Below are 94,081 nucleotides of genomic sequence, written 5' to 3'. Positions count from 1 at the left end.
GCCGTGCTCCGCATCGAGTTCACGCCCGAGGTCGCCGCGGCGGCCATCGCCGAGACTCCGGGCCTGGAGCTCGCCTACCCCAACGTCCTGCGCTGGCGGCACTTCTAGGCCCCGCCAGGCCCCGCCGTACGGCGGGCGCGGGCGCCCCGGCGCGTCCCCGGACGTCCCGGCCGGCCGGAGTGGAACGGGGGAGACGCCCCGTCAGGCCGTCCGGACCAGGTTCCAGCGGCGCACCACGGGCGTGACCGCGCCGACTCCCAGCAGGACGAGCAGCGGGGCCAGCACCAGGCCGAGCAGGGCTCCGATCAGGACGTCGTGCGGGTAGTGCACGCCGACGAACACCCGGGAGAAGGCCATCACCGCGGCCAGCGGCAGCACGAAGGCGGCCAGCGCGCGCCAGGCGAGGACGAGGGTGCCGGCCGCCGCCCCCGCGATCACCGAGTGGTTGCTCGGGAACGACCAGTCCCCCACCTCGGGGCAGGCCGCGATGGTCGTCGCCAGGCCCCGGCACGGCCGGTCCTCCCGGACGAGGATCTTGATGACCTCGCTGAGAAGGTAGACCGCGACCACGGCCACCGGGCCCAGCAGGACCAGCGCCATGTCGCGGGGGCTCCTGCCGCGCGCCCGCCACCAGGCCGCGACGAAGAGCGCGGCGAAGACGAACAGCCCCGCGTCCGTACCCGTCTCGGCGAGAGCGTGCACCCACTCCGGGGTGCCCAGGGCGAACTCGACGATGTCGCGGTACACGACCCTCCTCGTGAAGTGGTGGTGAACACACCATAAACGAATGATCTCCGGCCTTCTCCCGTCGTCCGGCCCGCTCCCCGGGGCCCGCGCCCGCCCCCGGACGGGCTCTGGAGCGCGGCCCCTCCCCCGGAATCCCGGGCCGCCGCTTGACCTTGACACCGACGTCAGGGTTTACGGTCGTCGCGAGGAGGGGCCATGCGGATCGGGGAGCTCGCCCGGCGGGCGGCGGTCAGCACCAGGGCGCTGCGCTACTACGAGCAGCAGGGGCTGATCGCCGCGCGGCGGTCGGCCAACGGGTACCGGGAGTACGACGAGGACGACCTCCGGATCGTCACCGAGATCCGTTCGCTGCTCACCGTGGGCTTCACGCTGGCGGACGCCAGGCCGTTCGTGGCGTGCCTGCGGGCCGGGAACGCCACCGGCGCGTCGTGCCCCGACTCCGTGGCCGTCTACCGGCGGAAGCTGGCCGAGATCGACGAGGAGATCCGCACGCTGCTGGCCCGGCGGGCCGAGGTGGCCGCGCAGCTGTCCACCGCCTGCCCGGGATGCGTGCGGAGAGAGCAGGGAGAGAAATGATCACTTTGACCGACGAGAACTTCGACGAGCACGTCCTCGGCAGCGACAAGCCCGTCCTGGTGGACTTCTGGGCCGAGTGGTGCGGGCCGTGCAAGATGATCGCCCCGGTCCTGGCGGAGATCGAGGCCGAGTACGGCGACCGCGTCACCATCGCCAAGATCAACGCCGACGAGAACCCCGAGACCGTCAAGCGGTACGGCGTGCTCGGCCTGCCCACGCTCAACCTCTACTCGGGCGGCGAGGTCGTCCGGCAGATCAAGGGCGCCAAGCCCAAGCGCATGCTCCTCGCCGACCTGGAGGGCCACATCTGAGCCGCACCGCACGAGCGATGAGCCGTACCGCACGAGCGAGCCGGACCGCACGGCCGTGCCGGACCGCACGGCCGCGTCCGGACGGCGGCCGGGCCTGACGCGAACACACCCCCGGCCAGGGAGAACGCTTCCCTAAAACCAGACGAAATGACATCATCCTCGCGAACATTGCTCTAGTTCACGAGAGATGAGGCGCAAGATGCGCATGCGCGCAGGGACGGTCCTCGCGGCCGCGCTCGGCCTGGCCGCCGGCGCGGCCCCGGCGGTCGCCGCCGAATCGGCCGCGGCGGCGGAGGCCCGCACGGTCAAGGTGACGTCCTTCGACGGCACCGAGATCGTCACCCACTTCTTCCCCGCCAGGAACCTCGCCGACGGAGAGCGGGCCCCCACGGTGCTCGTCGGTCCCGGCTGGTCGGCCCCCGGCGACCGGACCGGAGAGACCCGCAGCAGCGACAGCGGCGGCGTCGTCGGCACCGGCGTGCTCCGCGACAACGGCTACAACGTCGTCACCTGGGACCCCCGCGGGTTCGGCGGGTCGGGCGGCGAGGCCAACGTCAACCACGCGGACAAGGAGGGCCGCGACGTCTCCGCGCTCATCGACTGGATCGCCCAGCAGCCCGAGGTCCGGCTGGACCGCGCGGGCGACCCGCGCGTCGGCATGGCCGGCGGGAGCTACGGCGGCGGCGCCCAGTTCGTCACGGCCGCCGCCGACCACCGCCTCGACGCCCTCGTCCCCTCCATCGCCTGGAACTCCCTGATCAGCAGCCTCTACCCCGGCGGCGCCTACAAGGCCGGCTGGGCCGGCATCCTCTGCGCCGGGGGCATGGCGGGCACGAACCGGGTCGACGCGCACGTGCGCAGCGCCTGCGTGTCGGGCGCCACCACCGGCGCCATGTCGCCCGAGGACGCCGCCTGGTACGGCGAGCGCGGCCCGGGCGGCCTGGTCCGGCGGATCGAGGCCCCCACCCTGATCCTCCAGGGCACGGTCGACACCCTCTTCCCGCTCGACGAGGCGGTCGCCAACTACGAGCACCTGCTGCGCGCCGGCACCCCGGTGAAGATGGCGTGGTTCTGCGGCGGCCACGGCGCCTGCGCCAGCGACCCCGGCCCCGCCGGGCACATCGAGAAGATGAGCCTGAACTGGTTCTCCCGCTACCTCAAGGGCGAGCGGACCGCCACCGGCCCCGCCTTCGAGTACGTGGACGACACCGGGACCTGGCGCGGCGCCTCCGGCTACCCGCTGCCGCGCGAGGGCGCCCTGCGCGCCTCCGGGCAGGGCGTGCTCGAGATCCGGCCCGGCGACACCTCCGGCACGCCCACCGCCGCCCGGCCCGCCGCCAAGGCCGTGACCGCCCGCGTCAAGTCCCCGCGCACCGAGGGCCAGGTGGTCGGGGCGCCGGAGGTGCGCCTCGTCTACCGCGGCAAGGCGACCGGCGGCCCCGCCACCACGTTCGTGTACGCCCAGATCGTGGACGAGCGCACCGGCGTCGTCGTCGGCAACCAGGCGACGCCGATCCCGGTCCGGCTGGACGGGCGTCCCCGCACCGTCTCCCTCGAACTGGAGACGATCGCCTGGCGGGTCGCCCGGGACAGCCGCCTGACCCTGCAGATCACCTCCGGCACCGCGCTCTACACGCCGCAGCGCGCCACCGCCGACCTGACCCTGCAGGCCACCGTCACCCTCCCGCTGGCCCGCCCGGGCATCCGCGTCACCCCCTGATCCCGCCTCCCGGCGGACGGGCCTTTCACCCTCCCGCGGCCCCGGACCGCGGGAGGGTGAAAGTTGTCGGCGCGGGCCGGTACCGTTCGGCCATGGCGAAGAAGCCCGGTTATCGCTGTGGTGAGTGCGGTTGGCAGACCGCCAAGTGGGTGGGGCGCTGCGGTGAGTGCCAGGCCTGGGGCACGGTCGAGGAGGAGAGCGCCCGCGGCGGCGTGCAGGTCGCCACGGGCGGCGCGGTCTCGGCTCCCGCGGTCCCGATCGGCCAGGTCAAGGCCGAGGTCGCGCGTGCCCGCACCACCGGCGTGCCCGAGCTCGACCGGGTGCTCGGCGGCGGCCTGGTGCCCGGCGCGGTCGTGCTGCTGGCCGGGGAGCCCGGCATCGGCAAGTCCACGCTCCTGCTGGAGGCCGCCTCCAAGATCGCACGCGGGCAGACCGTGCTCTACGTCACCGGCGAGGAGTCGGCCGCCCAGGTGCGGGTCCGGGCCGACCGGATCGGCGCGATCCACGACGACCTCTACCTCGCCGCCGAGACCGACCTGGGCGCGCTGATCACCCACGTGGAGAAGGTCCAGCCCGGCCTGCTCGTGGTCGACTCCGTGCAGACGATCGGCTCGGCGCAGGCGACCGGCGTGCCCGGCGGGGTGACCCAGGTCAGGGAGGTCGCCGGCAACCTCGTCAGGATCGCCAAGGAGCGCGGCATGGCCACCGTCCTGGTCGGCCACGTCACCAAGGAGGGCTCGATCGCCGGTCCCCGCACCCTGGAGCACCTCGTCGACGTGGTGCTCCACTTCGAGGGCGACCGCCACTCCCGGCTCCGCATGGTCCGCGCGGTCAAGAACCGCTACGGCCCCGTCGACGAGGTCGGCTGCTTCGACCTGCACGAGGGCGGCATCGAGGGCATCGCCGACGCCAGCGGGCTGTTCGTCTCCCACCGCGCCGAGCCGGTCCCCGGCACGTGCGTCACGGTCACCATGGAGGGCACCCGTCCTCTCCCCGCCGAGGTCCAGGCGCTGGTCGCGCGGACCGAGGCCCAGCAGCCGCGCCGCTCCTCCTCCGGGCTCGACCCCTACCGGGTGACGATGGTGCTGGCCGTGCTGGAGCGGCGGCTCAACGCCAAGCTCGGCGGGTGCGACGTGTTCACCGCGACCGTGGGCGGGATCAAGCTCGGCGACCCGGCGATCGACCTCTCGGTGATGCTCGCGGTGGCCAGCGCGGCCGGCGACCGGCCGCTGCCCGCGGGGCTGGTGGTGCTGGGCGAGGTCGGCCTGGCCGGTGAGCTCCGCCAGGTCCGTGACGTACGGCGCCGCCTGTCGGAGGCGGCGCGGCTGGGCTTCACCCGCGCCCTGGTCCCGGCGGGTTCCCTCGACGCCGACCGGGGACGGCGCGGCGGAGGCTCCCTCGTGCGCGTCGACGGCCGCCCCACGAGCTTCGCCCCGGGCTTCGACGTCATCGAGGCGGAGAACGTCTGGGACGCCCTCCGCCACGTCACGGGCTGACCACGGCGCCACGCCCTACGGCCCCACGCTCCACGGCCCGGCCACGGCGCCACGTTTCGTGGTGCCACGGGCCGGTCACGGTGCCGAGCGCCGTGACGGCACGGGCCGGTCACGGCACCACGTGTCGCGGTGCGGGGCAGCTCGCCCGGGAGGAGCGGTCCATGACCCGTGCCAGGGCTTCGGCGGCTTCCGTCCCCGGCCGGTGATCCGGGCTCTCCGCCCGCCTTCGGTAAGCTGGGCGCCGGAGTCCGGTGGGCCGCCGAGCGGGCACGGGCTCCGGACACGGACCACGGGGGTCATGTGGCAGCAACCGACAAGGGGCTTGACGAGCGCCGCAGAGCCGTTCTGGCCTCGATCGCCCCGGGCACCGCGTTACGCGACGGCCTGGAGCGCATCCTTCGCGGGCACACGGGCGGGCTGATCGTGCTCGGATACGACACGGTGGTCGAGTCGATCTGCAGCGGCGGCTTCGAGCTGGACGTCGAGTTCTCCGCGACGCGCCTGCGCGAGCTGGCGAAGATGGACGGCGCCATCGTGCTGAGCTGCGACGGTGACCGGATCGTGCGCGCGGCCGTGCACCTGATGCCCGATCCGTCCATCCCCACCGACGAGTCCGGCACCCGGCACCGCACCGCCCAGCGGGTCGCGGTGCAGACGTCCTTCCCCGTCGTCTCCCTCAGCAAGTCCATGCGGATCATCGCCCTCTATCTGGACGGCGTCCGCTACGTGCTGGAGGAGTCGGCGGCGATCCTGTCCCGGGCCAACCAGGCCCTGGCCACCCTCGAGCGCTACAAGTTCCGCCTGGACGAGGTCTCCGGCACGCTCTCGGCGCTGGAGATCGAGGACCTGGTGACGGTCCGCGACATCGCGGTGGTCCTCCAGCGGCTGGAGATGGTCCGCCGGATCTCCGACGAGATCGCCGACTACGTCGTCGAGCTCGGCACGGACGGCCGCCTGCTCTCCCTGCAGCTGGACGAGCTGGTCGCCGGGACCGAGAACGACCGCGAGCTCATCCTGCGCGACTACCTGCCCACGACGGGCCGCCGTGCCCGCACGGTCGCCGAGGCCCTGCAGGAACTCGACCGGCTCTCCTCCACCGACCTGCTCGACCTGTCCACGGTGGCCCACGTCCTCGGCCACACGGGCGCCGGCGCGCTGGACACCTCGGCCAGCCCTCGCGGGCACCGCATGCTGGCCAAGGTCCCGCGCCTGCCCGCCGCGGTCGTCGAGCGCCTGGCCGAGCATTTCGGCAGCCTCCAGAAGCTCCTGGCCGCCAGCACGGGCGACCTCCAGGAGGCGGGCGGGGTCAGCGAGACCCGCGCCCGCCACATCCGCGAGGGCCTCTCCCGCCTGGCGGAGTCGTCCATTCTGGAGCGTTACGTCTGACCGTGGCCGGGTGCCCGGCATCCGCCGTCTCGCCGCCGACCCGCCGTCCCGCCGCCGACCCGCCGATGCTCGATGCACTGCTGTGAGCTGCGGCGATGTGGAGCGAGGCGGTGATCCACAGGAGGGGCCCACGCCATTCGCTCCCGATTATGAAGCCCCTAAAGTGCATTTAAGGTCCATATAAGGATCATTCCGCCTTCTCGCTGTTATAAAAAATCCAGCCTTCCGCGCACCGGGGATTCCCGCCGGTGGACCCCCGCGAGGCCCCTGTTCTCAGCACCCCACCCCAAGGACAGCATTTTGAGAAGGACAGCCACGCTCACCGCGACCGCGGCACTCGCCTTCGGCGCCACGGTGTTCACCGCCACGCCGGCCTCCGCCCACGGCTACGTGTCGTCGCCGCCGAGCCGCCAGGCCTTCTGCGCCCAGGGCAAGGTCCCCTGCGGCCCCATCAAGTACGAGCCGCAGAGCGTGGAGGGACCCAAGGGCCAGCGCAACTGCCACGGCGGCGTCGCCCGCTTCGCCGAGCTGAGCGACGACGGCAAGGCCTGGCCCGCCACTCCCGTCGGCAACAGCGTCAGCTTCAACTGGGTGCTGACCGCCCGGCACGCGACCAGCACCTGGGAGTACTACATCGGCGACAAGCTGATCGCGACCTTCAACGACGGCGGCAGGCAGCCCGGCGCGACGGTGACCCACAACGTCAACCTGTCGGGTTACAGCGGTAAGCAGAAGGTCCTGGCCGTCTGGAACATCGCCGACACCGCCGCCGCCTTCTACTCCTGCATCGACCTGCAGGTGGGCGGCTCGGGCGGCGCCCCCGCCCCCACTCCCACCAAGACCACGGCTCCGGCTCCCACCCCCACCAAGCCCTCCACTCCCGCTCCCACCCCCACCAGGACGGCGGTCCCGGGCCCCACCGCGGTCCCGACGAAGTTCCCCTCGGTCCCCGCCGGGACCTGGAGGCAGGGCGGGAAGTACGTGGTCGGCAACGTGGTGACCCACCTCGGCGTCAAGTACCGCTGCATCCAGTCGCACACCGCCTACGGCGACTGGGCTCCGCCGAAGGTCCCCGCGCTCTGGCGGCGCCTGGGCTGACCGGCCGTGCCGTGCGGCCGCGTCTCACCCCCCACGGCCGCACGGCATCTCACTCCCCACGGCCGCATCCCCCACGGCCGCACGGCACCGCACCCGCCCGAGCCCCGGCCGAGGGCACCGCGCAGGAGCGTGCCCGGCCCGCCGGTCCGGCCGATGGAGGATCACCCGGGGACCCCGGCGGAAGGCCGGGGTCCCCCTCGCTGGAGACGATCGATGAAGCGCTTCGCCGCCGTCCTCACCGCCGCGAGCCTGCTCGCCCTCCCCGCCTGCGGGACCGCGGCGAGCACGTACGGCGTGCGCCCCGCGGCGGCGGGAACCGTACGGGCCGCCGCGGCCGGCGATGTCAGCGCCGACGACGTGGCGTTCCTGCAGATGATGGTCGCGCACAACCGTCAGGGCATGGAGATGGCCGGTCTGGTCGCGGACCGCTCGGCCCGCGAGGACGTGAAGGAGCTGGCGGCGGAGGCGGGAGCCGCCCAGCGGGCCGAGGCCACGGCCATGGCCCGCCGGCTGTACGGCTGGGACCAGCCCTTGACGGGAGGCGGCCACGCGCACGGCGACCACGCCGAACTGCACGCCACGGGTCCGGAGGAGATCACCACGCTCAGGAGGATGTCCGGCGCCGCGTTCGACACCCGGTTCCTCAACGTGTTCATCGCCCACCAGCACAACGCCGTCGAGATGGCCCGCGCGGAGATCCGCACCGGGAGGAACCCTCAGGTCCTGGATCTCGCCCACCGGATCGACCGGTCCCGCTCCGAGCTGATCAGGCGGATGCTCGCCCGGCTGTCCTCCTGACCCGGCGGCCCGCCGTACTCCTCCGGACCCGGGCGGCACCTCCCGGACACCGCGCCCGCGGCTCCCGGCACGGCCGGAGACCCGCGCCGTCACGGCGGAGGCCCCCGGCGGAGGCCCGGCTCGAACGGGTCCCGCCCTACCGCAGGTGGAAGACCACCTTCCCGCTCTTCAGGCGGGGGGCCCGCACCACGGCCACGTAGGTCCCCGGGCGCGCCTCGGCCCGCTCCGCCCGGCAGTCGGACCCGGACCTGCGGCGGTCCCACTCGATCTGCCGGACGTACGGGATGCCGCGCTCGAGCTCGCGGGACTCCTTGGTCTCCCCGCTGAGACAGTCGGCGGACGACCAGACGCGGTCGGGGCCGGAGGTGATGCGGATCTCCAGCGCCCGGGGGCCCACGTCGGTCGTGCACATCACCTTGCCGGTGTTCACCAGCGTGAGGATGAACCGTGGCCGGCTTCCCGCGCCGTAGACCTCCTCCGCGCCGAGGACGCTCAGCACGAGGTCGCCGGGGTCGCAGGGATCGCCCGGCCGTCTGGGGCGCGGCGCCGGCGTGGCGGGCGCCGGGGATGACGCCTGGACCGACGGCCGGCCCGAGGGCTGGACCGACGGCGTGGGGGTGACCGTGACCACCGGCAGGCCGGACAGGACCGGGCTGGGCGAGGCCGGAGCCGCCTGGGCCTCCGGCGTGCCCTCCGGCCCGCCCGCCGCCGAGCAGGCCCAGGCCACGATCGCGACCATCACGAGAACGGCGACGAGCGCCGTCAACCGGCGCCGCCAGTAGACGTCGACCCCGATGTCGTTGCGGAACGTGTCCGGTTCCATCCTGCTCCTAGCGAAGGGACTACAGGTTCTTCCGGCGGCGGTCGCCTCCCCGTCGCGGCTCTCGCGGACGGAACGGCCAGGCCCCGCCGACGGCGGGCGCCGACGGTCCCGGCCTCGGCCGGCCACGTCGCCCAGCGGAAACGGGAGTCCGTCTCATTACCCAACGGGGCGGAGTGGTTACACACAGTATGGACGGTCGTTGCCCGAGGTCGAAGCGACCCGCCGTTCCCTGCCGTTTCCCTGGGTAAACATGTCGCCGGGCGGCACTATCGTCGGAGTGTGCCCGAGCGCAATCCCCTGCTGAACCCCGTCCTCGAGTGGTACGCCCGGTGCGCCCGCGAGCTGCCGTGGCGCGAGCCGGACGCCACCCCCTGGGCGATCCTGGTCAGCGAGATCATGCTGCAGCAGACCCCGGTGGCGCGGGTGCTGCCCGTCTGGACCGAGTGGATGCGGCGCTGGCCGACACCCGCGGCCCTCGCCGCGGAGCCCCCGGGCGAGGCCGTGCGGCACTGGGGCCGCCTCGGCTACCCGCGCCGCGCCCTCAACCTGCACGCCTGCGCCCGGGCCGTCACGGACCTGCACGGCGGCGAGGTCCCCTCCGACCACGCCACCCTGCTCTCCCTGCCCGGGGTGGGCGAGTACACCGCCGCCGCGGTGGCCAGCTTCGCCTTCCGGGGCCGCCACGCCGTGCTCGACACCAACGTCCGCCGGGTGCTGGCACGGGCCGTGCGGGGCGAGGAGTACCCGCCGAAGGCCACCACCGCCGCCGAGCGCGCGCTCGCCGAGTCGCTGCTCCCCGGTCCCGAGGACGCGCCCGTCTGGGCCGTGGCGGTGATGGAGCTGGGCGCCCTGGTCTGCACGGCCCGTGCGGCCCGCTGCGCCGACTGCCCGATCAGCGGCCTGTGCGCCTGGCGGCTGGCGGGCAAGCCCCCCTACGAGGGTCCGGCCCGCAGAGGGCAGGGTTACGCCGGCACCGACCGTCAGTGCCGCGGCCGGCTCCTGGCGGTGCTGCGCGGGGCCCACGGGCCCGTCCCCAAGGCCGCCCTCGACGCCGTCTGGGACGACGCCGTCCAGCGGGAGCGCGCCCTCGACGGTCTCGTCGCCGACGGTCTGGCCGAGGTCCTCGACGACGGCACCTACCGCCTGCCGCTCTGACCGGCACTCCTCCCCGCCGGCGGCGCCTCCCCTACGCGCGGCAGGCGTCCACCAGGCGGCGGATCTCCGGGTCCGGCGTGATGCCGAGCTCGGCGTCGAGGATCTCGACCAGCTCGTCGAAGCGCCGGGTGGCGGCCGCCCTGCGCCCGCTGGCCACCAGCGCGCTCACCAGCGCGTGCCATCCGCCCTCGTCGAAAGGGTCCTCCCGGACGAGCCGCTCGGCGTAGAGCACGGCCGCCGTCGGGCGGTCGGCGTCCAGCGCGGCCAGGGCCAGGCCCTGCAGGCACTGCAGGCGCAGCACGTCCCACTCCCGCTGGTACGGGGTGAGCCACTCCTCGTCCCATCCCTCGAGCAGGCGGCAGCCCAGCGCGTCGCCGAGCCACAGCGGGGTGCGCTCCACCATCTCCTTGGGGAAATCGTTCTTGATCATGAGGAGGCACCAGTCCTTGGCGAACTGGTAGTCGATCCGCACGCACTCGCTCAGTGCCAGCTCGCTCCTCGTCCCCGTCAGCACGGGATGGCCGGCGGCCTGGTTGATCCGCCACGCCGTCTTCCGCAGCCGGCTGCGCGGGTCACCACCGGATCCCGGCCGCTGCTCGCCGATCAGCCGGGCGCGTTCGACCGCGACGGGGTGCTCCAGGCACACGCGGGCGAGAAGCCTCGCGGCGAGCGGCGGCAGCGCCACCTGCCTGCCCTCCGCCGTGCACCGCAGGGCGGGCAGCAGCCTGACCACGCATGGCTCCGCCTCCAGATCCACCTCTTCCCGCCCGCCCCCGACGGATCCGCGCATGCGGGACCCCCTTTTTGCTCACACATCCCCACGGACTTTTTTCCGAGCAAATCCCTTGACGCCGAAGAATTTATATACAGAGCGACATAGACCGTCAACAACGCATTGCGTCATTCCGTACAACGGGGAGTCATCCCGCGCCGCGGGCACGGCCCCCTTCAGGGAAGATCATCACTGCCGCGCGCTCGATGTGCTCTTCGTCACACGGAAGACCGGCCGGACGCGCGGCGGCGCGCGGGAGCGTCCGCCGCCCGGGCGCACGGGGAGCACATGGGGAAAGGGGCGCCCGGTGTGCCGGGCGCCCCCTCGGTCCGGCCTCGGCCGGCCCTCACCTCACTTGCAGCGGATGCACGTACGGGCGGTCGTGCAGCCCTTGCAGGTGCAGGTGCGGATCCGGGTGACCTTGGTGCAGGCCCGCACGCTGATGGTGACCGTGATGGTGGGCGTGCCGGCCGGCTCCGCGGTGCCCTCGCCGGAGGAGCTGACGCGCGGGTCGAGGTCGAACAGGTCGTTGCCGCTCAAGTCCGTTCTCCTTTCCAGAACAGATCAGACGGCGGCCATGGTGGAAGCGGCCCGTCCCCGCAGCGTTTTCGTTCCGTCCCCGCAGCGTTCCGCGCGAGCGCGGGAACGGTGACGGAACGCTCCCGGGACGCGGCGGACTCGACAATGCCCCGCGATGGATACCTATTCGGGGAATTGGCTCACATTTACCGACGAACGACTGCGTTCCCGGGCACGGGACGTGGTGGGCGCGCTCACCGCCTCGATGCGGCACCCGGATCACGTGGCCGAGCTGGGGCAGAAGGCGGAGGCCCAGTCCCCGGACGCCGTCTGGGACGGCAGCTCGCTCGGGAACGGCCACCCCGGCGTGGCCCTCGTGCACCTGTACGCGGCGCGGGCGGGCGTGACGCCCGACGGGGTCGAGACCTCGGTGGAGTTCCTCCGCGCCGCGGTCGGCGCCACCGCCGCCCACCCGCTGCCCGCCCCCGGCCTCTACGGCGGGACCAGCGGGCTGGCCCTGGCCATGGCGGACGTCCGCGCCGACGAACCGCGGCTCGCCGCGAGCCTGGACCGGCTCGACCGGCGCCTGGCCGAACAGGTGCTCGGGTCGCTGCCGCCGCGGCGGCACGGCGAGGTCGCGGACCACCACTACGACGTGATGACCGGCCTGTCGGGCACCCTCGGCTACCTCTGTTCGATCGCCGACCCGGACCCGCGGGTGACCGAGGCCCTCACCGCGAGCGTCGACTACCTGGTCTGGCTCACCGAGGGCCACCAGGTCCCTCCCCGCCTGGCGATCATGCCGGCGCAGCTCCCGCCGTACCCGGGGTACCTCGACGACTACCCGCACGGCTACGTCAACTTCGGCATGTCCCACGGCGTGCCGGGGATCGTGGCCGCCCTGGCGGCGGCGTGGGCGGCGGGACGGCGCACGGACCGCGTGCGCGAGGCCCTCGGCCGTGCGGTCGACCGGATGCTCGCGGCCGCCCAGGACGACGGGCACGGCCCTCTATGGCCCACCGGCGTCCCCCTCGACGCGAACGGCGACGAGCAGCCGCGGCCGGCGGACCACGACAGGCTCGCCTGGTGCTACGGGACGGCCGGATGCGCCGGCGCGCTGCTGAGCGCCGCGGACGCACTGGACGACGACGGGCTGCGGGAGCGGGCCGTTGCGGCGTTCGAGGCGGTGCTGCGCAGACGGCCCTCCCGCGACGACGTCGACGTGGCCACCCTGTGCCACGGGTACGCGGGGCTGGTCAACGTCTGCGCGGAGTTCGCGGCCACCGGGCGGAGCCCGGCCGCCGCCGCCGCGCTCCCCGCCATGGTCGGGGAGCTGCTGGACTACGCCGACCCCGATCGGCCGCTGCTCTTCCCCGACCGCGGCGACGCCGGCGAGCTCATCGACGACCCCGCCCTGCTGAACGGCGCCGCCGGGGTCGCGCTCACCCTGCTGGCGGTGATCGCCGACCGCCGGCCCGCCTGGTACCGCGCACTGTTCCTGAGGTAGGACGATGACCGATCCACGCTACGTTCCCGCGGGCTTCTTCATGGTGCGCGCCCCCGCCCTGCCCGCCTCCGTCCACCACGAGCTCACCGCCCCCGGCCGGGACACCGCGCGGGAGGCGCTCCGGCTGGCCGCCCTGCCCGCCGTACGGCGCGCGCTGGAGGCCGCCAGCCCCGCCCTGCTGGAGGGTCTCGACCGGGCGGGCGCGCCCGGCGCGCCCGCCGACCGGCGCCGCCGCGCCCACGCCGCACTGCTGCGCTACCTGACCAGGATGAGCACCCGTCCCACCCCCTACGGCTGCTTCGCGGGTGTGGCGATCGGCGAACTGGACGACCGCACCGACCTCCGGCTCGGCGCGGAGGGTTTCGCCAGGGAGCGCGTCCGCCCCGACATGGGCTGGCTCATGGCGCTCGTCAAACGGGTCGAGACGGGCCCGGGGACACCGGACGCCGAGGTGGTGTGGAACGCGCTGGCCCACCGGTCGGGAGAGCGCGTCGTCCTGCCGCAGGCCGACGTGTACGGCCAGGGCGACCGGCGGGCGATCCGCATCCGGTGGACGCCCGCGGTCCAGGCGGTGATGGACCTGGCGGCGACGCCTGCGCCGTACGGGAAGGTCCGGGACGAACTGGCCGCGGCCTTCCCCGACGCGGCGCCGGAGCGGCTCTCCGACCTGCTGGCGAAGCTGCTGGACCTCAACTACCTGATGAGCTCGCTGCGCCCGCCGCTGACCCGCCCCGCGCCGGAGGAGCACGTCCTGGAGCGGCTCGACGCCGCGGGCGGGCCCTGCGCCGCCCTGGCGGACGAGCTGCGCGAGGTCCGGCGGCTCGCCGCACGCGCGGAGCGGGGCGGCGCGTCCGCGCTCGCCGAGCTGCGGGCCCGGCAGCGCGCGATGACGCCGGAGCACACGGGCGAGACCTACCAGGTCGACGCCGCGCTGGACGTCGTGGCGGCGAGGCTGCACCGCCGGGTGGCGGCCGACGTGGCCGAGGCCGTCGGGCTGCTGGCCCGCCTGTCCGCGGCGGTGGACACGCCCGAGCCGCTGCGGGGGTACCACGACCGCTTCCTGGACAGGTACGGCGTCGACGTCCCCGTGCCCGTCCGTGAACTGCTCGACCCCACGACGGGGCTCGGCCGTCCGGAGCACGACGCCGGGCAGGGCGGCTCCCGCGGCTCCCACGGCGGGGGGCTCAGCCGCTACGAGCAGGTGCTCCTGGAGACGCTGACCGAGTCCTGCCGGGACGGCGCCGGCCAGGTCGAGCTCACCGACGGGCTGGTGCGCCGCCTGCTCGGCGGCCGGGAGCCCACCGCGGACGACCGGCCGCCGATGCCGTCCGTGGACGTCTACCTCCAGCTCGCCGCGGCCGACGCCGGCGCCGTGGACCGCGGCGAGTACCTGGCGGTACTGAACACGCACGGCCTGGCACCCGGAGGCTGCACCTTCGGGCGCTTCGCCGACCTGTTCACCCCCGGGCAGCGGGACCGTCTGGCCGGCTACATCCGGCACCGGGAGCGCCGGGCCCCGCACGCTGCCGTGGCCGAGCTGGCCTACCTGCCGTCGAACGGCCGCGCCGGCAACGTGGCGGTCCGGCCGCGGATCCACCGCTACGAGATCCCCGTGAACGTCTCCCCGTCGGCCCCGCCCGGCGACGTGATCGACCTGGACGACATCTGCGTCGGAGCCTCCCACGACAGGTTCTACCTGTGGTCGCGCAGGCTGGGCCGGGAGCTCGTCATCGCCGAGAGCCACATGCTGTCGGCGGCGGTCGCGCCCGACGTCGCGCGTTTCCTCATCGAGGTCTCCCAGATGCGCCACCGGCGCATCACCGCGTTCAGCTGGGAGAGTCTGGAGGCCGGCCCCTGCCTGCCCCGCGTGGTGCGCGGGAGGGTCGTGCTGCGCCCGGCGGAGTGGGGACTGAGCGAGGCGCCGCCGGGTGACGGCCCGTTCGCCGAGCGGCTGGACGCCTGGCGGCGGCGGTGGCGGGTCCCCCGGCACGTCTACCTCGTCGACGAGGACAACCGGCTGCTGCTCGACCTGGAGCACCCGGACTGCCGGGCCGAGCTGGGCCGGGAGCTCGCCAAGGGGCCGGTGCGGCTGCAGGAGATGCTGCCGGGCGCCGACGACCTGTGGGTGCGGGACACGGCGGGACGCCCCTACGTCACCGAGCTCGTCCTGCCCCTGACCTGCGAGGCCCCACCGGACCCGGCCGTTCCTGCGGAGGCGGTCGCGGCCGCCGCCCGCGCCCCCCGGCAGGTCGCCAGGCCCCGGCTGCTGCCCGGCGGCGCGTGGTCGTTCGTCAAGCTGTACGCGGACCTCGAGCGGCACGACGAGATCATCGCCGGGCCGCTCCGGGAGTTCGCCGAGGACCTGGGGCCCGCCGCCGACCGGTGGTTCTACATCCGCTACACCGACCCCGGGCCGCACCTGCGCGTGCGCTTCCGGGCGGCCGGCGGCGCCGACCCGCGTGCCGTCCTGGACCGCCTGCTGGAGTGGGGGCGGCACCAGGTGGAGCGCGGGCTCGCCGCGGACCTCGCCGTGGCCGGCTACGACCCGGAGGTCACCCGGTACGGCGGGCCCGCCGTCCACGACGCGGTCGAGCGGGTCTTCACCGCCGGGAGCCGGAGCGCGGCGGCGATCCTCGACCTGGTCTGGTCGGGCCGCCTGGACCTCGACCGGGAGCTGCTCACGGTGGCCGTCCTCGACAAGCTGTACGAGCAGTGGGGGCTCGGCCCCGCCGAACGGCTCGCCGCCGTGCCCGCCGTGGAGGCGGACGAGGCGGCCCTCGCCCTCTACCGGCCGCGCCGTAAATTCCTTGCGGACCTCCTGGTGCCGTGGGACGCTCACCCGGAGCCGCCCGCCCGCGCCGTCCGCGCCCTCCTGGAGCCGGTCCTCGCCGAGCAGGCCCCGGCCGTCGCCGCCGCCGCCCACGCCGTACGGCGGGCCGCGGCCGAGGGCGAGCTGTGGAGCACGGAGCACGACATCCTGCTCAGCCTCGCGCACATGACGGTCAACCGGCTGGCAGGGACGGACCGCGCGGGAGAGGAGCGCTCCTACGCGATCTGGAAGCACGTCCTGAAGATGATCGGAGGACGCCCCGCATGACCGTCGGATCGACGCCCGAGGAACTCCCCGCGGATCTCGCGGAGAACGCCCGGACGTCCGCCAGTCCCTCCTACTGGTTCCACCTGATCGGCGTCTTCTGGCGCCTCAGCCCGTGGAAGGTCACCGCGACCGGCCTGCTGTCCTGGGTCTCCGCGGTCGTGCCCGGCCTGCAGGTGGCACTGACCGCGCAGGCCGTGAGCGGCGTGGCGGCGGAGCTGACGGGGCGGGGGCAGGGCCGCGAGCAGGTGGTCTTCGCCATCTCGGCGCTGGTCGCCCTGTCCGTGACGACGCACGTGCTCGGCGCCCTGCAGCGCTACCTCGGCGCGGTGCTCAGCCTGGAGCTGACCATGAAGATCAGCGAGATGGTCATGGTCAAGGGCACCCGGATGGACCTGGAGTCCTACGAGAACGCCGACTACTACGACCGGCTGGAGCGGGCCAAGGCCGAGAGCACCTCCGGCAACGCCTACGAGATCCTCAAGCAGATCGTCGACACCGTCGCCAGCCTGGTCACGCTGGTCTCCATCAGCGTCGCGCTGTTCTCCTGGCACCCGTGGGCCGCGCTGCTGACCCTGGTCTCCCCCCTGCCCGCCACCGCCGTGAACGCCTTCTACGGCAAGCGGGAGTGGCAGGTCGAGTACGACCGGGCGCAGGAGCGGCGCAAGTCGTTCTACTACCAGTGGATCACCACGTCCGACCACAGCTTCATGGAGATCAAGCTGTTCGGCCTGGGCCCCTACTTCATCGCCAGGTACCGCGAGCTGATCGACTCCTTCTTCCGCGTGGACAGGCGGCTGACCCGCCGGGCGGAGCTGTGGGGGGCCGTCGTGGGCCTGGTCGGCGTGTTCGGCTCCATGGGCGCGATCACCTTGGCCGTCTTCTCCGCGATGTCGAGCGGCACGATCGGGGAGCTGGCCGGGTTCCTCCAGGCGATCACCGCGGTCAGCACGGCCGCCGCTGGCCTGCTGGGAGGGCTCGCCGGGCTCTATCAGAACGCGCTCTACACCGGGAACCTCTTCGACTTCCTCACCCTGCCCGAGTCGGAGATCACCGGCGGCGACCGGCCGTTCCCCGCCGAGCTGCGGCACGGCATCGAGTTCCGCGACGTCACGTTCGTCTACCCGGGCACCGACGCCAAGGCGCTGGACGGCTTCAGCTGCGTGATCCCGGCGGGCCGGTGCTGCGCCATCGTCGGCCACAACGGCGCCGGCAAGTCCACCATCGTCAAGCTGCTGGCCAGGCTGTACGAGCCGACGTCCGGCCGGATCCTGATCGACGGCCACCCGATCGAGGAGTACGACCTGGACGACCTGCGCGACAACATCGGCATCATCTTCCAGGACTTCCTCAAGTACGAGATGACCGCGCGGGAGAACATCGGGTTCGGCCGGATCACCGCGCTCGACGACCTGCCCAGGATCACCGGGGCGGCGCGCCAGAGCGGTGCGGACGGCGCGATCGGGAGCCTGTCCGGCGGTTACGACACCCAGCTCGGCCGCCAGTTCCAGGACGGCGAGCAGCTGTCCGTCGGCCAGTGGCAGAAGGTCGCCCTGGCCCGCGCGTTCATGCGGCGCGCCCCGATCCTCGTTCTCGACGAGCCCACCGCGGCCATCGACGCCGAGGCCGAGGCGGAGATCTTCGGCAGGTTGCGGCAGGCCGCGGCGGACGCCACGGCGCTGCTGATCGCGCACCGCTTCTCCACCGTCAGGATCGCCGACAAGATCATCGTGATCGAGGACGGCAGGCTGACGGAGGAGGGCACCCACGCCGAGCTGATGGCCCGGGGCGGCGTCTACGCCCGTCTGTTCAGCCTGCAGGCGGCAGGATACCTCGATGGGGAGCCCTCCGCCGGAGCCCCGGCCGGGACGCCGGCCTGACCTCCGCGCGTCCCCGTCCCGCCGCACGGCGGGACGGGGAGCGCCGTCGGGACAGGGAGCGTCAGCGGAACAGGAGCGCCAGCGGCGGGGACCGCCCGTCAGGCGGCCAGCCGCAGTCCCAGGGCGGTGAGGTTGGTCCGGGCCCAGTCGAGCTCCTCGGCGAGCATGTTGACCAGCGTGCCCGGGGTCCTGGCCTTCAGCGGCACGCTCAGGTCGTGGGCCTCCACCTCGATGTGGGCCGTGCCGCTGACCGCCCCGGAGAGCATGGCGGTCAGCGTGTCCTGGAGGACCGGGCGGGTGCTGGGCAGCTCACGGCAGGAGTCGCCCGTGTGGTTGTGCACGCGCCCGAGCTTGACGACGGGCATGCCCGCCTGGGCCAGGCCGCGCAGGGCCGCGCCGGGCTCCTCGGCGCCGCCCGCGAGGTGGCAGGCGTCCAGGCAGATCCCGAGGTGCTCGGAGTCGATGCCGCAGATCCGCTCCATGGCCTGCTCCGTGGTCTCCAGCACGCAGCCGGGCCAGGGCTCGAAGCCGACCCTGATGGTCTTGCCGGTCGCGCTGTACAGGCCCCGCAGTTCGCGGGAGAGCCGCTCCAGGCGGCGGGCGGCGATGGCGTGCAGGTCGGCCGGCCAGTCGCGGCGCCAGCCGATGGGGATGGTGGAGATGCTGCCGAAGCGCACGTCCTCCGGGAGCAGGAAGGCGAGGATCCTGGCCAGCGCCATCGTGTAGCGGTACCGCTCCGGCTTGGCCCAGTCGGGGCCGGGGGCGTCCTGGTTGCGCCCGCCGGTGCCGTTGAGGCTGACGACCTCCAGGCCGCGCTCCTCCAGCGAGCGGCGCAGCCGCACCAGTTCGATCCGGTCGGCGATGAGGTGGTCGGCGACGGCGGGGGAGAGCCAGAGCCCCACGCCCATGCGCTCCACGCCCAGGCGCTTGCGCACCGGCACCGCGTAGCGGGTCAGGTGCGCGATGAGGTTCTCCAGGTCCTCGGCGGGGTGCACGCCCGCGTTGTAGGCCAGGTGAACGAACGTCCCGTCCTCGTTCCGCAAGCGCATGCGATGCCTCCAGGCGTGCTCCGTGTAAGAGACGCGGCCGTCCCACACTCCGGCCCCGGCCTCATGAGCCGGGTCCCTTCCTGCCGGAACTCGACCCGGTCCACGCAAGAGCATCCCGCGCGCACGCCGGTCTCCGCGTCACTCGAGGAGCGGATGCCTCCATACGCCGCTGGGCTGATTTCGCGGGCCGTCCCACCGTTTCAGGGCGGCTGTGAGCCGGGGTGGGACATGGTCCAGTTCGCTCTACAGAGTGTAGTACTACATTTAGTGGCGAGAAGCCCCCTTGGATAACAAATGAGCAGACCCCGCCGTGAGCGTGTCACGGCGGGGTCTGCCTTTGCCCGTCCGGCCCTGGGCCGGTGGACGTCAGTGCTGGATCGGCTCCGCGATGGAGGCGGCCGAGTCGGGGACCCGGTTGGTGGCCTCACCGGTGAAGACGAACTTGGCGTTCTCGCCCTCGCCCTCGATCGTGATCTTCACGGTCTGGCCGGGGCGGAGCTCGCCGTACAGGATCTTCTCGGAGAGCGTGTCCTCCAGCTCGCGCTGGATCGTACGGCGGAGCGGGCGGGCGCCCATCACCGGGTCGTAGCCGCGGTCGGCCAGCAGCTGCTTGGCCTCCGGGGAGACCTCCAGGCCCATGTCGCGGTCCTTCAGGCGCTCGGCCACCTGGGCGAGCATGAGGTCCACGATCCGGATGATCTCCTTCGGCGTCAGCTGGTGGAAGACCACGATGTCGTCGACGCGGTTGAGGAACTCGGGCCGGAAGTGCTGCTTGAGCTCCTCCTGGACCTTCGCCTTCATCCGGTCGTAGTTCGACTCGGAGTCGTCGGACTTCGCGAAGCCCACCCCGATGCCCTTGGAGATGTCCCGGGTGCCGAGGTTGGTCGTCATGATGATGACGGTGTTCTTGAAGTCCACCACACGGCCCTGGGCGTCGGTCAGGCGACCGTCCTCCAGGATCTGCAGCAGCGAGTTGAAGATGTCCGGGTGGGCCTTCTCGATCTCGTCGAAGAGGACCACGGAGAACGGCTTGCGCCGCACCTTCTCGGTGAGCTGGCCGCCCTCCTCGTACCCGACGTAGCCGGGCGGGGAGCCGAACAGCCGGGAGACGGTGTGCTTCTCCATGAACTCGGACATGTCCAGCATGATGAGCGCGTCCTCGTCCCCGAACAGGAACTCGGCGAGCGTCTTGGACAGCTCGGTCTTTCCGACGCCGGACGGGCCGGCGAAGATGAACGAGCCACCCGGGCGGCGCGGGTCCTTCAGACCGGCGCGGGTGCGGCGGATCGAGCGGGACAGGCCCTTGACGGCGTCCTCCTGCCCGATGATCCGCTTGTGCAGCTCCTCCTCCATGCGGAGCAGCCGCTGGGACTCCTCCTCGGTGAGCTTGAAGACCGGGATGCCGGTGGCGGTGGCGAGGACCTCGGCGATGAGCTCCTCGGTGACCTCGGCCACGACGTCCATGTCGCCGGCCTTCCACTCCTTCTCCCGGCGCTCGCGCTTGAGCTGGAGCTGCTTCTCCTGGTCGCGCAGGGCGGCGGCCTTCTCGAAGTCCTGCGCGTCGATCGCGGACTCCTTCTCGCGCCGCACGTTGGCGATCTTCTCGTCGTACTCGCGCAGGTCCGGCGGGGCGGTCATGCGGCGGATGCGCATGCGCGAGCCGGCCTCGTCGATGAGGTCGATCGCCTTGTCGGGCAGGAACCGGTCGCTGATGTAGCGGTCGGCCAGCTGCGCGGCGGCCACCAGCGCGCCGTCGGTGATGGAGACCCGGTGGTGCGCCTCGTAGCGGTCGCGCAGGCCCTTGAGGATCTCGATCGTGTGGCTGAGGCTGGGCTCGGCCACCTGGATCGGCTGGAAGCGCCGCTCCAGCGCCGCGTCCTTCTCCAGGTGCTTGCGGTACTCGTCCAGGGTGGTGGCGCCGATGGTCTGCAGCTCGCCGCGGGCCAGCATCGGCTTGAGGATGCTGGCGGCGTCGATCGCGCCCTCCGCGGCGCCCGCGCCGACGAGCGTGTGCAGCTCGTCGATGAACAGGATGATGTCGCCGCGGGTGCGGATCTCCTTCAGGACCTTCTTCAGGCGCTCCTCGAAGTCACCGCGGTAACGCGAGCCGGCGACCAGGGCGCCGAGGTCCAGGGTGTAGAGCTGCTTGTCCTTGAGCGTCTCGGGCACCTCGCCCTTGACGATCTTCTGGGACAGGCCCTCGACGACGGCGGTCTTGCCGACGCCGGGCTCTCCGACCAGGACCGGGTTGTTCTTGGTCCTCCGGGAGAGGACCTGCATGACCCGCTCGATCTCCTTGTCGCGGCCGATGACCGGGTCGAGCTTGCCCTCACGGGCGGCCTGGGTCAGGTTGCGGCCGAACTGGTCGAGCACCAGCGAGGTCGACGGCGCGGCCTCCTGCGGGCCGCCCGAGGCGGCCGGCTCCTTGCCCTGGTAGCCGTGGAGCAACTGGATGACCTGCTGGCGGACCCGGTTGAGGTCGGCGCCGAGCTTCACCAGCACCTGGGCGGCGACGCCCTCGCCCTCACGGATCAGGCCGAGCAGGATGTGCTCCGTGCCGATGTAGTTGTGCCCCAGCTGCAAGGCCTCGCGGAGCGACAGCTCAAGGACCTTCTTGGCGCGCGGGGTGAAGGGAATGTGCCCCGACGGCGCGGACTGGCCCTGGCCGATGATCTCCTCGACCTGCTGACGCACACCCTCAAGACTGATGCCGAGGCTCTCCAGAGCCTTGGCGGCAACGCCTTCACCCTCATGGATCAGACCAAGAAGAATGTGCTCCGTACCGATGTAGTTGTGGTTGAGCATCCGGGCCTCTTCTTGGGCCAGGACGACAACCCGCCGTGCGCGGTCGGTGAACCTCTCGAACATCTCGTCGCTCCTCACAGAGCGGTCAGGCAGGTCCGGGAGATCCGGGCCCTGTCCTCCCGCATGGTAGCCCCGACCCGGCAACCGCTCTACGTAGGAGACGTTCCCCGAGAGCAGGGCGTTCACGCTCTATCCAACTACCTGGCGGGGGTGCGATGTTCCCGATACGCCACCAGCGAACGACGTTTATCGACCACTGCGAGCCCATTCGCGATCCGCGCCCGCCGCGCAGGGGTGATTTCCGCGGTCATCCGGGCCGCCGGCGCGAGAATCCGGCCGGTACGGCCGGCGGAGCGGTTCTCCGTCCTCCTGGCTCGCGCCCGCCCTGCGGACACGGAGGGAGAACAAAACAAGGACCCCGGGCATTCCCGCCCGGAGCGGGCGCGCCCCGGGGAGCGGGCCGGAGACGGGCCCGGAAGCCCCCGGCGACCGGGCACGGAGGAGAGAACGGACGGGCCTGCGGAGCACATCATGCGGTCATGGCCGCCACCGGACCCCACCGTGACCGCCATGACCGCATGATTCACCCAGCGGTGAACCTCTTCCGCCACCCGCCGCTCAGCGGTGGGCGTTCTCGTACGCCTCCACGATCGACGAGGCGATCCGGCCGCGCTCGCTGACGTTCTTGCCCTGGGCCTTCGCCCAGGCCCGGATGTCGGCGCTCTTCTCCCGGCTCAGCGCCCTCGTCCCGCCGCGGCCGCGGCGACGCGGAGCGGAGGCCCCCGCCCTGCGGGCGCTCGCCATGAAAGGCGCAAGGGAGTCGCGGAGCTTCTTCGCGTTTACGTCACTCAGGTCAATCTCATAGCTGGTGCCGTCAATCGCGAAGGAGACGGTCTCATTGGCCTCGCCTCCATCGAGGTCATCGATGAGGATCTCCTGGATCTGCTTGGCCATCTACGCAATCCTTTCGGCGGAGTATTGTTTCATTCGCAGGGCAAACATATACCCACCGTGAGAGAGCAGCAATTCCGGAGGCGTGATTACCGGTCGCGCCGGAGAGAAGGGCGGATCAGTCGTTCTGCGACTCACCATGATCGACTTGTTTCGCGGGCCGACGACCGGCGGCCTCACTGCGAAGAAGCTTGAAAACTGCGTACACGAAGACCCCGCCCACGACCGCGGGAGGTATCAGCGCGGACATAATCTCGTACATTGGCCCTCACTCCGCACCCGGGATGACATTACGGGTCATGAGATTTCCGGCGGCGGCGCCCCGGCACTGGGGCGCGGCCGGATGGGCAGATCGGCCCACACATGACCATAGCGGCTTCTAGGAGCGCTGGTCCCACAGGGCACCCATGACACCGTTCCCCACCTTAATGCTTCTCTCCAGGCGTCTTACCGGTTCCACTCCGTAAAGCCGCCGAGAAAAGGATGACAGAGTGACCGGCCGCCCTGATCCACCGCGTCAGCACAGGTCGCGCACCACCATGCTGCCGGCCGCCCGGTCGTGGAGCCCCCGCTGGAACGGCTTGTCGATGAGGATGAACAGGGCCGCCACCGAGCCGAAGAGCGCGGCTCCCAGGTTCACCACGGGAATGCCGGCGGTCAGGAGAACCCCCGGGAAGAGCGCGGCCCGTCTCATGAGGCCGGTACGGTCCAGGACGGCCCCGCCGTACGGCGTCAACCGGATCCGCAGGAGTTTCTTGCCGAAGGTCCGGCCGTATCGGGCGTGCATCACATAGTCGTAGACCGTATAGGCGCCGAAAGCGACCAGAGCGGCGACCAGACCGGGCAGCACCCGGGGATCCGCCGTGCGGTCTCCGCTCCCGGAGGCGAAGAGCGGGTAGAGCGAGAGCGAGACAATCCAGTAGAGCACCACGAAGCCGATGCCGTCGATGGCGCGGGCGGCCAATCGTTCCCACCATTCGGCGGGTCGCGCGGGAAGCGCGGGCGGCGGGACCGCCGTGCCCATTGGGGCCGTATAGGCGCCCGCGGACTCGGGAGGCGCCGATCCTTGACGATTGTCGCCGGGGCGCCGAGAGACGGCCATGGCGTTCCTCCCGCCGCACGAATGGGTTCGCAGTCCATCGCAGTCTGCCCCGGAAGCGCCACCCGACACCGCTTTTCCGGGCCACGAATGAAAACGGGGCCACCGTTTCACCCGGCGGCCCCGATGATCAAACGACTACTTGACCTTGATGACCACCGTCGAGGCGACCTTGTCGGGCAGGGACTGCTGGTACGGCTTGTCCCAGAGCTGCCAGAGGAAGGCCACGATCCAGTAGAGGTAGAGGACGTAGGTCAGGATCGTGCCGATCCCCGGAATCCACGTCAACAGCAGGGGGCCGTAGATAGCCGCGGCGCGCTTAACGGCCACGTCGGTGGGGAGGCCCTGGGATCCGGCGACGCCCCCGACCTGAATGACCTTGATGCCCATCGCCAGCTTGCCCAGCGTCTGGCCGCTCTTGCGGAGCATGAGGAACTCGTAGCCGACGAACATCGCGGCCAGCAGCAGCGAGGTCAGCAGGGCCGCGATGAGGAAACCGCTCCCGTCCGATTGCTCGCCCGTTTGAAGGTTGATGCTCGCCTGCGTGACGAGGATCGCGCCGAGGACCGCCGCGATCAGCAGGCTGGCCACGAAGTAGATGACACCATCGATGATCCGCGCCACCAGGCGCTGCCACCACTCGGCGAGCGGGCCGGGAACGCCGGGAGGCGTCACCCCCTGAGGCCCGTACCCAGGCTGGCCGTATCCGGGCTGACCGTAGGCCTGCTGCTGGCCGTAACCCTGCTGGCCATAGCCGGGGTGGACGCCCTGCTGGCCGTAGCCCTGCTGGGGCTGCTGGCCGTAGCCCTGCTGCTGGCCATAGCCGGGCTGCGCGCCCTGCTGGCCGTAGCCCTGCTGCTGACCGTACCCCGGCTGCTGGCCGTACCCCGGCTGCTGGCCGTAACCGGGCTGCGCGCCCTGCTGGCCGTAGCCCTGCTGAGGCTGCTGGCCGTAGCCCTGCTGCTGACCGTAGCCGGGCTGCGCGCCCTGCTGGCCGTACCCCGGCTGCTGGCCGTACCCCGGCTGCTGGCCGTAACCGGGCTGCGCGCCCTGCTGGCCGTAGCCCTGCTGAGGCTGCTGGCCGTAGCCGGGCTGGGAGCCGGTGTCCCCCCGGTATCCCACGATCGTCACGTCAGGGTCCCCGCCCTGCTGACCGTATCCGTGCTGCTGTCCGTACTCCGGCTGCCCCGACGGTGTGCGATCGCGGTCGGGATCATCCTGCGGATACGGCGGCTGTCCGGTGCTCACCGCGTCACCTCACTTCGACTGGGCATGCGTCGTATGTCAGACATGCATGCTTGCTGCTGCACAAGGTAGCGACATAGGTAACAACAGTCACCTTTCCCGCGAGTCAGCACCCGGGTCATTTTCCCCCAAGTGAAGCAACATCCTGGTGTTGCCCAGGGTGTTGGGCTTGACGTGCTCGAGGTCGAGGAACTCCGCGACCCCCTCGTCATAAGAGGCGAGGAGTTCCGCGTAGACCTCCGGCGAGACCGGGGTCCCCTGGATCTCCCTGAACCCGTGCCGGGCGAAGAAGTCGACCTCGAACGTCAGGCAGAAGACACGGCGCAGGCCCAGGTCGCGGGCGGCCCGGATGAGCTCGGAGACGATCCGGTGCCCGATCCCCAGCCCCCGGCAGGAGGGGTCGACGGCGACCGTGCGGATCTCGGCGAGGTCCTCCCAGAGCACGTGGAGCGCCCCGCAGCCGACCACCTCGCCCGCCCGCTCGGCGACCCAGAACTCCTGCACGTCCTCGTACAGCGTGACGGTGGCCTTCTCCAGCAGGCGCGGCCCCGCCCCGGCGTAGGTGTCGACGAGGCGCCGGATGGTGCGCACGTCCGGGGTGCGCGCCCGGCGGACCATGACCGTCTCGGCCCCCGGCACGCCTTTCGGGGGGAAGTGCTCCGCAACCTGCTCCATATCGGATCAGGGTACGTCCTTCAGCGCCGACAATTACGGCTCATCCTTAACATGCGCCCCAAGCGCACCGGATGACGGAGAGTAAAAGCCCCGTCATGGGCTCACCGCCGCCTCTCGCCGGCCTCACCCCGGCCTTCCGCCGCCCGCCTCGCCCTCCCCCTTCAGGGCGTGGACCTGCGGAGACCTTCGTCACACGCCTTCCGGAGCGGGCACCGTCGCAGGGAGACAACCCTGCCGACCAGGATTTATCGTGACCTGCCCGTGATTTCGTCGTTCGCGGACCCTTACCGAGTTTGCAGTTCCGGTTGAGCTTGAACCTTCCTTTGCACTAGTGTCCAAGGCCGATGTCGGCTCACCCCGAGAGCCGGCCCGCCGAATCTCCGACTCGGAGAGCCGGGGACCCACCTCCCGAACGTTCCCCGGGGTGAATCCAGGGCGCCGCCAGCGTGCCCGGTAGGGCTGCCTCCGGCCCGAACCCGTCAGCTAACCCGGTAGGCGGTGCGAGGAGAGGAGCCTTGTTGGTGAAGCGCACGCGCGGCCGCGGGAGAGAGCACGCGGGCAAGCACGCCCGCTGTCGAGAACGCGCCCCGCGCCGCCTCTCGCTCCGGATCGCGGCCCTCGCGACCGCTCTCGCCTCCCTCACCCTGGGCAGCCCTCCGGCCGCCGTCGCCGAGCCGAAGCCCGGCCTCCAGGAGCTCGCCAAGCAGGCCGACCGACTGCACACGGAGATCGAGCAGCTCGCCGAGCAGTACAACGGTGAGCGGGTCAAGCTCAAGCAGGCGCAGCGGACGGCCGCCGCCGCCAAGAAGACCCTCGCCAACAGCGAGTCCAGGCTCCAGGAGCTCCGCCAGAAGACCACCCTGCTCGCGCAGAGCAACTACATGGCCGGCGGCCTGGCCAACACCCTCGCCTTCACCTCCTCCGGTGACCCCAGCGCCTTCCTCGACCAGGCCGCCACGGCCTACGCGCTCCAGCAGCAGCAGAGCGAGCAGCTCGCGCAGCTCGGCCAGGCGGTCAAGGCCGCCGAGCGGGCCAAGGTCAGCGCCAAGGCCAGGACCGACGAGGTCACCAAGCTCCTCGATCAGCTCGGCACGAAGCGCACGAAGATCGAACGGCTGGTCGCCCAGGTCGAGAGCGATCTCTTCCGGCAGGTGCGTCAGCGCGCGAACAGCGGCGGCCGCGCCGTGAAGGTCGACATGCCGATCGTGGGCGACGGCAAGGCGGCCCAGGCCGCCCGCTGGGCGCTCACCCAGCAGCTGAAGCCCTACGTGTGGGGAGCCGAGGGCCCCAGCGGCTTCGACTGCTCGGGCCTGGTCATGTGGGCCTACCAGAAGGTCGGCATCAGCCTCCCGCACTACACCGGCAACCAGTGGACGGCGGGCACGCGCATCTCCAGGGAGGAGATGCGGCCCGGAGACCTCGTCTTCTTCTACAACGACCTGCACCACGTCGGGATCTACATCGGCGGCGGCCTGATGGTCCACGCGCCGCGGACCGGCGACGTCGTCCGCATCGCCCCGATCGCGGGCCGGCCGTTCGCCGGCGCCGTACGGATCGCGAACTGAGCTCCGGCGCCGTACGGATCGCGAACTGAGCTCCGGCTCCGTGCGGGCGGACCGAAAGCCGGCGCCGTGCGGATCCCGGACCGGCTCCTGTTCGGAGCTCGTCGCGACCCGCGCTCAGGACGGGGCGGGTCGCGAGGGGACGGGCCCCGGACCGGGAACCGGACCGGGCGGCGAGGTCAGATCAGGCGGCGGCGGGCGGCCCAGGCCACGGCCTCGATCGCGGTGGCCACGCCGATCCGGTCGCAGATGCCACGCAGCCTGCGCCGGACGGTGCGCCCGCTGATGTCGAGGCGGCGTCCCACGCGGTCCACGGTGACCCCCTTGGCGAGCTCCGCCAGGAGGACGAGGTCCTCGTCGCTGAGATCGGCCTCGCGCACGGCCAGAGGGCCGCGACGGGCATCCACTACGACTTCTGGATATGCCATCTAGAGGTCCTCCCCCGCACCGGCACCCAGCCGTGAGTGTGATCGGAACCAATGTCGCCCGCCAGGAACGTTAAACGTCCTCTTCAAAGGTCGTCAAGTTCTGTTCTCGATAGAGCAGACGGACACCATTGACATACCGGTCATTACATGAACTACTAACGACATCACGGAGTTTAGTGAATAATTCGCTCCAGTCGACCGCGGCCCGTGCGAGCAGTGGCCTTTCCCCGTCCGCGCCACGTCGGCTCCGCGGGGAGTTCTCGCTGATCACCACGGGTCCGATCATCCCGTCGCCGCTCGGACGCGAGCATTTACCGAGATGATGAGATGTTCGTCACTTTGATCGGATCATGCGACTGGTGTGACGAGAAGAAATAGTTGTCCGGTTATCGGACGGAGATCCGCTCCACCGTGTCGAATATCATTCTGGAGTTCCGCTCCGGCGCACAGTAAGAGATGCGCCGAAAAAGCCTTTATGTTCTCGCATCAATGGGTGCCACAGCGGGCTCTCGGAGGGCCTTCCCGCGGGACCCCGCCCTCCTGCCGCGTGCGCCGGGACGCTCCCCGGCCGGGAGAAACACGTGAGCGCGGCCGGGGACGCTCCCCGGCCGCGCTCACGCACCACGATCAACCCGCCGGCTTGACCAGCGGGAACAGGATGGTCTCCCGGATGTTCCTGCCGGTGAAGGCCATCACGAGGCGGTCGATCCCCAGCCCCATGCCACCGGTCGGCGGCATCGCGTATTCCAGGGCGGTGAGGAAGTCCTCGTCAAGCTGCATGGCCTCCGGGTCGCCGCCCGCGGCGAGCAGGGACTGCTCGGTGAGGCGGCGGCGCTGCTCGACCGGGTCCACCAGCTCCGAGAAGGCGGTGCCCAGCTCGGTGCCGAACCCGATCAGGTCCCACTTCTCGGTCAGCAGCGGGTTGTCGCGGTGCTGACGGGCCAGCGGGGAGGTCTCCAGCGGGTAGTCCATGACGAACGTGGGCTGGATCAGCGTGTGCTCGACCAGCGCCTCGAAGATCTCCTGGACGAGCTTGCCCTGGCCCCACTTCGGGTCCCAGGGGATCTCCCGCGCGTCGGCGAGCTTGCGGACCTGGTCCAGGGAGGTCTCGGTCGTGACCTCCTCGCCCAGCGCCTCGGAGACCGAGCCGTACAGCGTGATCCGCGGCCACTCGGCCCGCCCGAGGTCGACCTCCACCCCGTCGTGCTCCACCACGGAGCGGCCCAGCGCGGCCACCACCGCCTTCTGGATCATCCGCTGGGTCAGGTCGGCCATGTCGTTGTAGTCGAGATACGTCCCGTACGCCTCGAGCATGGTGAACTCGGGGTTGTGGGTGGCGTCCGCGCCCTCGTTGCGGAAGTTGCGGTTGATCTCGAAGACCTTCTCGATGCCGCCCACCACGAGCCGCTTGAGGTAGAGCTCGATCGCGATGCGGAGGTAGAGCTCCATGTCGTAGGCGTTGATGTGGGTCTTGAACGGCCGGGCCGTGGCGCCGCCGTGGATCGGCTGCAGCATCGGCGTCTCGACCTCGAGGTAGCCCTCCTCGTGCCAGAAGTCGCGGACCGCGCGGACGACGGCGCTGCGGGTGTAGGCCATCTTGCGGGCCTCGTCGTTGACGATGAGGTCCACGTAGCGCATCCGGACCCGCGCCTCGGGGTCGGTGAGCCCGAGGTGCTTCTCCGGCAGCGGGCGCAGGCACTTGGAGGTGATGGCCCACCGGTCGGCGAGGATCGACAGCTCGCCGCGGCGCGAGGTGATGACCTCGCCCTCGATGCCGACGTGGTCGCCCAGGTCGACGTCGCGCTTCCAGGCGGCGAGGGACTCCTCACCCACCTTGTCCAGCGAGATCATGACCTGGAGGTCGCCGGAGCCGTCGCGGATGGTGGCGAAGCAGAGCTTGCCGCCGATCCGGGAGAGCATGACGCGACCGGTGACGCCCACTCTGTCGCCGGTCGCGGTGTCAGCGGCGAGATCCGCGTATTTATCGCGGATCTCGGCGTTGGTCGCGGTGCGCGGGAAGTTCACCGGGTAGGGGTCGACGCCCTCGGAGCGGAGACGGTCGAGCTTCTCCCGGCGCACGCGCATCTGCTCGGGCAGATCCTCGGCTGGAGTCACATGGTCGGTCACGCGGTCAAGGTTACCGATGTCCGGACTGTCTCCGGCCGCTGCCCGCGCCTCACATCGTGTTGCGGTGGTAGATGAGCCGGAGCCCGATCAGCGTCAGCCACGGCTCGTGCACGTCGATCGAGGCCGACTCGCTGACCACCAGCGGCGCCGCGCTGCCGGTCGCGACCACCGTGACGTCGTCCGGGTCGTCGGCCAGCTCGGCCGCCATGCGCTCCACGATCCCGTCCACCTGGCCGGCGAAGCCGTAGATGATGCCGGACTGGAGCGCCTCGACCGTGTTCTTCGCGATCACCGAGCGGGGCCGGACCAGCTCCACCTTGTGCAGCTGCGCCCCGGCGGCCGCCAGCGCGTCCACCGAGATCTCGATGCCGGGCGCGGTGACCGCCCCGACGTACTCCCCCTTGGCGGAGACGGCGTCGAAGGAGGTCGCGGTGCCGAAGTCGACGATGACGCACGGCCCGCCGTACAGCTGGATGGCGGCCAGCGCGTTGACGATCCGGTCGCTGCCGACCTCCTTCGGGTTGTCCATGCGGACCGGCACGCCGGTGCGCACGCCGGGCTCGACGATCACCGCGGTGACGTCGCCGTAGTAGCGGCGGCACATCTCCCGCATCTCGTTGAGCACCGACGGCACCGTGGAGCACAGCGCGATGCCGTCGACGTCGGCGCCCTTGAGCAGCGGCGACTGCCCCAGCAGCCCCTGCAGCACGACGGCGATCTCGTCGGCCGTGCGCCGGGCGTCGGTGGCGATCCGCCAGTGCTCGATCACCTCGTCACCCTCGAACAGGCCGAGCACGGTGTGAGTGTTGCCGACGTCGATGGCGAGCAGCATCAGTTCCCCCGAAGGTCCAAGGCGATGTCCAGGGCCGGCGCCGAATGCGTGAGCGCGCCCACCGCAAGGTAGTCAACGCCAGTTTCGGCCACGTCACGAGCCGATTCCAAGGTCAGGCCCCCGCTGGACTCCAGCCGCGCCCGCCCGGCCACCAGCCGTACGGCCTCACGCAGCTGGGGCACCGTGAAGTTGTCCAGCAGGATCTCCTCCGCTCCCTCGGCGAGCACCGGCTCGATCTGGTCGATCCGGTCGACCTCGACCTCGATCGGCAGGCCGGGGTAGGCGTCGCGGACCGCGCGGAACGCCTCGGCCACCCCACCCGCGGCCACCACGTGATTGTCCTTGATCAGAGCCGCGTCCGAAAGGGACATCCGGTGGTTGGCCCCGCCGCCGGCGCGGACGGCGTACTTCTCCAGCGCGCGCAGGCCCGGCAGGGTCTTGCGGCTGTCGCGGATGCGGGCGCCGGTCCCCTCCACCGCCCGGACCCACCGGGCGGTCAGGGAGGCGATGCCGGACAGGTGGGTGAGCAGGTTCAGCGCGGTCCGCTCGGCCGTCAGCAGGTCACGGGTGGCACCGGTGACGGTCATCAGCACGTCCCCCCGGCTCACCCGCTCGCCGTCCTTGACGTGCCGCTCGGCCCGCTCCGCGCCGAACCGGGCGAAGACCGCCTCGGCGACCGCGAGCCCCGCGACCACCCCGTCGGCCCGCGCCACCACGTCGGCGGTCGCCGTCCGGCCCGCGGGGATCGTGGCGATGCTCGTCACGTCCCCCGCCTCCTGGACGTCCTCGGCGAGCGCGGTGTCGAGCAGGGCGCCCACCCCGGCGGGGTCCAGCCCCGCCGCGGCCAGTTCCTCGGCCAGGTGCGCGGGCAGTCCCGGCGGCACGGCCTCGGCGTGCGGACGGTAGTTCATGATCAGGCCCTCCTCCGTCAGGGTCAGGTCGAGGTGGCTGAGCCATCGGGCGTCGTCGCGCTCGGGGAAGTCCTCCCGCCAGTGTGCCCCACGGGTCTCCTCCCGGGCGCGGGCGGCCGTCACCAGCGCCGAGGCGACGGTCAGCAGGTTGGTGGCCTCCCACGACTCGGTGCACGGCTCGACCGCCACCGGGGTCCAGCGGGCGTTCAGCAGGGCGCGGCTCACCCCGTCGAGGCTCCCGCCGCTGCGCAGCACGCTCGCGCCCCGGCTCATGTGCGCCTGGATCCGCGACCGGGCACGGGGGTCGACGAGCCCGGCGGGACGCCGGTCCGGCACCGGCTCGCCGGGCGCCGGGCGCAGCGCGTGGACGTCGGCGGCGATGCGCTCGGCGAAGACCAGGCCCTCCAGCAGCGAGTTGGAGGCCAGCCGGTTGGCGCCGTGCACGCCGGTGCAGGCGACCTCCCCGCAGGCGTACAGGCCGGGCACGCTGCTGCGGCCGTGCAGGTCGGTGCGGACGCCGCCGCTGGCGTAGTGGGCGGCCGGGGCGACCGGGATCGGCTGCGTGACCGGGTCGATCCCGTGCTCCAGGCAGACCGCGTGGATCGTCGGGAAGCGGGTGCGCCACTTCTCCTCGCCGAAGTGGCGGCCGTCGAGGTACATGTGGTCGGCGCCGGTCTCGCGCATCCGCCGCATGATGGCCTTGGCCACGACGTCCCGGGGGGCCAGGTCGGCCAGCTCGTGCACGTCCCGCATGAACGGCACGCCGTCGGCGTCGACGAGCACCGCGCCCTCGCCGCGGACCGCCTCGGAGATCAGCGGCTGCTGGCCGGTCGCGCCCTCGCCGAGCCAGAGCACCGTCGGGTGGAACTGCACGAACTCCAGGTCCCGCACCGCGGCCCCGGCCCGCAGCGCGAGCGCCACCCCGTCCCCGGTGGAGACGAGCGGGTTGGTGGTGGCGGCGTAGACCTGGCCCATCCCGCCGGTGGCGAGCACCACCGCGCGGGAGCGGACGGCGCCCACGCCGTCGCGTGAGCCCTCGCCCATCACGTGCAGGGTCACCCCGGCCGCGTGGCCGTCTCCGTCCTTGAGCAGGTCGAGGACGAGCGCGTGCTCGATCACCTCGATCTCCGCCGCGCGGACCGCCGCGACGAGCGCGCGCTGCACCTCGGCGCCGGTGGCGTCGCCGCCCGCGTGCACGATGCGGTTGCGCCGGTGGCCGCCCTCCCGGGTGAGCTGGAGCTCTCCGGCGGCGTCGGTGTCGAACCGGGCGCCGGTCGCGATGAGACCGCGCAGCGCTTCCGGCCCCTCGGTCACCAGGACCCGGACCGCCTCGGTGTCGCAGAGGCCGACCCCTGCGATGAGCGTGTCGGACAGGTGCTCGCCGGGGGTGTCGTCCGGGTCGAGCACGGCGGCGATGCCGCCCTGCGCCCAGCGCGTGGAGCCAGCCGAGAGCACGTCCTTGGTGACGACCAGGACCTTCGCGGCGGGCTCCAGGCGCGCGTAGCGGAGCGCCAGGGTCAGGCCCGCGATCCCGGAGCCGACCACGACCAGGTCCGCCTCGACCGTCCAGCCCGGCTCCGGCGCGGTCAGTCTCAGGGGGATCGCCGGGATACTCATGGTCGCCTCCTCGGGACGGGTCGCATGGCGACACCGGGGCGTCGCGCCGCGGGCGGTGCGTCCCGCGGATTTCGTCATCATGACGATAACGCCGGGCGCGCCGTGAGGCTTCCCCGGGGTCCGCGGTGACCCCGGGCGACCCCGGACGACCCCGGGCGCCCCCAGCGGCCCCGGGGAACCCCGGAGGCCCCGAGGAACCCCGTAGGGCGAGGGCGTCAGCCCGCGACGAGGTCGCCCCGGAGGCCGGCCGTGCCGGGGGCCGGGGCGGCGAGGTCCTCGCCGAGGTCGACGATCCGGTTGTCGCGGTCGACGTGGACGACCCGCGGCCGGAACGTCCTGGCCTCGGCGTCCTCCATCTGCCCGTAGGCGATGATGATCACCAGGTCGCCCTGGTGGACGAGGCGGGCGGCGGCGCCGTTGATGCCGATGACACCGGAGCCACGCGGCCCCGCGATGGTGTAGGTCACCAGCCTGGCGCCGTTGTCGATGTCCACGATGTGAACCTGCTCCCCGGGCAGCAGCCCGGCCGCGTCCAGCAGGTCCTCGTCGATGGTGACCGATCCCACGTAGTGCAGGTCGGCCTGGGTGACGGTGGCACGGTGGATCTTGGAGGTGAGCATGGTTCGGAGCATGCGCCGTTTCACCTTTCGCGTGGTCGCGCCGCCTTCGAGGACGTGCACGCCGGACAGGGGGTTTCCAGGGTATGAGTCAGCCCAGTGTGAGGACAACGTTGTCGATCAGCCGGGTAGTCCCGACCCTCGCCGCGACCGCGAGGACCGCCTCCCCGGCGTACTCCTCGCCCACCTCGGTGAAGGTCGCCGGATCCACCAGGACCAGATAGTCGAGGTCCACTCCCGGCTCGGCGTCGAGCACGGCCCGCGCCGCCCGCCGGATCTCCGACGGCCTGCCCTGCTCGGCCCCCGCGAACAGCGCCCTGGACAGCGCCAGGGCCATGGTCCGCTCGTGCGGCGACAGATAGCGGTTCCGGCTGGAGAGCGCCAGGCCGTCCGCCTCCCGGACGGTGGGGGCGCCCACGATCTCGATCGGCAGGTCGAGGTCGAGCACCATCCGGCGGATCAGCGCCAGCTGCTGGGCGTCCTTGCGGCCGAAGACCGCCACGTCCGGCCGGACCAGGTTGAACAGCTTGAGCACCACGGTCAGCATCCCGTCGAAGTGCCCCGGCCGGGACGCCCCCTCGACGATCGTGCCCATCTTCCCCGCCGAGACGCCGACCTGCCGGTCCGGCAGGTACATCTCCTCGGCGGAGGGGGCGAAGACGATGCCCGCCCCCTCCTCCGCGCACACCTCCAGGTCGGTGTCGAACGTCCGGGGGTAGCGGGCGTAGTCCTCCCCCGGGCCGAACTGCAGGGGATTGACGAAGACGCTCACCGCGACGTGGTCGGCCCGCTCCCGGGCCAGCCGGATGAGCGAGCGGTGCCCCTCGTGCAGCGCCCCCATCGTCGGCACCAGCGCCAGCGCGGCCCTGCCCGGGGGGGCCTCGCGGCCGATCCCCAGCGTCCGGCGCGCCTCGGCCAGTCCGGCGCGGTCGCCCGCCACGATCACGTCCATGTCTCTCCTCATGAGGGGATGTTCGAGTACGGCGGGGCGGGGAGTCATCCGCCCCCGCCCAGCGCGTCCAGGAGGCACTCGGGGATCATCCGCCCCCGCCCAGCGCGTCCAGGAGGCACTCTGCGGCCTCGGGCTTGAGCAGCCCGGCCGCGAGCGCCCGGTCGGCCGTGAGCCTGGCGAGCACCACGTAGGCGTCCGCCACCTCCGGAGCGGCGAGGATGAGCGCGTCCACGTGCTTGCGGACGGTGCCCGCGTCACCCCGCACCACGGGGCCGGTCAGCCCGGACAGGCCGAGCCGGAGCACGTTGTCCAGGGCCGCGCCGAGCAGCGGACCGAGCAGCCGGCCCGGCTCCTCCACGCCGATCCCGCGCAGCAGCTCGGACGACTCCGCGATCAGTGTGACCATGTGGTTGGCCGCGTTCGCCAGGGCCGCGTGGTAGAGCGCCCGGTCCTTCTCCTCGATCCAGACCGGCTCGCCCTCGATCTCGATGACCAGCGCCTCGGCCACCATCCGGAGCGGCTCGGGCGCGGTGACGCCGAACGAGATGCCGGTCAGGCGGCTCAGGTCGTCGTCTCTGCCGGTGAAGGTCATCACCGGGTGCAGCGCGAGGGGCAGCGCCCCCTTCTCGACCGCCGGGTTCAGCACGGCCAGGCCGTACGCGCCGCTGGTGTGGACCAGGAGCTTGCCGCGCAGGTCGGCGCCGGTCTCGGCCAGGCCGGCGACGAGGCCGGGCAGCGCGTCGTCCGGGACGGTGAGCAGGACGAGGTCCGCGCGGGCCACCACCTCCTCGGGGCTGCTGGGGGTCAGGCCGAGCCGCTCGGCCACCCGCCGCCGGGAGGCGTCGGAGACGCCGCTGGCGGCCACGACCCGGTGACCCGCCCGCGCGAGCGCCGCGCCGAGCGCCGACCCGACCCGTCCGGCCCCGAGCACTCCCACCGCCAGCCGTGCCGGGCGCTCTCCTGTGTCCACGATGTCCCGTCCTTCGCCGCCACCGGGCCTTGCGTACCAGTTGACCAGCGTAACGGGAGGGACTCCGGCGGTGACGGCACGGCACCCCGCCGGGAGTGACCGGGAGAGCGCCCCGGGAAGGCGACGGGGAGGCACTGGAGAGCACTGGAGAGGCGCTGAAGAGGCGCTGAAGAGGCGCTGAAGAGGCGCTGAAGAGGCGCCTGGGGAGCGTGCCGGGCAGGCGCGGGCCCCCGCGGGGAGGGCACGGATAAGGCATGGGGAGGGCATGGGGAGGGCATGGGGAGGGCGCGGAGACGACGGCGGGCGCCGGGTCCGTTCCCCAGAGACCCGGCGCCCGATTGCCGACACGAGCGACCAGCAGTGCCGATCGGCGCCAGGACCGCGCCCGCTGGGGGAGCGGGCCGGGCACTGACTGCCGCCGACAGTGAGCAACGTTAACGCAAAGCGAGGTCAAGGCAAGGTAACCCGGGAGCCCGGCGTGTCATGCGCGCCCCATGCGGGCCTCCCGGCGCGGCAGGCGGCGTCATGGCGGCGTCATGCGGTCTCCCGGGCCGGCCCGGTAACGTCTGCCCCCATGTGGCTGACCTGGCGGGCCGCGATGGAGCGGGCGCTCTACGGCGAGAACGGCTTCTACCTGCACGAGCGCCCCTCCGGACACTTCCGGACCTCGGTCGGCGCCTCCGGTGTCTTCGCCGGGGCCGTGCTCCGCGAACTGCTGGCGGTCGACGAGGCGCTCGGCCGGCCACGGGAGATCGACCTGGTGGACGTCGGCGCCGGCGAGGGAGCGCTGGCGGCCCGGGTCGCGGTCCTCGCCCCGGACGATCTGCGCGCGAGACTCCGGGTGACCGCGGTGGACCTGGCCCCCCGGCCGCCCCGGCTGCCCGAGGAGATCACCTGGTCCGCGGTCTGCCCGGAGGAGATCCACGGGCTGGTGATCGCCAACGAGTGGCTGGACAACGTGCCGCTGGACGTCGTCGAGCGGACCACCGACGGGCTCCGGCTCGTGCTGGTCGACCCCGCGACCGGCGAGGAGCGCCTCGGGGACCCGCCCTCGAAGGCCGACCTGGCCTGGCTGGGCCGCTGGTGGCCGACCCGGGGCACGGGCGAGCGGGCCGAGATCGGCAGGTCCCGCGACGACGCCTGGGCCGGGACCGTCGTACGGCTGGCACGCGGACGCGCGGTCGCGGTCGACTACGCGCACTCCGCAGCCGGCCGCCCGCCGTACGGGACGCTGACCGGCTACCGCGACGGCGCGTCCGTCGTGCCCGTGCCCGACGGCTCGTGCGACATCACCGCGCACGTCGCCCTGGACGCCTGCGCGGCCGCCGGGGAGCGGGCCGGGGCGGTGACCGTGGCCCTGACGACGCAGCGCGAGGCCCTGCGCACGCTCGGCGTCACCGGGACCCGGCCCCCGGCCGGTCTCGCCCGCACCGACCCGCGCGGTTACCTGCGGGCCCTGGCCCGGGCCTCGCAGGAGGCGGAGCTCATCGATCCCGGCGGCCTCGGCGGTTTCGGCTGGCTCGTCCAGGAGCGCGGCTGAGCGCGCGACCGTGCCGCGCCCCGGACGCGCACGCGCGGACTCCGCGCGTGCTCCTCGGACGCGCACAGACTCCGCGCCCTCGGACGCGCACACGCTCCGCGCCCCTCAGACGCGCACGTGCAGAGCCTCCAGGCCCCGGATGACGTAGCCCGGGCCCCAGACCGGCTCGGCGGCGAGTTCCATCTTCGGGGCCCGGCGCAGCAGCGCCCCGAACGACTCGGCCAGCTCGATCCGGGCCAGCGGCGCGCCCAGGCAGAAATGGATGCCGGCGCCGAAGGAGATGTGCGGGTTCTCCGCGCGGCCCAGGTCGAGGCGGTCGGGATCGTCGAAGACCTCGGGGTCGCGGTTGGCCGAGCCGAACAGCAGGGCCACCTCGGAACCGCGCGGGATGTCGACCCCGCCGACCGTGATGTCCTCCAGCACCCAGCGCTCGAACATCTGCAGCGGGGTGTCCCAGCGCAGCAGCTCCTCGATCGCGGTCGGGATCAGGCCGTGGTCGGCGCGGAGCCGTTCCAGCTCGGCGGGGTTGCGGAACAGGGCCCACCAGCCGTTGCCGGTGGTGTTGACCGTGGCCTCGTGCCCGGCGTTGAGCAGCAGCACGCAGGTGCCGACCAGTTCCTCCTCGGTGAGCCTGTCGCCTTCGTCGGCGACCTGGGCGAGGGCGCTGATCAGGTCGTCGCCGGGGTTCTCCCTGCGGTGGCGGGCCAGGTCGACGAGGTAGGCGGAGAACTCCTCCGCCGCGCGCACGGCGGTGTGCTGGGCCTCGACCGAGGGGTTGAGCTCGTACATCCCGCAGATGTCGGCGGACCAGGGGCGCAGCAGGTGCCGGTCGGCCTCGGGCACGCCGAGCATCTCGGCGATCACGGTCACCGGGAGCGGCTCGGCCACCTCGGCGATGAGATCGCCTCCGCCGCGCTCGGCGAAGCGGTCCACGAGCCCGCCGGCGAGCTCGGCGACCTTGGGCCGGAGCGCCTCGACCATGCGGGGGGTGAACGCCTTGGAGACCAGCCTCCTCAGGCGGGTGTGGACCGGCGGCTCCACGTCGAGCATCCCGGCGCGGACCACCCGCCAGAACGGCTCCTGGAACTCCGGGTCGTCGGGCCGGCCGAACTCCGCGTGGGTGGCCGTGTGCAGGTACGACCGGCCGAGCCTGCGGTCGCGCAGCAGCGCGTTGACGTCGGCGTGCCGGGCGATCAGCCACTGGCCGGTCGGCTCGAAGAAGCCGACCGGCCGCTCGCGGCGCAGCTCGGCGTAGACGTCATAGGGATGGGCGACGAATTCCGGACTCCAAGGATCAAACTTCACATTCGCATCGTAATCCGGGAACGCGCCCCGTCTACCCCTCGGCGGGCTTCTCCTCCTCGTAGCGGTGGTGCAGCTCCACCGGCTCCTCGGCGCCCGGCTTGCTCCGCATGCGGATGTTGAGCATCTCCACCAGCAGCGAGAAGGCCATCGCGAAGTAGATGTAGCCCTTGGGGATGTGCTGCTCGAAGCCCTCGGCCAGGAGCACGACGCCGATCAGGATCAGGAAGGACAGGGCGAGCATCTTGATGCTCGGGTGCCGGTCCACGAAGCGGCTGATCGGCCCGGAGGCGAACAGCATCACCAGGACCGAGACGACGACGGCCGCGACCATGACGCCGATCTCGTCCACCATGCCGACCGCGGTGATCACCGAGTCGAGCGAGAAGACGATGTCCAGGATCATGATCTGCACGATCACCGCGGCGAAGGAGGAGGCGACCTTCCCTCCGGCGTGGCCGGACTTGCCCTCCAGGTTGTCGTGGATCTCGAAGACGCTCTTCCCTATCAGGAACAGGCCGCCCAGGATCAGGATCAGGTCGCGGCCCGAGATCTCCTGCCCGAGGACCTCGAAGAGCGGGGCGGTGAGCCGTATGACCCAGGAGAGGGCCAGCAGCAGCGCCAGGCGGCTGAGCAGCGCGGCGAGCAGCCCCAGCTTGCGCGCCTTGTCACGCTGCTCCGGCGGGAGCTTGCCCGCCAGGATCGAGATGAAGATGACGTTGTCGATGCCGAGGACGATCTCCAGGCCGACGAGGGTGAGGAACCCTATCCAGATCTGCGGGTCTGCCACCCAGTCCATCGCCGTCTCCTCCGAGGGGTCGTGGTGTTCCAGCCGGTCACGCCGCATAGACGATCGGCGGGCTCCGGAGGTTCCTGCCCGAGGCGGCCGACACCATTCCGTGTCCGACTTGCGGACCGGCGGGCCGGGATGGTTATAGTTCGCGGTAGGTCATGAGTGCCAGTGACAAGCCCCGGCTCGCTGGCCGGCAACCCTCGCGTCCGCGGCGGGGTGCCCCGGGTGAGGACCTGGTCCGGCGCCGGAGTGGCGCCGGTCAAGCGCGGGCTCCACGCACCATCGCCACGCCTCGCAGGGGCTTGGGGTCCGATGACCTCGAAGGAGTCCTGGCGTGTCCCTGCTCGGCATCTTCACCACCGACGCCCCCGCCGCCCCCGCCGCCGCTCCGGAGCCCGTCCGGCGGGCCGCCGGCGACCGGCCCATCCCTCCCGTGCTCGGCGCCGACCTCGCCGTCCCCGTCCGGGGCGGCAGGCTCGTCCCCTACGCCAACCTCGACTACGCCGCCAGCGCCCCCTGTCTCGAGCCGGTGAGCGCCGCCGTCGCCGCCGCGCTCCCGGCCTACTCCAGCGTCCACCGGGGCGCCGGCTACGCCTCGCAACTCACCACGGCCCGCTACGAGCAGGCCCGGCACACGGTCCGCGCCTTCGTCGGCGCCCGCCCCGGCGACGCGGTGGTCTTCACCCGCAACACCACAGACGCCGTCAACCTGCTGGCCCGCGCCCTGCCGGAGGGCACCACCGTCGTGGTCTTCGACTCCGAGCACCACGCCTCGCTGCTGCCCTGGGCCGGCGCCGTACGGCTGGCGCCGCCCGCCTTCCCCGGCGAGGCCGTCCGCGCGGTCGACGAGGCCCTCACAGGCATCGAGGGCCCGAAGCTGCTCGTGGTGACCGCCGCCTCCAACGTCACCGGCGAGCTGTGGCCGATCGCCGCCCTGGCGCACGTCGCCCACCGGCACGGCGCCCGCATCCTCGTCGACGCGGCCCAGCTCGTCCCGCACCGCCGCCTCAACCTGACCGCGCTCGACCTGGACTACGTGGTCTTCTCCGGGCACAAGCTCTACGCACCCTTCGGCACGGGCGCGCTCGTCGGCCGCCCCGACTGGCTCGCGGAGGCCGAGCCGTACCTCAAGGGCGGCGGGGCGGTGCGCTCCGTGGGCGGCGGAGGCGTCGGGGACGGCGGCGACGGCGGGGGCGTCGGGGGCGTCGAGTGGCACGACGACCCCGAGGCCCGGCACGAGGCGGGCACTCCCAACGTGCTGGGCGCCGTCGCCCTGGCCGCCGCCTGCGACGCGCTGAGCGCCACCGGCTGGACGGCGCTGGTCCGCGAGGAGGAGCGCCTGCTCGGCAGGCTCCGCGCGGGCCTGGCCGCGGTCGAGGGCGTGCACGAGCTCTCCCTGTGGGGCCCCGACCACCCGCGCGTCGGCATCGTCTCCTTCGTGGTGGAGGGCCTGACCGCCCGCGAGGTCGCCGAGGCCCTCTCCGACGAGTACGGCATCGGCGTGCGCGACGGGAAGTTCTGCGCCCACCCGTTCGTCCGGCACCTGCTGGGCGGGGTGAAGGACGGCGGCTGCGAGGACACGACGGTCTCCGCGCTCCGCGCCTCGATCGGCATCGGCACCACCGACGAGCACGTCGACCGTCTCGTCCGCGCCCTGGAGGAGATCGTCTCCCGTCGCGGCGCCGCGGCGCCGAAGTGACCCCCGCCGGGTGGACCCGGCGGGCCCCCGCTGGGGGATGATGGCCCCATGACGGAACGGGTCGTGGGAATCGGTGCCGGAGCCTCACTCGTCGGCGGCGGCGCCGGCGGCAAGGAGCTCGCGACCGAGGACATGGTCCTCAACATCGGCCCGCAGCACCCGTCCACGCACGGCGTGCTGCGGCTGCGGCTGACGCTGGACGGCGAGCGGATCAGCGCGGCCGAGCCGATCGTGGGCTACATGCACCGGGGCGCGGAGAAACTGTTCGAGGTCCGGGACTACCGGCAGATCATCGTGCTGGCCAACCGGCACGACTGGCTGTCGGCGTTCGCCAACGAGCTGGGCGTGGTCCTGGCCGTCGAGCGCATGCTCGGCATGGAGGTCCCGGTCCGGGCCGTCTGGGCCCGGACGCTCCTGGCCGAGCTCAACCGGGTCCTCAACCACCTGATGTTCCTCGGCTCCTACCCGCTGGAGCTGGGCGCGATGACCCCGGTCTTCTACGCGTTCCGGGAGCGCGAGACGCTCCAGGCCGTCATGGAGGAGATCTCCGGCGGGCGCATGCACTACATGTTCAACCGGGTCGGCGGCCTGAAGGAGGAGCTGCCCGAGGGCTGGCTCGGCCGGGCCGGGCAGGCCGTCGCGGAGGTGCGCCGCCGGCTGCCCGACATCGAGGGCCTGCTCATCGGCAACGAGATCTTCACGGCCCGCACGCGCGGCGTCGGCGTGCTCACCCGCGAGCAGATCATGCAGTACGGCGTGAGCGGCCCGATCGCCCGCGCCTCCGGCGTGGACATGGACCTGCGCCGCGACGACCCCTACCTGGCCTACGGCGAGCTGCCGGTGAGGGTCGTCACCCGCACGGCCGGTGACTGCCACGCCCGGTTCGAGGTGCTGCTGGAGCAGGTCAAGGTCTCCCTCGACCTGGCCGACGCCTGCCTGGAACGGCTCCGCGAGCTGCCTCCGGGACCGGTCAACCAGCGCCTGCCCAAGGTGCTCAAGGTCCCCGAGGGCCACACCTACGCCTGGACGGAGAACCCCCTGGGCGTCAACGGTTACTACCTGGTCTCACGCGGCGAGAAGACCCCGTGGCGGATGAAGCTCCGCTCGGCCTCCTTCAACAACGTCCAGGTGCTGCGCGAGATGCTCCCCGGCCACCTGGTCGCCGACATGGTCGCGATCCTCGGCTCGATGTTCTTCGTGGTCGGGGACATCGACAAGTGAACAGCCGGGTGACGGCCGACCGGCGGCCGGGCGGTCTCCCCGCCGCCGCTCCGGCGTCCCCCGTGCCGCGCCGCGCCTCCGCGGGCTAGCGCTCCCGGCGGTCGGGGGCGGCGTCGGGCTCCTCGGGCACCCGGCAGCAGTGCTCCAGGTAGAGCGCGGCGCACACCAGCACCACGCAGCCGAGGAAGGAGCCGCCCGCGATGAAGAAGTCACGGCGGGGCGTGTCCTGCGCCAGCATGTCGGCCGCGTAGAACGCGAACCCGGCGAAGACCCCCGCGAAGACGGCCCCGCCGTACGCCGAGGCCTTGGCGAGGGCGACCAGGCGGGCCACCACCAGCGGCTCGACCGGCTTGGTGCCCGGCCTGCGCCGGATCCGCGCCCGGGTCATCCAGCCGGTGTGGGCCTCGCCGAGCGCGAGCAGCAGGACCGTCGGGATCGCCGTCCACGGCACGGCCGGGATGGACGCGTACAGCGGCCGGAGCAGCGCCCAGGTGAGCAGCGCGAGGACGACGGTGATCCCGACGAGCACGCCGGGACGGCTCGGCTTCATGCGGGCTCCCGCAGCACCAGGTCGGCGCGGAGCCGTACCCCGGTCTTGTCGAGCCCGGCCAGCAGCTCGGCGACCGGCCGGCCGGCGAGCACCGCCTCCGGATCGGCCTGCACCCAGGGGACCAGCACGAACGCGCGCTCGTGCGCGCGGGGGTGCGGCAGGATGAGCTCCGGGTCGTCGGAGACGACCTCCCCGACGGCGATCAGGTCGACGTCCAGGGTGCGCGCCCCCCAGCGCTCGGTCCGGACCCGGCCGAAGGCGTTCTCCGTCTCCTGCGCGCGGGCGAGCAGCTCGCGGGGAGCCAGGGAGGTCTCGGCGACCACGACCGCGTTGAGGTAGGGGCCCTGCTCGGGGCCGCCGACCGGGTCGGTCTCGTAGACCGGCGAGACCGCGGTGACCTCCAGCCCCGGCGCGGCGGCCAGCAGGTCGAGCCCGCCCTGCAGCGTGGCGAACCGGTCGCCGAGGTTGCCGCCGAGCGCCAGCACGGCCTTCATGCCCGGCTCCCGGCGATCGTCATGTGCCCGCCACCGGACACCGGCGCCGCCCTCATCCCCTGCTCCTCGTGATGGTCACGGTCACGTCGTCGAACGGGAGCGGGATCGGCGCGGACGGCTTGTGCACGGTCACCTCGGCCGCCTCGACCCGCTCCCGGGCCAGGCACACGTCCGCCAGCCGCTGGGCCAGGGTCTCGATCAGGTCGACCGGCTCCCCCTCCACGACCTTCACCAGGTCCTCGGCGAGCTCGCCGTAGTGCACCGTCCGGGTCAGGTCGTCCGTCGCGGCGGCCGGCGCCGTGTCCAGGAAGAGCGTGACATCGACGATGAACTCCTGGCCGAGCTCCCGCTCCGCCGCCAGCACGCCGTGCCGGCCCCGGGCGCGCAGGCCCCGGATGCCGATCCGGTCCGCGGTGCGTCCCGTCACACCGCCCCCTCTTCCTCGTCGTCCTCGTCATCGGTCTGCAGCACCGGCGAGCCGTGGTGCAGCCAGAGCCGCCACCCCTCCGGTGTCCGGATGAAGGTGTTGCTCGCCACCACCTTGCCCGCGGCGAAGCTGGAATCACCTTCGTCGCCCGCCGTGAGGATGTTCTCCTCGCAGGTGAGGACCGCGACATCGCCGTGGACCATGACGTTCACGTCGGTCAGCACGAACTGGATGTAGGGCGTGTTGGCCATGATGAGCGCCCACGAGCGCAGCACCTCGGCCCGGCCGCTGACGATCGGCCAGCCCGGGTGCACGCAGCTCACCTGACCGGTCCCGGTCTCCTCGGCCCAGATCGCGGTCATCAGGTCGAGGTCGGCGTTCTCGATCGCGGTGTAGAAGGACTGGTTGACCGCCTCCACGGCGGCGGTGTCGACGCTCATGCGGACTCCTCCGTCGGCCGCACGAGCGACGCCGCCGTTCCCATGGTTCGCTCGCTCCGCTCGCTCATACGGACTCCTCCGCCGGCCGCACGAGCGACGCCGCTGTGCTTCATACTCCGCTCGCTCACAGCACCTCCCGGACCGCGGCGGCCACGCGGACGGCGTCCGCGTTCGGGCGCACGTCGTGCACGCGCACGCACCAGGCCCCCGCCCGCGCGACGAGCGCGCTCACCGCGACGGTCGCGTCGTCGCTCTCGGCGAACGGGCGGGGCTCACCGTCCGGCCCTGCCAGCAGGCGGCCGAGGAAGCGTTTGCGGGAGGCCCCGACGAGCAGCGGGTAGCCCAGGGCGGCGAGCCGGTCCGTCGCGGCGAGCAGGGCCCAGTTGTGCTCGGCCGTCTTGGAGAAGCCCAGTCCGGGATCCAGGACGATCTGCTCCTCGGCGACCCCTTCGGCCCGCACGGAGGCCACCCGCTTGGCCAGCTCGTCGCAGACCTCCGCCACGACGTCGTCGTAGACCGCCCGGCTCTGCATCGTGTGGCTGTGTCCGCGCCAGTGCATCACCACGTACGCCACCCCGGAGTCGGCCACCACCCGCGGCATGTCGGGGTCGGCCAGCCCTCCGCTGACGTCGTTGACCAGCTTCGCCCCGGCGTCCACCGCGACCCGGGCGACCTGCGCCCGCATGGTGTCCACGCTGACCGTGACGCCGCGGCGGCTCAGCTCCCGGATGACCGGCTCGACCCGGACCAGCTCCTCCTCCAGCGAGACCCGCGCCGCCCCGGGCCGGGTGGACTCGCCGCCCACGTCCACGATGTCGGCGCCCTGCTCGACCAGCTCCAGCCCGTGCCGTACGGCGGCCGACTGGTCGAACCAGCGGCCGCCGTCCGAGAAGGAGTCCGGAGTCACGTTCACCACGCCCATCACCAGACAGCGCCCCTCGTCCGGCAGGCCGGGGACGCCGCGCTGGTGCACGGCGTGGCCGGGGGGGTGGTGACCGGTGCCTTCCCTCGTCATGCGGTCAAGCCTAGGCGCTGGCGGCCGGTCGGCCGGGGCGCGGGTACGGCTTGCTGATAACGAATCGGCAGCCCCGCCCCGTCAGCGGATGATGAGGGCCATCGCCTCGGCCCGGGTCTTCTCGCTGGTGCGGAAGTCCCCGCGGACGGCCGAGGTGGTGGTCTTGGCTCCGGGCTTGCGCACGCCCCGCATGGTCATGCACAGGTGCTCGCACTCGATCACCACGATGACCCCGCGCGGCTCCAGCACGCGCATGAGCGCGTCGGCGATCTGCGAGGTCATCCGCTCCTGGACCTGGGGGCGGCGGGCGTAGACGTCGACGAGGCGGGCCAGCTTGGACAGGCCGGTCACCTGGCCCCTGTCGTTCGGGATGTAGCCGACGTGGGCCACCCCGTGGAACGGGACCAGGTGGTGCTCGCAGGTCGAGTAGACCTCGATGTCGCGCACCAGGACCATCTCGTCGTGGTCGACGTCGAAGACCTTGGTGAGCACCCCCTCCGGGGTCTGGCCCAGCCCGGCGAACTGCTCGGCGTAGGCGCGCGCCACGCGGGCGGGGGTGTCCTGGAGACCGTCCCGGTCGGGGTCCTCACCGATCGCGATCAGGATCTCGCGGACGGCCTTCTCGATCCGGGCGTGGTCGACCTCGAGCGGTCGGGGCGGTTCCACGGTCAGTTACCGTCCCTCGTCGCGCTGTCCGGGTGGCCGGCGCCCGTGGGGAGCGCGCCGTTGCCGGACTGCTCCTTCGGGGTCAGGATCGGCGGCCGGTTGGAGGGCAGCCGCTTGCCGTAGCCGGAGTAGGACGGGCGGTGCTCCTTGACCACGACCGGCGCGAAGATCTGCAGGACCTGCTCGCGGGAGAGCGTCTCCTTCTCCATCAGCTCCAGCACCAGGTTGTCGAGCACGTCGCGGTACTCGACGAGGATCTCCCAGGCCTGGTCGTGCGCCGACTCGATGAGCCTGCGCACCTCCTCGTCGATCGCGGAGGCGATCTTCTCGGAGTAGTCGCGCTCGTGGCCCATCTCGCGGCCGAGGAAGACCTCGCCGTTGCCGGTGCCGAACTTGCGGGCGCCGAGCTGCTCGCTCATGCCGTACTCGGTGACCATGCGCCGGGCGATGGAGGTGGCCTTCTCGATGTCGTTGGAGGCGCCCGTGGTGGGCTCGTGGAAGACGAGCTCCTCCGCGGTCCGGCCGCCCAGCAGCATCGCGAGCTGGTCCATCATCTCGGAGCGGGTCGCGAGGAACTTGTCCTCCATCGGCAGCGTCATCGTGTAACCGAGGGCGCGGCCGCGGGACAGGATCGTGATCTTGTGGACCGGGTCGGAGTTGGGCAGCGCGTGCGCGACCAGGGCGTGACCGCCCTCGTGGTACGCGATGATCTTCTTCTCCTGGTCCGACATGACCCGGGTCTTGCGCTCGGGGCCGGCCATCACGCGGTCGATGGCCTCCTCCAGGACCTCCATCGTGATGAGCTTCTGGTCCGCGCGGGCGGTGAGCAGCGCGGCCTCGTTGATCACGTTGGCCAGGTCGGCGCCGGTGAAGCCGGGGGTCCGGCGGGCGATGACGTCCAGGTCGACGTTCTCGGCGAACGGCTTGCCGCGGCCGTGGACCTTCAGGATGCCCTTGCGGCCCTCCAGGTCGGGACGGTCGACGGTGACCTGGCGGTCGAAGCGGCCGGGCCGCAGCAGCGCCGGGTCGAGGATGTCGGGCCGGTTCGTCGCGGCGATGAGGATCACGCCGCCCTTGACGTCGAAGCCGTCCATCTCGACGAGCAGCTGGTTCAGGGTCTGCTCGCGCTCGTCGTGGCCGCCGCCCAGACCGGCGCCGCGGTGGCGGCCCACCGCGTCGATCTCGTCGATGAAGATGATCGCCGGGGCGTTCGCCTTCGCCTGCTCGAACAGGTCGCGCACCCGCGAGGCGCCGACGCCGACGAACATCTCGACGAAGTCGGAACCGGAGATCGAGTAGAACGGCACGCCGGCCTCGCCGGCGACGGCCCGCGCGAGCAGCGTCTTGCCGGTTCCGGGCGGGCCGTACAGCAGGACGCCCTTGGGGATCTTCGCTCCGATCGCCTGGAACTTGGCCGGGGCCTGCAGGAACTCCTTGATCTCCTGGAGCTCCTCGATGGCCTCGTCGGCGCCCGCGACGTCGGCGAAGGTGGTCTTGGGGGTGTCCTTCGTGATGAGCTTGGCCTTCGACTTGCCGAAGTTCATCACCCGGGAGCCGCCGCCCTGCATCTGGTTCATCAGGAACAGGAAGATCAGCACGATGAAGACGATCGGCAGGAAGCTCACCAGCAGGCTGAGCAGGAAGTTCTCCTGCGGCACCTCGGCGGTGTAGCCCTCCTTGACGTTCCCGGCCTTCTTCTGGGCGGCCAGCTCGTTCATGATCTGGGTGCCCTGACCGTCGACCCAGGGTGACTGGATGCGGTTGGTCTGCTTGCCCGCGATGGTCACCGGCTTGACGAGCGTCAGCTCCGCCCGCTGCTCCTTGTCGATGACCTTGGCGCTCTTGACGTTCCCCGACTGGATCTGCTCGATCAGCAGGGAAGTGTCGGCCTTCGTGTAGTTGCCCTCACCGCTCCACATCGTGCTGACGAGCACGAGCAGCACGACGATGCCCAGGATCCACAGCAGTGGCCCACGTGTAAATCGCTTGAGATCCATCCGATGCGGAACCCCGGCGGGCCCGTCCCTTCCTGACCAAGGCCTGGCAACCCCGGGCGGCGCCCGGGGCTCGCGGTCTCCCTAACCGCTCCCCCTGACTACCCGGAGGCGGCGAGAAACCACCTCCCGGTCGTCCGAAGGTACACCGGCGTGCCGCGCAGGGTAACCGCACAGCGACTCCGGCTCTGCCTTACCAACGTACGTCAGGGGGCTCCATGTTCCCCGACGCAATGGGTAATGTCGCTTTCGTAACGGTTGCCCGGCGGCCTTCTTCGCCCAGGGCGTATTTATCCGCTCGCCCCGCGTTCCCGGTCCCGGGCTCAGTTCCCGCCGTAGACGTGCGGGGCGAGAGTCCCGATGAAGGGGAGGTTGCGGTACTTCTCCGCGTAGTCGAGGCCGTAGCCGATCACGAACTCGTTCGGGATGTCGAACCCGACGTACTTCACGTCGATCGGGACCTTGATCGCGTCCGGCTTGCGCAGCACCGTGCAGATCTCGACGGAGGCCGGGTCGCGCGACTTGAGGTTCTGCAGCAGCCACGACAGGGTCAGGCCGGAGTCGATGATGTCCTCGACGATCAGCACGTGGCGGCCGGCGATGTCGGTGTCCAGGTCCTTCAGGACGCGGACCACACCCGAGGACTTCGTGCCCGCGCCGTACGACGAGACCGCCATCCAGTCCATCTGGACCGGCAGGTGCAGCGCCCGCGCCAGGTCGGCCATGGCCATGACCGCGCCCTTGAGCACGCCCACGATCAGCAGGTCCCTGCCCTCGTAGTCCTCGTCGATCCTGCCCGCGAGCTCCCTGATCTTCGCCTGGAGCTCGTCCTCCGGGATGAGGACCTTCGCGAGGTCCTTGCCCATGTCGGCTGCGTCCACCTGGATCTTCCTTACGAGAGGGGGCTGCTTTTACGGACCGCCGCCTCCCCCTCGTGAGGGGCCGGCGACGAATATCAGGGTGCCACACCGGCGGACCGCTCCAACCCCCCCGGGTACCTCCACCGCCCGCTGCCCCCGCCAGTGCGTGATCAGACGCTCCACCTGCACGATGTGCCCGGCCGAGAGCGTGCCGGGCGGCGATCCCGCGGCGATCGCGGCCCGGCGCAGCACCCGCCGGCGCACCGCCGCGGGCAGGTCCTCCAGCTCCGGCACGGCCAGCGCCACCCGCTCCGTGCCACCGGACCCGCCGGACCCGCCGCCGGCCGCGTGTTCCGCGCCGGCCGCGCCGCCGTCGCCCGGCTCGCGCACCACCGCCCGCGCGTAGGCCCGCCCGGCCCACTCGTCCAGGGCGTCGGCGTCGTCCCGGCAGAGCAGCGCGGTGCGGGCGAGCGCCTCGGCGACCCCCGGCCCCAGCTCCTCCTCCAGCGCCGGGAGCAGCCGCGCGCGCACCCGGACCCGCGTGTAGCGGTCGTCGCGGTTGTGCGGGTCCTCCCAGGGGGACAGCCCGAGCGCCGCGCAGGCGCGGACGGTCGTGGCGCGCCCGAGCTCCAGCAGCGGCCTGCGGTAGATCCCCGAGCGCGCGGGCATCCCCGCCAGCGAGCGCGTCCCGCTGCCCCGCGCGAGCCGGAGCAGCACGGTCTCGGCCTGGTCGTCCCGGGTGTGCCCGAGCAGCACGGCCGCCGCCCCGAGCCGCGCGGCCGCCTCCGACAGCGCCGCGTACCGCGCGTCCCGCGCGGCGTTCTCCGGACCGCCGGCGGTGCCCACCCGGACGGTCAGGACCTCGGCCGGCTCGAGGCCGAGCGGGAGCCGCGCCACCTCGGCCGCCCGGTGCGCCGAGCCGCTCTGCAGCCCGTGGTCGACGGTCAGCAGCCCGCCCCGCAGCCCCGCCCGGGGCGCGACGAACGCCAGGGCCGCGGCCAGGGCCAGGGAGTCGGCGCCGCCGCTGCACGCGGCCAGCACGAGGTCCCCCGGCTCCAGGTCGGCCAGCGCGAGCCGTACGGCACGGCGGACGTCGGCGACGGCGGGGTGCGGGCCCAAGGAGCGTCAGTCGGCGATCTCGGCGGCGGGCGGCGCCGGGGCGTCCAGGACGCGGGCGATCCAGCGCTCGGGGTGGGCGATCTCGTCCTGGCTCGGGAGGGTCTCCGGCGAGGTCCAGACCTTGTTGAACCCCTCCATCCCGGCCTGGCCGACGACGGTGCGGACGAAGGCGGAGCCTTCGGCGTACTGCTTCATCTTCAGGTCGATGCCGAGCAGCTTGCGGACCGTGCGGTCGAGGCGGGAGCCGCCCTCGCGGCGGTGGTGGAACCTGGCGCGGATCTCGGCGACCGAGGGGACCACGGCGGGGCCGACGGCGTCCATCACGTAGTCGCCGTGCCCCTCGACCAGGGTCATCACCGCGGTGAGGCGGTCGAGGATCTCCTTCTGCCCGGGCGTCTGGATCGCGTCGATGAGGTTACCCTCGCCGCCCCGGACGGCGTCGGCGACCGCGTCGGCGGCCGAGCGGAGCCGGTCGAGCAGGGTGGGCAGGTCCAGGTCGGAGGCGAGCAGGAACTCCGTCATCTGGTCGTGGACGTAGGAGCGCAGCCACGGCACGCCGGTGAACTGCACCCGGTGGGTCTCCTCGTGCAGGCAGACCCAGAGCCGGAAGTCCTGCGGGTCGACGCCGAGCTCGCGCTCGGCGTGGACGATGTTGGGCGCGACCAGCGTCAGACGGCCCACGGGCGCCCGGCCGGAGGGGTCCGGCGGGAGGAACAGCTCGTACTGCCCCAGCACCCGGGAGGCGAGGAAGGCCAGCACCGCACCGACCTCGACGCCGGTGATGCGGGAGCCCACCGCGCTCACCACCGCCGGGGTCTGGCCCTTGCGGGCGGCCATGCGCTCGGTCAGCGGCTCCAGCACCACGCGGAAGCCCTCGACGTTGGCCTTGATCCAGCCGGGCCGGTCGACGACCGTGGCGGGCTGGGGAGCGGTCTCGGTGTCGATCCGGGTGAACTCCCGGACGTGCCCCTCCGCGACACGGGAGAGCCGCCGCAACTCGGTGACCGCGTGCCGGGCCTCCTCTCGGCTCACCTGCGGCCCGGGGCGCACCAGGCGCGTTCCGGTCGCTACGGCCAGGTCCCAGTCGATCACCTGCATACCGTCCACCGTACGTGCTCTCCTCCCGGACCGCGCGGCCTACCCCGTGACGGTGGCGGCCAGCCGGTCCAGGGCCGCCTCGGCTCCCCAGCCCGGCACGTCGTCGGCCATGAAGGCGAAGGCCACCAGCCGTCCGCCCTCCGTGGTGGCCAGTCCCGCCAGCGTGCTGACCCCGTTGAGGGTGCCCGTCTTCGCGCGGACCAGTCCGTAGGCGGAGTCACTGGCCCCGAAGCGGTGGCCCAGGGTCCCGGTGAAGCCGGCGACGGGCATGCCGCTGAGGGCCGAGCGGAGCCGCGGGTCGGCCGGGGAGGCGGCGACCGCCACCAGGCGGGCCAGGGCGGCGGGCGTGATGCGGTTCTTCGGGGAGAGGCCGCTGCCGTCGTGGACCGTGACGCCGCCGGCCGCGTTGAGCCGGGCGAGCACCTTGGCCACGGCCGCCGCGCCGCCGTCGAACGAGGCGGGCTCCCCCTCCTTGACGGCCACGTGCCGGGCCAGCGCCTCCGACAGGTCGTTGTCGCTGAGCGTCAGCGCCCGCTCGACCAGGGCGTAGACGGGCGCGGACTCGACCCTGGCGATCTCCTCGGCGCCCGCGGCGGCCTCGGCCCGCCGGGCCGCCCTGTTCGCGGGCTTGACGCCGTACTTGGCCAGCAGCGCGGCGAACTTCGCGTGCGCGGTCTTCGAGGGGTCGGCGACCCGCCGGGAACCGCCGGGGGAGACCCTGCCCCCGTCGACCATGAGCGCCGTCACCGGGGCGACGCTCCCCTCGCGCACGTAGCCGGGCTTCCAGCTGGCCGCGGTGCGGGGGCCGGTGTAGAGGCCGTCGTCGTAGGCCACGGTCACCTTGGTGATCCCGGCGGCCTTGAGGGTCTTGGCCGTGCGCGAGGCGAGCGAGGCCAGCGACGCGGGCCGGGGGTAGACCGAGCCGTCCACCTTGCCCGCCGTGAGGGTCGGGTCGCCCCCGCCGACCAGGATGATCGAGTTCGGGGAGGCGCCGCGGACCACGCGGGTGCTCAGCCGGGTGTCCGGGCCGAGGGAGGCGAGGGCGGCGACCGCGGTGACGACCTTGGTGGTGGAGGCGGGCGTGATGCCCCGGTCCGCGTGGCTGCCGAACAGCGTCTCGCCGCTGCTCACGTCGATGACCACGGCTCCGACCCGTGGACCCAGCGCGGGGTCGCCGAGCGCCTTGGTCAGCCGTTCTGTCAAAGTAGTCTTGGCCGGGAGAGGTCCGTCTCCGCCCGCGGCCAGCACCGGACCCGCGGTCACGACGGGGACGGAGACCGGCTCGGGCGAAGCGATCGGCCGCGTGTCCTTCTCGACCAGCGCGTCGCTGGCGAGCAGGTGCGCTCCGGCCGCGACGACGAAGAACTGCAGCATGACGAGAGTGACCAACGCCACCCAGCGATCACGCCGCATCATGTCGACGACCTCTCATCGATCCTGTACCAACTACGCCTACGAGACATTAACGCCCGGCCGGGACTGCCCGGGGGCTTGAGCGGAGGAACCGCGGTGGAGTTCGACGTTCTCGTTGAGATTCCCAAGGGACAACGGAACAAGTACGAGGTGGACCACGAGACCGGCCGGATCAGGCTCGACCGGATGCTGTTCACCTCCACGCAGTACCCCGCTGACTACGGCTTCATCGAAGACACCCTCGGCGAGGACGGCGACCCCCTCGACGCCCTGGTGCTCCTGCAGGAGCCGACCTTCCCCGGCTGCCTGATCCGCTGCCGCGCGGTCGGCATGTTCCGCATGACCGACGAGAAGGGCGGCGACGACAAGGTCCTGTGCGTCCCGGCCAGCGACCCCCGGATGAAGCACATCCGCGACATCCACCACGTCGCGGAGTTCGACCGCCTGGAGATCCAGCACTTCTTCGAGGTCTACAAGGACCTGGAGCCCGGCAAGTCCGTCGAGGGCGCCAACTGGGTCGGCCGGGCGGAGGCCGAGGCGGAGATCCAGCGCTCGATCGAGCGGGCCAAGGAGCAGCCGCACGCCGGGCACTGAGCGCCGCCCTGACGGCCGCTCCGGTGGCGGGCCCGGCCGGGCCCGCCACCGGGGCGGGCGCCCGGCCGGCGCGCCGCCCGGTCCCTCCCCCTGCGGCCCGCCCGGTCACGTGGGGCGCGTCGCGCCGACGAGATCGCTCCGCCAGATCGGCGCGATCCGCACGACGTCCCCGGTACGCGGGGCGTGGACCATCATGCCGCCGCCGATGTAGATGCCCACGTGGTGGATGTCGCCCGGGTTGCGGGTGATCCGCCCGAAGAAGACCAGGTCGCCCCGGCGCAGCTCGTTGAGGCGGACGTGGGGGCCGGAGGTCCACTGCGTGCCCGTCCAGTGGTCGAGCCTGATCCCGACCCGCTCCCACGCCCGCATGGTCAGCCCCGAGCAGTCGTAGCTGTTCGGCCCGTCCGCCGCCCAGACGTACGGCTTGCCGAGCTGGGTGAGCGCCCAGTCCGCGGCGATGTCGCCCCGGGCCGAGGAGCCGGTCGCCCAGCCGGAGCCGCCGGGCCCGCCGGAGCCACGACCGCCGTTCCGCGCCCGGTCGCGCCGGGCCGCCGCGCGCCGGGCCCGTTCGAGCCGCGCCCGCTCCAGGGCCGCCTGCCGTTCCCTGGCCAGCCGCTCGGCGGTGCTGCGCGCCCGGTCCGCCCGCTGTTCCAGCACCGCCCGCTCCGCCGCCAGTCCGCGGGTCTCGGCGACCTGCTCGGCGACCGCCTGCTCGGCCGCCCGCTTCGCCTCGGCCGCCCGCCGGGCCGCCGCCTGCTGCTCGCCGTAGGCGTCCTGCGCCTGCTCCCGCAGGACGGCGAGCACCTCCCGGGCGTCGCGCAGCTGGCCGAGCAGCTCGGCCTGACCGCTGCCCACGTGGGTCATGACGCTCATCCGCTGCAGGTAGCCCGTGTCCGCGCCGCCGCCCATCCGGGCCATCATCACCATCGCCGGGTCCATGCCGCCGTAGCTCTGCGCGGCGAGCGCGGCCACCGCCCGGCGGGCGTCCTCGACCTCCGCCTCGGCGGCGCGCACCTGCTCCGTCGCCGCGCGGTGGCGTTCCTCCGCCCGGGCCAGCAGGACCATCTCCCCGTTGTAGGCCTCGATCAGCTTCTCCGCCCGGGTCGTCAGGCTCTCGAGCTCGGCCTCGGCCTCGGCCAGCCGGGCCGTGGCCGCGCCGAGCCTCCTGCTCTGCTCCCGTGCCTCGGCTCCCGCCCGTGCCACCTCGCCGGCGGACGGCCCCGGGTCGGCCGGTACGGCGCCGGCCGGTGCGGCGGCCGCCACCACCAGGCCGGCGACCAGGCCCACCACCGCCAGGGCGGCACGACGGCGCTTCTCGACGGACTGCATGCGTCTCCTCCTGGGACGCCGCATGCCCCCCGCGGCATACGGCGCCAGCAAGGATTACGGTCGGTCACCACGCGAACAAGCGTGACGGGCGCGCTGTAACCAACCCAGGCAATCGTTAAACACAGAAGAGACGTTGGGTCCCCGCAGCAGGGCACTGATTTCCGTGTTCCCCTGCCGGGGCGGGCATCCGGCTCCCCGCGGGCGCGGACCGGCTCCCCGCGGGCGCGGATCAGTTCCCCGCGGGCGCGGATCAGTTCCCCGAGGCCGTGGCGGTGGGCTCGGCCGACTGACCGGCCGAGGCCGACGCCGTCGGCGTGCTCGAAGGCGTGCTCGGCGACGCGCTCGAGGAGACCGACGGCGCCGGCGTCGAGGGCGCGGGCGTGGCGGTGGTGCCCGGCGTCGAGGGCGCGGGCCGGGTCGGGGGCGGGCAGGGCTTGGGCCCGGGCCGTCCGCCCTGGTGGTCGCGGGGCGGGCGGTCCGGTGTCTCCTGCTGCCCGGGCTGCGGGCCGCCGGGCACGCCGGGCCGGACGGGTGAGCCGGGCTGCTGCGGACCCGGCCGACCGGGCTGCCCCGGCCGAGCAGGCTGCCCTGGCCGCGCGGGCCGCTCCTCCGGGAGGTACCGGCCCGGCTGCACCTGCGGTCCGGCCACGTCCGGCGCCGCCTGCGCCGCCGTGGGGCCGAGGGCGTGGGCGACCAGCTCCGGCGGGGCCGACCCCAGGGCCAGCGGGCGCTCTCCGGTCTCGGCCCGCCAGGGCAGGCGCACGCCCGGGGCCTCGCCCGCCGCGGGGAGCGCCCCGGCGGTGGCGCCGGAGGCCGACCCGCCGGACTCGCCGCCGGCCCCCGCGAAGATCATTCCGATCGCGGCCGCCGCCGTGACCGCAGCCACCGCTCCGGCCAGCGCATGAGTCCGGCGAGGGTTCCGGCGAGCCGGTACGGCGGGAAACCCGGCGGCGTCGAGCAGACCGGCCCGGTCGGCGGCGTAGCGGCGGTAGAGGACGAGCTCGGGGTCGGCGAAGGAGCTCATCACCCGCACGCGCAGCGTCCGCGGGATCTCGGGCCGGGGCATCAGGTCGAAGACCTTGGCCGCGGAGATCTGCCGGGAGCGGTGCGGCGCGCAGGTGTCGCACCGGCCGACGTGGCGGATCATCCGCTCGCGGGTGGCGGAGGTGAGCTGCCCGGAGAAGCCGCCCAGGATCTCGGCCCGCTCCACGCAGTCGTAGGGGCCCTTGCGGGCGAGGAACTCCGCGGTCACCGCGTCCCGCAGGCGGTTCCTGGCCGACTCGAGCAGCCGGCCGGCGTCCTTGGGCGGAACGCGCATCACCGCGGCGGCGTCGGCGGCGGCCAGGCCGTGCCGGGTGACCAGTTCGAGGATCTCCCGGTCGTCCGGGGGCAGGCTCCGCACGGCGTTCCAGGCCACCACCCGCAGGTCGGCGTCCTCGCCGGAGACGGCCGGCGGCTCCGGCGGGACCTCGTCCTCCAGCGCCAGGCAGCGCCGTACGCACTCCTGGCGGGCCAGGGCGTACAGCCACACCTTCAGGCGGGCGGCGTCGGCGAGTGCGTGAATGCGGGCGTCCACCGTTATCAGGGTGTCGCGGAGGGCCACCTGGGCGCTGTCCGAATCGCCCAGCATGGACCAGCAATAATGGTATATGCCTTCGGCGTAGGAGTCGTAGAGCACGTCGATGGCGCCCGGATCACGGGCGCGCAGGGCTTCGACCAGGACGCTGTCGTTCATGTAGCAGACGGTAATAGGGCTGTAACTGCAAGTTCCACCGATTCCCGGAGGACACGGCAACCGTATTCAGAATGTTAACAACCGCTGCAAAAAATGCCGCATACCGCACATTCATAAATCTTGGTTAATGGACATTTGCCGGAATTAGCGGTCAGGGCCGGCCTTCCACGCCGGGCAGCGGCCGCCGGCCCCGGTCCTGGACGAACGGGGAGGTCGTCGGCTTGACCGTGTGCACCGGGACGATGCCGCCCAGGGCCAGCTCCTCGTAGGGACGGCTGCTCGACCCCCACGTCCGCGCGACCACCTCGGTCCTGGCCACCTTGGCGCCGTCCGGGACGCTCTCGACGTCGAGCAGGAACCTGCGCCCGCCGCTCTCCCGGACGTCGTCCACGAACGCCGTCCCCCCGCCGAGCAGCCTGCCGGCGGAGTCGCGCAGCAGCGCGGTGACGGCCAGCGTCCCGGCCGGGAGCCGGTACGGCGTGCCGACGTACCCGGTGACCAGGTAGTCGCCGTCCCGCTGCCGCGCGGTCCTCACCCCGGAGACGGGGAACGGCTTGAAGGCCGAGACGATCCGGCCCGCCCTGCGCCACTCGGCCGGCCGGTAGTCGACGGTCACCTTGGCCGGCTTCTTCACCGAGAGCGCCTGGCCGGTGAAGGAGAGCGAGCCCGCCGGCGGCACCGCGTCCAGCGGCTGCTCCATCCGGACGACCTCCTTGCCTCTGGCGTCCAGCCCCACCACGGTGACCACCACGTGCTCGCCGAAGTGCCACGGGTTGGGATTGGCGAGCACCCCGGCCCAGTTCACCACGTAGCCGTCGTGCCGCTCCTCGCTCCTGATGACCGAGGAGACCTCCTCCTTGACCGTGAGCGGCCGGAGCTCGGGCGTGTCGTCCTGCCGGTCCTCGCTCGCGCAGCCGGTCAGGAGGGTCAGGGTGAGGGCGCCGAGGGCGGCGGCGGTGCGGGTGGTGTACGTCACCCAGCCGTCATAGCCTCCGCGTCCCGCACGCCCTCCCGGACACGCGGAGATCAAGCGAACTCTTTAGTCCCCGCTCCCGCAGACCTTGCCGCCACCCGACCCGCCGGCCCCGCGCGGCCGCGGACGCCCGCACCCGCCCGCTGTCGTCCGGACCCTCCCACGACCGTCCCCGCCCGCGGCCGTCCCCGCCCGCGGAGCACGGCGCGGCCGCCGGGTCAGCGCTGCCGGGTCAGCGCTGCCGGGTCAGCGCTGCCGGACGACCCGGGTCTCGTCCCAGACCGGCTCCGGCGCCTCGTACACCCTGCCGTCGGAGCCGAAGACCAGATAGCGGTCGAAGTCCTCGGCGAACCACCGGTCGTGGGTGACCGCGACCACGGTCCCGTCGAAGGCGTCCAGCCCCTCCTGCAGCGCCTCGGCGCTGGCCAGGTCCAGGTTGTCGGTCGGCTCGTCCAGCAGCAGCAGCGTGGTCCCCGACAGCTCCAGCAGCAGGATCTGCAGCCGCGCCTGCTGCCCGCCCGAGAGGGTCTCGAAGCGCTGCTCGGCGATGGTCCCGGCCAGCTCGTAGCGGGCCAGCGCCTTCATCGCCTCGTTCTTCAGCCGCGCGTGCTCGGTCATGACGATCTCGCACGGCGTGCGGCCGATCAGCTCCGGCCGGGCGTGGGTCTGCGCGAAGTGGCCGGGGACGACCCGCGCGCCGAGCCGGGCCACGCCGGTGTGCCGGACGCCCTCCCCCGCGAGCAGCCGCAGGAAGTGCGACTTGCCGGAGCCGTTGGAGCCCAGCACCGCGACCCGCTCGCCGTACCAGATCTCCAGGTCGAACGGCCTCATCAGGCCGGTGAGCTCCAGCTGCTCGCAGATCACCGCCCGCTTGGCGGTCCGGCCGCCGCGCAGCCGCATGCTGATGAGCTGGTCCCTGGCCGCCTGTTCGGGCGGCCCGGCCTCCTCGAACTTGCGCAGCCGGGTCTGCGCCGCGTGGTAGGCGGCGGACATGCCGTCGTTGTACTTGGCCTTGTTCTTGAGCATGTTGACCAGCCGCTTGAGCTTGTCGTGCTCCTCGTCCCAGCGCTTGCGGAGCTCCTCCAGGCGCTCGTTGCGCTCCTTGCGGGCCTGGGCGTAGGTGCGGAAGCCGCCGCCGTGCACCCAGACGTTGCCGGACTCGACGGTGACGATCCGGTCGGCCGCGTTGGCCAGCAGCTCCCGGTCGTGGCTGACCAGCAGCACCGTCTTGGGCGTCTCGCGCAGCGCCTGCTCCAGCCAGATCTTGCCCGGCACGTCCAGGTAGTTGTCCGGCTCGTCCAGCAGCAGCGTCTGGTCCGGCCCGCGCAGCAGCGCCTCCAGCACCAGCCGCTTCTGCTCTCCGCCGGAGAGCGTGTTGACCTCGCGGTACTTGCACCGGTCGTACGGCACGCCGAGCGCGGCCATGGTGCAGGCGTCCCAGAGCACCTCGATGTCGTAGCCGCCGGCGTCGGTGTAGTCGGTGATGGCCTGCGCGTAGCGCATCTGCGCCTTCTCGTCCTCGCGCTCCATCATCACCAGCTCGGCGGTCTCCAGGGCCTCGGCCGCCTGCCGTACGCGCTCGGGGGCGACGCTGAGCAGCAGGTCGTGCACGCTCCGGCCGTCGCGGATGCCGCCGATGAACTGCCGCATGACCCCGAGGCCGCCGGAGGAGGCGACGCTCCCCTCGATCGGCTGCAGGTCTCCGGCGACGAGCCTCATCAGCGTGGTCTTGCCCGCGCCGTTCGGCCCGACGAGCGCCGCCTTGACCCCCTCGCCGACGCGGAAGGACACGTCGTCCAGGAGCGGCCGGCCGTCCGGCAGAACGTATGTCAGATGCGCGACCTCGACGTGCCCCACGGTGAATCCCTCTCTCAAGTCCCCGCGCAGGGTACATGCCGGTTTCACCCGCGGGCATCCGAATTTCCGCCGGTACGGCATGCGCGGGACCGGATGGGATCAGGTCTGTTCCACGCCTCTGAGCAGTTCGGTCTTCACCACTCCCCCGACCGCGCGACAGAGCTCGGCATCCGTCGTGAGCAGCGGAACTCCCCGATCGAATGCCGGTTGGGCGAAGACCGTGTCGTACATGCGCGGTGTGAGCCGTACCGCCTCGAATCAGGGCTGGTCGACGAACCACCGTAGGAAGACACCGGTGTCGACGACGTAGGCGTCAGCCACGGGACTCTTCTCGGAGCCTGTCAAGATCCTCGTCCACACCCGTCGCCCCTTGCATCCGGCCACGGATGCGCTCCAGGGCGGCCAGTGCCTTCTCGCGCCGACGGGACGACGGGACGTTCTCCCGAACGAGCGCGAGCACCGGAGGCACGCGGTCCGCGGGGAGCTGGTCCACCAGCAGATGGAGTTCTTCGCGCATCGCGCTCATAACCGCAGTGTACGGCCATGCCCCGGCCGCACACAGGGCCGTCCTCAGCGTAAGAAGGCCGGGAGGCGAGCTGCTCCCGTGCCCGGACGCGGTACGCGCTGGAAGGCACGGCCCGCGAGCGGGGAATCGTCAGACCCGTCCCGCTCAGGCTCCGCACGGCCGGTCGGGGATGCGTGCCAGGTCCAGCACCGTGTACCGCCTCCCTCCGGGCTCCTGCCAGAACAGGATCGGATCGTCCGGGCCCCACGTCCCCCGTGTGATCTCATAGTCCTGGCCGGTGCCGTCCTCCGTCTCCGGCCGCTCCCGCACCCCGGCCCATGCCGATCCGCCGGTGCACCGGTCGTACAGGATCGCCGACGACTCCGACCCTCCCATGGTGATGTGCACCGGCCCGTCGTCGTACACGTACGGCGGGCCGAACAGGCCGAACCTGTCCCCGATCAGTGCTCCTCCCGACGACGCAGCGACGGTAGTGCGGCCCGAGCCGTCCCTGCGCTCCACCGCGAGCGTCGTCAGTTCGTACGGGCGTGGAGGGAGCGCCCGCACGCACCATTCGGCCCCGCAGGGCATGTCGGCCTGCGGATGAGGTACGGCCGGCGGCCCGCTCCCGGGACGTTCCGGTGTCTTCCGCGGCCGGGCAGCGGTGAGGGAGATCCTGTAGGAGTCGTTTCCGTCGTGCCAGACGGCGTCGTCCCCGTCGATCACCAGCGCGTCGTCGAGGGGGACATCGTCATGGCCGGTCAGCCACATCACCAGTCTCATCGGCCCACCCGAGCGGGGCATGCTCCACAGCTCCACATGCCGCTTGCCCGCGTTCCAGGGCTCTGAGCGGTAGACCCCGACCGTCCACGCGATCCGCGTCCGCCCCACGGCCACGCTCCTGATCTCGTAACACAGGCTGCACCCACCCCATCGCGGTGCCGTGGCCAGGACCCGGTGCCTCTTCGTCCGAAGGTCGTACGTCAGGAACCGGGGGAGTTCGAACGGGGTCACCATGAGCACCTCGTCCCGGCCCAGCATGGCGACCGGCTGCACGTACGGGCCTTTCCCGAGGCGCGTGGGCAGTGTGAACACCACCTTCGGCCACACCTCGCCGACCGCCTCCAGCTCCGGCGGCTCCGGCAGCCCCTCGGGCCTCGGCGGCGGCCGGCGGTCGGCGGCGGTGACCGTGCAGGCGGAGGCCGCACCGGCCGTGCCCGCGAAGACCATCAGAGCCACAAACAACCGGAGAACCCGCGAGCGTCTCATGATCTACATGACGGATGATCGGTTGCCCCGGTTCCTCGGCTCGCTTCCGAATACCAGCAGCCCCAGATACAGAAGCCGTGGTTCGTGGGGGTCATATCTTGTATGTGGGCTGCGCGCCCTCGACGTGCCCCACGATGGTTCCCTCTCTCAAGTCCTCGCGCAGGATGCATACCGGTTTCACCGCGAGCATCCGAATTTCCGCCGGCAGGGCATCGGCATTCATGGAGATCCAAGGCCGTACAGGTGGAACCTCCATGAATGTACTCATGGAGTGACTAAAAGGCAACAGAGAGCGACAAACTTGCTATAGATGCATAGTATTATGCATCTATGAGGGCCACACCTCCCTTGCTGCTACCGCTGCTCCGGTCGAACACCGTCGGTGAGCTGCTCGCCTGGCTGTACCTCCACCCTGAAAGGGAATACTCGACGACCGATCTCGCCCAGCGGACAGGCGCATCCCAGTCCACGGTGAGCCGCGAGGCCGACCGGTTCACCGCGGCCGGGCTGACGAGGGAAAGACGGCACGGCAACCTCCGCCTCATCCGCGCCGACACCGACACGATCATCGCCAAGCCGCTCACCGATCTGCTGGCGGTGACCTTCGGTCCGGCCGCCGTCCTGCCCCCTTTACTGCAGTCGATCCCAGGCATCGACGAGGCTTACATCTACGGCTCCTGGGCCGCCCGGCATGCGAACCAGACAGGGCCGCTTCCCCGTGATGTCGATGTCCTCGTGGTGGGGGCTGCGGACGAGGACGAACTGTACGACGCGGCGCGAACGGCGGAACGCGTCCTCGGCCGCGAGGTGAACATCAACCGGATCTCGCCCGCGTCGTGGACCTCCGACCGGGGCGACCCGTTCGTGACGTCCCTGCGGAGCAAGCCCCTTCACTCCCTGATCCAGAACCGGAGCACACCATGAGATGGGCGCAAGGACGCGACCGCATCGACGCGATGCTGACCGCGGGCCAACTGGAGCGGGTCCCGCCGAGCCGGGAGCACGCCGACACCATGCTCGTCCAGGCCGAGCGGCACATCGCACTCGCCCACAGCGGTGTCGCCACAGATCCCACGGGGTCCTACCAACTCGTCTACGACGCATCCAGAAAGGCCCTCGCCTCAATCCTGGAGAACCAGGGTCTGCGTGCCACCAGCCGAGGCGGGCACATCGCAGTGCTGGAGGCGGTCACGGCCCAGTTGGATCCTCCGCTCGGTCAAGCGCTCCGCCCCTTCGACCGGATGCGCCGCCGCCGCAACAGCGCCGAGTACCCCCGCCCCGACACCCCGGCGATCACTCCCGACGACGTCATGCGCGACATCGCGAAGGCCGAGGAGTTCGTGGCGCTCGCCACCAAGGTGCTGGACCAGATGAGCCCGTACTGAGCTGCCCCCCCGATCAGGATCCCCGGACGAGCAGGTCAGGGACGCGCGACGACGGTGAGGAGGGCGGCGGCGTCCTCCAGCGCCTCCAGGCTGTGGCGGGCCTGCGGCACGATGAGCAGGTCACCGGCGCGCCCCTCCCAGGAGTCGCCGCCGCTGTCCAGCCGGAGCCGGCCGCGCAGCACGAGGAGCGTCGCCTCGCCGGGATTGGCGTGCTCGGCCAGGACGGAGCCGGCGGTCAGGGCGAGAAGGGTCTGGCGGAGAAGCCGTTCGTGCCCGCCGTGGACGGTCTCGGCGCTGCGCCCGGTGGAGGCGGCCCCGGCCCGTTCGAGGTGTTCACGGGCGAGCGCGTCCAGTGAGAGCTTCTGCATGGCCGTCAGTATGTCATCCGGTCCCGCCCCTTCCCGGGTCCCGGAGGAGCAGCAGGGCGGCGGCGATCTCGACGGCCGCGGCGGCCAGCAGGGGGACGGCGGGGTGGAGCCCCAGCAGCAGCGCGCCGACGACGGCGCCGGCGAAGATGGCCACGATGGTGCCGGCCCGCCGCCCTCGCGTCGCCGGCGGCGGGCCCATGAACAGTCCGGCCAGCGCGCGGGTCGCCACCGTCGTGGGCAGCGCCTGGGCCGGGGCCCCCATCCGCAGCACCGTGGTGTTGCGCCAGCCCATCGCCAGCGCGAGCACGGCGATGACGGCGAACCGGTGGGGCGTCTCGCGCGGCGGACCGCCGGACAGCCCGAGGGCGAGCACCGCCGCCACCGTGACGACCGCCGCCTCCCCGCAGACCGCGAACCCCGGCCAGCGCTCTCCCGCCCTCCTGAGCAGGGCGCCGTTCACCCGGTGCCCGGCGAGGGCCCCGGCGGCGAAGGCCGCCAGCGCCACCAGCGGAGCGGCGACCGGCGTGGCGCGGTCGACCAGCCCGAGGCCGAGGAAGAGCAGGTTGCCGGTCATCACCGCGGTGAACACCTGGTCGAGCCCGAGGAAGCTGACGGCGTCCACCACTCCCGTGGTCCCCGTGAGCAGGAGCAGGGCCACCGTCCGGCGTGAGGGCGGCCATGCCGCGATGGAGGACATCCTCCCTGGATAGCCGGGGGGCAGGCCGCCCGCGAAGCGACCCCACCGGGGACGTAGCCCGGTTTCCGGACCCTTTGCCCGCCGTACGGCAGGCCACCGGGCTGAGCGGCCAGGCTGGACGGCCGGGCGGGCTGGACGGCCGGATGGGCTGAGCGGCCGGGCGGGCTGGACGGCCGGATGGACTGAGCGGCCGGATGGACTGAGCGGCCGGATGGAGATCGAAGCACTGGTGAGAGAGCAGCGCTCTTGACGTATGCCGAGAATGAGGAGAGCATCGGTCTTGAAAAAGAGCACCGATCTGAAGGAGCCGGAATGGCGCTGTTCTACTCGGGCCCCTCCCTCGCCGTCCTGCACGCCGAGTACGCCGCGCGGGGCCGCATCGACCCGGGCGCCCAACTGGTCTCCTCCTCCAGCCTCGTCGTCGACGCGCCGCCCGCCCGGGTCTGGGAGGTGATGGCCGACCTCGCCTCGTGGCCCTCCTGGGCCTCGGGCATCGAGATCCTTCAGCTGGGCGAGGTACGGCCGGGCGCGCCGTTCCGCTGGAGGCTCGGCGGGACCACGCTCCGCTCGCGCTTCGCCGTGGTCGAGGCCGGGCACGAGCTCACCTGGAGCGGAGTGTTCCTGTTCTTCAAGGCGGTGGACCGCCACCTGCTCGAACCGGCGGCCGGCGGACGGACGAAGGTCACGGTCGAGGAGTCACTGGCCGGGCCGCTCCTGCCGCTCCTCTACAGCCGGGCCCGGCTCCGCGCCAACCACGAACGCTGGCTGTCCGACCTCGCCGCCGCCTGCGCGGGATGAGACGGCCGGCACGGAGGACGGGCCCACCGCACCCCGGGCGGATCGGCCTTCAGCCGGGCGGCCCGGCCCGCCCACCCTGAGGCAGGCCCGCCCACCCTGAGACAGGCCCGCCCACCCTGAGACAGGTCCGCCCGCCCTGAGGCAGGCCCGCCCACCTTGAAGCTGCCGGCCGCGGATCAGACCGTGAAACGGCCGACCAGGTCGCGCAGCGACCGGCTCATCCCGGCCAGCTCCGCCGCCGCCCGGTGCGCCTGCGCCACCTCCTCGGTGGTGGCCGCGGCCGCCTGGGCGACCCCCGCGATGCCGGCCGCGATCTCGTCACTGGAGGCTGCGGCTTCGGCCACGTTGCGGTTCATCTCGCCCGTGGTGACGGTCTGCTCCTCCACCGCCGCCGCGACCGCCGCCTGGTGGTCGTCGATCCGGCCGGTGATCGCGCTGATCCGGCCGATCGCCTCCGTCACCGCCGCCGTGTCGGCCTGGATGGCCTCGACCCGGCGGGAGATGTCCCCGGTCGCCCTGGCCGTCTCCTGGGCCAGGTCCTTGACCTCCCCCGCGACCACCGCGAAGCCCTTGCCCGCCTCACCGGCCCGCGCCGCCTCGATGGTGGCGTTGAGGGCCAGCAGGTTCGTCTGCTCGGCGATGGACGTGATCGTCTTGACGACGGAGCCGATCTCCGCGCTGGAGGCGCCCAGCCGGGCCACCATCGCGCTCGTCGCCTCCGCCACGGCCACCGCCTCGGCGGCGACCTCGGCCGCCGAGGCCGTACTGCGGGAGATCTCCTCGATCGCCGCGCCCATCTCCTCACCGCCCGCCGCCACGACCTCCACGTTGCGGGAGACCTCGGCGGCGGCGGAGGCCACCGCGCCCGACTGGGCGCCGGTCTCCTCCGCGGAGGCGGCGATGCTCTCCGACACCCGTGACAGGCGCTCCGAGGAGACGGCCAGCGCGTCGCTGTGCTCCGTCAGCACCGCCATCGCGGCCCGCACGGACTCGGCGGTGCCGTCCATCGCCCGGCCGAGGCGGCCCAGCTCGTCGCGGCGCGCCATGCCCACCCGCACGGTCAGGTCCCCGCGGGCCAGCCGGCCCAGCGCGGCCACCACGGTGTTCAACGGGCGCACCACCGAGCGCGTCACCCCGACGCTGAGCACGACGGCCAGCAGCAGCGCCACGGCCAGCGTGCTCCACAGCACCCACCGGCCCGTGCTCTCGACCTGCTCGACGTCCTTCTCCAGGGCCGCGACGCGCTCGCTGACGGACTGCTGCAGGGCCTCGCTGGTCGTGACGCCCACATCCCAGGCATCTCCGGCCGCGCCCTCGTTGATGCTGGTCATCGCCTCGGCCCGGGCCGCCCGCGTGTCCTGGCGGAGCAGCTCGACGATCTTGTCGTCCTCGGCGAAGAAGCGCTCCCAGGCGGGCCGCAGCTCGTCGAACCGCTTCCGCTCGGCCGCCGTCATGTACTCGACGTGGGCGTTGTCGAGGGTGGCGAAGAGCGCTTTCTCCGTCTCCAGCAGGCCCGCACGGTTGTAGGAGTCGGGCGCGGTGGCCTCCCGGCCGCCGAAGGCTCCGGCGTCGGCCACCACCAGCCCCTGCCAGCTCGTGGCGTCGGCGACGTGGTAGGCGAACGTCTGGATGTCGTCCTCGAGCAGCTCCAGCTGGTCCATCCGCTCGTTGATCTCCGCCTGGCGGCCCATCCCCCACAGGCCCGCGCTCACCGCGACCGCGATCAGCAGGGACACCAGTGTGAAGGCCAGGCCCAGTCGCCTGCCCACTCTGAGATCGCCGAAGCGGAACATGGGGGTTCTCTCCCTGAAGGTCGGGACACCGATGCGTCCCCACACCATCGGCGAGCGCCCCGAGGACCTGAGGCCCGGGCGGTGGTTCGCGGAGAGATCTTCCGCGAACCACCGCTCCCGGGACCGGCGGCCCGGCGTCAGTGCCCGCCGGTGAGCTCGCCGCTCAGCGTGCCGTGGATCTGCGCGCTGGGCCGGTTCAGGCCCACGATCTCCACGGTCTTGCCGCGAGCGGCGTACTTGGTCTCCACCGCGTCCAGCGCGGCCACCGAGGAGGCGTCCCAGATGTGCGCGTCGGACAGGTCGATGACCACGTGGTCGGGGTCTCCGGCGTAGTCGAACCGGTAGACCAGGTCGTTGCTGGAGGCGAAGAACAGCTCGCCGGTGACGGCGTAGATGACGTGGCCGCCCTCGGGGTCGACGACCGAGGTGACCTCGGCCAGGTGCGCGACCCGCCGGGCGAAGATGACCATGGCGGTGACGGAGCCGACCACCACGCCGATGGCCAGGTTGTCGGTGGCCACCACGACCGCGACGGTCGTCACCATCACGATGGTCTCGCCGTACGGCATGCGCCGGAGCGTCGCCGGGGCGATCGAGTGCCAGTCGAAGGTGGCGAACGAGACCAGGACCATCACCGCGACCAGCGCGGCCATCGGGATCTGCGAGACCCACGGGCCGAACACGATGCACAGGACCATCAGGAAGGCGCCGGCCAGGAAGGTCGACAGACGGGTCCGGGCCCCGCCGGCCTTCACGTTGATCATCGTCTGGCCGATCATGGCGCAGCCGCCCATGCCGCCGAAGAACCCGGTCACGATGTTGGCCACGCCCTGGCCGATGGACTCCCGTGTCTTGTTGGAGTGCGTGTCGGTGATGTCGTCGACGAGCTTGGCCGTCATCAGCGACTCCATCAGCCCGACCAGGGCGAAGGCCAGCGCGTACGGCGCGATGAGCGTGAGCGTGGCCATGGTGAACGGCACGTCCGGCAGGCCGAGCCCCGGCAGCGAGGAGGGCAGCGCGCCCCGGTCGCCCACGGTCGGCACGGCGATCGCGGCGCCGACCGTGATCGCGGTCAGCGCGACGATGGAGACCAGCGGCGCGGGGACCGCCCTGGTGACGCGGGGGAAGAGGACCATCAGGACCAGGCCGCCGGCCACCAGCGGGTACACCGCCCAGGGCACGTCCCGCAGCTCGGGCACCTGCGCCATGAAGATCAGGATGGCGAGGGAGTTGACGAAGCCCACCATGACGCTGCGCGGCACGAACCGCATCAGCCGGGCCACGCCGAGCGCGCCGAGCACGATCTGGATGACACCGCCGAGGATGACGGTGGCCACCAGGTAGCCGAAGCCGTGCTCCCGGGCGAGCGGCGCGACCACCAGGGCGATCGCCCCGGTCGCCGCGGAGATCATCGCGGGCCGGCCGCCGACGAAGGCGATCACCACGGCCATGGTGAAGGAGGCGAAGAGGCCGACGCTCGGGTCGACCCCGGCGATGATGGAGAACGAGATCGCCTCGGGGATCAGCGCGAGCGCGACCACCAGGCCGGAGAGGATCTCCGTACGGGCGACCCGCGGCGAGAGCCAGTCGGGGCGGGAGAGACGCGGGCGGGCGGCGGGCGGCGTCGATGACGTCGGCAAGGATCGACCTCGGGGGTTCCGGGCGCCTTCCGTGGGCCGGAACGCGCGGTCAGGCACACCGGTGGGCCGGGTGGCCGCACCGGAGCCGCCCGCGGACGGGACGCGGGCGAGGGTCGGCGGGAGGGAGACCGGCGACGGGCTCACGCCCGGCCCGCCGGCTCAGGAGATCACGGCGGACAGGAGGCGGCGGACATGACGTGCACGCGCGCGTCCTTCTCCCTCGGATCGTGGTCGGTGCGGACGCGCCGTCGCGTCCCGCCTCGGAAAGTCTCGGGTGATGGCCCGTAGCTGCAACGGGAGAACCCACGGGGATCTTCCCGGCCACCGGTAACTTTACCGTGCCCTCTCCGGCCGGGTCGTCCCGGCCGGGGGCAGTCAGCCGCAAGTCGCTTCCAAGCAACCGTCCCTACGGTCGGCCGCATGTGGTTGCCATTCCTGATCTTGGAGATCGGACCGGTTCTGGTCATGTACTGGGGAGCCGATGCCTGGCGGAAGGTGCAGCGGAACGTGGAGGCGTCGCGGAGAGCGCACGGGTCGGTGCTCGCGTTGCGCCTCTACGGTTCCAAGAAGCGCACCCACGCCCTCCTGGCGTTCACGACCTCGACCGGTGAGAAGGTGGAGACTCTCTCGGCGCACCCCGTGCACAGGAACCAGGAGCCCGGTTCCTCGGTGAAGGTGCGCTACATGCCGGAGCGCCCCGCGGCGGCGTGGATCGAGGGCGAGGCGGAGGCGGAGACCAATTTCGGGCTCTTCTTCTCCGTCGCCGTCTTCATCGTGTGGACGGCCGTCATGGCCTGGTACGCCTTCTTCAGATAGGCAGAGCCGACGACGAGAAGGCCCCCACCGGGGTCCGGTGGGGGCCTTCTCGAAGTGGAGCCGCCTAAGGGAATCGAACCCTTGACCCCTTCATTACGAGTGAAGTGCTCTGGCCGACTGAGCTAAGGCGGCGCGCCACGCGTGTGCCGCATGACTTACGGCAGTCTACATGGTTTCGCGGGTTCTCCGCTCCCCCGGGCCGTGCGATCCGGAGCACCGGGCGCCCTCCCCGGGAGCGGCCGGCGCCCCGCCGGAGGAGCCGGTACGGCCGCCGCAGCCGCTGTCATCCGCCGGAGGGGAGGCGGGTCACGATCAGACCCCATATCCCCCTCCGTCCCTTCTGCACGGGCCGCATCCCCCGGATAATGTCTCCGTGACGCGTTCCCTCCTCCGCGCGCTGACCGTTCTCTCCCTGGTGACGGCGCTCTCCGGCTGTGGTTTCGCGGCCGACCGCCTGATCGCCGAGCTCGACGGCACCGAGACCTTCCGCATGTCCAGTGAGGGGATGGAGCCCACCATCAAGGCGGGTCACGTGGTGACCGCCAAACTGGTCGACGGCGACTACGTCCCCAGGACCGGGGACATCGTCGTCTTCAACGCGTCGGATTGGGGGGTCGACGGAATGGTGCTCATGCGCGTCATCGGCGTCCCCGGGAGCACGGTGCAGTGCTGCGACGGCGAGGGCAGGCAGCTGCTGGACGGCCGGCCCATGGACGAGCCCTACGTCCATCCCGGCGGCCGCCCGTATCCCTTCGACCTGGTGCGGATCCCCGCCGGACGGATCTGGGTCGAAGGCGATCACCGCATGGTCTCCCGCGACTCGCGAGTCCGCCACTGGGAGCTCGGGAACGGCACCGTCGCGGTGTCCAACGTGGTCGCGGTCGTCGAGCTCGACGGTTAGGGAGGTGGACGGGACGGCCTCCACCCGCCCCGGTCAACCGCCTGTCCCGTCAACCGCCTGTCCCGGTCAGCCACTTGTCCCGGTCAGCCGTCCGCCGCGGCCGGGACGACCTCCCGGAGCGTCCCGTCCGGCGCGTGTTCGAGCACGGCGACCGTGTCGGCCGGGGCCGCACCGTGCCTGACCTGGGAGAGGCAGACCACGTCCGTCGCGCCGATCCGCTCCCGGTACGGCACGTGCATGTGGCCGCAGACGTGCACCTGCGGCCGGAGCGTCTCGGTCAGCATGCGGATGCGGTCGCACCCCACGGCCACCTTGCCGTGGTGCCGGTAGGCCAGGCCCGCCGGCCAGTCGTGGGTGATCAGCAGGTCGATCCGCAAACCGCGCGCCTCCTCGAGGAGGCGGTCCACGTGCGGCCTGGTGAAGTACCCGTACTCCTTCAGCCGCTCCGGGGTGATCGCCGGCGGCTCGGCGGGCTCGCTGAAGTGGCGGGAGTAGATGCCGGACAGGAACGCCACCCGGAGCCCGGCGATCTCCGTCACGCCGGAGCGCCCCAGGAAGTGGAAGCCGGGCGCCCACTCGCCGGGCCCGTGCGCGTCGAGCGCCGGCCACGGCTCGTGGTTGCCGCCGATGAAGTACAGCGGCGCGCTCATCGTCTGCAGTCCCGCGGCGAAGCGGGGGAAGTCCCCGACCTTCCGGTACTTGGCCGGTCCGGCCACCCCGAGGCTCTCGGCCTCGTCTCGGTTCGGCTCGGCGTCACCGACGCTGAAGATCACGTCGACGGGACCGGCGTGCCGCCGGATCATCGCGTCGGCCAGGGTGAAGTCGGCGTGGATGTCCCCGATGACGGCGAATCTCATGCCGGGAATCATGACGAGCCGCCGACGCTTCCCACAACAGGATTGATCGCATCCGGCCCGTGGGGAACCGCCCGCGCCACCGGCCGGTGCGCTACCGCGAGGCCGATCGGCGCGCTCCCGCGTGGCGGGCCGCTGTGGTCCCGCGGCGCCGGACCGGCCGATCAGCTCTCGGGGGCTCCGCCGTACGCGGCGTCGTGCTGCTTGCGGGGCGAGCAGACCGAGGCGGAGGGGCAGGCGCAGCGCCGCCCGCCCTCGTCCAGGCGGACCACGACCGAGTCCGAGGGGACGTTGCGCCCCACCACGGTCCCCGGGCCCTCGGGGGTGTCGACCTTCAGGCCGAGCCGGGGCATCCTGTTGTGCGCCTCGGCGTAGAGCGGGTGCTCGTACTTCAGGCAGCACATCAGCCGCCCGCAGGCGCCGGCGATGCGCATCGGGTTGACCGGCAGGTCCTGGTCCTTGGCCATGCGGACGGAGACCGGCTCGAAGTCCTTGAGGAAGGTCGCGCAGCACAGGTCGCGGCCGCAGGGGCCGATGCCGCCCTGCAGGCGGGCCTCGTCGCGGGGGCCGATCTGGCGCAGCTCCACCCGGGCGCGGAGGTTGCGGGCCAGGTCGCGCACGAGCGCGCGGAAGTCGACGCGTTGGGGCGCGGAGAAGTAGACCGTGTAGACGTCGGTGGAGTCGAGGTAGTCGACGCCGACGATCTTCATCGGCAGCTCGTGCCGCCTGATCAGGCGCTTGGCGACGCTCCGGACCTCGGCGCGGCGCCGCTTGTTGGCCTCGTCGCGGGCGAGGTGCTCCTCGGTGGCGATGCCCTCGCAGACGGGGAGGCCGCCGATCTCCTCGCTCGTCCACTGCGGCGCCCACACGCACTCGGCGACCTCGGGCCCGGCGTCGGTGGGCACGAGCACCTTGTCGCCGACCTTGGGGCTGTGCCCGCCGGGATCGAGGTAGTACAGCCTGCCGTAGCGGGTGAAGCTCACGGCCATGATCATGCCCATGGGACTCCCGGATCCACGCTCGGAGTACGGCTACCGCCCACCCTACGCGCCACCGCCGTCCCGGTGGGATACCCCACGATCCGGGACGGCCCCGGCGAACCGGGCTCCGCCGGGAGGAGGTGCGTCCACACCCTGTGGACGAACCTCCGGACGCAGCAGGCCGCCTCGATCGTCACCCGGCCCGGCACCGGGGGCATGGAGCGCCGTCCGGTCCGGCGCCGGGGCCGTGTCCACATCCTGTGGACACGGCCCCGGGGAATCAACTTCCCGTGATCAGCACTTCCGCTCCTTGAGCAAGCACGGCAGGTCCACGACGTTGGACACACCGGGAAGCCCCTGGACGGCCTCCATCACCACCTGGGAGTCCGCGCTGTTCCTGGTCTTGACGCGGAAGGACTCGGGCAGGTCCTCCACCTGGATCGCCTCCAGCAGCGCCGCTCTGTCCGCGAACTCCGCCCTGAAGCTCGCGTACGCCTCACGCCTGCTCTCGAAGACGACGAGTTCCGCCTCCGGGAGCGCGTCGAGCCTCCGCCGGATCTCCTCCTTCTGCGCCGCCGTCGCCTCCCTGCCCCCGCAGTGCGGGTAGTAGTCGTCCTCCATGCAGAGGAAGACCGACACGTCCGCGCGGTCGGCCCGGCCCGGGGAGGCGCCGGTCATCGCCATGGTGATGACGTGCTCCTTCGACAGTCCGGGCGCGAGCGGTCCGGAGGCCGACCGCACGGCCACCGTGACCGTGAAGGCGGCGGCCACCACCGCGGCGGCCGCGACGGCCGTGGTGAGCAGTCCCGGGAACCGGATTCTGCGACGGGCGGGAACCGTCAGCGGGCGGACCTCCACGGCGGTCCCGGCGGCGGCGGTCAGGGCGTCGCGCAGGCGCTCCCCGGCGACGGAGACGGGGCCGGAGAAACGGACGGTCCCCTCCCCGCGCGGGCGGTTCCTGGCGGTCATGATTCCTCCCCAATTGTGCGGGCGAGCGCGGCCAGGCCGCGGGCGAGGGTGGACCGGGCGGTGCTCGCGCCGATCCCCATGGTCTCGGCGATCTCCAGGTCCGACAGTCCGGCGTAGTAGCGGAGCACCAGCGCCTCCCGCTGCCGCCGGGGCAGACCGCGCAGCGCGACGAGCACCTCCCGGCGCTCCTCGCCGAGCAGCGCGGCGTGCTCGGCCGACCAGACCGGCGGCTCGTACGGCGCGGCCCGCCGGAACCCCACCGCCCGGCGGCGCAGCACGGAGCGGGCCCCGTTCAGCACCGCCGACCGGACGTAGGTCAGCGCCTTGCCCGGATCCCGCAGGCGGCGCCGCCCGGCGTGCGTGCGGGCGAACGCCTCCTGGACGACGTCCTCGGCCGTGGCCTGGTCGCCCACCATCAGCAGCGCCAGCCGTACGAGCCCGAGGTGGTGCTCGGCGAAAAGCCCGGCGATGTCGACGCGCTCCCCGGCCGGGGGATCCCGGTGGGAGAGCAGTTCGATCTCCGGTTCCGGGGACGTCCCCGGCGATGACGACAATGACATGGTCACGCCAGAGAGACGCCGCACCGGCCCGTCTGCTGCTCCGCCCACCGGACTTCCCGGAACTCCCCCGCCTTCCGCGCGCCGCACCACCCGCTCAGCCCACCGGACCGCCCGTCTTCCGGGTGCCGCACCATCCCCTCAGCCCGCGAGTTCGGCGAAGGTCTCCTCCCAGTGGCCGGCGATCGTGGAGATGTCGTAGCCGCGGGCCGTCTCCACGGCGTTGGCGGCCATCCGGAGGCGCCCCTCCTCGTCGTCGATCATCCGCAGCAGCCCCTCGGCGAGGGCGTCGACGTCGTCGGGCGGGACGAGCAGCCCGTCGTGGCCCGACGTGATGATCTCCCTCGGTCCCCGGGGGCAGTCGAAGCTGACCACCGGGACCCCGCACGCGAACGCCTCGATGATGGTCATGCCGAACCCCTCGAACCGGGAGCTGACCGCGTGGATCGAGGCCTTGGCCAGCTCGCCCTCAATGTCGCTCGTCGGGCCCATGAAGGTGACGTTGTTGTGCAGGCGCAGCTTCACGGCCAGCTTGACCAGCTTGTCGCCGACCCGGCCCTCGCCGTAGATGCGCAGCTTCCAGTCCGGCCGGACCTCCGCCACCCGCGCGAACGCTCTCAGCAGCCGGTCGTAGCCCTTGACCGGCACCAGCCTGCCCGCGGCCAGCACGATCCGGTTCTCCTGCCGGGAGCGCGGGCGCGGCCCGGCGGCCAGCCCGTTGCCGATCGTGAACACCCCGGTGCGGGCGCGGCCGAGCATCGCCCGGTAGTCCCGCTCGTCGGCCTCGGTGAGGGTGACGACCGCGTCCAGCTCCGGGTACCACCGCCGGATCTCCTCGAAGATCCCCGGCTTGTGCGCCTCGAAGTGCAGGTGCTCCTGGGCGATCCTGACGACCCTGCGGCGCGCGTACCGGGCGGCCATGATGTTGAGCCCGGCCCGGGTGGTCACCAGCACGTCGGTGCGGAGCCGGCGCAGCTCCCGCCGGAGCACCTCGTCGCTCCAGGCCGAGAAGGAGGCGTGGGCGCGCTCCTCCGGGTGGATGAGCGTGCTGGGCTCCCCGCTGAGCCGCTCGGCCCTCCTGGTGTACGGCCAGCTCACCCTGGTCCCCTCCCGCAGGTCCACCAGCGCGCGGAGCCGGACCCGCGGCCCCAGCGGGAGGAAGGGCTCGTCGGCGTGGCGGAAGACGCTGATCACCTCGACCTCGTGCCGGGCGGAGAGCGCGGTGGCGAGGTCGAGGGTGGCGCGGACCGTCCCGCCCATGCCGTAGGCGTTGAGGATCAGGAAGGAGATCTTCACTCTCCTCCCTCCTCGACCGTGCAGGCGACGGCCAGGCCGTCGGCGTCGGTGAAGTACGGGCGCACCCGCACCCCCTCCACGCGCTGCGCGGGGAAGCGCACCTTGCTCTTCTTTCCCGTGACGTCGTCGAGCCGGGCGGCCAGTGCCAGCCGTACCCCGCCGGCCTGCGCGAACAGGTCCCAGAAGACCCGCCGCCGAGTCTGCCCGGCGGCCATCGGCGCGACCGGGACGGTCCCGGTGAAGCTGCGTCCGGAGAACACGGCGTCACCGCTCGTCTCCGGCCCCTTCCGGGCCGCGGCCACCAGCCGGGCCGGTCCCGCGGGCGGCTCCCCGTAGGCGACCACGCCGCGGACCTCGATCACGCCGTCCCGCGGGTCGACCCGGGTCACCTCGACGTACGGCTCGACCCGGCGCACCATCAGGGCGAGGGTCCCCCGCACCGTACGGAACGCCCGGATCTCCTTCTCGCGCGGCCTGGCGGCGTAGGCGACCATCCCGTCCAGCGAGAAGCCGGGATCGTCGGTGCCCACGGGCGCGCCGTGCTTCCACACCGTCCACATCCCGGGCGCGAGACCGGTCAGATCCACACCCGCGTGCTCCCGCCCGGTCTCCACGTGGCGCAGGACGATCCGCCCGTCGTCCGGCTCCGGCCACCCGATCCTCAGCGTGTCCTCGTCGTCCACCCGGCTCGTGACGGCTCGCCCATCCCCCGGCGTGACCACCTCACGGCGCGTTCCCATGCTGACCAACAGCCCCCTGGCCCTCTCCGCTCATCCCCGTAAGCGCAGGACACACTCTGATTTATAACGAATATGTCGAGTTTCGCTGTGATTCTAACGATCTATCCCGGGGATTTGTGGGCCGTTAACCCGGATTGGTTCTTCTCCCCGCGAAAACCAGGAAAGGGGCCGTCCGATTACGGACGACCCCTTCCCCGGCCTACCGGGCGATACGGGACTACAGGCGGGGGGCGCGCAGGGAGATCGTCATCGCCTCGACGGCCATCTGCGGGTTGACGTTGGAGGCCAGCCGCCGCCGGCACAGCATGATGGCGTCGATCCGGCGCAGGGTGTCCTCCGGCGTGGAGGACCCGGCCAGCTTCTCGAGATCGGCCCGGCGATCGTCGTTGGCGGGCTCCACCGCCGCGCCGAACTGCACCGTCAGCACGTCGCGGTAGAACCCCACCAGATCGAGCAAGGCCGCGTCGATGACGTCGCGCTTGGTCCGGGTGGCCCGGGACTTCTGCCGGTCCTCCAGGTCCTTCAGCGCCCCGGCCCCGCCCCGCACGAGCCCCTTGTTGAGCCCCTTGCCGGTGGAGCCCTCCCCGTAGACCTTGCGCAGCTCGGCGGTCTCCGCCTCGTCCAGCACCGCGGTGACCGCGGCGGCCTCCTCCTCGGCGGTCTTCACCAGCCGCTCGGCGGCCGCCACGCACGCCGCCAGCCCGGTCAGCGAGGCCGGGATGGACAGCACCTCCTCGCGCCGCCTGCGCGCCTCGGCGTCCAGGGCCAGCCTGCGGGCCCGGCCGAGGTGCCCCTGGGCGGCCCGCGCGGCGAAGGCCGCCGTCTCCGGCGGCACGTTCTCCCGGGTGGCCAGCAGGTGGGCCACGGCGGCGGGCGACGGGGTGACGAGCGTGACCGCCCGGCAGCGGGACCTGATGGTGATCATCATGTCGTCGGGGGAGGGCGCGCAGAGCAGCCAGACCGTCCGCGGCGGCGGCTCCTCGATCGCCTTGAGCAGGGCGTTGGAGGCGCCCTCGGTGGCCCGGTCGGCGTCCTCGAACAGCACGACGCGCCAGCCGCCCAGCGTGGGGGCGCCCGCCGCGCGGAGGATGAGCTGCCGGGTGTCCTTGACGCCGTACGACAGCCCCTGCGGGCGGACGGTCTCCAGATCCGGGTGGGACCCGATCGCCACCTGGTGGCACACGTCGCAGTGGCCGCACCCCTGGTCGGGGCAGAACAGCGCGGCGGCGAAGGCCCGTGCCGCCTCCTCCCGGCCCGACCCGGGCGGCCCGGTGAACAGCCAGGCGTGGGTCATCCCCGCCCCGCGCCCCCCGGCGAGGATCTCGGCCCCGGCCGCGGCGGCGCGGCGGAGCGTCTCCACCGAGCGCTCCTGCCCCACGAGGTCATCGAAGACTGCCACGCCGTCAAACCTACCGCCGGTGGGAACGGCCGCGGGAACAAGCGGGGCGACGGCAGGGGGCCGGTCGGGGAGGGACCGGTCGGGGAGGGACCGGCCGGGGAGGGACCGGCCGGGGAACGGCGGCGGATCAGTCGCGGATGGCCGGCATGGTGCCGGTGACGTCCTCGGCCTCCCGTGGCACCGGGTCGGGCAACACCTCGCGCACCCGGTCCTGGATGAGCCGGGAGATCTCCCCCTGCGCCAGCGTCCCGTCGACGACGAAATAGCGGCCGGGGTCGGCGGCGGCCAGCGCGCGGAACTCGCGGCGCACCCGCTCGTGGAACTCCTGCGGCTCGGACTCGATCCGGTCGGCGGCCCCGCCCAGCCGGGTCAGGCCGATCGCCGGCGGGGTGTCGATGAGCACGGTCAGATCGGGCGCGAGACCGCCGGTGGCCCACGCGTTGACCTCCGCCACCTCCGCGCGGTCCAGGGCCCGGCCCGCCCCCTGGTAGGCCAGCGAGGAGTCGACGTAGCGGTCGGAGACCACCATCGCGCCCCTCCGGAGCGCCGGCCGGATGACCTTCTCCACGTGCTCGGCCCGGTCGGCCGCGTACATCAGCGCCTCGGCCCGGGGCGACAGCCCCTGGTGCACCGCGTCCAGCAGGATCGCCCGCAGCCGCATGCCGACCTTGGTCGAGCCCGGCTCCCGCGTCTGCACCACGTCGAAGCCCTGGTCGCGGAGCCAGATGGCCAGCAGCCGCGACTGGGTGGTCTTGCCCGAGCCCTCGCCGCCCTCGAACGCGATGAACATCCCGCGCGGCTCCTCGGCGTCCTCCGATCCGGGCCGCCGCCCGCGCACCGCCGCGGCCAGGTCCGTGAGGACCGGGACGCCCCCGCGGTCGTCCACCCGCCGCAGCGAGACCAGGCCGGCGCCCGCCACGAGCAGCCCGCAGGCCAGCAGCACCAGGTTGGAGCCGTCGAACCGGTAGATCCGCTCGCCGCCGACCACGACCCGGTGCTCGCCGTACAGACCGGCCAGGACCGGCGCGACCGCGACGGCCAGGAGCAGGGTGATCCGGGCCGACGAGCGCAGGAAGGCGGACGCGCGGCCGCGCAGGCGGTCCTCGGCCTCCAGTCCGATCATGCTGTGGCCGATGCTCCAGGCGAGTCCCGCGCACACGCCCAGCAGCGCGGTCAGCATGACCACGACGGCCAGATCGTGCACGAGCGCGACCGCGGCGAGCACCGGCCCGGCCACGACGATCGAGAGCCCGAACAGCCTCCGCCGCGAGAGCCCCCGCAGCAGCCTCGGCTCGAAGAACATGCCGGCCGCCGTACCTGCGGAGACCGCCCCGAACACCATTCCGTAGGCCGCGTCGCCACCGCCCAGCGCCCCCACGTAGATCTTGGCCACGCCGACCACCGCGCCCCCGGCGGCGAAGGCGCAGAGCATGCCGGCGACCAGTGCCCGGACCAGCCGGTCGCCGCCGGCGAACCGCCGGCCCTCGGCGACCTGCCGGAGCACCGACGGGACCGGGACCGCGCCGGTGCGGCCGCGGGGGATGTCCCGGAGCGTGAGGACGAGGACCGCCGAGGCGAGGTAGGCCAGGGCGTTGACGGTCAGCGCGAGGTAGGTGTCGCGCTCGGCGAGGTACGGCGCGAGACCGGCCAGGGCGTCCCCGGTGACCGACAGCACCGCGAACAGCAGCGCGGCGACCGGGGCGGTGCCGTACGTGACCAGCAGGCCGAGCCGGTCGGCCTCCTCCAGCCGCTCCCTCGGCACCAGGCCGGGCACCGTGGCGTCCTTGGCCGGGACCCAGAGGAGGCGGGCGCACTCGATCAGGAAGGCGGCGGTGATCAGCCATCCGTAGCCGGCGTCCGCCAGCGGGATCGAGATCACCAGGGCGAAGCGCGCCAGGTCGGCGGCGGCCATCGTCAGCCGCCGGTCGAACCGGTCCGCGAGCGTCCCGGCGAGCGGCCCGAGCAGGACGTCCGGGAGCAGCTTCACGACGAAGACGCCGCCGATGGCCAGGCCCTGCGCCACGTGCCCCGACTCCGCGGTGAGGTTGCCCGCCAGCGCGGTGAGCGCCAGGAGGTTCAGCCAGTCTCCGAGGCCGCACACCGACACGGCGGTCCACAGCCTGCGGAAGGGCGGGTTGGCCAGCACGTGGGGGGGCTTGCGGCGCGCGGTGCTCCGGCCAGGGGAGGTCATGACGTCAGGGTATCCGTGTGCTCGTCGGGCGGGGGAAACATGAGCCGGACGGATATACCGGCCGACTCCTCGCATGAGGAGGGTAGTACGCCCATCCCGCCCGTCACAGACGCCACGTCCGCCTCACCGGTCTCGATCGATCACACAGGCGGCCCCGCCTCACCGGTCCCGGGTACGGCGGGCCTCCCCGGGTACGGCGGGCCTCCCCGGGTACGGCGGGACCTCTCCCGGTACGGCAGGCCTCTCCCGGTGCGGCGGGCCCGCCGGCGCGTCAGGCGCGCAGCTCGAGCAGAGTGATCTCGGGAGGCGCGCCGACCCGGACCGGCGGACCCCAGAACCCCGCGCCCCGGGTGACGTACACCTGGGTGCCGTCGACCTCGCCGAGCCCCGCGACGACCGGCTGCTGCAGCGGCACCGCGAGGTTGAACGGGACCATCTGGCCGCCGTGGGTGTGCCCGGACAACTGCAGGTCGACGCCGTACTCGGCGGCCCGCGCGGCCTGAACCGGCTGGTGGGCGAGAAGGACCACCGACCGGGAGCGGTCCCGGCCGCCGAGCGCCCGCTCGAAGTCCGGCCCCCCGCCGGCCCCGGCGGTGTCCGGGGTGCCCACCGGCCCGGAGCCGGGCCCGCCGGTCGCCCCGGCCAGGTCGTCGACCCCTGCCAGGTCGAGCACCGCCCCGGCGTGCGCGATCTCGACCCGCTCGTTCCGCAGCGGTCGCACGCCCAGCTCGCGCAGCTCCTCCAGCCACTCGCCGGGGCCGTTGGCCGTGTAGTACTCGTGGTTGCCGGTGACGAAGTAGGAGCCGTAGCGGGACTCGAGGTCCGCCAGCGGGCGGGCGAGGTGGCCCAGCTCGGCCACCGTGCCGTCCACCAGGTCGCCGACGACCGCGACCACGTCGGCCCGGAGAGAGTTGATCATCCGGACGATGCGCTCCGAGTGCCCCATCCCGGTGAGCGGGCCGAGGTGGATGTCGCTGACCACCGCGAACCTGAGCCCGGACAGGCGCGGGTCCAGCCGGGGGAGCCGCACCTTCACGGACTCGACCACCGGGTCGCCCAGCGCGGTCCGCACGCCGTACCCGACCGTGGACAGCGCGCCCACCCCCGCGACGGCGGCGGCCGCGCGGGCAATGAAGAGCCTGCGGCCGATGGCCTCACCGGCCCCGCCCCGCGAGCCGGGGTCCTCCGCCCCGCCCTCCGCCCGGCCCGCCACCGCGGCACCGTACGCTCCGGCGGCGTCCGTCCCGGTCGTGTCCGCGGCGGTCCCCGTCCCGGGCTCCTCCGCCGCTCCGCCGGGCAGCGGCCGGGCGGCCTCCTGGGCGGGTCCCGCGCTCCGCGCCCTGTCCCCCGTCCCGGCGCGGACCGGCTCCCCGGCCGACCTTCCGGCCGGCTCCCCGGCCGGTTCCCCCGCCGCCGGGTCCGGGCCCTCCACCCGGCGGGCCCGGCGGTCCGCAGGGCGCCGGGCGAGCGCCTCCTCGGAGCTCCGCCGCTCCCGGCTGCGCAGCACGAGCAGGGCCAGCGCCCGGGGAACCTCCAGGACCACCAGGAAGATCAGCAGGTAGAACATCACCGCGAGCCAGAAGAACCCGGGCCAGGCCAGGAAATGGCCCCACCCGCTCCGGGAGCCGGTCATCGCCAGCGGGACGAGCACGCCCGCGGCGACCAGGAGCCAGGTCAGCACCCTGCGGGTCCGGCCGGGGAGCGTGGTCGCCCGCACCAGGCGGTGCCAGAGGTAGTAGTGGACCGCCACCACCACCCCGAAGACCATCGCCACGAACCCCATGACCCATCCCTCGTCTCTCGCCCGCCGTGCCCGCCTGTCCCGGCGGAACGCCGACCATACCCGGCATGTCCTGGTGAAACGTCCAGCGCGCCGCGGCGGGCACACCCGGCGCGGACGGCGCGCTCTGCAGAACGCCCGCGGCGGCCGAGGCGTTCCCGCCGGGCTGAGAGGGCTCTCAGGCACCCGGGCCGGATCCGGTACCGGCCCGGAACGGCCGGACCCCCGCCCCGGGCAGGGCAGGGGTCCGATCAGGCTCTTCAGGCCACGGCTCAGGCCGTTCGCGTCCGGGCCACGGCTCAGGCCGTCCGCGTCCGGGCCGCGGCCGTCCCGGTCAGGTCTTGGCCTTCGCCTTGGTGGTGCGGGTGGTGCGCTTGGGCGCCGGCCCCCGGGCACGCCGGTCGGCCAGCAGCTCGGCGGCCCGCTCGGTGGTGATCTGCTCGACGCTGTCGTCCTTGCGCAGGGAGGCGTTGGTCTCGCCGTCGGTCACGTACGGCCCGAACCTGCCCTCCTTGACCACGATCGGCTTGCCGGAGACCGGGTCGTCGCCCAGCTCGCGCAGGGGCGGCGCGGCGGCCCGGCGGCCCCGGGTCTTGGGCTGCGCGAACAGCTCCCTGGCCTGCTCGATCGTGACCGTGAACAGGTCCTCCTCCGAGGTCAGCGAGCGCGACTCGGTGCCCTTCTTGAGGTAGGGACCGAACTTGCCGTTGTGCGCCTTGACCTCGACGCCGTCGATCTCGCCCACGAGCCTGGGCAGCGAGAGCAGCCGCAGCGCGTCCTCGAGCGTGATCGTGTCCAGCGTCATCGTCTTGAACAGCGACTCGATCCGCGGTTTGGGCGCGTCGGCCTTCTTCGTGCGCTTCTTCGCGCTCTCGGCCGGAGCCGGCTCCTCGGGGAGGATCTCCGTGACGTAGGGCCCGTACCGGCCGTCCTTGGCCACGATCATGTGCCCGGTGGCCGGGTCGTGGCCCAGCTCGCGCTCCCCGCTCGGCCGGGAGAACAGCTCCTCGGCCTTCTCGGCGGTGAGCTCGTCGGGGGCCATGTCCTCGGGGATGTTCACCCGGGCGCCGTCGCGGTCCAGGTAAGGGCCGTAGCGGCCCACCCGGATCATGATGTCGGTGCCCTTGATCGGGAACGAGCTGATCTCCTTGGCGTCGATCTCGCCGAGGTCGGTGACCAGCTCCTTCAGCCCCTCCTCCTCGCCTCCGTCGCCGAAGTAGAAGCGGCGCAGCTCCGGCACCCGCTCCGCCCGGTCGTTGGCGATGTCGTCGAGGACCTTCTCCAGCTCGGCGGTGAAGTCGTAGTCGACGAGGTGGCCGAAGTGCCGCTCCAGCAGGTTGACCACCGCGAACGCCAGGAAGGACGGGACCAGCGCGGTGCCCTTCTTGAACACGTAGCCGCGGTCGAGGATCGTCCCGATGATCGACGCGTAGGTCGACGGCCGGCCGATCTCCCGCTCCTCCAGCTCCTTGATGAGCGAGGCCTCGGTGTAGCGCGCGGGCGGCTTGGTGGCGTGCCCCAGCGTGGCGAGCTCGCTCGCGGTGAGCCGGTCGCCCTCGGTCAGGCTGGGCAGGCGCTTCTCGGCGTCGTCGCGGTCGGTCGCCGGGTCGTCGGCGCCCTCGACGTAGGCCTTGAGGAAGCCGTGGAAGGTGATCGTCCGGCCCGAGGCGCTGAACTCGACCCGCTCGCCCGCGCTGGAGGCGCCGCCCACCTTGACGGTGACCGACTCGCCGACCGCGTCCTTCATCTGGGAGGCCACGGTCCGCTGCCAGATCAGCTCGTACAGCCGGAACATGTCGCCGGTCAGGCCCGTCTCGCCCGGCGTGCGGAACTCCTCGCCGGAGGGGCGGATCGCCTCGTGCGCCTCCTGGGCGTTCTTCACCTTGCTGGCGTAGACGCGCGGCCTGTCCGGCACGTACGCGGCGCCGTACAGCTTGATGGCCTGGCTGCGGGCGGCGGCCACCGCGGTCTCCGACAGCGTGATGCTGTCGGTCCGCATGTAGGTGATGAAGCCGTTCTCGTACAGCCGCTGGGCGATCTGCATGGTGGTCTTCGCCGAGAAGCCGAGCTTCCGGCTGGCCTCCTGCTGCAGCGTCGTCGTCCGGAACGGCGCGTACGGCTTGCGGGTGTACGGCCTGCGCTCGACGGAGGCGACCGTGTAGGCCGTGCCGGCCAGCCGTCCGGCCAGTGCCCGGGCGGCCTCCTCGTCCAGGTGGAGCACGTCGGCGGTCTTCAGCGTGCCGCTGCTCGCGAAGTCGCGGCCCTGGGCGACCCGCCGGCCGTCCACCCCGGTCAGCGTGGCGGTGAAGTCGCGAGGGCTCTCGTCGCGGCCGGTGTCGAAGCGCGCCTGCAGGTCCCAGTAGCTCGCGCTGGTGAACGCCAGGCGCTCGCGCTCGCGCTCCACGACCAGCCGGGTCGCCACGGACTGCACCCGGCCCGCCGACAGCCGCGGCTTGACCTTCTTCCACAGCACGGGGCTGACCTCGTAGCCGTAGAGGCGGTCGAGGATGCGCCGGGTCTCCTGGGCGTCGACCAGGCGCATGTCCAGCTCGCGCGGGTTGGCCACCGCCTCCTGGATCGCCCGGGGGGTGATCTCGTGGAAGACCATGCGGTGCACCGGGACCTTGGGCTTGAGCACCTCGCGCAGGTGCCAGGCGATCGCCTCGCCCTCGCGGTCCTCGTCGGTCGCCAGGTAGAGCTCGTCGGCCTCCTTCAGCAGCTGCTTGAGTTTGCTGACCTGGGCCTTCTTGTCGGCGTTGACGACGTAGAGTGGTTCGAACCCGTGGTCGACGTTGACGCCGAGGCGGGCCCACGGCTTGCCCTTGTCCTTCTCGGGGATGTCGTCGGCCTTCTGAGGGAGGTCGCGAATATGCCCGATGCTGGACTCCACGACGTAGCCGCGGCCGAGGTACCCGGCGATGGTCTTCGCCTTGGAAGGCGACTCGACGATCACCAGGCGGGTTCCGCCGGCGTTGCCGTTCTTGGCTGGCACGCTGCTTCCTACCTCGCTGTTCACATTCGTTCCCCGTTGTCCCCCTCGAGCTACCCGATCCTGGTCGGGGGCACTCTCGAGGGGAGCCGTAAGGACGCAGAATAAATCCCGATGAGCACCGACGTCCCCCAGCCCACCTTTCGGAGACTAACCGCTGTGCTGGACTACTCCTACTTGGTTCTTCATCTTCCGCGTGGCACCTCCCGGAACGCGGCCCGCCAGATCCTGACCGAGCACGCAGAATACGGCGGCTGGGAACTCGACCGCCTGCGACTGTATCCCGACGGCCGCCGGGACGTCCGACTGCGCCGGAAGATCATACGTGCGACCAAGACGATGTGACCCGGGACATGTCTGTCCGGAACCGGCCATGGACCGTCCTGTGAGCCGCCGCCGCGGATGATCCGGACATGGCTTTGCCCGTCCCGGGCCACGCCCCCGGAACGGGCAAAGCGTCTGCGTCCCTCCCGGCGGGCCGGGAGGCCGCCCCGCGCCGGACGGCAGGGCGAGCGGTACGGTGGCCGCCCGTCCCGTCCGGCGCGGAGACTGGTCGTCAGGCCGCCTCGGCGGGGAGGCCGGCCCGGTGGAGCGCCGCTCCTCAGCCGTGGTGCCGGCCGGTGCGGACGCGGCGGGTGAGCGAGAACAGCGTGGCGGAGGCCGCCGCCATCCCGCCGAGCACCAGGGCCAGCAGCGAGCCGGAGGTCATCCCGGTCACGCCCGCGGGCCGGGCGGCGCTCATCAGGCCGATGTCACCGACGGGCACGGCCTTGGTCAGGTCGGCCGTGGAGGGGAGCGAGGAGCCGGGACGGCCGGGCGCCTCGGAGAGGCCGGGCACGCCGGCGGCGGCCGGAGCCGCGGACTGGCGGTCGGCGCCCTGGCCGTTGTTCAGCGACGGGACGACGGGCAGCGCCGGAAGCAGGCCGGCGGAGTGCTTGCCGTGGGGCTTGCCCGGCTTGTGGTGGCCCTTGCCATGGTCCGGGCCGCCGACGTTGGCGCCGCCGAGGCAGCCCGCGGCGGCGTCGCCCAGGACGGCCACCGCGTTGCCGCAGACGTTGACCACCGCGGTGATCGGCGCGACGACCTGGTTGCCGCTGAGGATCGAGCCGTTGCCGCTGGTGCGGTTGCCGCCCGCGCCGCCCTTGCCCGACTGCTTGACGGAGGCGCCGCCCTTGCAGCCGGCGAACGCCCCGCCCAGGACCGCCCCGACGGAGTTGCCGCAGACGTTGACCGGAGCCGTGATCGGCGCCACGACCTGGTTGCCCCCGAGGATGGAGCCGTTGCCGCTGGTGCGGTTGCCGCCCGCGCCGGAGCCTCCGCCGTGCCCGTTGTGGTAGGCGTGGCCGGGCTTCTTGCCGCCGTCGGTGACCTCGGCGCCGCCCTTGCAGCCGGCGAACGCCCCGCCCAGGACCGCCCCGACGGAGTTGCCGCAGACGTTGACCGGAGCCGTGATCGGCGCCACGACCTGGTTGCCGCCGAGGATGGAGCCGTTGCCGCTGGTGCGGTTGCCGCCCGCGCCGCCCTGGCCCGACTGCTTGACGGAGGCGCCGCCCTTGCAGCCCGCCTTGGCGCCGCCGATGACGGCCACCGCGTTGCCGCAGACGTTGACCGGAGCCGTGATCGGCGCCACGACCTGGTTGCCGCCGAGGATGGAGCCGTCGCCGCTGGTGCGGTTGCCGCCCGCGCCGCCCTGGCCCGACTGCTGGACGGAGGCGCCGCCCTCGGAGTGGGCCGCCGACTTGCCGATGACGGAGACGGCGTTGCCGCTGATGTCGATCGGCAGGGTGATCGGGATGCTGAGCTGGTTGCCGCCGAGGATCGAGCCGTTGCCCGAGGTGTCGTCGGCGTAGGCCGTGCCGCTGCCGAGGGACAGGGCGCCCAGCGCGAGAAGGGCCGCCGGGCTGGTCCTCTTAACCCACGTACGCATGCTTGTAGCTCCTTGAGGTGTTCATATCGGGGGTACCTGACATCCCGTGCACGGCATGCGGAGACAGACGCGGTTCCGGTGGGAATCGCACAGCGGACGCCCACGCAGCCGTCACGAGAATTGGAATCGCTCATCACCCGTTGCGCGGAACGGCTCCCCGTCCGGGGGACCAAGGCGCGTTCCGCGTGACCGGCACGTCCGTCTGGAGAAGCGAGGCCGGTCCACAAGGCGGGATCAGTCGGGAGAGAAAGAAGGATCGTCCGCCGCTGTGCGGACCACGGGAGGAAGCACGCACGCGAGCGGTGCGCGCTGCGCCCGCAGGCGCGGGTCGAAGACGAACCGCGCGATGTCTCCCACGCCCGGCCCGAAGAAGCCGGACCCACCGCTGCTCTGGGGCACGAACCCGTTCGCGCCGGCGCTGTGGTCAACGGTGGAGTGCGCCGGGTGACCCGGCGTCGACTGGCTGGTGAGCCCGTCGACACCTCGCCCGGCCATTGCTTCGGCGTTTCCTGTCGCCGACAGATGACCGCTTTCCGTGGGGAAGTCACCGGCCTGGAGGGCCGGCCCGGAAGCGGCCACACCGAGGGCACCTGAGCTCACCGCCTCTGACAGCACCTCGGTCACCGAGGCGCTGTCCGCGGCCGCCGGGGCGGCACCGAGGAGCCCGAAGACGATCGCGAACAGCCATCCGGCGGCGAGCAGACCACCCACCGCGGCGAACCGCCTGACGACCGACCGGGCGCCCAGCGCGAACCGAGCCGCCCGGGAATCCCGGGCGGCGGTCGCGTCATCGGAGGAAGGACGCACGGGCACGCACGGGACGACGGGCGGGAGAACCTCCCGCTGACCGTCCGGCGTGCGCGCCACGTGACCTCCCCAGCTCCTGGCAAGGCTGCGCGAACACAGCCCCCCTCAACGGAGAGTCACGCTAGCACTACGTCGAGTCAGTGCAATGGCTTTTCGGAGAACGTCTCAGCAGTTCTCCAGGAAACGGTCAAGGACCCGCACGCCGAACCGGAGCGAATCGGTCGGTACCCGCTCGTCCACCCCATGGAACATCCCGGAGAAGTCCAGGTCGGCCGGGAGCCGGAGCGGCGCGAACCCGAAGCCCCGCATGCCCAGCCGGCTGAACGCCTTCAGGTCGGTGCCGCCCGACAGCGTGTACGGCACCGCCAGCGCCCCCGGGTCCTCCGCGGCCAGCGCGTCGGCCATCGCGCGCACCAGGGGGCCGTCGAACCCCGTCTCGAGCGCGATGTCGTGGTAGACGAACTCCCTGGTCACGTTGGGGCCGAGCAGCTCGTCGATGGTGGCGAAGAACTCCTCCTCGTGCCCGGGCAGGAAGCGGCCGTCCACGTGCGCGACCGCGCTCTGCGGGATGACGTTGGCCTTGTATCCGCCGGCCAGCATGGTCGGGTTGGCGGTGTTGCGGAGGGTGGCGCCGATCATCCGGGCCAGCGGCCCGAGCTTGGCCACGGTCGCCTCGGCGTCGTCGGCGTCGAGCTCCAGCTCCAGCGCCTCGGAGACCTCGGCCAGGAACGTCTTGACGGTCTGCGTCAGCCGCACCGGCCACTGGTACCGCCCGATCCGGGCCACCGCGTCGGCCAGCTCGGTGATGGCGTTCTCGTCGTTGAGCATGGAGCCGTGCCCGGCACGGCCCTTGGCGGTCAGGCGCATCCAGGCGATGCCCTTCTCCGCCGTCTCGATGAGATAGAGCCGGCGGGCCTCGTCGAGGGAGACGCTGAACCCGCCGACCTCGCCGATCGCCTCGGTGCAGCCCTCGAACAGGTCCGCGTGCTTCTCGGTCAGCCACTGCGCGCCGTACGAGCCGCCGGCCTCCTCGTCGGCGGTGAAGGCCAGCACGACGTCCCGCGGCGGGCGGCGGCCCTCGCTGAGCCGCTGCCGGACGACCGCCAGGATCATCGCGTCCATGTCCTTCATGTCGACCGCGCCGCGCCCCCAGACGCAGCCGTCCGCGATCTCCCCGCTGAGCGGGTGGTGGGTCCAGTCGTCGGCGTTGAAGGGGACGACGTCGAGGTGCCCGTGGAGCAGCAGCGCCTCGCGAGAGGGGTCCTCTCCGGCGATGCGGGCGACGACGTTCGCCCGGCGGCTGTCGGACTCCAGGATCCGCGGCTCCAGCCCGACCTCGGCCAGCTTCTCCGCGACGTACTCGGCGGCGGCCCGCTCACCCGGCCCCGTGTTGTCGCCGGCGTTGGTCGAGTCGATCCGGATCAGGTCGCGGCACAGCTCGACGACCTCGTCCTCCCCATTGAGCGCGGTCATGTCGACTCCTTCGGTTCAGTACGGCTTGCGCTCCCCATCCTGCCGCCGGTCGGACACCGACCGGTATCCCCCTCGGACCTCGGCGGTCGCCGATATGACGCACGCTCGAAGGTTTGCTAACCTAGGTCCGCCGACGAGGGATGACGGTCCCACGTGCAGGCACCACGTCCGGGTGGCGGAATGGCAGACGCGCTAGCTTGAGGTGCTAGTGCCCTTTGCGGGGCGTGGGGGTTCAAGTCCCCCCTCGGACACATCTTCACCGGTTGAAGAGCTCGCTCTCCGGAGCGGGCTCTTCTGCGTTGTACCGGCCTGTCGCGCGGGTCCCTGTCCCGCACGCGGTGGTCCGCGGAGCGTTCGTGCTCGTGATCCGCTGAAACAGGATCCCCGCGGCAGCCCGGTGCGCGTTCAGACGTGACCGGCCTCGCGTTCGGCGGTGTCCATGTCGTCGTCGGTGAAGGTCCTCATGCCCGCGATGAGGAGGAGGACCAGCACGGCCATGGTGGCGAACACCGCGCGGAGCCCGAAGACCGAGGCCAGCAGGCCGCCGGCCGCGGCACCCAGCGGGCGGGTGCCCCAGGCGACGAGCCGGTAGCCGCTGTTGAGCCGGCCGAGCAGCCGGTCGGGGGTGATCCGCTGCCGCAGGGAGACCGTGACCACGTTCCACAGGACGATCCCGACGCCTCCGATGAAGAATCCCGCACCGATCGGGAGAGGGTGAGTCGTCGCCGCCGGCACGCCGACCAGCAGTGCACCGCATGCGAAGGCCGTCACCAGGGAGCGCGCCCGGCCGAGCAGTCGCTCGATCCGTTCGGCGGCCAGCGATCCGCACAGGCTCCCGGCGGCGATGGCGGTCAGCAGCAGGCCGAAGGCAGGCTCCGGCAGCCCCATCGGGGACCCCGGCCCGACCGCGTACAGGACGAAGACGGCCAGTACCGCGTTGGTGGCGAAGTTGAACACGCCGACCATGACCGCGAGGGTGCGCAGCAACCTGTGGCGCCACAGGAAACGCAGCCCTTCGGCGATGTCGGCGCGCAGGCTGGTGCCTCCCTCCCGGTCGATCCGGAACGACCCGCGCACCAGCAGGAGGGCGGCCACCGCGAGGATCCACATGATCGCGGGAGCGGTGAAGGCGACGGCGACGCCCGCGGCCATGAGGAGACCCGCGAGAGGCGGGCCGATGAACTCGTTCGCGGTCAGCTCGGCCGCGTACAGCCGTCCGTTGGCGCGTGACAGCCGGTCGCGGTGCACGATCTGGGGAAGGATCGACTGCGCTGCGGTGTCGTAGATCGTTTCTGCGGTGCCGAGGCAGAACGCGACGGCGTACAGCGCCCAGATCGAACCGGTGCCGAGCACGACGAGCAGCACGAGCCCGGCGAGCAGCGCGACGCGCGCCGCGTTGGCGGCGAGCATCACCTTCCGGCGGTCGAGCCGGTCGGCCATGGCGCCGGCGTGCAGCGCGAACAGCAGCCAGGGAATCGTCAGCGCGATGGTCAGACCCGCGATCAGCGCAGGAGAGCGGGTGACCTGCACGGCCATCAGCGGCAGCGCGATGCGGACGATGCCGTCGGCGAGGTTGGACAGGCCGCTGGACGCCCACAGCCTCCAGTAGCAGGCGCCCAGGGATGATCGTCGTGTTGGAGAGGCGTGCGCGCGAGTGGAGTCCATCATGAATGGAGCTTCTTCCATCGATGGATAAAAATCAATCGATGTATTCCAGTCCACGAGTAGATACGATGACGGCCGTGGGCGAACAGGTCGGCGCGGGACAGGAACAGCAGCCGGACGACTCTCCGCGAGTGCAACACAGACGTCGCGCGGCGACGGTCCGCGAGGCCAAGGCCCTGGCCCACCCCCTGCGCGTGCGCATCCTGCGCCTGTGCGCGCAGCAGGAGCTGACGAACAAACAACTCGCCGACCGGATCGGCCGCGATCCGGGTACGGTGCTCTACCACGTGCGGCAACTTGCCGAGGCGGGATTCCTGGAGTCGGCGCCGATCCGCACCGGCGCCGGCGGCGCGCTGGAGAAGCCCTACCGGTCGACCGGGCTGTCATGGTGGCTGAGCACCCCGGTGGATGCCGCAGACCCACAGGCCGCACTCGCTCCGATCGAGGCGTTCCAGCACGAGCTTCGCGAGGCGGGCCCGGAGTCCGTCCAGACGTTCGCCCGGTTCATGCTGCACCTGTCACCCGAGGACGCCACTGCGCTGGAACGGCGCATCCTCGCGATCCTCGACGAGTACATCGCCACGGACGGCGAACGCCTCGGCGAACCGGCCTACGGCGGCATCGTCGTCCTCCACCGGCTCGCTGCCCAGTGAGAACTCAGGCGGGGCCTCGTCCTCCGTCGCAGCTCCACCAAGCATCCTGATCCATCACATTTCTTTCAAAAACAAGCTTATTTTTGAAATAAGACGAGCTACGATGAGCGCATGGCAGTTCCCGATGAGCAGGCCCGCCTCGTAGTGGAGGATCTTGCCGACCTGCTCTCCCTCGCCCAGCACCGGGCTTCGGACCGTGCCCTCCATGCCGCCGTCCGGCGTATGACCCAGCGGCACGACCAGGGACCGCACCCCTCCGCGGTCCGCCTGGCGACAGCGGCCGAACTCCTCGGCGTGACCCTCCCCACCGTCCGCGCGTGGATTCGCCACGGCGTCCTGGAAGCGGTGCCCGGGCGGGGTGTCGCTCGGGTCTCCGCCACCTCGCTGGCCAGAGCGCTGGTCGTGCTGCGCGAAATGGAGGAGGGCGAGGCCGGCCGCCGCCGCCTGGCGAGAGTCATCGACGCCCTCCGTGATCGGGACCTCCTGCAGCGAGCTCAGGACACCATGTCCGGCACCACTGATTTCGTGGAGTACTCCGAGGACGACTTGGAGGAGTTGCTCCGCTGATGAGCCGACGCGCTCGCCGTGCCGGAGAAGGCTCCCGACCGGCCCGGTTCCGCATCATCGTGGCCAAGCACGTCGACGTCGTCGTACGGGACGCCCGGACACCACGACGTGTCAGGGAGTCCTTCGTGCACGTCCATCGCGACGCGGCGCAACGGGGATGCGCGGCCGCGCACTACCGCTTGTCCGGCCCGGGAAACTGGCCGCGGTTCTGCGTCGTCCGGCTCCCCGAGAACTGGAGGCTGGTGATGGCCTTCCCCGAGGTCGACACCATCGCCTTCCTCATCCTGAACAGACACGATAACCGCACTGATCCGTACGCCTTCCTCGAAGAGGCATTCGGCCTGCCGGACCGGTCCGGGCACGGCGCGGGCCGTACCCAGCCGAAGCCTTCCTGCTGCAACGACACCGATGAACCACCGCTCGCCGAGGATGCGGAACTCATGGCGGCGATCGATCAGATCGTCCGCCGCGCCCGATGAAGCGAGCCGAGCCGTCCCGGCCGGATCAGAGACCGCGGCATCCGGAAAGCGGACGATGATCGGGACCAACGCCGCGCGTCTCTCGTCCACGAGGGAGAGGCCGGCGGAGACGACCGGGGCGTAGTGATCGGGTACGAGACCCCCCTCGGACACATCTTCACCGATTGAAGAGCTCGCTCTCCGGAGCGGGCTCTTCTGCGTTGTACCGGCCTGTCGCGCGGACAGGTCCACCGCTGCGGGGACGGGGGACCTTCGGCCCTCCCCGCGACGGGCGGGCGGCGGCACGGTTGAGTCATGACGATTCTGCGCAGCGAGCCCCGTCCGACCCGCCGGCGGCAGGACCACGAAGAGAAGACCACCGCCCCGGTCGCTCCGGTCGCGCTGCTCGCGGTGCGGGAGGCCCTGCACGAGGCGTTCGCCCATGCGGTGGACGACGTGCGCCTGGCGGAGGTCGACGGCACGGTGCACGTCTACGTGTCCGTCGCCCCTGCCCCCTCCGCAGCCCCGGAACGCATCCGCGCCGCCGCCCGTGAGGCGTACCGCCGGGCCGTTCGCGGCGGACCCGGTGCCGTGGCCCATGTCGCCGTCGCCGGGAGGGGCCGCGCGGACTGCTGAGGGTACCGGGCACCCGGATCTCCGGTCGTCACGCCGTTGACGGCGCCGCCCGCCGCTCGGCTCCCGTTCCCGCCTGACCTCCTGATCCGACGCCGCCTCCGCGGGTGGCGCTGCCCCCGTGAGCGGCCGGCCTGGGCGGGACCCGCCTGTGCGGGCCCGGCACCGGTCGCGACCGCCAGCGTCAGTCCGGAGGGCGTCGAGGGGATCGGGCACCACGACCGGGATGCGGCGCCGGGTCATGGCCCTGTACCGGAGATAGCCGGGGTGGCGGGTGCTCATCATCCGCCACAGGCGCTCGTACTCCTCGCCCACGGCCTCGCTCGCGCGCACCTTCAGCGCGGTGGGCCCGTCCGGGCCGCCCACCTCCATGTCCGCCACGGGGTGGTGGCGGAGGTTGAGCCATCAGGCGGGAGTGGCGTCGTCGCCGCCGTTCGAGGCGATCATGACGAACCGGCGGCCGTCCCTGCCGTACCCGATCGGTCGTGTCCGGGGCAGGCCGCTCCTCCGCCCCGTGGTGGTGAGGAGCAGGACGGGGATGCCCCGTACGGCGGCGGGCTTGCGCCCGCCGGTCCTGCCTGTCGCACACCCACCGCATGAGCGCGACGAGGAAGCGGGATCGTCTTGCCCCGTTCCCTCAGCTCCAGAAGTAGAACTCGTCGACCGAGCCCGGCATGCGTGCCCGGGCCGCGGCCAGCTCGTCCCCGCGTCCGGCAGCATCGCGGCCCAGTAGCGGGCGTTGAGCGCCAGGCAGAGCAGGGCGGGATCGCCGAGGTCGCGGGCGACCGCCAGGGCGGCGCCGCGCGTGGCCGCCACCCGTACGACGTCCCCGGCGCTCGCCTGCGCGGAGACCGGAAGGCACAGCAGATCCAGCCGGACGTCGTCCGGGGGGCTCGGTCCCCAGGTCGAGGACCTGCAGCGCGCCCTCGAGCAGGGTCACCGCCTCCCGGTGGGCGTAGAGGCCGGACGCCCGGGCCGCCGCCCTGCGCGCGTACCCGGCGGCCTCACGGGCCGTGGCCGCCGTGGCGGCGGCCAGCGCGTGGTGGCCGAGCGCGCCGGCGTCCCCCGGCCGCGTGCGCTCCAGGGCGGCCAGGACCTTCCCGTGCAGCCTCGTACGGCGGAGCCGGGCGATGTCCTCGTAGAGGGCCTCGCGGACCAGGACGTGGGTGAAGCGGACCCTGCCCGGCCCCGGCTCGGTGAGCAGTCCGGCGACCACCCCTGCCTCCAGGCCGTCGAGCACGGTCTCCTCGTCGGCGTCCTGCATCTCGATCAGCACGTCGACGTCGGCGTCCCGGCCCATGACCGCCGCGTTGCGCAGCGTCGTGCGGGCCGCCGCGGGCAGGCGGGCGATCCTCCTGCGGATGAGGTCGCGCACCCCGGGCGGGAGCGAACGGGCCGCCGACACCCCCTCGACGGCCAGCAGCCGGGCCGTCTCGGTCACGAACAGCGGATTGCCGCCGGTCCGTTCGGCGACCGTGCGGACGGTCTCCCGGTCGGCGTCCACCCCGGAACGTTCCAGCAGCAGGCGGCGGACGTCGTCCTCACCGAGTCCCTGGAGGGTCACGTGCTCGGCCGTCCGCACCGCGAGGGCGGCCCCGGTCGCCGACAGGTCGTCACCGCTCTCGGAGGGCCGGTGGGTCAGCACCACCAGGACCGGGGTGGCGGACAGCCTGCCCGCCAGACGGCGCAGCAGGGACTCGGCCGGCGTGCTCTTGCCCGCTCCGGGATCCCCTCCGAGCCAGGCCACCCGGAATCCGCCTTCCGCCTGCCCGGCGGCTGAGACCAGGCGGGCGAGCTCCGCCGTACGGCGGATCATCCGGGCCGGCGCGGCGGATGGCGGGGCGGACGGCGGGGGGACGGTGCGGCGCTGGGGCGAGCGGGAGCGGAGACGGCCCTGGACGCGTCGAGCGCGGCGCTGTGGTTGAGGATGTCGGCCTCGAGCGTGCGCAGGGCGGGTCCCGGATCCACGCCCAGTTCGTCGGCGAGGGCCTCACGGGTCCGGCGCAGCGCCGCCAGCGCCTCCGCCTGCCGTCCTGACCGGTAGTGGGCCAGCGCGAGCAGGCGGACGGCGTTCTCGCGGAGCGGGTGGGCGACGAGCCCTTCGGCCGCGTCCCGTGAGCCGATCGGATCCGCGTCACCGGTGGATCACCGGCTTCTGTTCCTTCCCCGGGAACACCATGATCAGGAGCTGGACGGTGCCGTCCGGCACCCGGATGCTCAGCCACCAGCCGGCGAAGGCCGCGCCGACCAGCGGCGCGGAGCCGAACCACAGCAGCGGGAGCGCCCTGACCGGAGCGAGGAGGCCACGGATCTCGTCATTGATCGCGTAGCCGGTGCACCATCCCGACGACATCCACAGGAACGACCGCTCTCCGCCGCCCCAGCCCAGGAGCCCGCTCATCCAGGAGAACAGCGCCGGGGCCGGCGCCACCACCAGAGCCGCCGCCCACAGGAACAAAGATCGCCGAGACACGGAAGCGAAGAATATGCCTGTCGATCCGTGAAAGGCGGCCGGTCGCTCCGGCGTCCGTGCGGGGTCTCCACCGGCGACGCCCCTCGCCCGGCCTGCGTGTCACCGAGCGGCGACGACCATCCGGCCGATCACCCGGCCGATCACCCGGCCGATCACCCGGAGAAGGGCAGGGCCGCGCGGCCCGTCTCCTCCCGGCCGCGGCACCGGACCCCGTTCCCCGCGAGAGAGGCTCCGTCCTCTTCCGTGGTCCGGCCGCGAGTCCCGGTCCCCGGCCCCGCACGGGAGAGGACGTTCGTTCTCCATCTAGGGGGAAGAGGGACTTCAGAGTCTGAAAAATCTCAATTTCCTCTCGATCTCCGGGGAACCGTTATGGAGAAGGACGGAGGAAATCGAAGGCCTCGAGGTCCGGCACGACCGGACCGCGATCGCGAGATCGGGGTACGGTGGCCGCACCGCTTCTGGTAGCTCCTCTTACCGGAGAGGACTCCGCAGGTCATCACATCCGATCCCGCGGAGTTGAAGAACTTTCGTGAACCGCTAAGGTACGCCTCACCACAACATATCTGGAGCATGACATGGCTAAGAAGGTCGTGGAGACTTTCGTCGACGACCTCGACGGCGGCGAGGCGTCGGGCACCGTCTCCTTCGCCCTCGAAG

General features: G+C 72.4%; 84 protein-coding genes, 2 tRNA genes, 2 pseudogenes and 2 riboswitches. Of the genes and pseudogenes, 28 read left to right on the top strand and 60 right to left on the bottom strand.

The features are described 5' to 3' along the window. Nucleotides 1-201 precede the first annotated feature (201 nt). Nucleotides 202-747 carry a phosphatase PAP2 family protein gene (locus ACFOWE_RS03315; protein ID WP_377285258.1) on the bottom strand — a complete coding sequence of 182 codons (546 nt, stop codon included), beginning with the start codon at nt 745-747 and terminating at the stop codon, nt 202-204. Between the two features lie 195 nt (nt 748-942). Here ACFOWE_RS03315 and ACFOWE_RS03310 point away from each other — a divergent pair, with 195 nt between their 5' ends. The 7 genes from ACFOWE_RS03310 (at nt 943) to ACFOWE_RS03280 (ending at nt 8,132) form a co-directional block, all read left to right on the top strand. After that, nucleotides 943-1,323: a MerR family transcriptional regulator gene (locus ACFOWE_RS03310; protein ID WP_377285257.1), complete on the top strand. Its 381-nt coding sequence runs from the start codon at nt 943-945 to the stop codon at nt 1,321-1,323. After that, nucleotides 1,320-1,634: a thioredoxin gene (gene trxA, locus ACFOWE_RS03305; RefSeq protein WP_377285256.1), complete on the top strand. Its 315-nt coding sequence runs from the start codon at nt 1,320-1,322 to the stop codon at nt 1,632-1,634. Before ACFOWE_RS03310 ends, trxA begins: the two co-directional genes overlap by 4 nt. A gap of 199 nt (nt 1,635-1,833) precedes the next feature. After that, a complete protein-coding gene (locus tag ACFOWE_RS03300; RefSeq protein WP_377285255.1) occupies nt 1,834-3,354 on the top strand; it encodes a CocE/NonD family hydrolase in 1,521 nt (506 codons plus the stop codon). 92 nt (nt 3,355-3,446) lie between these two features. Next, entirely contained in the window at nt 3,447-4,850 is a 1,404-nt protein-coding gene (gene radA, locus ACFOWE_RS03295; RefSeq protein ID WP_377285253.1) for a DNA repair protein RadA, read from the top strand. Between the two features lie 300 nt (nt 4,851-5,150). After that, nucleotides 5,151-6,236, top strand: coding sequence for a DNA integrity scanning diadenylate cyclase DisA (disA, locus tag ACFOWE_RS03290; RefSeq protein WP_377285252.1), 1,086 nt, complete (start codon nt 5,151-5,153; stop codon nt 6,234-6,236). A 300-nt stretch (nt 6,237-6,536) separates the two neighbouring features. Beyond that, complete coding sequence (locus tag ACFOWE_RS03285) at nt 6,537-7,334, top strand: lytic polysaccharide monooxygenase (protein ID WP_377285251.1); 798 nt, start codon at nt 6,537-6,539, stop codon at nt 7,332-7,334. A 213-nt stretch (nt 7,335-7,547) separates the two neighbouring features. After that, the gene (locus ACFOWE_RS03280) at nt 7,548-8,132 is read left to right on the top strand and encodes a DUF305 domain-containing protein (RefSeq protein ID WP_377285250.1); all 585 of its coding nucleotides are present in this window, start codon (nt 7,548-7,550) and stop codon (nt 8,130-8,132) included. A gap of 136 nt (nt 8,133-8,268) precedes the next feature. Here the strand turns inward: ACFOWE_RS03280 and ACFOWE_RS03275 are convergent, their stop codons facing one another. Beyond that, a complete protein-coding gene (locus ACFOWE_RS03275) occupies nt 8,269-8,955 on the bottom strand; it encodes a hypothetical protein (RefSeq protein ID WP_377285249.1) in 687 nt (228 codons plus the stop codon). Between the two features lie 279 nt (nt 8,956-9,234). On the opposite strand from ACFOWE_RS03275, the gene ACFOWE_RS03270 reads away from it, so the two are divergent. Beyond that, nucleotides 9,235-10,110, top strand: a complete 876-nt coding sequence (locus ACFOWE_RS03270; RefSeq protein ID WP_377285248.1) for an A/G-specific adenine glycosylase — start codon at nt 9,235-9,237, stop codon at nt 10,108-10,110. A 31-nt stretch (nt 10,111-10,141) separates the two neighbouring features. Here the strand turns inward: ACFOWE_RS03270 and ACFOWE_RS03265 are convergent, their stop codons facing one another. After that, nucleotides 10,142-10,900, bottom strand: a complete 759-nt coding sequence (locus ACFOWE_RS03265) for an AfsR/SARP family transcriptional regulator (protein ID WP_377285246.1) — start codon at nt 10,898-10,900, stop codon at nt 10,142-10,144. A 333-nt stretch (nt 10,901-11,233) separates the two neighbouring features. Continuing rightward, the gene (locus tag ACFOWE_RS03260) at nt 11,234-11,422 is read right to left on the bottom strand and encodes a hypothetical protein (RefSeq protein WP_377285245.1); all 189 of its coding nucleotides are present in this window, start codon (nt 11,420-11,422) and stop codon (nt 11,234-11,236) included. A gap of 154 nt (nt 11,423-11,576) precedes the next feature. On the opposite strand from ACFOWE_RS03260, the gene ACFOWE_RS03255 reads away from it, so the two are divergent. From ACFOWE_RS03255 to ACFOWE_RS03245, 3 genes are read left to right on the top strand one after another with little or no spacing between them, the layout of a single operon-like run. After that, nucleotides 11,577-12,908, top strand: coding sequence for a lanthionine synthetase C family protein (locus tag ACFOWE_RS03255; protein WP_377285243.1), 1,332 nt, complete (start codon nt 11,577-11,579; stop codon nt 12,906-12,908). A gap of 4 nt (nt 12,909-12,912) precedes the next feature. Continuing rightward, nucleotides 12,913-16,005: a lantibiotic dehydratase gene (locus ACFOWE_RS03250; RefSeq protein WP_377285242.1), complete on the top strand. Its 3,093-nt coding sequence runs from the start codon at nt 12,913-12,915 to the stop codon at nt 16,003-16,005. Beyond that, nucleotides 16,002-17,882 carry an ABC transporter ATP-binding protein gene (locus ACFOWE_RS03245; protein ID WP_377285241.1) on the top strand — a complete coding sequence of 627 codons (1,881 nt, stop codon included), beginning with the start codon at nt 16,002-16,004 and terminating at the stop codon, nt 17,880-17,882. Before ACFOWE_RS03250 ends, ACFOWE_RS03245 begins: the two co-directional genes overlap by 4 nt. Before the next feature lie 98 nt (nt 17,883-17,980). On the opposite strand, the gene ACFOWE_RS03240 is transcribed toward ACFOWE_RS03245, so the two are convergent. The 6 genes from ACFOWE_RS03240 to ACFOWE_RS03215 all read right to left on the bottom strand — a co-directional run bounded on the left by ACFOWE_RS03240 (nt 17,981) and on the right by ACFOWE_RS03215 (nt 25,706). Continuing rightward, nucleotides 17,981-18,931 carry a sugar phosphate isomerase/epimerase family protein gene (locus tag ACFOWE_RS03240; RefSeq protein ID WP_377285240.1) on the bottom strand — a complete coding sequence of 317 codons (951 nt, stop codon included), beginning with the start codon at nt 18,929-18,931 and terminating at the stop codon, nt 17,981-17,983. 366 nt (nt 18,932-19,297) lie between these two features. After that, nucleotides 19,298-21,799 (bottom strand): ATP-dependent Clp protease ATP-binding subunit, encoded by a 2,502-nt coding sequence (locus ACFOWE_RS03235; protein ID WP_377285239.1) that lies wholly within the window; start codon nt 21,797-21,799, stop codon nt 19,298-19,300. 555 nt (nt 21,800-22,354) lie between these two features. After that, nucleotides 22,355-22,690, bottom strand: a complete 336-nt coding sequence (locus tag ACFOWE_RS03230; RefSeq protein ID WP_377285237.1) for a histone-like nucleoid-structuring protein Lsr2 — start codon at nt 22,688-22,690, stop codon at nt 22,355-22,357. 514 nt (nt 22,691-23,204) lie between these two features. Then, the gene (locus ACFOWE_RS03225; protein ID WP_377285236.1) at nt 23,205-23,711 is read right to left on the bottom strand and encodes an RDD family protein; all 507 of its coding nucleotides are present in this window, start codon (nt 23,709-23,711) and stop codon (nt 23,205-23,207) included. 213 nt (nt 23,712-23,924) lie between these two features. Next, on the bottom strand, nt 23,925-24,917 hold the full coding sequence (locus ACFOWE_RS03220; RefSeq protein ID WP_377285235.1) for an RDD family protein: 993 nt from the start codon (nt 24,915-24,917) through the stop codon (nt 23,925-23,927). A 204-nt stretch (nt 24,918-25,121) separates the two neighbouring features. Continuing rightward, nucleotides 25,122-25,706, bottom strand: coding sequence for an amino-acid N-acetyltransferase (locus tag ACFOWE_RS03215; RefSeq protein WP_377285234.1), 585 nt, complete (start codon nt 25,704-25,706; stop codon nt 25,122-25,124). Between the two features lie 360 nt (nt 25,707-26,066). Next, nucleotides 26,067-26,219, top strand: a riboswitch (cyclic di-AMP (ydaO/yuaA leader). A gap of 8 nt (nt 26,220-26,227) precedes the next feature. Between ACFOWE_RS03215 and ACFOWE_RS03210 the strand changes: the two genes are divergently transcribed. Continuing rightward, nucleotides 26,228-27,271 carry a C40 family peptidase gene (locus ACFOWE_RS03210; protein WP_377285233.1) on the top strand — a complete coding sequence of 348 codons (1,044 nt, stop codon included), beginning with the start codon at nt 26,228-26,230 and terminating at the stop codon, nt 27,269-27,271. A gap of 176 nt (nt 27,272-27,447) precedes the next feature. On the opposite strand, the gene ACFOWE_RS03205 is transcribed toward ACFOWE_RS03210, so the two are convergent. The 7 genes and pseudogenes from ACFOWE_RS03205 to ACFOWE_RS03175 all read right to left on the bottom strand — a co-directional run bounded on the left by ACFOWE_RS03205 (nt 27,448) and on the right by ACFOWE_RS03175 (nt 35,722). Beyond that, nucleotides 27,448-27,696 (bottom strand): LuxR family transcriptional regulator, encoded by a 249-nt coding sequence (locus tag ACFOWE_RS03205; RefSeq protein ID WP_377285232.1) that lies wholly within the window; start codon nt 27,694-27,696, stop codon nt 27,448-27,450. Nucleotides 27,697-28,323: 627 nt separating this feature from the next. After that, nucleotides 28,324-29,850 (bottom strand): annotated as a pseudogene (gene lysX / locus ACFOWE_RS03200) (bifunctional lysylphosphatidylglycerol synthetase/lysine--tRNA ligase LysX); the annotation flags it as partial. Between the two features lie 22 nt (nt 29,851-29,872). Next, a complete protein-coding gene (locus ACFOWE_RS03195) occupies nt 29,873-30,655 on the bottom strand; it encodes a type III pantothenate kinase (RefSeq protein WP_377285230.1) in 783 nt (260 codons plus the stop codon). After that, the gene (locus ACFOWE_RS03190; protein WP_377285229.1) at nt 30,655-33,183 is read right to left on the bottom strand and encodes an L-aspartate oxidase; all 2,529 of its coding nucleotides are present in this window, start codon (nt 33,181-33,183) and stop codon (nt 30,655-30,657) included. The genes ACFOWE_RS03195 and ACFOWE_RS03190 overlap by 1 nt, the downstream gene beginning before the upstream one ends. A 215-nt stretch (nt 33,184-33,398) precedes the next feature. Next, the gene (panD, locus tag ACFOWE_RS03185) at nt 33,399-33,815 is read right to left on the bottom strand and encodes an aspartate 1-decarboxylase (protein ID WP_377285228.1); all 417 of its coding nucleotides are present in this window, start codon (nt 33,813-33,815) and stop codon (nt 33,399-33,401) included. 76 nt (nt 33,816-33,891) lie between these two features. Then, on the bottom strand, nt 33,892-34,752 hold the full coding sequence (gene panC, locus ACFOWE_RS03180; protein WP_377285334.1) for a pantoate--beta-alanine ligase: 861 nt from the start codon (nt 34,750-34,752) through the stop codon (nt 33,892-33,894). A gap of 85 nt (nt 34,753-34,837) precedes the next feature. After that, nucleotides 34,838-35,722: a Rossmann-like and DUF2520 domain-containing protein gene (locus tag ACFOWE_RS03175; protein WP_377285227.1), complete on the bottom strand. Its 885-nt coding sequence runs from the start codon at nt 35,720-35,722 to the stop codon at nt 34,838-34,840. 574 nt (nt 35,723-36,296) lie between these two features. On the opposite strand from ACFOWE_RS03175, the gene ACFOWE_RS03170 reads away from it, so the two are divergent. Further along, nucleotides 36,297-37,262: an SAM-dependent methyltransferase gene (locus ACFOWE_RS03170; RefSeq protein WP_377285226.1), complete on the top strand. Its 966-nt coding sequence runs from the start codon at nt 36,297-36,299 to the stop codon at nt 37,260-37,262. Between the two features lie 105 nt (nt 37,263-37,367). Here ACFOWE_RS03170 and ACFOWE_RS03165 read toward each other — a convergent pair whose 3' ends face one another. Further along, complete coding sequence (locus tag ACFOWE_RS03165; RefSeq protein ID WP_377285225.1) at nt 37,368-38,567, bottom strand: cytochrome P450; 1,200 nt, start codon at nt 38,565-38,567, stop codon at nt 37,368-37,370. A 31-nt stretch (nt 38,568-38,598) separates the two neighbouring features. After that, nucleotides 38,599-39,363, bottom strand: a complete 765-nt coding sequence (locus tag ACFOWE_RS03160; RefSeq protein WP_377285224.1) for a TerC family protein — start codon at nt 39,361-39,363, stop codon at nt 38,599-38,601. Nucleotides 39,364-39,511: 148 nt separating this feature from the next. Further along, nucleotides 39,512-39,629, top strand: a riboswitch (SAM riboswitch). 62 nt (nt 39,630-39,691) lie between these two features. Between ACFOWE_RS03160 and ACFOWE_RS03155 the strand changes: the two genes are divergently transcribed. Beyond that, a complete protein-coding gene (locus ACFOWE_RS03155; protein WP_377285223.1) occupies nt 39,692-41,056 on the top strand; it encodes an aminotransferase class V-fold PLP-dependent enzyme in 1,365 nt (454 codons plus the stop codon). Between the two features lie 48 nt (nt 41,057-41,104). Next, complete coding sequence (locus ACFOWE_RS03150; protein ID WP_377285222.1) at nt 41,105-42,277, top strand: NADH-quinone oxidoreductase subunit D; 1,173 nt, start codon at nt 41,105-41,107, stop codon at nt 42,275-42,277. An 85-nt stretch (nt 42,278-42,362) separates the two neighbouring features. On the opposite strand, the gene ACFOWE_RS03145 is transcribed toward ACFOWE_RS03150, so the two are convergent. The 11 genes from ACFOWE_RS03145 to dacB form a co-directional block, all read right to left on the bottom strand. After that, complete coding sequence (locus ACFOWE_RS03145; protein WP_377285221.1) at nt 42,363-42,827, bottom strand: DUF3180 domain-containing protein; 465 nt, start codon at nt 42,825-42,827, stop codon at nt 42,363-42,365. Next, entirely contained in the window at nt 42,824-43,321 is a 498-nt protein-coding gene (folK, locus tag ACFOWE_RS03140; protein WP_377285220.1) for a 2-amino-4-hydroxy-6-hydroxymethyldihydropteridine diphosphokinase, read from the bottom strand. The genes ACFOWE_RS03145 and folK overlap by 4 nt, the downstream gene beginning before the upstream one ends. 52 nt (nt 43,322-43,373) lie before the next feature. After that, on the bottom strand, nt 43,374-43,748 hold the full coding sequence (folB, locus tag ACFOWE_RS03135) for a dihydroneopterin aldolase (RefSeq protein WP_377285219.1): 375 nt from the start codon (nt 43,746-43,748) through the stop codon (nt 43,374-43,376). Next, nucleotides 43,745-44,188: a nuclear transport factor 2 family protein gene (locus ACFOWE_RS03130; protein ID WP_377285218.1), complete on the bottom strand. Its 444-nt coding sequence runs from the start codon at nt 44,186-44,188 to the stop codon at nt 43,745-43,747. The genes folB and ACFOWE_RS03130 overlap by 4 nt, the downstream gene beginning before the upstream one ends. Nucleotides 44,189-44,312: 124 nt before the next feature. Next, a complete protein-coding gene (folP, locus tag ACFOWE_RS03125) occupies nt 44,313-45,203 on the bottom strand; it encodes a dihydropteroate synthase (RefSeq protein ID WP_449301197.1) in 891 nt (296 codons plus the stop codon). An 81-nt stretch (nt 45,204-45,284) separates the two neighbouring features. Further along, nucleotides 45,285-45,875, bottom strand: coding sequence for a GTP cyclohydrolase I FolE (folE, locus tag ACFOWE_RS03120; RefSeq protein ID WP_377285331.1), 591 nt, complete (start codon nt 45,873-45,875; stop codon nt 45,285-45,287). Further along, the gene (ftsH, locus tag ACFOWE_RS03115) at nt 45,872-47,866 is read right to left on the bottom strand and encodes an ATP-dependent zinc metalloprotease FtsH (protein WP_377285217.1); all 1,995 of its coding nucleotides are present in this window, start codon (nt 47,864-47,866) and stop codon (nt 45,872-45,874) included. The genes folE and ftsH overlap by 4 nt, the downstream gene beginning before the upstream one ends. 320 nt (nt 47,867-48,186) lie before the next feature. After that, the gene (hpt, locus tag ACFOWE_RS03110) at nt 48,187-48,744 is read right to left on the bottom strand and encodes a hypoxanthine phosphoribosyltransferase (RefSeq protein WP_377285216.1); all 558 of its coding nucleotides are present in this window, start codon (nt 48,742-48,744) and stop codon (nt 48,187-48,189) included. Between the two features lie 30 nt (nt 48,745-48,774). Continuing rightward, nucleotides 48,775-49,842 (bottom strand): tRNA lysidine(34) synthetase TilS, encoded by a 1,068-nt coding sequence (gene tilS, locus ACFOWE_RS03105; protein WP_377285215.1) that lies wholly within the window; start codon nt 49,840-49,842, stop codon nt 48,775-48,777. A 6-nt stretch (nt 49,843-49,848) separates the two neighbouring features. Next, entirely contained in the window at nt 49,849-50,940 is a 1,092-nt protein-coding gene (locus tag ACFOWE_RS03100) for a zinc-dependent metalloprotease (RefSeq protein ID WP_377285330.1), read from the bottom strand. Nucleotides 50,941-50,979: 39 nt separating this feature from the next. Continuing rightward, nucleotides 50,980-52,356, bottom strand: coding sequence for a D-alanyl-D-alanine carboxypeptidase/D-alanyl-D-alanine endopeptidase (gene dacB / locus ACFOWE_RS03095; RefSeq protein ID WP_377285214.1), 1,377 nt, complete (start codon nt 52,354-52,356; stop codon nt 50,980-50,982). A 93-nt stretch (nt 52,357-52,449) separates the two neighbouring features. Here dacB and ACFOWE_RS03090 point away from each other — a divergent pair, with 93 nt between their 5' ends. Next, nucleotides 52,450-52,947 (top strand): inorganic diphosphatase, encoded by a 498-nt coding sequence (locus tag ACFOWE_RS03090; protein ID WP_377285213.1) that lies wholly within the window; start codon nt 52,450-52,452, stop codon nt 52,945-52,947. A 105-nt stretch (nt 52,948-53,052) separates the two neighbouring features. On the opposite strand, the gene ACFOWE_RS03085 is transcribed toward ACFOWE_RS03090, so the two are convergent. From ACFOWE_RS03085 to ACFOWE_RS03055, 7 genes are all read right to left on the bottom strand, one after another. Then, nucleotides 53,053-54,276 carry a C40 family peptidase gene (locus tag ACFOWE_RS03085; RefSeq protein ID WP_377285212.1) on the bottom strand — a complete coding sequence of 408 codons (1,224 nt, stop codon included), beginning with the start codon at nt 54,274-54,276 and terminating at the stop codon, nt 53,053-53,055. A gap of 250 nt (nt 54,277-54,526) precedes the next feature. Continuing rightward, nucleotides 54,527-56,011 (bottom strand): RNA polymerase sigma factor, encoded by a 1,485-nt coding sequence (locus ACFOWE_RS03080; protein WP_377285211.1) that lies wholly within the window; start codon nt 56,009-56,011, stop codon nt 54,527-54,529. 151 nt (nt 56,012-56,162) lie between these two features. Continuing rightward, the gene (locus ACFOWE_RS03075; RefSeq protein WP_377285210.1) at nt 56,163-56,987 is read right to left on the bottom strand and encodes a hypothetical protein; all 825 of its coding nucleotides are present in this window, start codon (nt 56,985-56,987) and stop codon (nt 56,163-56,165) included. A 243-nt stretch (nt 56,988-57,230) separates the two neighbouring features. Beyond that, a complete protein-coding gene (locus ACFOWE_RS03070; protein WP_377285328.1) occupies nt 57,231-58,841 on the bottom strand; it encodes an ABC-F family ATP-binding cassette domain-containing protein in 1,611 nt (536 codons plus the stop codon). A gap of 313 nt (nt 58,842-59,154) precedes the next feature. Then, entirely contained in the window at nt 59,155-59,367 is a 213-nt protein-coding gene (locus ACFOWE_RS03065; RefSeq protein WP_377285209.1) for a hypothetical protein, read from the bottom strand. Nucleotides 59,368-59,511: 144 nt separating this feature from the next. Beyond that, nucleotides 59,512-60,585: a hypothetical protein gene (locus tag ACFOWE_RS03060; protein WP_377285208.1), complete on the bottom strand. Its 1,074-nt coding sequence runs from the start codon at nt 60,583-60,585 to the stop codon at nt 59,512-59,514. Between the two features lie 121 nt (nt 60,586-60,706). After that, nucleotides 60,707-60,883, bottom strand: coding sequence for a hypothetical protein (locus tag ACFOWE_RS03055; RefSeq protein WP_377285207.1), 177 nt, complete (start codon nt 60,881-60,883; stop codon nt 60,707-60,709). A 62-nt stretch (nt 60,884-60,945) separates the two neighbouring features. Between ACFOWE_RS03055 and ACFOWE_RS03050 the strand changes: the two genes are divergently transcribed. Together ACFOWE_RS03050 and ACFOWE_RS03045 are read left to right on the top strand one after the other, a co-directional pair. Continuing rightward, the gene (locus ACFOWE_RS03050) at nt 60,946-61,539 is read left to right on the top strand and encodes a hypothetical protein (RefSeq protein WP_377285206.1); all 594 of its coding nucleotides are present in this window, start codon (nt 60,946-60,948) and stop codon (nt 61,537-61,539) included. After that, nucleotides 61,536-62,000: a hypothetical protein gene (locus ACFOWE_RS03045; RefSeq protein ID WP_377285205.1), complete on the top strand. Its 465-nt coding sequence runs from the start codon at nt 61,536-61,538 to the stop codon at nt 61,998-62,000. The genes ACFOWE_RS03050 and ACFOWE_RS03045 overlap by 4 nt, the downstream gene beginning before the upstream one ends. A gap of 35 nt (nt 62,001-62,035) precedes the next feature. Here the strand turns inward: ACFOWE_RS03045 and ACFOWE_RS03040 are convergent, their stop codons facing one another. Both ACFOWE_RS03040 and ACFOWE_RS03035 read right to left on the bottom strand, forming a co-directional pair. Continuing rightward, nucleotides 62,036-62,368: a cupin domain-containing protein gene (locus ACFOWE_RS03040; RefSeq protein WP_377285204.1), complete on the bottom strand. Its 333-nt coding sequence runs from the start codon at nt 62,366-62,368 to the stop codon at nt 62,036-62,038. Between the two features lie 13 nt (nt 62,369-62,381). Beyond that, nucleotides 62,382-63,065, bottom strand: a complete 684-nt coding sequence (locus ACFOWE_RS03035; protein WP_377285203.1) for a DUF1275 family protein — start codon at nt 63,063-63,065, stop codon at nt 62,382-62,384. 312 nt (nt 63,066-63,377) lie between these two features. On the opposite strand from ACFOWE_RS03035, the gene ACFOWE_RS03030 reads away from it, so the two are divergent. Beyond that, entirely contained in the window at nt 63,378-63,863 is a 486-nt protein-coding gene (locus ACFOWE_RS03030) for an SRPBCC family protein (RefSeq protein ID WP_377285202.1), read from the top strand. Between the two features lie 176 nt (nt 63,864-64,039). On the opposite strand, the gene ACFOWE_RS03025 is transcribed toward ACFOWE_RS03030, so the two are convergent. Both ACFOWE_RS03025 and ACFOWE_RS03020 read right to left on the bottom strand, forming a co-directional pair. After that, nucleotides 64,040-65,656, bottom strand: coding sequence for a methyl-accepting chemotaxis protein (locus ACFOWE_RS03025; protein WP_377285201.1), 1,617 nt, complete (start codon nt 65,654-65,656; stop codon nt 64,040-64,042). Between the two features lie 137 nt (nt 65,657-65,793). Beyond that, complete coding sequence (locus tag ACFOWE_RS03020; RefSeq protein WP_377285200.1) at nt 65,794-67,296, bottom strand: SulP family inorganic anion transporter; 1,503 nt, start codon at nt 67,294-67,296, stop codon at nt 65,794-65,796. Between the two features lie 420 nt (nt 67,297-67,716). Between ACFOWE_RS03020 and ACFOWE_RS03015 the strand changes: the two genes are divergently transcribed. Then, nucleotides 67,717-68,112 carry a DUF3592 domain-containing protein gene (locus tag ACFOWE_RS03015; RefSeq protein ID WP_377285199.1) on the top strand — a complete coding sequence of 132 codons (396 nt, stop codon included), beginning with the start codon at nt 67,717-67,719 and terminating at the stop codon, nt 68,110-68,112. A gap of 55 nt (nt 68,113-68,167) precedes the next feature. On the opposite strand, the gene ACFOWE_RS03010 is transcribed toward ACFOWE_RS03015, so the two are convergent. Then, nucleotides 68,168-68,244 (bottom strand) — tRNA-Thr (locus ACFOWE_RS03010). A 241-nt stretch (nt 68,245-68,485) separates the two neighbouring features. Here ACFOWE_RS03010 and lepB point away from each other — a divergent pair. Further along, nucleotides 68,486-69,013 (top strand): signal peptidase I, encoded by a 528-nt coding sequence (gene lepB / locus ACFOWE_RS03005; RefSeq protein WP_377285198.1) that lies wholly within the window; start codon nt 68,486-68,488, stop codon nt 69,011-69,013. 83 nt (nt 69,014-69,096) lie between these two features. On the opposite strand, the gene ACFOWE_RS03000 is transcribed toward lepB, so the two are convergent. The 10 genes from ACFOWE_RS03000 to topA form a co-directional block, all read right to left on the bottom strand. Then, nucleotides 69,097-69,870, bottom strand: a complete 774-nt coding sequence (locus ACFOWE_RS03000) for a metallophosphoesterase family protein (protein ID WP_377285197.1) — start codon at nt 69,868-69,870, stop codon at nt 69,097-69,099. A gap of 161 nt (nt 69,871-70,031) precedes the next feature. Then, nucleotides 70,032-70,868, bottom strand: a complete 837-nt coding sequence (locus tag ACFOWE_RS02995) for a PSP1 domain-containing protein (protein WP_377285196.1) — start codon at nt 70,866-70,868, stop codon at nt 70,032-70,034. Nucleotides 70,869-71,141: 273 nt separating this feature from the next. Continuing rightward, on the bottom strand, nt 71,142-71,816 hold the full coding sequence (locus ACFOWE_RS02990) for a permease-like cell division protein FtsX (RefSeq protein WP_377285195.1): 675 nt from the start codon (nt 71,814-71,816) through the stop codon (nt 71,142-71,144). Continuing rightward, nucleotides 71,813-72,376 (bottom strand): SigE family RNA polymerase sigma factor, encoded by a 564-nt coding sequence (locus ACFOWE_RS02985; protein WP_377285194.1) that lies wholly within the window; start codon nt 72,374-72,376, stop codon nt 71,813-71,815. Before ACFOWE_RS02985 ends, ACFOWE_RS02990 begins: the two co-directional genes overlap by 4 nt. A 138-nt stretch (nt 72,377-72,514) precedes the next feature. Then, entirely contained in the window at nt 72,515-73,669 is a 1,155-nt protein-coding gene (locus ACFOWE_RS02980) for a glycosyltransferase family 4 protein (RefSeq protein WP_377285193.1), read from the bottom strand. Next, nucleotides 73,666-74,409, bottom strand: a complete 744-nt coding sequence (locus ACFOWE_RS02975) for a hypothetical protein (RefSeq protein WP_377285192.1) — start codon at nt 74,407-74,409, stop codon at nt 73,666-73,668. The genes ACFOWE_RS02980 and ACFOWE_RS02975 overlap by 4 nt, the downstream gene beginning before the upstream one ends. A gap of 217 nt (nt 74,410-74,626) precedes the next feature. Then, nucleotides 74,627-75,808 (bottom strand): DNA polymerase III subunit delta', encoded by a 1,182-nt coding sequence (locus tag ACFOWE_RS02970; protein ID WP_377285191.1) that lies wholly within the window; start codon nt 75,806-75,808, stop codon nt 74,627-74,629. A gap of 127 nt (nt 75,809-75,935) precedes the next feature. After that, nucleotides 75,936-77,999 (bottom strand): dTMP kinase, encoded by a 2,064-nt coding sequence (tmk, locus tag ACFOWE_RS02965; RefSeq protein ID WP_377285190.1) that lies wholly within the window; start codon nt 77,997-77,999, stop codon nt 75,936-75,938. Between the two features lie 271 nt (nt 78,000-78,270). Next, nucleotides 78,271-79,782 carry a metallophosphoesterase gene (locus ACFOWE_RS02960; RefSeq protein WP_377285189.1) on the bottom strand — a complete coding sequence of 504 codons (1,512 nt, stop codon included), beginning with the start codon at nt 79,780-79,782 and terminating at the stop codon, nt 78,271-78,273. Between the two features lie 331 nt (nt 79,783-80,113). After that, entirely contained in the window at nt 80,114-82,771 is a 2,658-nt protein-coding gene (gene topA, locus ACFOWE_RS02955; protein ID WP_377285188.1) for a type I DNA topoisomerase, read from the bottom strand. Between the two features lie 156 nt (nt 82,772-82,927). On the opposite strand from topA, the gene ACFOWE_RS02950 reads away from it, so the two are divergent. Next, on the top strand, nt 82,928-83,113 hold the full coding sequence (locus ACFOWE_RS02950) for a DUF5703 family protein (protein WP_344858943.1): 186 nt from the start codon (nt 82,928-82,930) through the stop codon (nt 83,111-83,113). Between the two features lie 256 nt (nt 83,114-83,369). Here ACFOWE_RS02950 and ACFOWE_RS02945 read toward each other — a convergent pair whose 3' ends face one another. The 3 genes from ACFOWE_RS02945 to ACFOWE_RS02935 all read right to left on the bottom strand — a co-directional run bounded on the left by ACFOWE_RS02945 (nt 83,370) and on the right by ACFOWE_RS02935 (nt 86,975). Beyond that, nucleotides 83,370-84,695, bottom strand: a complete 1,326-nt coding sequence (locus tag ACFOWE_RS02945; protein WP_377285186.1) for a chaplin family protein — start codon at nt 84,693-84,695, stop codon at nt 83,370-83,372. A gap of 234 nt (nt 84,696-84,929) precedes the next feature. Further along, on the bottom strand, nt 84,930-85,562 hold the full coding sequence (locus ACFOWE_RS02940) for a hypothetical protein (RefSeq protein ID WP_377285185.1): 633 nt from the start codon (nt 85,560-85,562) through the stop codon (nt 84,930-84,932). 105 nt (nt 85,563-85,667) lie between these two features. Beyond that, nucleotides 85,668-86,975: a M20/M25/M40 family metallo-hydrolase gene (locus ACFOWE_RS02935; RefSeq protein WP_377285184.1), complete on the bottom strand. Its 1,308-nt coding sequence runs from the start codon at nt 86,973-86,975 to the stop codon at nt 85,668-85,670. A gap of 166 nt (nt 86,976-87,141) precedes the next feature. On the opposite strand from ACFOWE_RS02935, the gene ACFOWE_RS02930 reads away from it, so the two are divergent. Beyond that, nucleotides 87,142-87,226: transfer RNA gene (locus ACFOWE_RS02930), tRNA-Leu, on the top strand. A 154-nt stretch (nt 87,227-87,380) separates the two neighbouring features. Here the strand turns inward: ACFOWE_RS02930 and ACFOWE_RS02925 are convergent. Continuing rightward, entirely contained in the window at nt 87,381-88,643 is a 1,263-nt protein-coding gene (locus ACFOWE_RS02925; protein ID WP_377285183.1) for an MFS transporter, read from the bottom strand. 74 nt (nt 88,644-88,717) lie between these two features. Here ACFOWE_RS02925 and ACFOWE_RS02920 point away from each other — a divergent pair, with 74 nt between their 5' ends. From ACFOWE_RS02920 to ACFOWE_RS02905, 4 genes are all read left to right on the top strand, one after another. Then, entirely contained in the window at nt 88,718-89,293 is a 576-nt protein-coding gene (locus tag ACFOWE_RS02920) for an ArsR/SmtB family transcription factor (protein ID WP_377285182.1), read from the top strand. 111 nt (nt 89,294-89,404) lie between these two features. After that, nucleotides 89,405-89,860, top strand: a complete 456-nt coding sequence (locus ACFOWE_RS02915; RefSeq protein ID WP_377285181.1) for a hypothetical protein — start codon at nt 89,405-89,407, stop codon at nt 89,858-89,860. Between the two features lie 125 nt (nt 89,861-89,985). Then, complete coding sequence (locus tag ACFOWE_RS02910) at nt 89,986-90,339, top strand: hypothetical protein (RefSeq protein WP_377285337.1); 354 nt, start codon at nt 89,986-89,988, stop codon at nt 90,337-90,339. Nucleotides 90,340-90,633: 294 nt separating this feature from the next. Then, nucleotides 90,634-90,954 (top strand): hypothetical protein, encoded by a 321-nt coding sequence (locus ACFOWE_RS02905; RefSeq protein WP_377285336.1) that lies wholly within the window; start codon nt 90,634-90,636, stop codon nt 90,952-90,954. 219 nt (nt 90,955-91,173) lie between these two features. Here the strand turns inward: ACFOWE_RS02905 and ACFOWE_RS02900 are convergent. The 4 genes and pseudogenes from ACFOWE_RS02900 to ACFOWE_RS02885 all read right to left on the bottom strand — a co-directional run. Continuing rightward, a pseudogene (locus ACFOWE_RS02900) lies at nt 91,174-91,671 on the bottom strand (nitroreductase/quinone reductase family protein); the annotation flags it as partial. Further along, complete coding sequence (locus ACFOWE_RS02895) at nt 91,589-92,698, bottom strand: hypothetical protein (protein ID WP_377285180.1); 1,110 nt, start codon at nt 92,696-92,698, stop codon at nt 91,589-91,591. The pseudogene ACFOWE_RS02900 and the gene ACFOWE_RS02895, both read right to left, overlap by 83 nt. Before the next feature lie 65 nt (nt 92,699-92,763). After that, nucleotides 92,764-93,075 (bottom strand): AfsR/SARP family transcriptional regulator, encoded by a 312-nt coding sequence (locus ACFOWE_RS02890; protein ID WP_377285327.1) that lies wholly within the window; start codon nt 93,073-93,075, stop codon nt 92,764-92,766. A gap of 10 nt (nt 93,076-93,085) precedes the next feature. Then, nucleotides 93,086-93,424 carry a hypothetical protein gene (locus tag ACFOWE_RS02885; RefSeq protein WP_377285179.1) on the bottom strand — a complete coding sequence of 113 codons (339 nt, stop codon included), beginning with the start codon at nt 93,422-93,424 and terminating at the stop codon, nt 93,086-93,088. Nucleotides 93,425-93,999: 575 nt separating this feature from the next. Between ACFOWE_RS02885 and ACFOWE_RS33865 the strand changes: the two genes are divergently transcribed. Beyond that, a partial coding sequence (locus tag ACFOWE_RS33865; protein ID WP_449301198.1) for an Lsr2 dimerization domain-containing protein occupies nt 94,000-94,081 on the top strand: 82 nt, incomplete at its 3' end.

Source organism: Planomonospora corallina (genome assembly GCF_042650625.1).
Taxonomy (GTDB): domain Bacteria; phylum Actinomycetota; class Actinomycetes; order Streptosporangiales; family Streptosporangiaceae; genus Planomonospora_B; species Planomonospora_B corallina.
This window is presented reverse-complemented; position numbering and strand designations above follow the sequence as displayed.

Excerpts from the sequence above, each read along its gene's own strand:
- dacB (WP_377285214.1), bottom strand. The coding sequence starts at position 52,356 with ATGATGCGGCGTGATCGCTGGGTGGCGTTGGTCACTCTCGTCATGCTG.
- ACFOWE_RS02995 (WP_377285196.1), bottom strand. The coding sequence starts at position 70,868 with ATGGGCATGATCATGGCCGTGAGCTTCACCCGCTACGGCAGGCTGTAC.
- ACFOWE_RS03000 (WP_377285197.1), bottom strand. The coding sequence starts at position 69,870 with ATGAGATTCGCCGTCATCGGGGACATCCACGCCGACTTCACCCTGGCC.
- ACFOWE_RS03195 (WP_377285230.1), bottom strand. The coding sequence starts at position 30,655 with ATGCTGCTCGCCATCGACGTCGGCAACACTCACACCGTGCTCGGCCTG.
- radA (WP_377285253.1), top strand. The coding sequence starts at position 3,447 with ATGGCGAAGAAGCCCGGTTATCGCTGTGGTGAGTGCGGTTGGCAGACC.
- ACFOWE_RS03035 (WP_377285203.1), bottom strand. The coding sequence starts at position 63,065 with ATGTCCTCCATCGCGGCATGGCCGCCCTCACGCCGGACGGTGGCCCTG.
- ACFOWE_RS03280 (WP_377285250.1), top strand. The coding sequence starts at position 7,548 with ATGAAGCGCTTCGCCGCCGTCCTCACCGCCGCGAGCCTGCTCGCCCTC.
- ACFOWE_RS03065 (WP_377285209.1), bottom strand. The coding sequence starts at position 59,367 with ATGAGCGCGATGCGCGAAGAACTCCATCTGCTGGTGGACCAGCTCCCC.
- ACFOWE_RS02935 (WP_377285184.1), bottom strand. The coding sequence starts at position 86,975 with ATGACCGCGCTCAATGGGGAGGACGAGGTCGTCGAGCTGTGCCGCGAC.
- ftsH (WP_377285217.1), bottom strand. The coding sequence starts at position 47,866 with ATGGATCTCAAGCGATTTACACGTGGGCCACTGCTGTGGATCCTGGGC.
- ACFOWE_RS03160 (WP_377285224.1), bottom strand. The coding sequence starts at position 39,363 with ATGGACTGGGTGGCAGACCCGCAGATCTGGATAGGGTTCCTCACCCTC.
- ACFOWE_RS03310 (WP_377285257.1), top strand. The coding sequence starts at position 943 with ATGCGGATCGGGGAGCTCGCCCGGCGGGCGGCGGTCAGCACCAGGGCG.
- ACFOWE_RS03025 (WP_377285201.1), bottom strand. The coding sequence starts at position 65,656 with ATGTTCCGCTTCGGCGATCTCAGAGTGGGCAGGCGACTGGGCCTGGCC.
- ACFOWE_RS03150 (WP_377285222.1), top strand. The coding sequence starts at position 41,105 with ATGACGGAACGGGTCGTGGGAATCGGTGCCGGAGCCTCACTCGTCGGC.
- ACFOWE_RS03055 (WP_377285207.1), bottom strand. The coding sequence starts at position 60,883 with ATGAGTACATTCATGGAGGTTCCACCTGTACGGCCTTGGATCTCCATG.
- ACFOWE_RS03205 (WP_377285232.1), bottom strand. The coding sequence starts at position 27,696 with ATGGCATATCCAGAAGTCGTAGTGGATGCCCGTCGCGGCCCTCTGGCC.
- ACFOWE_RS03045 (WP_377285205.1), top strand. The coding sequence starts at position 61,536 with ATGAGATGGGCGCAAGGACGCGACCGCATCGACGCGATGCTGACCGCG.
- ACFOWE_RS03300 (WP_377285255.1), top strand. The coding sequence starts at position 1,834 with ATGCGCATGCGCGCAGGGACGGTCCTCGCGGCCGCGCTCGGCCTGGCC.
- ACFOWE_RS03225 (WP_377285236.1), bottom strand. The coding sequence starts at position 23,711 with ATGGGCACGGCGGTCCCGCCGCCCGCGCTTCCCGCGCGACCCGCCGAA.
- ACFOWE_RS03145 (WP_377285221.1), bottom strand. The coding sequence starts at position 42,827 with ATGAAGCCGAGCCGTCCCGGCGTGCTCGTCGGGATCACCGTCGTCCTC.
- ACFOWE_RS03015 (WP_377285199.1), top strand. The coding sequence starts at position 67,717 with ATGTGGTTGCCATTCCTGATCTTGGAGATCGGACCGGTTCTGGTCATG.
- ACFOWE_RS02990 (WP_377285195.1), bottom strand. The coding sequence starts at position 71,816 with ATGACCGCCAGGAACCGCCCGCGCGGGGAGGGGACCGTCCGTTTCTCC.
- ACFOWE_RS02945 (WP_377285186.1), bottom strand. The coding sequence starts at position 84,695 with ATGCGTACGTGGGTTAAGAGGACCAGCCCGGCGGCCCTTCTCGCGCTG.
- panD (WP_377285228.1), bottom strand. The coding sequence starts at position 33,815 with ATGCTCCGAACCATGCTCACCTCCAAGATCCACCGTGCCACCGTCACC.
- ACFOWE_RS03050 (WP_377285206.1), top strand. The coding sequence starts at position 60,946 with ATGAGGGCCACACCTCCCTTGCTGCTACCGCTGCTCCGGTCGAACACC.
- ACFOWE_RS02905 (WP_377285336.1), top strand. The coding sequence starts at position 90,634 with ATGACGATTCTGCGCAGCGAGCCCCGTCCGACCCGCCGGCGGCAGGAC.
- ACFOWE_RS03170 (WP_377285226.1), top strand. The coding sequence starts at position 36,297 with ATGTGGCTGACCTGGCGGGCCGCGATGGAGCGGGCGCTCTACGGCGAG.
- ACFOWE_RS02975 (WP_377285192.1), bottom strand. The coding sequence starts at position 74,409 with ATGGGAACGCGCCGTGAGGTGGTCACGCCGGGGGATGGGCGAGCCGTC.
- ACFOWE_RS03040 (WP_377285204.1), bottom strand. The coding sequence starts at position 62,368 with ATGCAGAAGCTCTCACTGGACGCGCTCGCCCGTGAACACCTCGAACGG.
- ACFOWE_RS03275 (WP_377285249.1), bottom strand. The coding sequence starts at position 8,955 with ATGGAACCGGACACGTTCCGCAACGACATCGGGGTCGACGTCTACTGG.
- ACFOWE_RS02925 (WP_377285183.1), bottom strand. The coding sequence starts at position 88,643 with ATGATGGACTCCACTCGCGCGCACGCCTCTCCAACACGACGATCATCC.
- folP (WP_449301197.1), bottom strand. The coding sequence starts at position 45,203 with ATGACGAGGGAAGGCACCGGTCACCACCCCCCCGGCCACGCCGTGCAC.
- ACFOWE_RS03240 (WP_377285240.1), bottom strand. The coding sequence starts at position 18,931 with ATGCGCTTGCGGAACGAGGACGGGACGTTCGTTCACCTGGCCTACAAC.
- ACFOWE_RS03085 (WP_377285212.1), bottom strand. The coding sequence starts at position 54,276 with ATGCAGTCCGTCGAGAAGCGCCGTCGTGCCGCCCTGGCGGTGGTGGGC.
- ACFOWE_RS03190 (WP_377285229.1), bottom strand. The coding sequence starts at position 33,183 with ATGAGTATCCCGGCGATCCCCCTGAGACTGACCGCGCCGGAGCCGGGC.
- ACFOWE_RS03030 (WP_377285202.1), top strand. The coding sequence starts at position 63,378 with ATGGCGCTGTTCTACTCGGGCCCCTCCCTCGCCGTCCTGCACGCCGAG.
- tmk (WP_377285190.1), bottom strand. The coding sequence starts at position 77,999 with ATGACCTCCCCTGGCCGGAGCACCGCGCGCCGCAAGCCCCCCCACGTG.
- ACFOWE_RS03230 (WP_377285237.1), bottom strand. The coding sequence starts at position 22,690 with ATGGCCAAGCAGATCCAGGAGATCCTCATCGATGACCTCGATGGAGGC.
- ACFOWE_RS03245 (WP_377285241.1), top strand. The coding sequence starts at position 16,002 with ATGACCGTCGGATCGACGCCCGAGGAACTCCCCGCGGATCTCGCGGAG.
- ACFOWE_RS03235 (WP_377285239.1), bottom strand. The coding sequence starts at position 21,799 with ATGTTCGAGAGGTTCACCGACCGCGCACGGCGGGTTGTCGTCCTGGCC.
- ACFOWE_RS03130 (WP_377285218.1), bottom strand. The coding sequence starts at position 44,188 with ATGAGCGTCGACACCGCCGCCGTGGAGGCGGTCAACCAGTCCTTCTAC.
- ACFOWE_RS03255 (WP_377285243.1), top strand. The coding sequence starts at position 11,577 with ATGGATACCTATTCGGGGAATTGGCTCACATTTACCGACGAACGACTG.
- ACFOWE_RS02960 (WP_377285189.1), bottom strand. The coding sequence starts at position 79,782 with ATGGGGTTCGTGGCGATGGTCTTCGGGGTGGTGGTGGCGGTCCACTAC.
- ACFOWE_RS03215 (WP_377285234.1), bottom strand. The coding sequence starts at position 25,706 with ATGGAGCAGGTTGCGGAGCACTTCCCCCCGAAAGGCGTGCCGGGGGCC.
- ACFOWE_RS03265 (WP_377285246.1), bottom strand. The coding sequence starts at position 10,900 with ATGCGCGGATCCGTCGGGGGCGGGCGGGAAGAGGTGGATCTGGAGGCG.
- ACFOWE_RS02985 (WP_377285194.1), bottom strand. The coding sequence starts at position 72,376 with ATGTCATTGTCGTCATCGCCGGGGACGTCCCCGGAACCGGAGATCGAA.
- ACFOWE_RS03080 (WP_377285211.1), bottom strand. The coding sequence starts at position 56,011 with ATGAACGACAGCGTCCTGGTCGAAGCCCTGCGCGCCCGTGATCCGGGC.
- trxA (WP_377285256.1), top strand. The coding sequence starts at position 1,320 with ATGATCACTTTGACCGACGAGAACTTCGACGAGCACGTCCTCGGCAGC.
- folK (WP_377285220.1), bottom strand. The coding sequence starts at position 43,321 with ATGAAGGCCGTGCTGGCGCTCGGCGGCAACCTCGGCGACCGGTTCGCC.
- panC (WP_377285334.1), bottom strand. The coding sequence starts at position 34,752 with ATGGACGTGATCGTGGCGGGCGACCGCGCCGGACTGGCCGAGGCGCGC.
- ACFOWE_RS03250 (WP_377285242.1), top strand. The coding sequence starts at position 12,913 with ATGACCGATCCACGCTACGTTCCCGCGGGCTTCTTCATGGTGCGCGCC.
- ACFOWE_RS03100 (WP_377285330.1), bottom strand. The coding sequence starts at position 50,940 with ATGCAGGTGATCGACTGGGACCTGGCCGTAGCGACCGGAACGCGCCTG.
- ACFOWE_RS02915 (WP_377285181.1), top strand. The coding sequence starts at position 89,405 with ATGGCAGTTCCCGATGAGCAGGCCCGCCTCGTAGTGGAGGATCTTGCC.